The organism is Streptomyces sp. NPDC001204 (genome assembly GCF_053598035.1).
Window position 1 is genome coordinate 196,971 of record NZ_JBSFJL010000007.1, and the last position, 113,963, is coordinate 310,933.

96 protein-coding genes and 3 pseudogenes (2 of these 99 cut by a window edge) are annotated in these 113,963 nt (G+C 72.4%); 59 read left to right on the forward strand and 40 right to left on the reverse strand.

Features of this window, described 5'->3' with window-relative positions:
• Both ACWC91_RS12850 and ACWC91_RS12855 read left to right on the forward strand, forming a co-directional pair.
• Window positions 1–649: the 3' portion of a bifunctional 4-hydroxy-2-oxoglutarate aldolase/2-dehydro-3-deoxy-phosphogluconate aldolase gene (locus ACWC91_RS12850; protein ID WP_450640342.1), read on the forward strand. Its footprint begins 2 nt before the window's first position; the window shows 649 of its 651 coding nt (coding positions 3–651); only part of the start codon is in view: it crosses the left edge, with 1 base visible at window position 1; it ends in the stop codon at window positions 647–649.
• 5 nt (window positions 650–654) lie between these two features.
• Window positions 655–1,596 (forward strand): sugar kinase, encoded by a 942-nt coding sequence (locus tag ACWC91_RS12855; protein ID WP_225074889.1) that lies wholly within the window; start codon window positions 655–657, stop codon window positions 1,594–1,596.
• A 90-nt stretch (window positions 1,597–1,686) separates the two neighbouring features.
• On the opposite strand, the gene ACWC91_RS12860 is transcribed toward ACWC91_RS12855, so the two are convergent.
• The gene (locus ACWC91_RS12860) at window positions 1,687–1,971 is read right to left on the reverse strand and encodes a DUF2530 domain-containing protein (RefSeq protein ID WP_376503550.1); all 285 of its coding nucleotides are present in this window, start codon (window positions 1,969–1,971) and stop codon (window positions 1,687–1,689) included.
• A gap of 249 nt (window positions 1,972–2,220) precedes the next feature.
• Between ACWC91_RS12860 and ACWC91_RS12865 the strand changes: the two genes are divergently transcribed.
• The gene (locus ACWC91_RS12865; protein WP_225074617.1) at window positions 2,221–3,672 is read left to right on the forward strand and encodes an NCS2 family permease; all 1,452 of its coding nucleotides are present in this window, start codon (window positions 2,221–2,223) and stop codon (window positions 3,670–3,672) included.
• Window positions 3,673–3,694: 22 nt separating this feature from the next.
• On the opposite strand, the gene ACWC91_RS12870 is transcribed toward ACWC91_RS12865, so the two are convergent.
• Window positions 3,695–3,877: a ribbon-helix-helix protein, CopG family gene (locus ACWC91_RS12870; RefSeq protein ID WP_141360185.1), complete on the reverse strand. Its 183-nt coding sequence runs from the start codon at window positions 3,875–3,877 to the stop codon at window positions 3,695–3,697.
• Between the two features lie 153 nt (window positions 3,878–4,030).
• On the opposite strand from ACWC91_RS12870, the gene ACWC91_RS12875 reads away from it, so the two are divergent.
• The 3 genes from ACWC91_RS12875 to thpR all read left to right on the forward strand — a co-directional run bounded on the left by ACWC91_RS12875 (window position 4,031) and on the right by thpR (window position 6,620).
• Complete coding sequence (locus ACWC91_RS12875) at window positions 4,031–4,468, forward strand: MarR family winged helix-turn-helix transcriptional regulator (RefSeq protein ID WP_100568981.1); 438 nt, start codon at window positions 4,031–4,033, stop codon at window positions 4,466–4,468.
• Window positions 4,469–4,517: 49 nt separating this feature from the next.
• Window positions 4,518–5,879: an MFS transporter gene (locus ACWC91_RS12880; RefSeq protein ID WP_225074619.1), complete on the forward strand. Its 1,362-nt coding sequence runs from the start codon at window positions 4,518–4,520 to the stop codon at window positions 5,877–5,879.
• Between the two features lie 168 nt (window positions 5,880–6,047).
• Complete coding sequence (gene thpR / locus ACWC91_RS12885; RefSeq protein ID WP_376503553.1) at window positions 6,048–6,620, forward strand: RNA 2',3'-cyclic phosphodiesterase; 573 nt, start codon at window positions 6,048–6,050, stop codon at window positions 6,618–6,620.
• A gap of 154 nt (window positions 6,621–6,774) precedes the next feature.
• Here the strand turns inward: thpR and ACWC91_RS12890 are convergent, their stop codons facing one another.
• From ACWC91_RS12890 to ACWC91_RS12900, 3 genes and pseudogenes are all read right to left on the reverse strand, one after another.
• Window positions 6,775–7,770, reverse strand: a complete 996-nt coding sequence (locus tag ACWC91_RS12890) for an aldo/keto reductase (RefSeq protein WP_225074621.1) — start codon at window positions 7,768–7,770, stop codon at window positions 6,775–6,777.
• A 71-nt stretch (window positions 7,771–7,841) separates the two neighbouring features.
• A pseudogene (locus tag ACWC91_RS12895) lies at window positions 7,842–8,430 on the reverse strand (Uma2 family endonuclease).
• 115 nt (window positions 8,431–8,545) lie between these two features.
• The gene (locus ACWC91_RS12900; RefSeq protein WP_450640345.1) at window positions 8,546–9,220 is read right to left on the reverse strand and encodes a GDSL-type esterase/lipase family protein; all 675 of its coding nucleotides are present in this window, start codon (window positions 9,218–9,220) and stop codon (window positions 8,546–8,548) included.
• Window positions 9,221–9,308: 88 nt separating this feature from the next.
• Between ACWC91_RS12900 and ACWC91_RS12905 the strand changes: the two genes are divergently transcribed.
• The 3 genes from ACWC91_RS12905 (at window position 9,309) to ACWC91_RS12915 (ending at window position 13,161) form a co-directional block, all read left to right on the forward strand.
• Complete coding sequence (locus tag ACWC91_RS12905) at window positions 9,309–10,289, forward strand: WD40 repeat domain-containing protein (protein ID WP_225074623.1); 981 nt, start codon at window positions 9,309–9,311, stop codon at window positions 10,287–10,289.
• A gap of 97 nt (window positions 10,290–10,386) precedes the next feature.
• Complete coding sequence (locus tag ACWC91_RS12910) at window positions 10,387–11,928, forward strand: cellulase family glycosylhydrolase (protein WP_225074624.1); 1,542 nt, start codon at window positions 10,387–10,389, stop codon at window positions 11,926–11,928.
• A gap of 315 nt (window positions 11,929–12,243) precedes the next feature.
• A complete protein-coding gene (locus tag ACWC91_RS12915; RefSeq protein WP_450640362.1) occupies window positions 12,244–13,161 on the forward strand; it encodes an endonuclease/exonuclease/phosphatase family protein in 918 nt (305 codons plus the stop codon).
• On the opposite strand, the gene ACWC91_RS12920 is transcribed toward ACWC91_RS12915, so the two are convergent.
• Together ACWC91_RS12920 and serC are read right to left on the reverse strand one after the other, a co-directional pair.
• Window positions 13,144–13,416: a hypothetical protein gene (locus tag ACWC91_RS12920; protein WP_450640347.1), complete on the reverse strand. Its 273-nt coding sequence runs from the start codon at window positions 13,414–13,416 to the stop codon at window positions 13,144–13,146. The genes ACWC91_RS12915 and ACWC91_RS12920 overlap by 18 nt on opposite strands.
• A gap of 97 nt (window positions 13,417–13,513) precedes the next feature.
• On the reverse strand, window positions 13,514–14,632 hold the full coding sequence (serC, locus tag ACWC91_RS12925) for a phosphoserine transaminase (RefSeq protein ID WP_450640349.1): 1,119 nt from the start codon (window positions 14,630–14,632) through the stop codon (window positions 13,514–13,516).
• Window positions 14,633–14,723: 91 nt separating this feature from the next.
• Between serC and ACWC91_RS12930 the strand changes: the two genes are divergently transcribed.
• From ACWC91_RS12930 to ACWC91_RS12980, 11 genes are all read left to right on the forward strand, one after another.
• A complete protein-coding gene (locus tag ACWC91_RS12930) occupies window positions 14,724–17,648 on the forward strand; it encodes an FAD-binding and (Fe-S)-binding domain-containing protein (RefSeq protein WP_376503568.1) in 2,925 nt (974 codons plus the stop codon).
• Window positions 17,649–17,902: 254 nt separating this feature from the next.
• Window positions 17,903–18,859: an EamA family transporter gene (locus ACWC91_RS12935; protein ID WP_376503570.1), complete on the forward strand. Its 957-nt coding sequence runs from the start codon at window positions 17,903–17,905 to the stop codon at window positions 18,857–18,859.
• An 89-nt stretch (window positions 18,860–18,948) separates the two neighbouring features.
• A complete protein-coding gene (locus tag ACWC91_RS12940; RefSeq protein WP_450640351.1) occupies window positions 18,949–19,743 on the forward strand; it encodes a TIGR03084 family metal-binding protein in 795 nt (264 codons plus the stop codon).
• Window positions 19,740–21,458 carry an acyclic terpene utilization AtuA family protein gene (locus tag ACWC91_RS12945; protein WP_450640352.1) on the forward strand — a complete coding sequence of 573 codons (1,719 nt, stop codon included), beginning with the start codon at window positions 19,740–19,742 and terminating at the stop codon, window positions 21,456–21,458. Before ACWC91_RS12940 ends, ACWC91_RS12945 begins: the two co-directional genes overlap by 4 nt.
• The gene (locus tag ACWC91_RS12950) at window positions 21,455–23,053 is read left to right on the forward strand and encodes an acyl-CoA carboxylase subunit beta (protein ID WP_225074632.1); all 1,599 of its coding nucleotides are present in this window, start codon (window positions 21,455–21,457) and stop codon (window positions 23,051–23,053) included. Before ACWC91_RS12945 ends, ACWC91_RS12950 begins: the two co-directional genes overlap by 4 nt.
• Window positions 23,054–23,061: 8 nt before the next feature.
• Window positions 23,062–24,915, forward strand: a complete 1,854-nt coding sequence (locus ACWC91_RS12955; protein ID WP_450640354.1) for an acetyl/propionyl/methylcrotonyl-CoA carboxylase subunit alpha — start codon at window positions 23,062–23,064, stop codon at window positions 24,913–24,915.
• 80 nt (window positions 24,916–24,995) lie between these two features.
• Window positions 24,996–26,186 (forward strand): acyl-CoA dehydrogenase family protein, encoded by a 1,191-nt coding sequence (locus ACWC91_RS12960; RefSeq protein ID WP_450640356.1) that lies wholly within the window; start codon window positions 24,996–24,998, stop codon window positions 26,184–26,186.
• A gap of 27 nt (window positions 26,187–26,213) precedes the next feature.
• The gene (locus ACWC91_RS12965) at window positions 26,214–27,815 is read left to right on the forward strand and encodes a 4-coumarate--CoA ligase family protein (protein ID WP_225074635.1); all 1,602 of its coding nucleotides are present in this window, start codon (window positions 26,214–26,216) and stop codon (window positions 27,813–27,815) included.
• Window positions 27,812–28,546 carry an enoyl-CoA hydratase family protein gene (locus ACWC91_RS12970; RefSeq protein WP_225074636.1) on the forward strand — a complete coding sequence of 245 codons (735 nt, stop codon included), beginning with the start codon at window positions 27,812–27,814 and terminating at the stop codon, window positions 28,544–28,546. Before ACWC91_RS12965 ends, ACWC91_RS12970 begins: the two co-directional genes overlap by 4 nt.
• On the forward strand, window positions 28,534–29,163 hold the full coding sequence (locus ACWC91_RS12975) for a TetR/AcrR family transcriptional regulator (protein ID WP_281154137.1): 630 nt from the start codon (window positions 28,534–28,536) through the stop codon (window positions 29,161–29,163). Before ACWC91_RS12970 ends, ACWC91_RS12975 begins: the two co-directional genes overlap by 13 nt.
• Before the next feature lie 246 nt (window positions 29,164–29,409).
• The gene (locus tag ACWC91_RS12980; protein WP_281154136.1) at window positions 29,410–30,438 is read left to right on the forward strand and encodes an isopenicillin N synthase family dioxygenase; all 1,029 of its coding nucleotides are present in this window, start codon (window positions 29,410–29,412) and stop codon (window positions 30,436–30,438) included.
• A 49-nt stretch (window positions 30,439–30,487) separates the two neighbouring features.
• On the opposite strand, the gene ACWC91_RS12985 is transcribed toward ACWC91_RS12980, so the two are convergent.
• Window positions 30,488–31,588, reverse strand: a complete 1,101-nt coding sequence (locus ACWC91_RS12985; RefSeq protein WP_141360206.1) for a citrate synthase 2 — start codon at window positions 31,586–31,588, stop codon at window positions 30,488–30,490.
• 390 nt (window positions 31,589–31,978) lie between these two features.
• Between ACWC91_RS12985 and pdxH the strand changes: the two genes are divergently transcribed.
• The 6 genes from pdxH to ACWC91_RS13015 all read left to right on the forward strand — a co-directional run bounded on the left by pdxH (window position 31,979) and on the right by ACWC91_RS13015 (window position 38,519).
• Window positions 31,979–32,656, forward strand: coding sequence for a pyridoxamine 5'-phosphate oxidase (pdxH, locus tag ACWC91_RS12990; protein ID WP_225074639.1), 678 nt, complete (start codon window positions 31,979–31,981; stop codon window positions 32,654–32,656).
• A gap of 94 nt (window positions 32,657–32,750) precedes the next feature.
• Window positions 32,751–33,506, forward strand: a complete 756-nt coding sequence (locus tag ACWC91_RS12995) for an SIS domain-containing protein (protein ID WP_225074640.1) — start codon at window positions 32,751–32,753, stop codon at window positions 33,504–33,506.
• 268 nt (window positions 33,507–33,774) lie between these two features.
• Window positions 33,775–35,205 carry a PAS domain-containing protein gene (locus tag ACWC91_RS13000; protein ID WP_450640358.1) on the forward strand — a complete coding sequence of 477 codons (1,431 nt, stop codon included), beginning with the start codon at window positions 33,775–33,777 and terminating at the stop codon, window positions 35,203–35,205.
• Between the two features lie 420 nt (window positions 35,206–35,625).
• A complete protein-coding gene (locus ACWC91_RS13005) occupies window positions 35,626–36,318 on the forward strand; it encodes a metal-dependent transcriptional regulator (RefSeq protein ID WP_225074642.1) in 693 nt (230 codons plus the stop codon).
• A gap of 456 nt (window positions 36,319–36,774) precedes the next feature.
• Window positions 36,775–37,677, forward strand: coding sequence for an alpha/beta fold hydrolase (locus tag ACWC91_RS13010; RefSeq protein ID WP_225074643.1), 903 nt, complete (start codon window positions 36,775–36,777; stop codon window positions 37,675–37,677).
• Complete coding sequence (locus ACWC91_RS13015; RefSeq protein ID WP_450640359.1) at window positions 37,674–38,519, forward strand: class I SAM-dependent methyltransferase; 846 nt, start codon at window positions 37,674–37,676, stop codon at window positions 38,517–38,519. Before ACWC91_RS13010 ends, ACWC91_RS13015 begins: the two co-directional genes overlap by 4 nt.
• 12 nt (window positions 38,520–38,531) lie before the next feature.
• On the opposite strand, the gene ACWC91_RS13020 is transcribed toward ACWC91_RS13015, so the two are convergent.
• The 3 genes from ACWC91_RS13020 to ACWC91_RS13030 all read right to left on the reverse strand — a co-directional run bounded on the left by ACWC91_RS13020 (window position 38,532) and on the right by ACWC91_RS13030 (window position 41,739).
• Window positions 38,532–40,142 (reverse strand): transporter, encoded by a 1,611-nt coding sequence (locus ACWC91_RS13020; protein ID WP_450640360.1) that lies wholly within the window; start codon window positions 40,140–40,142, stop codon window positions 38,532–38,534.
• Window positions 40,139–40,933, reverse strand: a complete 795-nt coding sequence (locus tag ACWC91_RS13025) for an ABC transporter ATP-binding protein (RefSeq protein WP_450640364.1) — start codon at window positions 40,931–40,933, stop codon at window positions 40,139–40,141. Before ACWC91_RS13025 ends, ACWC91_RS13020 begins: the two co-directional genes overlap by 4 nt.
• 131 nt (window positions 40,934–41,064) lie before the next feature.
• On the reverse strand, window positions 41,065–41,739 hold the full coding sequence (locus ACWC91_RS13030; protein WP_225074646.1) for a bifunctional DNA primase/polymerase: 675 nt from the start codon (window positions 41,737–41,739) through the stop codon (window positions 41,065–41,067).
• Window positions 41,740–42,067: 328 nt separating this feature from the next.
• Here ACWC91_RS13030 and ACWC91_RS13035 point away from each other — a divergent pair, with 328 nt between their 5' ends.
• Together ACWC91_RS13035 and ACWC91_RS13040 are read left to right on the forward strand one after the other, a co-directional pair.
• Entirely contained in the window at window positions 42,068–43,453 is a 1,386-nt protein-coding gene (locus ACWC91_RS13035; RefSeq protein WP_225074647.1) for a transcriptional regulator, read from the forward strand.
• A gap of 188 nt (window positions 43,454–43,641) precedes the next feature.
• Window positions 43,642–45,279, forward strand: a complete 1,638-nt coding sequence (locus ACWC91_RS13040) for a hypothetical protein (RefSeq protein WP_450725895.1) — start codon at window positions 43,642–43,644, stop codon at window positions 45,277–45,279.
• Window positions 45,280–45,301: 22 nt separating this feature from the next.
• On the opposite strand, the gene ACWC91_RS13045 is transcribed toward ACWC91_RS13040, so the two are convergent.
• Window positions 45,302–46,603 carry an ABC transporter substrate-binding protein gene (locus ACWC91_RS13045; RefSeq protein WP_450643897.1) on the reverse strand — a complete coding sequence of 434 codons (1,302 nt, stop codon included), beginning with the start codon at window positions 46,601–46,603 and terminating at the stop codon, window positions 45,302–45,304.
• Window positions 46,604–46,720: 117 nt separating this feature from the next.
• Between ACWC91_RS13045 and ACWC91_RS13050 the strand changes: the two genes are divergently transcribed.
• Complete coding sequence (locus ACWC91_RS13050; RefSeq protein ID WP_225074650.1) at window positions 46,721–47,221, forward strand: SCO4402 family protein; 501 nt, start codon at window positions 46,721–46,723, stop codon at window positions 47,219–47,221.
• 46 nt (window positions 47,222–47,267) lie between these two features.
• Window positions 47,268–48,152, forward strand: coding sequence for a formyltetrahydrofolate deformylase (purU, locus tag ACWC91_RS13055; RefSeq protein ID WP_225074651.1), 885 nt, complete (start codon window positions 47,268–47,270; stop codon window positions 48,150–48,152).
• Window positions 48,153–48,199: 47 nt separating this feature from the next.
• Here the strand turns inward: purU and ACWC91_RS13060 are convergent.
• Both ACWC91_RS13060 and ACWC91_RS13065 read right to left on the reverse strand, forming a co-directional pair.
• Window positions 48,200–49,362 (reverse strand): annotated as a pseudogene (locus ACWC91_RS13060) (maleylpyruvate isomerase N-terminal domain-containing protein).
• Window positions 49,359–49,940, reverse strand: coding sequence for an RNA polymerase sigma factor (locus ACWC91_RS13065; protein WP_225074653.1), 582 nt, complete (start codon window positions 49,938–49,940; stop codon window positions 49,359–49,361). Before ACWC91_RS13065 ends, ACWC91_RS13060 begins: the two are co-directional and overlap by 4 nt.
• A 416-nt stretch (window positions 49,941–50,356) precedes the next feature.
• Between ACWC91_RS13065 and ACWC91_RS13070 the strand changes: the two genes are divergently transcribed.
• The 3 genes from ACWC91_RS13070 to ACWC91_RS13080 all read left to right on the forward strand — a co-directional run bounded on the left by ACWC91_RS13070 (window position 50,357) and on the right by ACWC91_RS13080 (window position 52,595).
• On the forward strand, window positions 50,357–50,725 hold the full coding sequence (locus tag ACWC91_RS13070) for an STAS domain-containing protein (protein WP_225074654.1): 369 nt from the start codon (window positions 50,357–50,359) through the stop codon (window positions 50,723–50,725).
• A gap of 143 nt (window positions 50,726–50,868) precedes the next feature.
• Window positions 50,869–51,381, forward strand: a complete 513-nt coding sequence (locus ACWC91_RS13075; protein ID WP_281154131.1) for an EF-hand domain-containing protein — start codon at window positions 50,869–50,871, stop codon at window positions 51,379–51,381.
• Between the two features lie 704 nt (window positions 51,382–52,085).
• Window positions 52,086–52,595 (forward strand): ATP-binding protein, encoded by a 510-nt coding sequence (locus ACWC91_RS13080; RefSeq protein WP_376503614.1) that lies wholly within the window; start codon window positions 52,086–52,088, stop codon window positions 52,593–52,595.
• A 381-nt stretch (window positions 52,596–52,976) separates the two neighbouring features.
• On the opposite strand, the gene ACWC91_RS13085 is transcribed toward ACWC91_RS13080, so the two are convergent.
• Window positions 52,977–53,990, reverse strand: coding sequence for a GlxA family transcriptional regulator (locus ACWC91_RS13085; RefSeq protein ID WP_450643896.1), 1,014 nt, complete (start codon window positions 53,988–53,990; stop codon window positions 52,977–52,979).
• A gap of 72 nt (window positions 53,991–54,062) precedes the next feature.
• Between ACWC91_RS13085 and ACWC91_RS13090 the strand changes: the two genes are divergently transcribed.
• The gene (locus ACWC91_RS13090) at window positions 54,063–55,376 is read left to right on the forward strand and encodes an MFS transporter (RefSeq protein ID WP_450643895.1); all 1,314 of its coding nucleotides are present in this window, start codon (window positions 54,063–54,065) and stop codon (window positions 55,374–55,376) included.
• Window positions 55,377–55,422: 46 nt separating this feature from the next.
• On the opposite strand, the gene ACWC91_RS13095 is transcribed toward ACWC91_RS13090, so the two are convergent.
• Window positions 55,423–56,637: a flavin-containing monooxygenase gene (locus ACWC91_RS13095; RefSeq protein WP_225074658.1), complete on the reverse strand. Its 1,215-nt coding sequence runs from the start codon at window positions 56,635–56,637 to the stop codon at window positions 55,423–55,425.
• 141 nt (window positions 56,638–56,778) lie between these two features.
• Here ACWC91_RS13095 and ACWC91_RS13100 point away from each other — a divergent pair, with 141 nt between their 5' ends.
• Window positions 56,779–57,381 carry a GNAT family N-acetyltransferase gene (locus tag ACWC91_RS13100; RefSeq protein WP_376503595.1) on the forward strand — a complete coding sequence of 201 codons (603 nt, stop codon included), beginning with the start codon at window positions 56,779–56,781 and terminating at the stop codon, window positions 57,379–57,381.
• 40 nt (window positions 57,382–57,421) lie between these two features.
• On the forward strand, window positions 57,422–58,300 hold the full coding sequence (locus ACWC91_RS13105; protein ID WP_450643894.1) for a GNAT family N-acetyltransferase: 879 nt from the start codon (window positions 57,422–57,424) through the stop codon (window positions 58,298–58,300).
• A 6-nt stretch (window positions 58,301–58,306) separates the two neighbouring features.
• On the opposite strand, the gene ACWC91_RS13110 is transcribed toward ACWC91_RS13105, so the two are convergent.
• From ACWC91_RS13110 to ACWC91_RS13125, 4 genes are all read right to left on the reverse strand, one after another.
• Window positions 58,307–58,972, reverse strand: a complete 666-nt coding sequence (locus tag ACWC91_RS13110) for a pyridoxine/pyridoxamine 5'-phosphate oxidase (RefSeq protein ID WP_450643893.1) — start codon at window positions 58,970–58,972, stop codon at window positions 58,307–58,309.
• A gap of 32 nt (window positions 58,973–59,004) precedes the next feature.
• Entirely contained in the window at window positions 59,005–60,156 is a 1,152-nt protein-coding gene (locus ACWC91_RS13115) for a WxL protein peptidoglycan domain-containing protein (RefSeq protein ID WP_450643898.1), read from the reverse strand.
• 93 nt (window positions 60,157–60,249) lie between these two features.
• The gene (locus tag ACWC91_RS13120) at window positions 60,250–62,226 is read right to left on the reverse strand and encodes a purple acid phosphatase family protein (RefSeq protein ID WP_225074662.1); all 1,977 of its coding nucleotides are present in this window, start codon (window positions 62,224–62,226) and stop codon (window positions 60,250–60,252) included.
• 155 nt (window positions 62,227–62,381) lie between these two features.
• On the reverse strand, window positions 62,382–63,593 hold the full coding sequence (locus ACWC91_RS13125) for a HupE/UreJ family protein (RefSeq protein WP_376503601.1): 1,212 nt from the start codon (window positions 63,591–63,593) through the stop codon (window positions 62,382–62,384).
• 170 nt (window positions 63,594–63,763) lie between these two features.
• Here ACWC91_RS13125 and ACWC91_RS13130 point away from each other — a divergent pair, with 170 nt between their 5' ends.
• On the forward strand, window positions 63,764–64,435 hold the full coding sequence (locus tag ACWC91_RS13130) for a hypothetical protein (RefSeq protein ID WP_450644887.1): 672 nt from the start codon (window positions 63,764–63,766) through the stop codon (window positions 64,433–64,435).
• 557 nt (window positions 64,436–64,992) lie between these two features.
• On the opposite strand, the gene ACWC91_RS13135 is transcribed toward ACWC91_RS13130, so the two are convergent.
• Window positions 64,993–65,625 (reverse strand): TetR family transcriptional regulator, encoded by a 633-nt coding sequence (locus ACWC91_RS13135; protein WP_376503616.1) that lies wholly within the window; start codon window positions 65,623–65,625, stop codon window positions 64,993–64,995.
• Window positions 65,626–65,759: 134 nt separating this feature from the next.
• Here ACWC91_RS13135 and ACWC91_RS13140 point away from each other — a divergent pair, with 134 nt between their 5' ends.
• The 3 genes from ACWC91_RS13140 to ACWC91_RS13150 all read left to right on the forward strand — a co-directional run bounded on the left by ACWC91_RS13140 (window position 65,760) and on the right by ACWC91_RS13150 (window position 69,788).
• A complete protein-coding gene (locus ACWC91_RS13140) occupies window positions 65,760–66,485 on the forward strand; it encodes a VOC family protein (RefSeq protein WP_225074665.1) in 726 nt (241 codons plus the stop codon).
• A 189-nt stretch (window positions 66,486–66,674) separates the two neighbouring features.
• Window positions 66,675–69,020 (forward strand): outer membrane protein assembly factor BamB family protein, encoded by a 2,346-nt coding sequence (locus tag ACWC91_RS13145; RefSeq protein ID WP_281154127.1) that lies wholly within the window; start codon window positions 66,675–66,677, stop codon window positions 69,018–69,020.
• Window positions 69,021–69,203: 183 nt separating this feature from the next.
• Complete coding sequence (locus tag ACWC91_RS13150; protein ID WP_450643180.1) at window positions 69,204–69,788, forward strand: hypothetical protein; 585 nt, start codon at window positions 69,204–69,206, stop codon at window positions 69,786–69,788.
• Between the two features lie 77 nt (window positions 69,789–69,865).
• On the opposite strand, the gene ACWC91_RS13155 is transcribed toward ACWC91_RS13150, so the two are convergent.
• The 3 genes from ACWC91_RS13155 to ACWC91_RS13165 form a co-directional block, all read right to left on the reverse strand.
• Complete coding sequence (locus ACWC91_RS13155) at window positions 69,866–70,138, reverse strand: hypothetical protein (protein WP_450643178.1); 273 nt, start codon at window positions 70,136–70,138, stop codon at window positions 69,866–69,868.
• A gap of 218 nt (window positions 70,139–70,356) precedes the next feature.
• Window positions 70,357–73,299, reverse strand: a complete 2,943-nt coding sequence (locus tag ACWC91_RS13160) for an AfsR/SARP family transcriptional regulator (RefSeq protein ID WP_225074669.1) — start codon at window positions 73,297–73,299, stop codon at window positions 70,357–70,359.
• Between the two features lie 215 nt (window positions 73,300–73,514).
• Entirely contained in the window at window positions 73,515–74,996 is a 1,482-nt protein-coding gene (locus tag ACWC91_RS13165) for a CehA/McbA family metallohydrolase (RefSeq protein WP_376504865.1), read from the reverse strand.
• A gap of 98 nt (window positions 74,997–75,094) precedes the next feature.
• Between ACWC91_RS13165 and ACWC91_RS13170 the strand changes: the two genes are divergently transcribed.
• The 3 genes from ACWC91_RS13170 to ACWC91_RS13180 all read left to right on the forward strand — a co-directional run bounded on the left by ACWC91_RS13170 (window position 75,095) and on the right by ACWC91_RS13180 (window position 79,059).
• A complete protein-coding gene (locus tag ACWC91_RS13170; protein WP_450643177.1) occupies window positions 75,095–77,680 on the forward strand; it encodes a bifunctional FO biosynthesis protein CofGH in 2,586 nt (861 codons plus the stop codon).
• A gap of 79 nt (window positions 77,681–77,759) precedes the next feature.
• A complete protein-coding gene (locus tag ACWC91_RS13175; protein ID WP_225074672.1) occupies window positions 77,760–78,326 on the forward strand; it encodes a hypothetical protein in 567 nt (188 codons plus the stop codon).
• A gap of 121 nt (window positions 78,327–78,447) precedes the next feature.
• Window positions 78,448–79,059, forward strand: coding sequence for an SMI1/KNR4 family protein (locus tag ACWC91_RS13180; protein WP_225074673.1), 612 nt, complete (start codon window positions 78,448–78,450; stop codon window positions 79,057–79,059).
• Between the two features lie 98 nt (window positions 79,060–79,157).
• Here the strand turns inward: ACWC91_RS13180 and ACWC91_RS13185 are convergent, their stop codons facing one another.
• From ACWC91_RS13185 to ACWC91_RS13195, 3 genes are all read right to left on the reverse strand, one after another.
• Window positions 79,158–79,889, reverse strand: coding sequence for a hypothetical protein (locus tag ACWC91_RS13185; protein ID WP_376504868.1), 732 nt, complete (start codon window positions 79,887–79,889; stop codon window positions 79,158–79,160).
• Window positions 79,890–80,218: 329 nt separating this feature from the next.
• The gene (locus ACWC91_RS13190; protein ID WP_281154123.1) at window positions 80,219–80,425 is read right to left on the reverse strand and encodes a DUF397 domain-containing protein; all 207 of its coding nucleotides are present in this window, start codon (window positions 80,423–80,425) and stop codon (window positions 80,219–80,221) included.
• Window positions 80,422–81,234 carry a helix-turn-helix domain-containing protein gene (locus ACWC91_RS13195; protein ID WP_376504869.1) on the reverse strand — a complete coding sequence of 271 codons (813 nt, stop codon included), beginning with the start codon at window positions 81,232–81,234 and terminating at the stop codon, window positions 80,422–80,424. Before ACWC91_RS13195 ends, ACWC91_RS13190 begins: the two co-directional genes overlap by 4 nt.
• A gap of 113 nt (window positions 81,235–81,347) precedes the next feature.
• On the opposite strand from ACWC91_RS13195, the gene ACWC91_RS13200 reads away from it, so the two are divergent.
• The 5 genes from ACWC91_RS13200 to ACWC91_RS13220 all read left to right on the forward strand — a co-directional run bounded on the left by ACWC91_RS13200 (window position 81,348) and on the right by ACWC91_RS13220 (window position 84,762).
• A complete protein-coding gene (locus tag ACWC91_RS13200) occupies window positions 81,348–81,782 on the forward strand; it encodes an ATP-binding protein (RefSeq protein WP_376504870.1) in 435 nt (144 codons plus the stop codon).
• Between the two features lie 227 nt (window positions 81,783–82,009).
• Window positions 82,010–82,804 carry a helix-turn-helix domain-containing protein gene (locus ACWC91_RS13205; RefSeq protein ID WP_450643176.1) on the forward strand — a complete coding sequence of 265 codons (795 nt, stop codon included), beginning with the start codon at window positions 82,010–82,012 and terminating at the stop codon, window positions 82,802–82,804.
• A gap of 102 nt (window positions 82,805–82,906) precedes the next feature.
• A complete protein-coding gene (locus tag ACWC91_RS13210; protein ID WP_100568917.1) occupies window positions 82,907–83,254 on the forward strand; it encodes a DUF6247 family protein in 348 nt (115 codons plus the stop codon).
• On the forward strand, window positions 83,251–83,511 hold the full coding sequence (locus ACWC91_RS13215) for a hypothetical protein (RefSeq protein ID WP_100568916.1): 261 nt from the start codon (window positions 83,251–83,253) through the stop codon (window positions 83,509–83,511). Before ACWC91_RS13210 ends, ACWC91_RS13215 begins: the two co-directional genes overlap by 4 nt.
• Window positions 83,512–83,640: 129 nt before the next feature.
• Window positions 83,641–84,762 (forward strand): ADP-ribosylglycohydrolase family protein, encoded by a 1,122-nt coding sequence (locus ACWC91_RS13220; RefSeq protein ID WP_225074678.1) that lies wholly within the window; start codon window positions 83,641–83,643, stop codon window positions 84,760–84,762.
• A 31-nt stretch (window positions 84,763–84,793) separates the two neighbouring features.
• On the opposite strand, the pseudogene ACWC91_RS13225 reads toward ACWC91_RS13220, so the two are convergent.
• The 4 genes and pseudogenes from ACWC91_RS13225 to ACWC91_RS13240 form a co-directional block, all read right to left on the reverse strand.
• Window positions 84,794–85,108, reverse strand: a pseudogene (locus ACWC91_RS13225) (Na+:solute symporter); the annotation flags it as partial.
• A gap of 157 nt (window positions 85,109–85,265) precedes the next feature.
• The gene (locus ACWC91_RS13230; protein WP_141360246.1) at window positions 85,266–85,457 is read right to left on the reverse strand and encodes a DUF397 domain-containing protein; all 192 of its coding nucleotides are present in this window, start codon (window positions 85,455–85,457) and stop codon (window positions 85,266–85,268) included.
• Window positions 85,458–85,639: 182 nt separating this feature from the next.
• Window positions 85,640–86,497, reverse strand: coding sequence for a helix-turn-helix domain-containing protein (locus ACWC91_RS13235; RefSeq protein WP_141360247.1), 858 nt, complete (start codon window positions 86,495–86,497; stop codon window positions 85,640–85,642).
• 273 nt (window positions 86,498–86,770) lie between these two features.
• Entirely contained in the window at window positions 86,771–87,529 is a 759-nt protein-coding gene (locus ACWC91_RS13240) for a GOLPH3/VPS74 family protein (protein WP_141360248.1), read from the reverse strand.
• Window positions 87,530–88,017: 488 nt separating this feature from the next.
• Here ACWC91_RS13240 and ACWC91_RS13245 point away from each other — a divergent pair, with 488 nt between their 5' ends.
• Together ACWC91_RS13245 and ACWC91_RS13250 are read left to right on the forward strand one after the other, a co-directional pair.
• A complete protein-coding gene (locus ACWC91_RS13245) occupies window positions 88,018–90,513 on the forward strand; it encodes a D-alanyl-D-alanine carboxypeptidase (RefSeq protein ID WP_450725898.1) in 2,496 nt (831 codons plus the stop codon).
• A 165-nt stretch (window positions 90,514–90,678) separates the two neighbouring features.
• On the forward strand, window positions 90,679–92,565 hold the full coding sequence (locus ACWC91_RS13250; RefSeq protein ID WP_281154119.1) for an MFS transporter: 1,887 nt from the start codon (window positions 90,679–90,681) through the stop codon (window positions 92,563–92,565).
• Between the two features lie 133 nt (window positions 92,566–92,698).
• Here ACWC91_RS13250 and ACWC91_RS13255 read toward each other — a convergent pair whose 3' ends face one another.
• The gene (locus tag ACWC91_RS13255; RefSeq protein ID WP_225074681.1) at window positions 92,699–93,220 is read right to left on the reverse strand and encodes a glutathione peroxidase; all 522 of its coding nucleotides are present in this window, start codon (window positions 93,218–93,220) and stop codon (window positions 92,699–92,701) included.
• Between the two features lie 9 nt (window positions 93,221–93,229).
• Window positions 93,230–94,267 carry a helix-turn-helix domain-containing protein gene (locus ACWC91_RS13260; RefSeq protein WP_225074682.1) on the reverse strand — a complete coding sequence of 346 codons (1,038 nt, stop codon included), beginning with the start codon at window positions 94,265–94,267 and terminating at the stop codon, window positions 93,230–93,232.
• A gap of 81 nt (window positions 94,268–94,348) precedes the next feature.
• Here ACWC91_RS13260 and ACWC91_RS13265 point away from each other — a divergent pair, with 81 nt between their 5' ends.
• On the forward strand, window positions 94,349–95,602 hold the full coding sequence (locus tag ACWC91_RS13265; RefSeq protein ID WP_450643171.1) for an MFS transporter: 1,254 nt from the start codon (window positions 94,349–94,351) through the stop codon (window positions 95,600–95,602).
• Window positions 95,603–96,503: 901 nt separating this feature from the next.
• Here the strand turns inward: ACWC91_RS13265 and ACWC91_RS13270 are convergent.
• From ACWC91_RS13270 to ACWC91_RS13285, 4 genes are all read right to left on the reverse strand, one after another.
• A complete protein-coding gene (locus ACWC91_RS13270; protein WP_225074685.1) occupies window positions 96,504–97,403 on the reverse strand; it encodes a carbohydrate ABC transporter permease in 900 nt (299 codons plus the stop codon).
• Entirely contained in the window at window positions 97,400–98,434 is a 1,035-nt protein-coding gene (locus tag ACWC91_RS13275) for a carbohydrate ABC transporter permease (protein ID WP_376504907.1), read from the reverse strand. The genes ACWC91_RS13270 and ACWC91_RS13275 overlap by 4 nt, the downstream gene beginning before the upstream one ends.
• A gap of 144 nt (window positions 98,435–98,578) precedes the next feature.
• A complete protein-coding gene (locus tag ACWC91_RS13280; RefSeq protein WP_450643467.1) occupies window positions 98,579–99,823 on the reverse strand; it encodes a sugar ABC transporter substrate-binding protein in 1,245 nt (414 codons plus the stop codon).
• A gap of 157 nt (window positions 99,824–99,980) precedes the next feature.
• Window positions 99,981–101,048 carry a LacI family DNA-binding transcriptional regulator gene (locus ACWC91_RS13285; RefSeq protein ID WP_376504883.1) on the reverse strand — a complete coding sequence of 356 codons (1,068 nt, stop codon included), beginning with the start codon at window positions 101,046–101,048 and terminating at the stop codon, window positions 99,981–99,983.
• 122 nt (window positions 101,049–101,170) lie between these two features.
• On the opposite strand from ACWC91_RS13285, the gene ACWC91_RS13290 reads away from it, so the two are divergent.
• On the forward strand, window positions 101,171–103,297 hold the full coding sequence (locus tag ACWC91_RS13290; RefSeq protein ID WP_450643468.1) for an amylo-alpha-1,6-glucosidase: 2,127 nt from the start codon (window positions 101,171–101,173) through the stop codon (window positions 103,295–103,297).
• Between the two features lie 103 nt (window positions 103,298–103,400).
• Here ACWC91_RS13290 and ACWC91_RS13295 read toward each other — a convergent pair whose 3' ends face one another.
• Window positions 103,401–104,081, reverse strand: coding sequence for a hypothetical protein (locus ACWC91_RS13295; RefSeq protein ID WP_450643469.1), 681 nt, complete (start codon window positions 104,079–104,081; stop codon window positions 103,401–103,403).
• 293 nt (window positions 104,082–104,374) lie between these two features.
• On the opposite strand from ACWC91_RS13295, the gene ACWC91_RS13300 reads away from it, so the two are divergent.
• The 3 genes from ACWC91_RS13300 (at window position 104,375) to ACWC91_RS13310 (ending at window position 106,391) form a co-directional block, all read left to right on the forward strand.
• Window positions 104,375–105,001, forward strand: coding sequence for a hypothetical protein (locus tag ACWC91_RS13300; RefSeq protein WP_225074691.1), 627 nt, complete (start codon window positions 104,375–104,377; stop codon window positions 104,999–105,001).
• 89 nt (window positions 105,002–105,090) lie between these two features.
• On the forward strand, window positions 105,091–105,651 hold the full coding sequence (locus ACWC91_RS13305; RefSeq protein ID WP_141360262.1) for a SigE family RNA polymerase sigma factor: 561 nt from the start codon (window positions 105,091–105,093) through the stop codon (window positions 105,649–105,651).
• A 71-nt stretch (window positions 105,652–105,722) separates the two neighbouring features.
• Window positions 105,723–106,391, forward strand: coding sequence for a hypothetical protein (locus tag ACWC91_RS13310; protein ID WP_225074693.1), 669 nt, complete (start codon window positions 105,723–105,725; stop codon window positions 106,389–106,391).
• Window positions 106,392–106,459: 68 nt separating this feature from the next.
• Here ACWC91_RS13310 and ACWC91_RS13315 read toward each other — a convergent pair whose 3' ends face one another.
• Entirely contained in the window at window positions 106,460–107,104 is a 645-nt protein-coding gene (locus ACWC91_RS13315; protein ID WP_450643477.1) for an RraA family protein, read from the reverse strand.
• A gap of 161 nt (window positions 107,105–107,265) precedes the next feature.
• Between ACWC91_RS13315 and ACWC91_RS13320 the strand changes: the two genes are divergently transcribed.
• The 4 genes from ACWC91_RS13320 (at window position 107,266) to ACWC91_RS13335 (ending at window position 112,477) form a co-directional block, all read left to right on the forward strand.
• Complete coding sequence (locus ACWC91_RS13320; protein WP_225074695.1) at window positions 107,266–108,225, forward strand: D-2-hydroxyacid dehydrogenase family protein; 960 nt, start codon at window positions 107,266–107,268, stop codon at window positions 108,223–108,225.
• A 221-nt stretch (window positions 108,226–108,446) separates the two neighbouring features.
• Window positions 108,447–109,457: a questin oxidase family protein gene (locus ACWC91_RS13325; protein WP_281154115.1), complete on the forward strand. Its 1,011-nt coding sequence runs from the start codon at window positions 108,447–108,449 to the stop codon at window positions 109,455–109,457.
• A 155-nt stretch (window positions 109,458–109,612) separates the two neighbouring features.
• Entirely contained in the window at window positions 109,613–110,344 is a 732-nt protein-coding gene (locus ACWC91_RS13330) for a ferritin-like domain-containing protein (RefSeq protein WP_450643470.1), read from the forward strand.
• Between the two features lie 162 nt (window positions 110,345–110,506).
• Window positions 110,507–112,477 (forward strand): YncE family protein, encoded by a 1,971-nt coding sequence (locus ACWC91_RS13335; RefSeq protein WP_450643471.1) that lies wholly within the window; start codon window positions 110,507–110,509, stop codon window positions 112,475–112,477.
• A 152-nt stretch (window positions 112,478–112,629) separates the two neighbouring features.
• Here the strand turns inward: ACWC91_RS13335 and ACWC91_RS13340 are convergent, their stop codons facing one another.
• Window positions 112,630–113,963 carry the 3' portion of a flotillin family protein gene (locus ACWC91_RS13340; protein ID WP_225074699.1) on the reverse strand. 118 nt of this gene lie beyond the right edge of the window, so the window shows 1,334 of its 1,452 coding nt (coding positions 119–1,452); its start codon lies beyond the right edge, outside the window; its stop codon occupies window positions 112,630–112,632.

Below are 113,963 nucleotides of genomic sequence, written 5' to 3' on the forward strand. Positions count from 1 at the left end.
GGCCCAATCGGCGGCCCCCCTGCCCCTGCCCGTGGCCCTGACCGAGACCCGTGTCGTGGCCGTCCTGCGTCCCGCGACGACCGAGCACCTCGCGACCACCGTGGCCGCGCTCATACGCGCCGGAGTGCGAACGATCGAACTGACCGCCACCACCCCGGATTTCCCGGCGGTCCTGGAACGGACCGTCCGGCAGTTCTCGGCCGACGCGGTGATCGGCGCCGGCACCCTCACCGACGCCGCCCTCGTCCGCGCCGCGATCGACGCCGGAGCCGGGTTCGCCGTGTCTCCCGGCCTGGTGGACGAGCTGCCCCGGATCGCGTCCGCACACCGGGTGCCGAGCATCGTCGGCGCCTGGACGCCGTCGGAGGTGATGCGGGCCCACGCCCTCGGCGCGGACGCCGTGAAGATCTTCCCCGCCGCCACTGGCGGCCCCGGCCACCTGCGCAGCCTGCGCGAACCGTTCCCCGGCATCCCGTTCGTCCCTTCGGGAGGGATCACCGTGGAGACGGCCGGCTCGTACGTGGCCGCCGGGGCGGTCGCGGTCAGCCTGGGCGGCGCGCTCACCGGCAGCGCGCTGCGCGACGGCGACGTATCGGTGATCGACCGGCGCGCGGCCACCCTGTTCAAGTCGATCGAGGAAGCGGTGTGAGCGCGATGGGTCCCGAAGTCGTCACCCTGGGCGAGTCCATCGGGCTGCTCACCCAGTCGGCGAACGTGCCGCTGATCCGGCAGCCGACCCTGCGGCTCGGCTTCGGCGGCGCAGAGAGCAATGTGGCCATAGGGCTGGCCCGGCTCGGCCACGCCGCGCACTGGATCGGCCGGCTGGGCACGGACGAGGTCGGCGAGCTCATCGCCCGGGAACTGCGCGCCGAGGCCGTCTCGACCTCGATCGTGCGCGATCCCGCGCCGACCGGCCTGATGCTGAAGACCCGCCAGGCCTCGGGCCGGGTGCAGGTCAGCTACTACCGCACGCACAGCGCCGGTTCCCGTCTCGCGCCCGCCGATCTCGACGAGGCCGTGATCGCCGGTGCGAGGATCCTGCATGTCACCGGCATCACGCCGGCCTTGAGCGCGTCCGCGTCCGACGCGGTGCGCAGGGCCGTCACCATCGCCGGGGAGCACGGTGTCACCGTCTCCTTCGACGTCAACTTCCGCTCCCGGCTGTGGCCGCAGGACCGGGCCCGCCCGGTCCTCGGCCATCTGCTCGGCAAGGCCGACATCTTCTTCGCGACCAGCGAGGAAGCCCTGCTGTTCACCGACGAGAAGGACCCCGAGGGGCAGGCCGGGGCCATCGCCGAACTCGGTCCCGGCCAGGTCGTGATCAAGCTCGGCTCCGCCGGCAGCGTCGCGTGCGTCGACGGGGTCCTCCACCGGCAGCGGCCCCAGCCGGTCGCCGTGGTCGACCCGGTGGGCGCCGGAGACGCGTTCGCCGCCGGCTACCTCAGCGCGGTGCTCGCCGGAGAGGACGCGGCCGAGCGCCTTCGGATCGCCGGTCTGTGCGGAGCCCGTGCCGTCACCGTCGGCGGTGACTGGGAGGGCGCTCCGTTCGCGGCCGAGATCGACGACGCCGCCCACGGCACCGACGTCGTCCGCTGACGCGGTCGGCCCCGGTCCGGGGGCCTTCGGCCGGGGCAGGCGCGCCCTGCCCCGGTCCGCTCCCGGCTCACGTCGGGTGCGCGGGGGCGCCTATTCCGCGGACGTCGGCTCCTGCGGCAGCCCCGACCGCTCCGCCGCCGCCCGCTTGATGGCGGCGTCCCGCTTGCGGACGTACCAGATGCCGATCAGGCCCAGGCCGCCGCCGGCCAGGCAGGTCCACAGCCACCAGGTGTGGCCGTGGTCGTGGAACCAGCCGTAGAAGGGGAGCTGGACCAGGAAGAGGACGAACCACACGATCGTGCCGCCGGTGATGGTGGCGACCACGGGGCCCTCCAGGGGCTCCGGCGCCTCGTGCTTGGGGGTCCACTTCGCCATGGGGATCAGCTTACGGGGCCGGGGTGAGAAGCGTCCCGTCCCAGGCAGGGTCGTTGTCTACGCGCGGAGATGGTCTTTTCGGCTTCATATGTTCATACTGAAACAGTTCGCGTCTGGCCACTTCTCTTCGTAGGAATCACCAAACAGGGTCGCGACAGGGACCTGGGGGAACCTGTTGGTCGTCGGTTTGGTTCGGTCCTCGGTCCGGCTCGGAACTCCGTACCCACCCGCACCCTTGAGGTCACCCGCATGTCCACCTCGGCCACCGCCAAGGCTTCCGCCCCCGAGCAGCCGGGAACGCCGCCCCCGTACGGCGCTCTCGACCGCTACTTCAAGATCTCCGAGCGGGGCAGCACCCTGTCCCGGGAGGTCCGCGGCGGTTTCGCCACCTTCTTCGCGATGGCCTACATCATCGTGCTGAACCCGATCATCCTGGGCAGCGCGAAGGACATGTACGGGCACCAGCTCGACAACGGCCAGCTGGTCACCGCCACCGTCGTGACCGCCGCGTTCACCACGCTCCTCATGGGTGTCATCGGCAATGTGCCGATCGCGCTCGCCGCCGGTCTCGGCGTCAACACGGTCGTCGCGCTCCAGCTGGCGCCGCGCATGTCGTGGCCGGACGCCATGGGCATGGTCGTCCTCGCCGGCTTCGTGGTGATGCTGCTGGTCGCCACCGGACTGCGTGAGCGCGTGATGAACGCCGTGCCGCTCGGCCTGCGCAAGGGCATCGCCATCGGTATCGGCCTGTTCATCATGCTGATCGGGCTCGTCGACTCCGGTTTCGTCTCCCGTATCCCGGACGCCGCCCACACCACCGTCCCGCTCCAGCTCGGCGCCGACGGTCACCTCAACGGCTGGCCGGTTCTCGTCTTCATCCTGGGCGCGCTGCTCACGCTGGCGCTGATCCTGCGCAAGGTGCCCGGCGCGATCCTGATCTCGATCATCGCGATGACCGTGCTCGCGGTCGTGATCAACTCCGTCGCCAAGGTGCCGTCCTGGGGTCTGACCACCCCGAAGTGGCCGGGCAGCCCGGTGTCCACGCCCGACTTCGGCCTGCTGGGCAAGGTCAGCCTGTTCGGCGGCTTCGAGAAGGTCGGCGTGCTCACCGGCGTCCTCTTCGTCTTCACCGTGCTGCTGTCGACCTTCTTCGACGCCATGGGCACGATCATGGGCATCAGCGACGAGGCGAAGCTGACCGACGCCCAGGGGCAGATGCCCGGCATCAACAAGGTCCTCTTCGTCGACGGCATCGCGGTCGCCGCCGGTGGCGCCAGCTCCTCCTCCGCCACCACCTGCTTCGTGGAGTCGACGGCGGGCGTCGGCGAGGGCGCCAGGACCGGCTTCGCCAACGTCGTCACCGGTGCCCTGTTCGCGGTGGCGCTGTTCCTGACCCCGATCGCCACCATGGTGCCGTCCCAGGCGGCCACCCCGGCCCTGCTCGCGGTGGGCTTCCTGATCCTGTCCGGTTCGGTCAAGGAGATCGACTGGGCGGACTACACGATCGCCATCCCGGCCTTCGTGACGATGGTGATGATGCCGTTCACCTACTCGATCACCAACGGCATCGGCATGGGCTTCATCACCTTCGTGGTGCTGCGCCTGGCGGCCGGCCGCGGCAAGGACATCCCGGTGGCGATGTACGTGGTGGCGGCGGTCTTCGCCTTCTACTACCTGATGCCGGCCCTCGGCCTGACCTGATCCGAACCGGGTCCGGCGCGGGTCACGTGACCCCGTAGAACCTCTCCGTCTCCTCGACGGCGGCCTGGAACCGCTCGTCGAAGTCATCCCGAATGAGCGTCCGGACGACATAGTCCTGGACGCTCATTCCTCTTTTCGCGGCATGGCACCTGAGCCGTTCGAGCAGCTCGTGGTCCATGCGCAGGCTGAGCACACTGGTCCCCATGGACACGAGGGTCGCGGGACTTTCCCGCGCGAGGCGTGGTGTTTCGGGTGTGGATCACCCGAAAGAGTGATGTGATCTTCAGTGGCGGGAGTCACGGGCGCAGGGCGTGTTCGCGGTGGTATTTAGCGAGAGTAATGAGTTACGCTAAAGAACATGCCGGACCTCACCCATGGCGACGACGCTGCCGCCGTGAACTCCCTGCGCTCCGCCGTGATGCGGTTGTCCCGTCGGCTCAAGCACCAGCGCGTCGACGAGTCGCTGAGCCCCACCGAGATGTCGGTGCTGGGCACCCTGTCCAACTGCGGGAGCGCCACACCGGGCGAACTCGCCCGCAAGGAGCACGTGCAGCCGCCGTCGATGACCCGCATCGTGGCGCTGCTGGAGGCCAAGGGGCTGGTCAGCCTGGAGCCGCACCCCGAGGACCGGCGTCAGAAGGTGGTCACGAGGACCGCCCAGGCCGAAACCATGCTGGAGGAGAGCCGCCGCAAGCGGAACGCCTTCCTGGCCGGTCTGGTCGAGGGTCTGGACGAGGACGAGTGGGCCAAACTGAGCGCCGCCGCCCCCGTTCTGGAGAAGCTCGCACACCTGTAATACACGTACCACTCGGCGAGTGAGCAGCCGGGCAAGGAGGCGAACCCCTTTGAGTACGGGATCCGGAGCAGACTCCGCCCCCGCACCGACCACCCACGATTCCCGAACCGCCCCCGACATCCCCCGCAAGTCCTCGATGTTCAGCTCGCTGAGGGTCAGGAACTACCGCCTGTTCTTCCTCGGCCAGGTCGTCTCCAACACCGGCACCTGGATGCAGCGCATCGCGCAGGACTGGCTGGTCCTGAGCCTCACCGGCTCCTCGGCCGCCGTCGGCATCACCACGGCGCTCCAGTTCCTGCCGATGCTGCTCTTCGGCCTCTACGGCGGCGTCCTCGTCGACCGCCTGCCCAAGCGGCCCACGCTGCTCGTCACCCAGTCGGCCATGGCCGTCACCGGCCTGGCGCTCGCCGTGCTCACCCTCACCGGCCAGGTCCAGGTGTGGCACGTCTACCTCGCCGCGTTCGCGGTGGGCCTCGCCACGGTCGTCGACAACCCGGCCCGCCAGTCCTTCGTCTCGGAGATGGTCGGCCCGAAGCAGCTCCAGAACGCGGTCAGCCTGAACTCCGCGAACTTCCAGTCCGCCCGTCTGATCGGCCCCGCCGTCGCGGGCTTGATGATCACCGGCGTGGGCACCGGCTGGGCGTTCCTCGCCAACGGCCTGTCCTTCGTCGCCCCCATCGTCGGCCTGCTGCTGATGCGCACCCGTGAACTGCACGTCGTCGAGCGCGCGCCGCGCGGCAAGGGCCAGCTCCGCGAGGGCCTGCGCTACGTCGCCGGCCGCCCCGAGCTGATCTGGCCGATCGTCCTGGTCGGCTTCATCGGCACCTTCGGCTTCAACTTCCCGGTGTGGCTGTCGGCCTACGCCGAGCAGGTCTTCCACGCCGGAGCCGGCGCCTACAGCCTCTTCAACACCGTGATGGCGGTCGGCTCCCTGATCGGCGCCCTGCTCGCGGCCCGTCGCGGCACCGCCCGGCTGCGCGTGCTCATCGCGGCCGCCGCGGCCTTCGGCGCGCTGGAGATCGTCGCCGCGATGGCCCCGTCGTACTGGCTGTTCGCGCTGCTGATGGCGCCCATCGGGATCTTCGGCCTGACGGTCAACGTCACGGCGAACACCGCGGTGCAGATGGGTACCGACCCGGCCATGCGCGGCCGGGTGATGGCCCTGTTCATGATGGTCTTCATGGGCGGTACGCCGCTGGGCGCGCCCCTCGTCGGCTGGATAACCGACGCCTACGGTGCCCGGGTCGGCTTCGCCGTGGGCGGTGTCGTCTCGCTCGCCGCGGCCGCCACCATCGGCCTGGTCCTGGCCCGCGTCGGCGGACTGCGCCTGTCGTTCGGCTGGAACCGCGGACACCCCCGCGTGGACCTGGTCCCCCGTGAGCACCGGAAGGAGCTGGCCGCCGCGGCGTAGGCCGAGGGCGGCCGGTTCGCCGGGCGCGGGTCAGTCGCGGGGGAACTCGTCGGACGAGGCCCACCGGCACTGCGCCGCCCCTCTGCTGCTCGATCGCATGCAGCCGCGCGGTACAACGATACGCACGGTGACCAGGTCACGTCCGGCGCGCGGCAGGAGACTGGCCCCATGAGACTTTTCGCCGCCGTACTGCCCCCGCGGGACGTGCTCAACGCGCTCGCGGACGAGATCGCCGGGCTGCGGAGGCTGCCGGGCGCGGACCGGCTGCGCTGGACGCAGCGGCCCGGCTGGCACTTCACACTCGCCTTCTACGGCGAGGTCGGCGAGGAGGTCGTGTCCGAGCTGTCGGCCCGTCTGGAGAGGGCCGCGCGCCGCACCGGGGCCTTCCCGCTCGCGCTGCGCGGGGGAGGTCAGTTCGGGCGCGGCAAGGCGCTGTGGACGGGGGCGGAGGGCGACCTCGCGACCATGCGGCTGCTGGCCGAGCGCGCGGACGCGGCGGCGCGGAAGGCGGGCGTGCCGATGCGGGAGCACCGCCCCTACCAGGCCCACCTGACGGTGGCGCGCAGCCGGGACGGCCTGGACGTGCGGCCGTACGTCCAGGCGTTGCGGGACTTCGCGAGCGATGCGTGGACCGTGGAGGAGCTGGTCCTCGTGCGCAGCCTGCTGCCGAGGTCCGGGGTGCTGGGTGAGCGGCCCCGCTACGAGCCGGTCGGCCGCTGGCCACTGCGGGCGGCCGGTTAGTCTCGAGTACGTGGAACCGAAAACCCGGAACCGGATCATGGCCGGTGCGCTTGTGCTGATGTTCGCCGTCGTCGCCCTGGCGTCCGCGCTCGGCAGGTGACGCGGAGCACGGACGCCAGGGCCGGTACGGCCGCTCGGGCGGCGCGGGAGGTGCCTACCAGGCGAAGGCCTCCGGCGACGGACCCGGCCCCGGGAAGATCTCGTCGAGTCCGGCCAGCAGTTCCTCGCTCAGCTCCAGCTCGACCGCCCGCAGCGCCGACGCGAGCTGCTCGGCGGTGCGCGGACCGACGATCGGGCCGGTCACGCCGGGCCGGGTGAGCAGCCAGGCCAGTGCGACCTCGCCGGGCTCCAGACCGTGCTTGTCGAGCAGGTCCTCGTACGCCTGGATCCGGTCGCGCACGGCGGTGTCGGCGAGCGCGTCGGCGGACCGGCCGGAAGCGCGCCGGCCGCCCTCGACCTGCTTCTTGATCACGCCGCCCAGCAGCCCGCCGTGCAGCGGCGACCAGGGGATGACCCCGAGGCCGTAGTCCCGCGCGGCCGGGATCACCTCCATCTCGGCGCGCCGCTCGGCGAGGTTGTACAGGCACTGCTCGCTGACGAGCCCGATGGTGCCGGAGCGCCGCGCGGCGATCTCGTTGGCCTGGGCGATCTTGTAGCCGGGGAAGTTGGAGGAACCGACGTAGAGGATCTTGCCCTGCTGGATCAGTACGTCGACGGCCTGCCAGATCTCCTCGAAGGGGGTGTCCCGGTCGATGTGGTGGAACTGGTAGACGTCGATGTGGTCGGTCTGCAGCCGCTTGAGGCTGGCGTCGACGGCCCGCCGGATGTTCAGGGCGGAGAGCTTGTCGTGGTTGGGCCAGACGGTGGAGTTGTCCGGGGACATGTTCCCGTAGACCTTGGTGGCCAGGACGACCTTGTCGCGCCGGTCCCCGCCCTTGGCGAACCAGTTGCCGATGATCGACTCGGTGCGGCCCTTGTTCTCGCCCCAGCCGTAGACGTTGGCTGTGTCGAAGAAGTTGATCCCCGCGTCCAGCGCCGCGTCCATGATCGCGTGGCTGTCCGCCTCGTCGGTCTGCGGACCGAAGTTCATCGTGCCGAGCACCAGTCGGCTGACCTTGAGTCCTGTGCGTCCGAGCTGTGTGTACCTCATGGTCCACAAGCCAACGTCTTGGAGTGCGCTCGACGCAAGGGGGGGTTGTGGACGGGGCGGGGCGGCGGTGGTCAGTCGCGGGGGAACTCGTCGGTCCTGAGGACGAGGCCGACCGGAGTGTCGGTGAGGTCCAGGTCCTCGCCGAAGGGGAGCTTGGTCTCGGTCGTGTAGTCGCCGTTCATGGGGTGGGTGTACACGCGGCATTCGCCTTCGTACGGATCGGCGATGAGGTAGATGGGAACTTCGGCGAGCGCGTAGGTGAGCTTCTTGGGGCCGTAGTCATTGGCGGCCGTGTTCTCGGAGACGACCTCGACGACGAACTCGATGTCCCGGTAGTGCCAGCGGCCCTTGGCGTCCGGCACCGAGCGGTCGGCCATCGCCGCGACATCACCGGCGAATCCGTTCAGGCGCCCGGGAAAATCGATCCGTACGTCCGAGGCCAGCCGCTTGGCCGGGTACTTGGCGCTCAGCTGTCGGGCGATGTCGAAGAAGATCTGCCAGTGGGTGTGACGTTGCGGTGACATGAAGATGTTCCCCCCCGACGATCTCGACCTTCGTTCCCTCGGGGACTGGCATCTTCTCGAGCCACTCGGACATCACGTCCAGAGTCAGCTCGTCGCTCTCCTCGGCCATCGTGATCCTGTCTTCCAGGACGGTCATCGTGGCGCTGCTCCCCGGCTGCCCCATGGATGAGCACAGCCGCGCAGTACAACGATACGCACAGTGACAGGGCCCGGGCGGCAGCGCATATGCCAAGAGGAGGAGCCGACGCGGCTCACCCGCCGTACTCCCCGCCCCACCCCCATCCCTCGTGCAGCGCCCCCGCGAACGCCGCCGCGATCTTGTGCTCGCCGCTCTCGTTCGGATGGGTGCCGTCGTAGGTGTCCGTGTGGATGTCGTACGTCGGCGGCAAGGGCGCCAGGAGCAGCGGGGAGCCGGGTTCGTCCAGGCCGGCCACCGCCTCGGCCAGCAGTTCGTTGAAGCGGTCCACCTCCGCGGCGAAGAGAGGGTCGGCCTCGGCTCGGATGTTCGTGATCACCGGGAGCAGGACCGCGCGGATACGCGGGTTGGCGGCCCGCGCCTGTGTCACGAAGGCCTCCACGTGCACCGCCGTCTGCTCGGCGTTCGTGTAGAAGCCCAGGTCGATCAGGCCGAGCGAGACCAGCAGCACATCCGCGCGGCACTCGCGCACCGCGTCGCCGACGAGCGGGACCATGTGTCCCCAGCCCTCGCCCCAGCCGGCCAGATGGGCGCGGGGGAAGTCCGGATCGGCGTAGGCGAGGGAGACCGGCGCGTCCGCCGACTTGTCGTAGAGCGTCTCGCGCGGGCCGACGAGGGTGAACGGGCCGCCGTACGTCGCGCACAGGTGCTGCCACAGACGGTGACGCCAGGTGTGCTCGCCCGCGCTGCCGATCGTCATGGAGTCGCCGACGGGCATGAACCTGAGCATCCGCTCATCATGGACGATGGGCGTCAGCGGTGCGATGTGAGGCCCGCCACGCAGTGTGAACATCCGTGCGGGATGGCAGGCTTGGGGGATGCGCCGACCGTTCGCCCTGCTCGCCGGGGCCCTTCTCGTAGGTGCGCTCGCCGCGCCCGCCGCCCTTGCCGCCGACGGCGACGACGGGTTCACGATCAAGGACCCGCGGATCAAGGAGTCCAGCGGCCTCGCGGCCTCGCACCTGCATCCGGGCGTCTACTGGACCCACAACGACAGCGGCTACGGCCCGCAGATCTACGCCGTGGACGGCAGGACCGGCGAGACCGTCGCCACCGTCACCCTCAGTGGCATCGGCAAGCCCCGCGACGTGGAGGCCATCTCCATCGGGCCCGGCAACCAGATCTACGTCGGCGACATCGGCGACAACCTCGACGGCTCCTGGCCGTACGTGTGGATCTACCGGCTGCCCGAGCCGAAGGAGCTGAAGGACCAGACGATCCGTGCCACGCAGTACGTCGTGAAGTACGCGGACGGGCCGCGCAACGCCGAGTCGATGGTCGTGCACCCGAAGACGGGGCGCGTCTACATCGTCGACAAGAAGGAGGACGGCGGTCACCTCTACGAGGGCCCGGCCGAACTGTCCCCCTCGGGCGCGAACGTCTTCAAGCCGATCGCCCCCGTCGACCTGTGGGCCACCGACGCCGCCCTCTCCCCGGACGGCACGCACCTCGCCGTGCGCGGCTACTTCGGCGGCATCCACTACGACTGGAACGGCGGCAGGATCAAGCGCGCGGGCCAACTCGACGTGCCGCTCCAGAGGCAGGGGGAGTCCGTCACCTACAGCGTGGACGGCACCAAGCTGCTCTACGGCAGCGAGGGATCCGACAGCCCGGTGCAGGTGCGCGACGCGCCGGATGCCGAGGGGTCCGCCAAGTCGCCCTCCCCGCAGGGCGGTTCGAACTCCGTCGAGGCCGGTCCGGACGGGGGCGGCGGCTTCGGCGTGGGCACCGTCGCCGTGGTGGCCGGCGTGGTGGCCGCCGTGTGGGGGTTGGGGCGTTTGTTGCGTCGACGCTCTTGACGGGCGGTCGCCACCTGGCTTCCACTGGGAGGCGCGGGTGTGTGGGAGCGCTCCCACTCGTTCCGGTCCCGCGGCCCCCTCGGGAGGAAGCAGCAACATGTTCCGCACCTTGCGAAGAGCGCTCTGCGCTGCCGCGGCGGCGCTCCTGTTACCGCTGGGCCTGGGACTCGGCCTGCCGGCCACCGCGCACGCGGCCCCCGCGGCGGGCGGCGCCGGCTACTGGCACACCAGCGGACGCCAGATCCTGGACGCGTCCGGACAGTCCGTCCGGATCGCCGGCATCAACTGGTTCGGCTTCGAGACCACCAACCAGGTCGTCCACGGTCTGTGGTCCCGCGACTACAAGAGCATGATCGACCAGATGAAGTCGCTGGGCTACAACACCATCCGGCTGCCCTACAGCGACGACATCCTCAAGTCCGGCGCGATGCCCTCGAGCATCGACTTCTCCGCCGGCAAGAACGCCGACCTGCAAGGGCTGACCTCCCTCCAGGTCATCGACAAGATCGTCGCGTACGCCGGCCAGGACGGGCTGAAGGTCATCCTCGACCGCCACCGGCCGGACTCGGGCGGCCAGTCGGCCCTCTGGTACACCGCGTCCGTCCCCGAGTCGACGTGGATCACCAACCTCAAGTCGCTGGCGACCCGTTACAAGGGCAACGCCACGGTCATCGGCATCGACCTGCACAACGAGCCCCACGACCCGGCCTGCTGGGGCTGCGGGGACCAGGCGACCGACTGGCGGCTGGCCGCCGAGCGGGCCGGCAACGCGGTCCTCTCCGTCAACCCCGACCTGCTGATCTTCGTCGAGGGCATCCAGACCTTCAACGGCGTCTCCGGCTGGTGGGGCGGCAACCTGATGGGCGTCGGCCAGTACCCGGTGCGCCTCAACGTGGCCAACCGGGTCGTGTACTCCGCCCACGACTACGCCACCAGCGTCGCCCAGCAGAGCTGGTTCAGCGACCCGTCCTTCCCCAACAACATGCCGGACATCTGGGACAAGTACTGGGGCTACATCTTCAAGCAGAACATCGCCCCCGTCTGGGTCGGCGAGTTCGGCACCACGCTCCAGTCCACAGTGGACCAGAAGTGGCTGGCGGCGCTGGTGAGTTACCTGCGCCCGACCTCGGCGTACGGAGGTGACTCCTTCCACTGGACCTTCTGGTCCTGGAACCCCAACTCCGGTGACACCGGCGGGATCCTGAAGGACGACTGGCAGACCGTGGACACGGTGAAGGACGGATACCTGGCGACCGTCAAGGCACCGGGCTTCCCGAGCACCGGGGGCGGTGGTGACAACGGCGGTGGCGACAACGGTGGCGGTGACGGCGGCGGCAAGGCCGCCTGCCGGGCCACCTACGTCGTCAGCAGCGACTGGGGCGGCGGCTTCAACGCCGATGTGACGGTGACCAACACGGGCCCCACCGCGATCAAGTCCTGGAAGGTGACCTGGACCTGGAGCGGGTCCCAGAAGGTCACCAACATGTGGAACGCGTCGTACACCCAGAGCGGGGCGACCGTGACGGCGGTCAACGCGGCCCACAACGGGGCGATCGCGGCCAATGGTTCGACGGCCTTCGGCTTCGGGGGCGCGCCCGGGGGCGGGGGTGTGCCGAGCGTGAGCTGCACGGCGTCCTGACGATCGCGAGGCGCCCGGTGGCCGACGCCGGGCGCCTCGCGGCTGCGGCGCGTCGCCGGAACGGACGGCGTCCGGCGTTCCGGCGCCCACGCGCGGATGGCGGAAACTGATCCACCCGGAGGATCGTCTTGGATGGCGACGCCGAGTGGATGGGAAGCCAGGGTGGGTCGGGAACGGGCGGGCGGCGGTGCGGCAGCGGCGGTGCGGGCGGTGGTGCCCCCGTGGGTGCGGCGCCGGTCGGGGCGGCGTGCCCACGGCCAGGAGGCGCAGGGGGACGCGGGGCGCCGGTCGGCGTGGTGGCGGGGGCGGGGGCGGGTGCTCGCCGTGCTCGCGGCGCTGACGGCCGGGCTGCTGGCGTTCCACCGTGCCGTGCCCAACTCAGCGGGCCGTCTGGGCAGTCTGCTGGAGGCGTTCCTGCCGTGGCTCGGCCTGGTGGCCGTGGTGCTGTTCGCCCTCGCGCTGCTGCGCCGTTCGGCCGTGGCGCTGGTGGCTCTGCTGCTGCCGGTGGCGGCCTGGACGTACCTCTTCGGCGGGCTGCTCCTGCCGGCGTCGGCGCCCGGCGCGCGCCAACTGGTCGTGGTGCAGCACAACGTCAGCGACGAGAACGCCGATCCGGCGGGCACGGCCCGCGCCCTGGCCGACGCCGGGCCCGACCTCATCGCGCTGGAGGAGCTGGTGCCCCCGGCGCTGCAGGTCTACGAGAAGACCCTCGCCGCCGCCTACCCCCACCACGAGGTCCGGGGCACCGTCGGACTCTGGTCGAGGCATCCGCTCAGCGACACCCGGCTCCTCGACATCAAACCCCGGAGAATCACGGAGGCCTGGAGCCGCGGGCTGCGGACCGTGGTCCACACCCCGCACGGCCGGATCGCGGCGTACGTGGCGCATCTGCCCTCGCTCCGCGTCCGGGCGAGCGGACTCGCGTCCGGCCGGCGTGACGAGAGCGCCCTGCTGCTGGGCGAGGCCATCGCCGCCGAGGAGCTGAGAACGGTGATCCTGCTGGGTGACCTCAACGGCACGGTCGAGGACCGCGGGCTGGCGCCGCTGACCTCGCGGATGAACGTGGCGGAACGGGGCTTCGCCCTCAGCTTCCCCGCCGCCTTCCCGCTGGCCCGGATCGACCAGGTCATGGCCCGCTCGGCGGCCGTCGCCGACATCCGCACGCTGCCTGCCACCGGCAGCGACCACCTGCCGGTCGCCGCCCGGATCACACTGTCAGCCGCCCGTCGCTGAGGGGGCGGGCCTGCTTCGCCGTTCCCGCAGGCTCAGTGCCCATGACCTGAGCATCAGGAGGACGCATGCGGCCTCGGTGATCCGGGCCGCGGGTGTGGGGGAGCCGTACTCGGAGACGAGGACGATGCCTGCCGTGCCGGTGACGAGCAGCAGCGCCGGCAGTACGCGTCGCCACACGGGCAGGCGGCGCATGCCCCACACCGACCGAGCCGTCCAGGCGCAGACGAACAGGATGAACCACGCGAGGAAACTCATCGCACCCTCCGCTGACGGCAGGAAAGCCCGCCCCGCCGCGTGACCACGGGCGCCCCGCAGTTCGCCGGGCGCCCTTCGCTGCTGTGCGCGGGAGACGCTACAGCTTCTCGATCACGTGGTCGACGCACTTCGTCAGGGCCTCGACGTCCGCCGGGTCGATGGCCGGGAACATCGCGATGCGCAGCTGGTTGCGGCCCAGCTTGCGGTAGGGCTCGGTGTCCACGATGCCGTTGGCGCGCAGGACCTTGGCGACGGCGGAGGCGTCGATCTCGTCGGAGAAGTCGATCGTGCCGATGACCTGGGAGCGCTTGGCCGGGTCGGTGACGAACGGGGTCGCGTACTTGGACTCGTCCGCCCAGGTGTAGAGACGGGAGGAGGAGTCCTTGGTGCGGGCCGTGGACCAGGCGAGGCCGCCCTGGCCGTTGAGCCACTCCAGCTGCTGGTCGAGCAGGAAGAGGGTGGCCAGCGCCGGGGTGTTGTACGTCTGGTTCTTGCGGGAGTTGTCGATCGCCGTGGGCAGCGAGAAGAACTCCGGGACATGGCGGCCGGAGGCGTGGACGCGCTCGGCGCGCTCGAGCGCGGCCGGGGAGAACACGCCGAGCCACAGGCCGCCGTCGGAGGCGAAGGACTTCTGCGGGGCGAAGTAGTAGACGTCGGTCTCGGCGATGTCGACCGGGAGGCCGCCGGCGCCGGAGGTGGCGTCGACGAGGACCAGGGCGCCCTCGTCGGCGTCGGCCACGCGCTTGATGGGCATGGCGACACCGGTGGAGGTCTCGTTGTGCGTGAAGGCGTAGACGTCGACGCCCGCCTCGGCCCGCGGCTCCGGGTGCGTGCCGGGGTCGGAGGAGACGACGGTGGGCTCGGCGAGCCACGGGGCGAGCTTGGCGGCCTTGGCGAACTTCGAGCTGAACTCGCCGAAGGTGAGGTGCTGCGACTTGTTCTCGATCAGTCCGTGGGTCGCGATGTCCCAGAACGCCGTGGAGCCGCCGTTGCCGAGCACGACCTCGTAGCCGTCGGGGAGCCCGAACAGCTCGCGGATGCCTTCGCGCACCCGGCCGACCAGGTTCTTCACCGGGGCCTGGCGGTGGGAGGTGCCCATGAGGGATGCGCCGGTGGCGGCGAGGGCGTCCAGCGCCTCCGTCCGCACCTTGGAGGGTCCCGCGCCGAAACGTCCGTCCGCGGGCTTGATGTCAGAGGGAATCTGGATCTCAGCCACGAACGGGAGAGTAGCGGGTCGGAGAAATCCGGGTGAAACGCATTCCGCCGGGTGAGACGGCCGTCGAATCGATCGCGTGCATGCTGGACGCATGACCGATCTCGCGGATCTTTCGGAGCTTCGGGCGGAGCTGCGCCGGGCCGTGCGCGGGGAGGTGGCGTTCGACGTCGCCTCCCGGGCGCTGGTCACCATGGACGCGTCCAACTACCGGCGGGTTCCGCTGGGTGTGGTGGCTCCGCGGGACGCCGGCGACGTGGCGGCGGTGCTGGAGGTCTGCCGGGCGCGCGGAGTGCCGGTGGTCGCGCGGGGCGGCGGGACGTCGATCGCGGGCCAGGCGACCGGAACGGGGGTGGTGCTGGACTTCACCCGGCACATGAACCGGGTGCTGGCGCTCGACCCCGGGGAGCGGACCGCCGTCGTCCAGCCGGGCGTGGTCCTGGACCGGCTCCAGGAGGCCGCCGCGCCGCACGGGCTGCGCTTCGGCCCCGACCCCTCCACGCACAGCCGGTGCACGCTCGGCGGGATGATCGGCAACAACTCGTGCGGCTCCCACTCGGTGGCCTGGGGGACGACCGCGGACAGCGTGCGGGAGCTGTCGGTGCTCACCGCGGGCGGGCGGCCACTGCGGCCGGGGCGCGAGTGGGCCGGGGCGCCGGACGGGCTGCGGGAGCTGGTGGAGAGCGAACTCGCCCGGCTGCGGACCGGTTTCCCGCGGCTGCCCCGCCGTATCTCCGGGTACGCCCTGGACGCCCTGCTGCCCGAGAACGGCGCGGACGTGGCGCGCTCCTTCTGCGGCTCGGAGGGCACTCTCGGCGTGCTGACGGAGGCGGTCGTACGGCTCGTCGAGACACCTCCCGCGCGCGTGCTGGCCGTGCTGGGGTACGCCGACGAGGGCGCCGCCGCCGACGCCGCGGCCGGGCTGCTGCGGTACCGGCCGCTGACGGTGGAGGGGATGGCGCGGGATCTGGTGCCGTCCGCGGCGGCCGGGCTGCCGCGCGGGGACGCCTGGCTGTTCGTGGAGACGGGCGGGGAGACGGCGGGTCAGGCACGCGCGCGTGCGGAGGCGATCGCGCGGGCGGCGGACGCCGTGGACGCCGCGATCGTCGAGGATCCGGCCGCGCAGCGCGTGCTGTGGCGGATCCGGGAGGACGCGAGCGGTACGGCGACGCGGATGCCGGACGGCAGTGAGGCGTGGCCGGGGTGGGAGGACTGCGCGGTGCCGCCGGAGCGGCTGGGCGCGTATCTGCGGCGGTTCCGGGAGCTGCTGGCCGCCCACGGGCTGCGGGGCGCCCCGTACGGGCACTTCGGGGACGGCTGCATCCACGTCCGTATCGACTTCGACCTGCTGACCCCGGCCGGGATCGGCCGGTTCCGGCGGTTCTCGCAGGAGCTGGCCGAGCTGGTGGTGGCGCACGGCGGTTCGCTGTCCGGGGAGCACGGGGACGGGCAGGCCCGCGCCGAGCTGCTGCCGACGATGTACGGCGAGCGGACGGTGGCCCTCTTCGAGCGGGTCAAGGGACTGTGGGACCCCGACGACCTGCTCAATCCCGGGATGCTGGTCCGTCCCGCGCCCCTGGACGCGAACCTGCGTTTCGCCGTGCTGCCGCGCCGCCCGGTCGACGTGGCCTTCGGCTACACGGCCGACCGAGGGGACTTCTCGGCGGCGGTGCGCCGGTGCGTCGGGGTCGCGAAGTGCCGTACGACCGAGGTGTCGGGCGCCGCGGTCATGTGCCCCTCCTTCCGGGTCACGGGAGAGGAGGAGCACTCCACGCGCGGGCGTGCCCGGCTGCTGCACGAGATGCTCGCCGGTGAGCTGGTGACCGACGGCTGGCGGTCGGCCGAGGTCCGCGACGCGCTCGACCTGTGCCTGTCGTGCAAGGGGTGCCGGTCCGACTGCCCGGTCGGGGTGGACATGGCCACGTACAAGGCGGAGTTCCTGCACCACCACTACGCCGGACGGCGCCGCCCGGCCGCCCACTACGCGCTGGGGTGGCTTCCGGTGTGGCTGCGCTGGACCGCCCGTACGCGCACCGCGGCACTGCTGAACGCGCTCGCCGCCCTGCGGCCGCTCGCGTCGGCCGTGAAACGGCTCGGTGGAATCACACCCGAACGAGGGATCCCGCGTCTGGCGCGCGAGCCGTTCACCCGATGGTGGCGCACGCGGACCGACGCACGGGTGGACGGCGGGGAGAGGGCGGGTGATCTGGTCGTCCTGTGGCCGGACACCTTCACCGAGCACCTGTCGCCGTCCGTGGGCCGGGCGGCCGTACGCGTGCTGGAGGCGGCCGGACTGCGGGTGGCGCTCCCGCCGACCCTGCGCCTGCGCCGCCCTCCGGTGGGCGACGGAAGCTCGGCGCTGCTGAACCCCGTGTCCGTCCTGCGGGGCCGGGGCCGCGTCTGCTGCGGCCTGACGTACGTCTCCACCGGCCAGCTGGAGCGTGCCCGCGCGGTGCTGCGCCGCACCCTTGACCTGATGGAACCGGTGCTGGAGACCGACGCGCCGGTCGTCGTCCTGGAACCGAGCTGCGCCGCCGCCCTGCGCACCGACCTGCCGGAACTGCTGCCCGGCGACCCGCGGGCCCGCCGCCTGGCCGACCGCGTCCTGACCTTCGCCGAGGCCCTGCGGCGTCACGCCCCCGGCTGGACACCGCCCCGCCTGGACCGCCCGGTCGCCGGGCAGACCCACTGCCACCAGCACGCCGTGCTGGGCGACGCGGCCGACCGGCGCCTGCGCGAGGCGGCCGGCCTGACCGGCGAGCTGTCCGGCGGCTGCTGCGGCCTGGCCGGGAACTTCGGCTTCGAGAAGGGCCACTGGGAGGTGTCGGCCGCCTGTGCCGAGGAACAGCTCCTGCCGTCGGTACGGCGGGCTCCGGCCGGCGCGGTGGTCCTCGCCGACGGCTTCTCCTGCCGCACCCAGCTGGACCAGCTGGCCGGAGTACGGGGACGCCATCTGGCGGAGGTGCTGGCGGAGGGACTTGAGGGGCCGGCGGGACGGGAGGGGCGCGGCGGCTCGTGACCGCGGGGCCGCCGACGGGCTGGGGGACACCGGGAGGGGGGACACCGGGACCCGTGACCGGAGGCCGGACGGGCATGCGGTGTCGCCGCGGGCCTGAAGGGACCTGAAGGGATGCGTCGGCCCGTGAACCGTGGGGACGGGCGGGGCGCCGTGGACAGTGGTGTACGGGTTCACGCCCCTGACCGTGTCCACTACCCTGGACCCATCAGTACATCCCGATGAACAAACCCCTAGCCCCGTAACTGGACCGCCCCGTGACCACGCCCAGCGCCGCCACCCCTTCCTCACAGTCCCCGGTCACCTCCGCGCCGGTCGGCGCGCCCACGCCCGGATCCCCGGGCCGTTTCGGCTCGCTCGGCCCGGTCGGGCTGGTCCTGGCCGGGGGCATCTCGGTGCAGTTCGGCGCGGCGGTGGCCGTGACGCTGATGCCGCGGGCGGGCGCGCTCGGCGTGGTGACCCTGCGGCTGCTGGTGGCCGCGATCGTGCTGCTGCTGGTCTGCCGGCCCCGGCTGCGCGGGCACTCGCGCGCCGACTGGGGCACGGTCGTCGTCTTCGGTATCGCGATGGCCGGGATGAACGGCCTCTTCTACCAGGCGGCCGCCCGCATCCCGCTCGGCCCCGCCGTCACCCTCGAAGTGCTCGGCCCGCTCGCCCTGTCGGTGCTGGCCTCGCGCCGCGCGATCAACTTCGTGTGGGCCGCCCTGGCCCTGGCCGGTGTCTTCCTGCTCGGCGGCGGGAGTTTCGACAGCCTCGACCCTGCCGGTGTCGCCTTCGCGCTGAGCGCGGGCGTGATGTGGGCGGCGTACATCGTCTTCAGCGCCCGTACCGGCCGGCGCTTCCCGCAGGCCGACGGGCTGGCCCTGGCGATGGCGGTCGGCGCGCTGCTGTTCCTGCCGCTGGGGATCGCCGAGTCCGGGTCGAAGCTCGTCGTCCCGACGACGTTCGCCCTGGGCGCGGGGGTGGCGGTGCTGTCCTCCGTCCTGCCGTACACCCTCGAACTGCTCGCCCTGCGCCGGCTGCCCGCCTCCACCTTCGCCGTCCTCATGAGCCTGGAACCGGCCCTCGCCGCCACGGCCGGCTTCCTCATCCTCGGCCAGTCCCTCACCGCCCTCCAGGCCGTGGCGATCGTCCTGGTCATCGCGGCGAGCATGGGGGCGGTGCGGACCCAGGTGGCGCGGAGCAAGGCGCCGCTTCCGGAGGCGCACCCCTGACCGGTGCCGGTTTTCGGCGCCGCACGGCGGGACCATGAATTCATGCAAGCATGCTTGTTTGTTTCAAGGGTCGCTGCCATGCTCCACGCATGTCCGACCCGACGCTGGTGTTCGACGATCTGCGTGCCGAGAGTGACGAACTGGATCGGCTTGTCGCCGGGCTGAGCCCCGGGGGCTGGGGGCGCCCGACGCCGGCGCCCGGATGGAGCATCGCCCATCAGATCGCCCATCTCGCCTGGACCGACCGGTCCGCCCTCCTCGCCGTCACCGACTCCGCCGGCTTCCGTGAACTCGTGGACCGGGCGCTGGCCGCGCCCGGTTCGTTCGTGGACGAGGGGGCCGCGGAAGGCGCGCGGGCGGCCCCCGGCATGCTGCTGGAACGCTGGCGGGAGGGGCGGGACGCGCTCGACCGGGCGTTGCGAGCTGCGCCGCCCGGCTCCCGTTTCCCCTGGTACGGGCCGCCCATGTCGGCCGCCTCCATGGCGACCGGGCGGCTGATGGAGACCTGGGCGCACGGGCGGGACGTGGCCGATGCGCTCGGTGTGGTGCGCACACCGACCGACCGGCTCAAGCATGTGGTGCGCATCGGGGTGCGGGCGCGGAACTTCGCCTTCGGGGTGCGGGGGCTGCCCGTGCCCGAGGAGGAGTTCCGGGTGGAGGTCCGCGGTCCCTCCGGGGAGCTGTGGACGCACGGTCCCGAGGGCGCCGGGCAGCGTGTCACCGGGCCCGCCCTCGACTTCTGCCTCCTGGTCACCCAGCGCGCCCACCGCGCCGACCTCGCGGTACGCGCCGAGGGTCCGGACGCCGACCGCTGGCTGGACATCGCCCAGGCCTTCGCCGGCCCGCCCGGCGCCGGCCGGGCACCCCGGGGGGCGGCCGGATGACCCTGCGCATCGGCAACGCCTCCGGCTTCTACGGCGACCGGTTCGACGCCATGCGCGAGATGCTCACCGGCGGTGAACTGGACGTCCTCACCGGCGACTACCTCGCCGAGCTGACCATGCTGATCCTGGCCCGGGACCGGCTCAAGGACCCGGCGGCCGGCTACGCCCGCAGCTTTCTGCGGCAGCTGGAGGAGTGCCTCGGACTCGCCCACGAGCGGTCGGTGAAGATCGTGACCAACGCGGGCGGGCTCAATCCGGCCGGGCTCGCCGACCGGGTGCGGGAACTGGCCGAGCGGCTCGGGATCCCACTGCGCGTCGCCCACGTCGAGGGCGACGACCTCACCGCCGACCTCCCCCGGGCCCTCGGCTCCGCCCCCGAGGGGGGCGCCCCCCTCGCCGCCCACGCCTACCTAGGCGGCTTCGGGATCGCCGCCTGCCTGCGCGCCGGCGCCGACGTCGTGGTCACCGGGCGGGTCACGGACGCCGCCCTGGTCACCGGGCCCGCCGCCGCCCACTTCGGCTGGCGGCCGGAGGAGTACGACCGGCTGGCGGGCGCCGTCGTCGCCGGGCACGTGCTGGAGTGCGGCGCCCAGGCCACCGGCGGCAACTACGCCTTCTTCGCCGACCACGCCCTCGACCGGCTGCGCCACCCCGGTTTCCCGCTCGCCGAGATCCACGAGGACGGCAGCTGCGTCATCACCAAGCATCCCGGCAGCGGCGGGGTGGTGGACGTCGGCACGGTGACCGCCCAGCTGCTGTACGAGACGGGCGGCGCCCGGTACGCCGGGCCCGATGTCACCACGCGGCTGGACACCGTACGGCTCGGTCAGGACGGACCCGACCGGGTGCGCGTCGAGGGCGTGCGCGGGGAGGCCCCGCCGCCCGCCCTCAAGGTGGGCCTCAACCGCCTCGGCGGCTTCCGCAACGAGGTCACCTTCGTCCTCACCGGACTCGACATCGAGCGCAAGGCCGAGCTGGTGCGGCAGCAGATGCGGGACGCGCTCGGGGCCGCCGGGTCACCCCCCGGCGAGGTGCGCTGGGACCTGGTGCGGACCGACCGGGCCGACGCCGGCACCGAGGAGACGGCGAGCGCCCTGCTCCGGCTGGTCGTACGGGACCGGGACCCGCGGGCGGTGGGGCGGACGTTCAGCGGGGCCGCCGTGGAGCTGGCGCTCGCCGGATACCCCGGCTTCCACATGCCGGCGCCTCCCGGGAAGGGCGCGCCCTACGGAGTCTTCGAGGCCGTGTACGTCCCCCAGGACGCCGTCGAGCAGGTGGCCGTCCTCCACGACGGCCGCCGTATCGCCGTGTCACCGCCCCACGGGACGCGCGTGCTGCAGGACGTGGAGCGGCCGCCGCTGCCGGACCCTCTCCCGGACGGTCCCACGCGGCGGGCCCCGCTCGGACTCGTCGCCGGGGCGCGCAGCGGGGACAAGGGCGGCGACGCCAACGTCGGCGTGTGGGCGCGCTCGGAACAGGGCTGGCGGTGGCTCGCGCACGCGCTGACGACCGGGACGTTCCGGCAGTTGGTCCCGGAGAGCCGGACGCTGGCCGTGGAACGGCACGTACTGCCCGATCTGCGCGCCCTCAACTTCGTCGTCCGGGGGATCCTCGGCGAGGGCGCCGCCGCCCAGCACCGCTTCGACCCGCAGGCCAAGGCCCTGGGCGAATGGCTGCGCTCCCGCCACCTGGACATACCGGAGGCCCTGCTTTGACGGTCCTTTCCTCCGCCCTGGACACCGGCTCCGCCGAGTACAGGGCCCACCGCGAGGCCATGCTCGGGAAGCTCGCCGCACTCGACGCCGAGCACGCGAAGGCGCTCGCGGGCGGCGGCGCGAAGTACGTCGAGCGGCACCGGCGGCGCGGCAGACTGCTCGCCCGTGAACGGGTGGAGATGCTGCTCGACCCCGACACGCCGTTCCTGGAGCTGTCGCCGCTGGCCGGGTGGGGCAGCGACTACACCGTGGGCGCTTCGCTGGTCACCGGGATCGGGGTCGTCGAGGGCGTGGAATGCGTGATCACCGCCAACGACCCGACCGTGCGCGGCGGCGCCAGCAACCCGTGGAGCCTGAAGAAGGCGCTGCGGGCCAACGACATCGCGCTCGCCAACCGGCTGCCCTGCGTCAGCCTCGTCGAGTCCGGGGGCGCCGATCTGCCGTCCCAGAAGGAGATCTTCATCCCCGGAGGCGCCGTCTTCCGGGACCTGACCCGGCTGTCGGCGGCCGGCATCCCGACCGTCGCCGTCGTGTTCGGCAACTCGACCGCCGGGGGCGCGTACATCCCCGGCCTGTCCGATCACGTGATCATGGTCAAGGAACGGGCCAAGGTGTTCCTCGGCGGCCCGCCGCTGGTGAAGATGGCCACCGGCGAGGAGAGCGACGACGAGTCCCTGGGCGGCGCCGAGATGCACGCGCGCGTGTCCGGTCTCGCCGACTACTTCGCCCTCGACGAACCGGACGCCCTGCGGCAGGCCCGCCGGGTCGTCGCCCGCCTCAACCACCGCAAGGCGTACCCCGATCCGGCCGCCGCGGCGCCACCCGCGTACGACGCGGAGGAGCTTCTGGGGATCGTTCCCGGCGATCTGCGGATCCCCTTCGACCCGCGCGAGGTCGTCGCCCGGATCGTCGACGCCTCCGACTTCGACGAGTTCAAGCCGCTGTACGGGACGAGCCTGGCCACCGGCTGGGCCACCCTGCACGGCTACCCCGTCGGCGTCCTCGCCAACGCCCAGGGCGTGCTGTTCAGCGAGGAGTCGCAGAAGGCGGCCCAGTTCATCCAGCTCGCCAACCAGCGGGACGTACCGCTGCTGTTCCTGCACAACACCACCGGCTACATGGTCGGCCGGGAGTACGAGCAGGGCGGCATCGTCAAGCACGGCGCGATGATGATCAACGCGGTGTCCAACTCGCGCGTCCCGCACCTGTCCGTCCTCATGGGGGCGTCCTACGGCGCCGGGCACTACGGCATGTGCGGACGGGCCTACGACCCCCGCTTCCTGTTCGCCTGGCCCAGCGCCAAGTCCGCCGTCATGGGGCCGCAGCAGCTCGCGGGCGTGCTGTCGATCGTGGCCCGGCAGTCGGCGGCCGCCAAAGGGCAGCCGTACGACGAGGAGGCGGACGCCGCGCTGCGGACGATGGTGGAGCGGCAGATCGAGTCCGAGTCGCTGCCGGTGTTCCTGTCCGGGCGGCTGTACGACGACGGCGTCATCGACCCGCGCGACACCCGCACCGTCCTCGGCCTGTGCCTGTCGGCCGTCCACACCGCGCCCTTCGAGGGCGCGCGCGGCGGCTTCGGCGTCTTCCGGATGTGAGGGATCCCTTGATTTCTTCTCTGCTCGTCGCCAACCGGGGCGAGATCGCCTGCCGTGTCTTCCGCACCTGCGCGGAGCTGGGCATCCGGACGGTCGCCGTGCACTCGGACGCCGATGAGGACGCGCTGCACACGCGCGTGGCCGACACCGCGGTGCGCCTGCCGGGCGTGACGCCCGCCGAGACGTATCTGCGCGGCGACCTGATCGTGAAGGCGGCGGTGGCGGCCGGTGCGGACGCCGTGCACCCGGGTTACGGCTTCCTCGCCGAGAACGCCGGCTTCGCGCGGGCCGTCCTGGACGCGGGCCTGGTCTGGATCGGGCCGTCCCCGCAAGCCGTCGAGGCGATGGCGTCCAAGACCCGCGCCAAGGAGCTGATGGGTGTGCGGCCCCTGCGCGAGGTCACCGAGGCCGATCTGCCGGTCCTCGTGAAGGCCGCCGCGGGCGGCGGCGGGCGCGGGATGAGGATCGTACGGCGGCTCCGGGACCTGGACGCCGAACTGGCGGCCGCGCGCGCGGAGGCGCTGAGCGCCTTCGGTGACGGCGAGGTGTTCGTCGAGCCGTACCTCGGGGGCGAGGCGGGCGGGCGGCACGTGGAGGTGCAGGTCCTCGCCGACACCCACGGCACCGTCTGGACGCTGGGCACGCGTGACTGCTCCCTCCAGCGGCGCCACCAGAAGGTCGTCGAGGAGGCCCCGGCGCCCGGGCTTCCCGCGGACACCGAGCGGGAGTTGCGCGAGCTGGCCGTACGGGCCGCGCGGGCCGTCGACTACACCGGCGCGGGCACCGTCGAGTTCCTGGTGGCCGACGGCAGGGCGCACTTCCTGGAAATGAACACCCGCCTCCAGGTGGAACACCCGGTCACGGAGGCCGTGTTCGGCGTGGACCTGGTCGCCCTGCAGATCCGTGTCGCCGAGGGCCACGCCCTGGACGCAGAACCGCCCCCCGCGCGCGGGCACGCGGTCGAGGCCCGCCTGTACGCCGAGGACCCGGCCCGCGACTGGGCCCCGCAGACCGGCACCCTGCACCGACTGTCCGTCCCCGGCGTCCGCCTGGACACCGGCTACGGCGACGGGGACACGATCGGCGTCCACTACGACCCGCTGCTCGCCAAGGCCGTCGCCCACGCCCCCACGCGCGCGGAGGCGCTGCGCAAGCTCGCCGGCGCGCTGGAGCGGGCCGCCGTCCACGGCCCGGTCACCAACCGCGATCTGCTCGTGCGGTCCCTGCGGCACGAGGAGTTCGGACGCGGCCGGATGGACACCGGCTTCTACGACCGCCATCTCGCCGACCTGACCGCGCCCGCCCCGGACCCGTACGCGCCCCTGGCCGCCGCGCTCGCCGACGCGCACGGCCGCTCCCGCTTCGGCGGCTGGCGCAACGTGCCCTCGCAGCCGCAGGTCAAGCGGTACCTGATGGCGGGCGAGGAGCACGAGGTGCGCTACCGGCACACCCGCGCGGGTCTGGCCGCCGACGCCGTAGGGGTGCGGGTGGTGCACGCGGACGCGTGCCTGGTCGTCCTCGAAGCCGGCGGCATCCGGCGCCGGTACGAGATCGCCCGGTACGGCGAGCGGGTGTACGCCGGACCGACCGCGCTCACCGCCGTGCCCCGCTTCCCCGACCCCGTCGCCCAGCACGCCCCCGGCTCACTGCTGGCCCCCATGCCCGGCACCGTCGCACGCGTCGCCGAAGGACTGGCGGTCGGCGACACCGTGCGGGCCGGACAACCACTGCTGTGGCTGGAGGCGATGAAGATGGAGCACAGGATCGAGGCCCCGGTCACAGGCACGCTCACGGCCCTGCACGCGGCCCCCGGACAACAGGTCGAGGTCGGCTTGCTGCTGGCGGTAGTACAGGAGCTCTGAGGGGCGCGGGGCGGCACCGACGTGCGGCTCCGCCGCGTCAGCGCGAGCAACCACAGTCAACTCGCACCCGGGAGACGACCATGACCCCCGTCACCGAATCCGAAGAACACAGGGACCTGCGCGCCGCCGTGGCGGCCCTCGGCAAACGCTACGGCCGTGCCTACCTCACCCGCACCGTCGCCGAGGGACGTCCCCCCACCGAACTCTGGTCCGAGGCCGGCAAACTCGGCTACCTGGGCGTCAACCTGCCGGAGGCGTACGGCGGGGGAGGCGGCGGCATCACCGAACTCGCCATCGTCCTGGAAGAGCTGGGCGCCGCCGGCTGCCCCCTGCTGATGATGGTCGTCTCGCCCGCCATCTGCGGCACCGTCATCGCCCGGTTCGGCACGGAGGAGCAGAAGCGGGCGTGGCTGCCCTCGCTGGCGAACGGCACCCGCACCATGGCCTTCGGCATCACCGAACCCGACGCCGGCTCCAACTCCCACCGCATCACCACCACCGCCCGCCGCGACGGCGGCGACTGGGTGCTCACCGGCCGCAAGGTGTTCGTCTCCGGTGTCGACATCGCCGACGCCGTCCTGGTCGTCGGCCGCACCGAGGACGCCCGCACCGGCCGCCTCAAGCCCTGCCTGTTCATCGTCCCGCCGGACGCGGACGGCTTCCAGCGGCATTCCATCGACATGGAACTCACCGCCGCCGAGAAGCAGTTCGAGCTGGTCATGGACGATGTGCGGCTGCCCGCCGACGCGCTCGTCGGTGGGGGCGCCTCCCACGCTCCCGGCAGTGGGGGAGAGGACGCGGGCCTGCTGCAACTGTTCGCCGGACTCAACCCCGAGCGCATCATGACGGCCGCCTTCGCGATCGGCATGGGGCGTCACGCGCTCGCCCGGGCCGTGGAGTACGCGCGCGAGCGCACCGTCTGGAAGGCCCCCATCGGCTCCCACCAGGCCATCGCGCACCCGCTCGCCCAGGCCCACATCGACCTGGAACTCGCCCGCCTGATGACGGGGAAGGCGGCTCACCTGTACGACGCGGGCGACGACGTGGGCGCCGGAGAGGCCGCCAACATGGCCAAGTACGCCGCCGGTGAGGCCTGTGTGCGGGCCGTCGACCAGGCCGTGCACACCCTCGGCGGCAACGGCCTCACGCGCGAGTTCGGGCTCGCCTCGCTGATAACGGCCGCGCGCGTGGCTCGTATCGCCCCGGTGAGCCGGGAGATGATTCTCAACTACGTCTCCCACCAGACCCTGGGCCTGCCCAAGTCGTACTGACCCGCCCGTCGTGTGCGAGGAGGAACCGTGTTCCGCAGCGAGTACGCAGACGTCCCGGCCGTGGAACTGCCCATCCACGAGGCCGTCCTGGGCCGAGCCGCCCGGTTCGGCGGGGCCCCCGCGCTGATCGACGGCACGGACGGCACCACTCTCACGTACGACCAGGTGGACCGCTTCCACCGGCGGGTCGCCGCCGCGTTCGCCGAGGCCGGCGTGCGCAAGGGCGACGTCCTAGCCCTGCACAGCCCGAACACGGTCCTGTTCCCCGTGGCCTTCTACGCCGCCACGCGCGCGGGTGCCTCGGTCACCACCTCCCACCCGCTCGCCACGCCGGAGGAGTTCGCCAAGCAGCTGAAGGACTCGGCGGCCCGCTGGATCGTCACCGTCTCACCGCTGCTCGCGGCGGCCCGGCGGGCGGCCGAACTGGCGGGCGGGGTGGAGGAGATATTCGTCTGCGACAGCGTCCCCGGGCACCGCTCGCTCCGCGACATGCTCGCGGGCGCCGCTCCCGAACCGGCCGTGGACATCGACCCGGCCGAGGACGTCGCGGCGCTGCCGTACTCGTCGGGGACGACCGGCACCCCCAAGGGCGTGATGCTCACCCACCGGCAGATCGCCACCAACCTCGCCCAGCTCGAACCGGCGATCACGGCAGGGCCCGGCGACCGGATCCTCGCCGTGCTGCCCTTCTTCCACATCTACGGGCTCACCGCCCTGATGAACGCGCCCCTGCGCCAGGGCGCCACCGTCGTCGTGCTGCCCCGCTTCGAGCTGGAGACCTTCCTCGCGGCCATCCAGGACCACCGCATCACCGGCCTGTACGTGGCCCCGCCGATCGTGCTCGCCCTCGCCAAGCACCCGGCCGTCGCGGGCTACGACCTGTCGTCGCTGAAGTACGTCGTCAGCGCGGCGGCCCCGCTCGACGCCCGGCTGGCGGCGGCCTGCTCCCGCCGGCTCGGCCTCCCACCGGTGGGCCAGGCCTACGGCATGACCGAACTGTCCCCGGGCACCCACGTCGTCCCGCTGGACGCCATGCACGACGCGCCCCCCGGCACGGTCGGCCGGCTCATCGCCGGCACCGAGATGCGCGTCGTCTCCCTCGCCGACCCGGACAAGGACCTCGGCACCGGCGAGCCGGGCGAGATCCTGATCCGCGGGCCCCAGGTGATGAAGGGCTACCTGGACCGGCCCGACGCCACCGCCGCGATGATCGACCCCGACGGCTGGCTGCACACCGGCGACGTCGGGTACGTGGACGGCGACGGCTGGCTGTTCGTCGTCGACCGGGTCAAGGAACTGATCAAGTACAAGGGCTTCCAGGTGGCGCCCGCCGAACTGGAGGCCCTGCTGCTGACCCACCCGGGCATAGCCGACGCCGCCGTCATCGGTGTGCACGACGCCGACGGCAACGAGACACCGCACGCGTACGTGGTGCGCCGGCCGTCCGCCGACGGCCCGTCGGAAGCGGAGGTGATGCTGTACGTCGCCGAACGCGTCGCCCCCTACAAGCGCGTCCGGCACGTCACCTTCCTCGACGCGGTGCCCCGCGCCGCCTCCGGGAAGATCCTGCGGCGGCGGCTGCGGGACCAGGGGCCCGAACAGCCGCGGGAAGCGGGGGAGCGGCCGTGACGACGATCGCACGCACGCGCGCGCGTGCCGTCGAGACCCTCAGCCTCGACTCGCCGGGCAACCGCAACGCCCTGTCGGCGGCGCTCGTCGGGGAACTCGCCGCCGCCCTCGCCGACTGCGCCGAGGACGCCGCCGTGCGCGCCGTCGTCCTCACCCACACCGGCAACACCTTCAGCGCGGGCGCCGACCTGCGCGACCCTCCCCGGCCCGACGCGCTGGTCGCCCTGCTGCGGCAGATCGTCGAACTGCCCAAGCCGGTCGTCGCCCGGGTCACCGGACACGTCCGCGCGGGCGGCCTCGGTCTGCTCGCGGCCTGCGACGTCGCGATCGCCTCGAACCAGGCCACCTTCGCGTTCACCGAGGTGCGCATCGGGGTGGCCCCCGCGGTCATCTCGCTGCCGCTGCTGCCCCGAGCCGACCCGCGCGCGCTGGCCCGCCACTGCCTCACCGGGGAACGGTTCGACGCGGCCGAGGCGGTCAGGGCCGGGCTGGTGACGGCGGCCGGGGACGACGCCGACGCCGTACTTGAGCCGATCCTCGACGGTCTGCGCCGCTCCTCCCCCCAGGCTCTGGCCGAGACGAAACGGCTGCTCACGGCTAGGGTGCTGGAAGCCTTCGACCGGGACGCGGCCGGCCTGACCGCGCTCTCGGCCCGGCTGTTCTCCTCCGCGCAGGCGCGCGAGGGCATGACGGCCTTCCTCGAACGACGGGATCCGGAATGGGCGGTGTGACCACACACGACCGCGCGGAACGCGCCCCCAAGCAGGACCGCAGCCGGGCCACCCGGCAGCGGCTCCTCCAGGCCGCCGTGGCCTGCCTCGCCGAACACGGCTGGGCCGGGTCCACGGTCTCGGTGGTCGCCGAACGCGCCGGCGTCTCCCGCGGCGCCGCCCAGCACCATTTCCCCACCCGCGAGGACCTGTTCACCGCCGCCGTCGAGTACGTGGCCGAGGAACGCTCCACCGCCCTGCGCGCCCTGTTCCCCGAGGGCGCGGCCGGCGACCGGCGAGCCGTGGTCGGCGCCCTCGTCGACCTCTTCACCGGGCCACTCTTCCGGGCCGCGCTCCATCTGTGGGTGGCCGCCTCCAGCGAGGACCAACTGCGCTCCCGCGTCACCGAGTTGGAGGCCCATGTGGGCCGCGAGACACACCGCATAGCGGTCGAGTTGCTGGGCGCGGACGAGGCCCGCCCCGGCACCCGCGAAACCGTCCAGGGCTTCCTCGACATGGCCCGCGGCCTCGGCCTCGCCAACCTCCTCACCGACGACACCGCCCGCCGCGAACGCGTGGTGGCCCAGTGGGCGGCCCTGCTGGAGGAGGGGCTGGGCCGCGGGCCGGCGACCGCGTGAACCGGACCACACCCGTGTCGCCCGCCCCGCAGTACCCTGTGCGCATGCTTCTGCTGCTCGTGCGACGCCGCCACGTGGACTACGTGCGCGTCACGAGCATGGGCTGTCGGCGCTCCGCCTGACCCCGGCCCTTTCCGCGGCGACCCGATCGCCCGCACCTCTCACGCGGTTCCTCTCATCCGGCACCCGCGCCGCGCGCCCACCCATGGCGGCGGCCGGGACCCGTACACCCTGCGGACGTGACCCATGACGAACACGGCGACGACCCCGTCGTACGACCAGCTCCCCATCATCGACCTCGCCGCGGCCGACCGCGGTCCGCGTGAACGGGCGCTGCTGCACGAGCAGTTGCACGGCGCCGCCCACGACGTGGGCTTCTTCCAACTCGTCGGGCACGGCGTCACCCGGGCCGAGACCGACGCGCTGCTCGACGCGATGCACGCCTTCTTCCGGCTCCCCGAGGCCGACCGCCTCGCCCTGGACAACGTCAACTCGCCCCACTTCCGCGGCTACACGCGCACCGGGGACGAGCTCACCGGCGGTGCCCGGGACTGGCGCGACCAGCTCGACATAGGCGCCGAGCGGCCCGCCCGCGTCCCCGGGCCGGGCGAGCCCGCGTACTGGTGGCTCCAGGGCCCCAACCAGTGGCCGGCCCCCCTGCCCGAGCTGCGCACCGCCGCGCTCGCCTGGATCGACCGGCTCGGCGCCGTCGCCCGCAGGCTGCTGCACGAACTGCTCAGCGCCATCGGCGCGCCCGCCGACTTCTACGACCCGGTCTTCGGCGCGCACGCGCACCCGCACCTCAAGCTCGTCCGCTACCCCGGCAGCGCCGGCGACGGCACCGACCAGGGCGTCGGCGCCCACAAGGACTACGGCTTCCTCACCCTGCTGCTCCAGGACCGGATCGGCGGGCTCCAGGTGCAGCGCGCGGACGGGCTCTTCCACGACGTGCCGCCGATCGAGGGCGCGTTCGTCGTCAACCTCGGAGAGCTGCTGGAGGTCGCCACCAACGGCTACCTCGTGGCCACCAACCACCGGGTCGTCTCCCCGCCCGGCGCCACCGAGCGGTTCTCGGTGCCCTTCTTCTACAACCCGCGCCTGGACGCCCGCATCGCCCCGCTGCCCTTCCCGCACGCCTCCACCGCGCCCGGCGTCACGGACGACCCCGGCAACCCGCTGTTCGCGGAGTACGGCTTGAACGAGCTCAAGGGCAAGCTGCGCGCCCACCCACTGGTCGCCCAGCGGCATCACGCGGAGCTGCTGAGCCCCGCGTGACGCCGGTTGTGCCGCCGAAAGCGCCGACCGGGTGCGGTGAAGCGCCCGGTCAGCGCGCGATGCCGTCGTAGCCCGCGATCTCCCGCGGGCTGCGCGGACCGGGACCGACGTAACGGGCGGAGGGGCGCACCAGCCGGCCGGTGCGCTTCTGCTCCAGGATGTGCGCGGACCAGCCCGCGGTACGCGCGCACGTGAACATCGACGTGAACATGTGCGCCGGCACCTGGGCGAAGTCCAGCATGATCGCCGCCCAGAACTCGACGTTCGTGGCCAGCACCCGGTCCGGACGGCGGCTGTGCAGCTCCTCCAGGGCGGCCTTCTCCAGGGCCTCGGCGACCTCGTACCGCGGGGCGCCGAGCTCCCGGGCGGTACGGCGCAGCACGCGCGCGCGTGGGTCCTCGGCCCGGTACACCCGGTGGCCGAACCCCATCAGCCGCTCACCGCGGTCCAGGGCGTTCTTGACGTAGCCCTCCGCGTCCCCGGTCCGCTCGATCTCCTCGATCATGCCCAGGACCCGGGAGGGCGCGCCGCCGTGCAGCGGGCCGGACATGGCGCCCACCGCGCCCGACAGGGCGGCCGCCACGTCGGCGCCGGTGGAGGCGATGACGCGGGCGGTGAACGTGGAGGCGTTCATGCCGTGCTCGGCGGCGGACGTCCAGTACGCGTCGACGGCCGCCACGTGCTTGGGATCCGGCTCGCCCCGCCAGCGGATCATGAACCGCTCGGTGATGGAGCGGGCCTTGTCGATCTCCCGCTGCGGCACCATCGGCACGCCCTGCCCGCGCGCCGACTGGGCGACGTACGACAGCGCCATGACGGCGGCCCGCGCCAGATTGTCGCGCGCCTGCTCCACGTCGATGTCCAGCAGCGGTTTGAGGCCCCACACCGGGGCGAGCATGGCCAGCGCCGACTGGACGTCCACGCGGATGTCCCCGGAGTGCACGGGGATCGGGAACGGCTCGGCGGGCGGCAGGCCCGGATCGAAGGCGCCGTCGACCAGCAGCCCCCAGACGTTGCCGAAGGAGACCTGACCGACGAGTTCCTCGATGTCGACACCCCGGTACCGAAGGGCGCCGCCCTCCTTGTCCGGTTCGGCGATCTCCGTCTCGAACGCGACGACTCCTTCGAGACCGGGTACGAAGTCGGACATCAGGCGGCTCCTTGTGGTCTGTGCGACAGGCGGTGCGACAGGGACGACTGGGGCTACTGGGACGGTGTGGCGACTGTGAAGGTGTGACGGCTGTGACGGCTGTGACGAGGGGGCGACTGGGACGGCGATCAGGTGAGGGACGTCGGGAATCGGGCCGTCCGCCGGCGGATCCACGGTCGCGTCCCGTGACTCGCGGTCCATGGCGGGCATCCCAGTGGGCATCCCTGTGATGCCCCGTGCGGCCGGCTGTCACCCCATTGGAGCGACAGCAGCACCATAACCCCGAGTGCCACAAAAGGGGAGTGGAGCGGCACTCAGTGCCACCCGGGACCGTGGTGGAGGGCGAGGGTACCCCGCGAAGGCGCCAGGTGGATACGGCAAGATGACCGCGTGACCGACCGAGAAGCCGGTGAAACCGCCCCCTTCGACCTCGCCTCCATGCGCATGCACTACCGGGCCGAGGGGCTGACCGAGGCCGACCTGGCCGCCACCCCCGTCGCCCAGTTCGCCCACTGGTTCCAGCAGGCCGCGACCGAGGCCCGGCTGTTCGAGCCCAACGCCATGATCGTCTCCACCGCGGACACCGACGGCCGGCCCAGCTCCCGCACGGTGCTGCTGAAGTCCTTCGACGAGCAGGGCTTCGTCTTCTACACCAACTACGGCTCCCGCAAGGGCCGCGACCTCGCCGGGAACCCGTACGTCTCCCTGCTCTTCCCCTGGCACCCCATGGCCCGCCAGGTCATCGTCCAGGGCGTGGCCCGCCGCACCGGCCGCGACGAGACCGCCGCCTACTTCCGCACCCGCCCGCACGGCTCCCAGCTCGGCGCCTGGGCCAGTGCCCAGTCCACGGTGATCGCCGGCCGCGCGGAACTCGACGCCTCCTACGCCGACCTGGCCGCCCGCTACCCCGAGGGCGAGCAGGTGCCCGTACCGCCGCACTGGGGCGGCTTCCGGGTCGCCCCGCGGTCGGTGGAGTTCTGGCAGGGCCGCGAGAACCGCCTGCACGACCGCCTGCGGTACGTCGCCGAGCCGGACGGCGGCTGGCGCGTGGAGCGGCTGAGCCCCTGACGCACCCCGGTCGCGGGCGCCGTATTGACATGGCTCTGGTCCAGACCTCACCGTGATCCGCGACACACAGTCGCCCCGAAGGGACGGACCTCGCATGAGCGACCGCACGCCGGCCGGCCAGTTCCTCGACGCCGCCATCGGCCTGCTCCAGCGGGTCCGGGACGAGGAGGCCGAGCGGATCGCGGCCGCCGGGACACTTCTCGCCGACACCGTGGCCGCCGGCGGCCGCCTGTTCGCCTTCGGCGCCGGCCACTCCTCCCTCGCCGCCCAGGACCTCGTCTACCGGGCCGGCGGCCTGGCCCTGATGAACCTGCTCGCCGTGCCCGGCACCGTCGGCGTCGACGTCGTGCCCGCGACCCTCGGCTCCGCCCTGGAACGCGTCGACGGCCTCGCCACCGTGGTCCTGGACAGCTCCCCCCTCCGCTCCGGCGACGCCCTGATCGTCATCTCGCTGTCCGGGCGCAACGCCCTGCCCGTGGAGATGGCCGCGCACGCCCGCGCCCTCGGCGTGCGGGTCATCGGCGTGACCTCGGTGGCCTACGCGACCGGGACCACCTCCCGGCACGCCTCGGGGACGTTCCTGAAGGACCACTGCGACATCGTCCTCGACTCCAAGATCGCGGTCGGCGACGCCGAACTCACCCTCGACACCGTCGCGGCCCCCTTCGCCCCCGCCTCCACCGTCGTCACCTCCGCCCTCCTCCAGGCGGTCATGGCCACCACCGCCGGCGTCCTCGCCGACCGCGGCATCGAGCCCCCGCTGCTGCGCTCCGGCAACGTCGACGGCGGCCACGAGTGGAACGGCCTGATCTTCGACCGGTACGCCGACCGGATCTTCTACCGGCACTGACCCGGACCGCACGCCGCGTACCGATCGGGCTGGCCCGGCCCGGCCCGGACCGCACGCCGCGCACCGATCGGGCTGGCCCGGCCCTCGGCCGACCCGGACCGCACGCGCGCGTCCACGGCGTCGATCCCGGCACACGGGAATTTCCCCGGACGGCAATTCCTTCAATGTTCTGGGAACCCGGTGTGTGCTGGGTCACGTTCCAGTTGAATGATGGGCAGTGAGCGAAACGACGCGCCGTACGTGCGGACGCAGCCTGCAGGGGGTCCAGGTGAGTGCTTCCCGGCGTAGTGGGACCACCGACGAGCTGGGGCCGGACGAGCCCGAGCCGGAGCGGGACGGTCCGCGAGGCTTCGACACCCACGGCGGCTCCGACCTGCTGGCCGCCCTCCTCGACGGCATGGACGCGGCTCTGTGCGCCTTCGACGCCGACGGCGTCCTCACCCACTGGAACCGCGAGGCCGAGCGCATCCTGGGCTGGACCGCCGCCGAGGCCGTCGGACGGCAGGGCTTCGCCGGCTGGGCCGTGCGCAGCGCGGACGCCGAGGAGGTCGAGGGGCGGCTGATGTCCGCCATGCACGCCCCCGGACGCCAGGTGCACGAGTTCGCGCTGCTCACCAAGGACGGCGGCCGCGTCCTGGTGCGGACCCAGTCCGCGGCCGTGCACGGACCCGACGGCAAGCCCGCCGGCCTGTACTGCGCCTTCAGCGAGGTGCACGCGCAGATCGACCTGGAGCGCTCCATCGCGCTCAGCGAGGCCCTGCTCGAGGACGCCTTCTGGGGGGTCGTCCTCGTCGACGCCGACCTGCGGCCCGCCGTCGTCAACGCCTACGCCGCCCAGGCCCTCGGCACCGGCCGCACCGCCGCCCTGGGCCGGCCGCTCGGCGAACTGCTCACCCAGGGCCTGGAGGAACTGGAGAGCGCGCTCACCCACGTCCTGGCCGAGGGCGCCCCGCCCGCCCCCGCCGAGTTCTGGGTGGGCGTACGCACCCCGGAGGGCGACCGGCGGCGCTGCTGGCGCAGCGGATTCGTCCGGCTCTCCTCCCCGCTCGCCGAGGAACCGGTACCGCTCGGCGTCGCCTGGCTCTTCGCCGACGTCACCGAGGCCAAGCAGGGCGAGCAGGAGGCCGCGATGCTGCGGTTCCGCACCAACCAGCTGCACCGGGCCGCCCACGCCGCCGCCGAGTGCGAGGACCCGGCCGAGGCCGCCACCGTCCACCTCGACTTCGCCCTCGCCGGTTTCGCCGACCACGCCCTGATCGACCGTGTGGCGGGCGGCAGCGCCCCGGCCGACCACGAGACGGCGGCCCCGGTCCGGCTGGTCCGCGTCGCGGCCACCCCCTCCGGCGGCCCCGGGCCCAGCCTGCTCACCGGGCAGGCCGGGCTGCCGGTCCGCTACGGGACGGGACACCCCGCCCTCCAGTGCGTCGACCGCGTCGGCTCCGTACGGGCCTCCGCCGGGGCCGTACCCGCCGACCGGGCGCGTGAGTGGGCCGAGGCCCGGCAGTGGCCGGGCGAGGCCGTGCACGCCCTGTGCGCGGTGCTGCGCAGCCGCGGCCGCACCCTCGGCGTCGTGACCTTCCTGCGCGGCTCCGGCCGCACCCCCTTCGAGCGCGCCGACGCGGCCTACGCCGAGGACGTGGCCGCACGCATCGCCGCGGGCCTGGACCTGGCGCTCCTGGCGAGGGACGGCCGCGCCTGACCGCACGGGGGCGGCCCCGCCGCGACGGCACACGCGTCCCGTGAAAAAAACCTGTTGAGTATCGCCGGTCCGCTTCCTAGGGTGTTGTGCACACACGAAGGGAGGTGATCCGGTAGATGAGTGAGACCCGGACGCGTGAGGTGGCTGCGGGCTAGCGGCCCGTCACCCCACCCTGTGCGGTGCCGGACCAGCGCGTGACAGAGACGTGCGGCCGGCCCAATTTCAAGCAGTCACCCGACCCGCGAGCTGCCGGTACGTCCGGCCGGCTCCTCCGCCGAGGCGGAGGGACCCAGCTCGCGGGTCGTCTGCGTTTCGCGCGGGCCGCCCGGTTGTCAGTGGGATGCGTCAGAATTGACTCCAGGGCCAGCGCACGCGCCGGGGAGCCGCCGGGCCTCCGGCCGAGGTAATCGAGGGGCACGTATGTCCGGACTGATCGACACCACGGAGATGTATCTCCGCACCATCCTCGAGCTGGAGGAGGAAGGCGTCGTCCCCATGCGCGCCCGGATCGCGGAGCGCCTGGACCAGAGCGGGCCGACGGTGAGCCAGACGGTCGCGCGCATGGAGCGCGACGGACTTGTCTCGGTGGCCAGCGACCGGCATCTGGAGCTCACGGGCGAGGGCCGCCGGCTGGCCACGCGCGTGATGCGCAAGCACCGGCTCGCCGAGTGCCTGCTGGTCGACGTGATCGGCCTGGAGTGGGAGCAGGTGCACGCCGAGGCCTGCCGCTGGGAGCACGTGATGAGCGAGGCCGTCGAGCGCAGGGTGCTGGAGCTGCTGCGGCACCCGACCGAGTCGCCGTACGGCAACCCGATCCCGGGCCTGGAGGAGCTGGGCGAGAAGGACGGCGCCGACCCGTTCCTGGACGAGGGGATGGTGTCGCTGGCCGACCTGGACCCGGGGGCCGACGGCAAGACGGTGGTCGTCCGCCGGATCGGCGAGCCGATCCAGACGGACGCGCAGCTGATGTACACGCTGCGCCGCGCGGGCGTGCAGCCCGGCTCGGTGGTCAGCGTGACGGAGTCGGCGGGCGGTGTGCTGGTCGGCAGCAGCGGCGAGGCGGCGGAGCTGGACGCGGAGGTCGCCTCCCACGTCTTCGTCGCCAAGCGCTGAACGGGCCGCCGGTCCGGGCCGCCCGTCCCCCGTCCGTGGGTCAGCGCGTCGAAGCGCAGCGCGCGGGCGCCGGGCGTGCGAGGCTGTCGCGAGAGGCATAGGGCTTGAAGGGGTGGGGGAGAATGTGGCGGAGATGTGGGGAGAGCCCCGGCGCCGTGCGGCGCCGGGGCCCGTCCTCCCCTTCAACGACCCGGAGCCCCGAGCTCTCAGGGTCGTTCCCCTCGGACCCCTTTTCCCCGAGTGGTCCGCCTCCCGTTGAAGATCTCCCCAGGGGGGCGGCGATCAATCCTGACCAGGTGTCACTCGAACGAGGGGTGTTGGTGACGGAGACACAATTTTCGAATAAGTATTCGATAGTCTGAGTGTCTGCGCATAAGGGCCCCCGGGGCCCGCGCTCCAGAATGTGCACGACGGCATGAGGAAGCTGAACACGGTTCCAGGGGGGTGCCAGGACCAATGGTGCGGCGCATCGACGTGACCGGGTCGGGCGGTGTACGGCTCGCGGCCTGGGAGTTCGCCGAGCCCCCGAAGGCCGTGCCGGGGCAGGTGCGGGAGCGGACACCGGTCGGGTCCGGCGTCGGACCCGACCGGACCGACGGAGTGCTGTTACTGCACGGCCTCATGGGCCGTGCCTCGCACTGGGCCGCCACCGCCCGCTGGCTCTCCGGGCGGCACCGCGCCGTGGCCCTCGACCAGCGCGGGCACGGTCAGAGCGAGAAGCTGCCGCAGGCCGCCTACGGCCGTGAGGCCTACGTGGAGGACGCCGAGGCCGCCCTCGAACAGCTCGGGCTCGGCCCGGCCGTCGTCATCGGGCACGCGATGGGCGCGCTGACCGCCTGGCAGCTCGCCGCCCGCCGCCCCGACCTGGTGCGCGCCGTGATCATCTGCGACATGCGGGCCTCCGCGCTCGGCGCCGCCTCCCAGCGGGAGTGGGAGGACTGGTTCCGGGCCTGGCCGGTGCCGTTCGCCGCCCTCGCCGACGTACGGAAGTGGTTCGGCGAGGACGATCCCTGGGTGGAGCGCCCGAACCCGGCACGCGGCGAGTTCTACGCCGAGGTCATGCACGAGAGCGCGGACGGCTGGCGTCCCGTCTTCGAACCGCAGCAGATGCTGACCTCCCGCGAGGCCTGGGTGTACGACGCCCACTGGGAGGAGCTGGCCCAGGTCCGCTGCCCGGCCCTCGTGGTCCGCGGCCTGGACGGCGAACTCGGCCGGGCCGAGGCCCAGGAGATGGTCCGCGTCCTGCCGCGCGGAGAGTACGCGGAGGTGGCCGACGCCGGTCACCTCGTCCACTACGACCAGCCGGAGGCCTGGCGCACGGCCATCGAGCCGTTCCTGGAGGCGGTGCTCACGGGATGAGCGCCGCTCCCACGTCCCCCGCCGTGCCGACGGCCGTCCAGGAGGCGTTCCTGAAGGCCTTCCACGCCGAGCGCCCGGCGGTCACCGCGGACGCCTTCCTCGCCGGGCGGGCGCCCGACGGGCGCTCCAGCTACGAGATCCTGAGCGACCGGGTGGCCGGAGCCCGGCGGGTTCTGGACCTCGGCTGCGGCGACGGCGTACTGCTGGACCTGCTGGCCCGCACCGAGGGGCGGCGGCTCGCCGGCGTGGACCTCTCGCCCGAGGCGCTGGCCCTGGCCCGGCGCCGCCCGTCCCTGCGCGCCACCGCGCTGGCCCAGGCCAGGGCGCAGGGGTTGCCCTTCACCGACGGGGTCTTCGACGCCTGCGTCTGCCACATGGCGCTGATGCTGATGGGCGACGTCGACCGGGTGGCGGCGGAGACGGCCCGGGTCCTGTCGCCCGGCGGCCTCCTGGCCTGCGTGGTCGGCGGCGGTCCTCTCGGCGGGGAGGCGTACGAGCTGTTCAGCGACCTGCTGAGGGCCGCCGTCCGGCGGGCGCCGGTCGAGCAGCGCATTCCGCCGCTGGGGGACCGCAGGACCCGCAGCCACGAGGGGCTCGGCGCGATCCTGGAGCCGGCCGGCTTCGGCGCTCCGGACCGGGAGACCGTCCCGATCGACCTGAGCGGACCGGTGGACCAGGTCTGGGCGGCTCTTTCCGGCATCTACGACGTCGGACCGCTCGACCCGGCCGCCGTCTCCCGGCTGCGGGAGAGCTTCGTGCGGGAGGCGGCCGGGCTCGCCGGGCCGGACGGGCGGGTCCCGTGCGGCTTCACCGTCCACGTGGTGACCGCGCGCCTGCGCTGAGCGGCCCGCGCCTCAGCCCTTGCTGACCGCCGTGAGGATCTCCGGCAGCCGGGCCGCCGTGCGCGGAGCCGCCAGGCGCAGGCCCAGCAGGGTGACCCCCGCCCCGTACGCCGCGCCCACCGGCAGCAGCAGCGGGCTCCAGCTGTCGCCGGTGGCGCTGACGTTCGACCAGATGACGAGGACGATGAACGGCGCGCACAGCAGGGCCGCCGCGACCATGCCGCCGAAGATGGAGACGAAGGCGAGTCCGGCCTGACCGGGGGCCACGTTCTTGTGGCCCTCCTGCGGGATGGAGTACGGGAAGCGGGCCGACGTCCACGCTCCGGTCGCCAGCATCGCGCCGAGCAGGGCGAAGGACAGGCCGAGCACCTCCGGCAGCCGGCGCCACTCGCCGAGCAGGCCCGTCGTCAGCACCGTGACCAGGGTCGCGTACGGCAGGGTGATCAGCAGCAGGGCCAGCGCCCGCGCGCGCAGCTCGGCGTAGGCGTCCCGCGGGGCCGAGATTGTCAGCGCGACCAGCCAGAACGCGGAGGTGTCCTGGCCGAACTGGTTGTACATCTGGATGCCGAGCATGCCCGCGGCGAAGCAGGCGAAGTACGGCGAGCCGGTGCCCTGGACCGCGTTGAACACCGGCACGATCAACCCGATGGCCAGCGAGGTCACCCAGGCCGCCTTGGTCTTCGGATCGCGCCAGACGTAGCGCAGGCTGCGCTCCATGACGGTGCCGGTGCGGCCGGCCGGCAGCCACCGCGCCAGGCCGCCGCCCTCCCGGGCCCGACCGCGCGCGGGAGCGTCGACGGCCTGCAGGGTCGAGGAGTCGGGCGAGGTCATCAGCCCGGTCAGGCTGCGCGCCCACACCGCCAGCAGGGCGGCCAGGGCGGCCGCGGTCAGCGCGAGCTGGGCCACCGCGACGCCGTAGGAGCCCCTGCTCGCCGAGTCCACCGCGCCCACCGCCGAGGCGGGCGGCAGCCACCGCAGCACGTCCGCCACCGGGTCGAGCCGGCCCAGGCCCGCCGAGCCCAGGCGCTGCATGCCGAAGTTGACGACCTGCGCCCCGATCGCGATGACCAGTCCGCTGAGGACCGCGAGGTCCCGTCCCTTGCGGCTGGTCAGCAGCCGGATGTTGGCGGTCGCCACGGCCCGCGCGAGGGCCACGCACACCAGCAGCGTGAGGACGAGGGCGAGGACCGCGACGACGGACGCGGCCGCCCCGCGCGCCACCGAGATCACACAGCCCACCAGCAGCAGCACCGTGAACAGCGGCCCGATGCCGACCAGGGACGCCGCGAGCAGCGCGCCGACCAGCGGCCGCGGTCGCAGCGGCAGCATCACCAGGCGGGTCGGGTCGAGGGTCTCGTCGCCGCTCGGGAAGAACAGCGGCATCACGGCCCAGCCCAGCGCCAGCACGGCCACGCCCAGGACGGCCACGGAGGCGATGTGCGCATGGTCGCGCAGCGCGATCAGGCCGGTCATCTGCAACGCGGCGAACAGCAGCGCGACGACGGCCGAGGCGATGAACGCGGCACGCCGCCCGGCGGACTGCCGGAGCCCGTTGCGCAGCAGCGACAGCTTCAGGCGTACGACGACGGGCGTGATCGAGGGGGCCCGGGTGCCGGCGCTCACCGGGCACCGCCGCCCAGCCAGTCCAGGTCGGAACCGGCGTCCCGGCTCCGCGCGCCGACGAGTTCGAGGAAGGCCTGCTGAAGGGTGGGAGCGTCGCCGCGCACCTCGGCGAGGGTGCCCTGGGCCCGGATGCGGCCGGCGGCCATCACGGCCACCCAGTCGCACAGGGACTCGACCAGTTCCATGACGTGCGAGGAGAACACGACGGTGGCGCCGGAGCCTGTGTACCGCTCCAGGACGCCGCGGATGGTCTGCGCGGACACCGGGTCGACGCCCTCGAACGGCTCGTCGAGGAAGAGGACTTCCGGGTTGTGGAGAAGGGCGGAGGCGAGCCCTATCTTCTTGCGCATGCCGGTCGAGTAGTCGACGACGAGCTTGTGCTGGGCGCCGGCGAGGTCCAGCACGTCCAGCAGCTGCGTGGCCCGCCGGTCCACCTCCTCCCCCGGCAGCCCGCGCAACCGCCCGGAGTACGACAGCAGTTCGCGGCCCGACAGCCGCTCGAAGAGCCGCAGCCCCTCGGGCAGCACGCCGATCCGCGCCTTCACCGCCACCGGGTCCCGCCACACGTCGTGCCCGACGACCTCGACGGTGCCCTGGTCGGGCCGGAGCAGCCCGGTCACCATGGAGAGCGTGGTGGTCTTCCCGGCCCCGTTGGGCCCGACCAGCCCGATGAACTTCCCGGCGGGCAGTTCGAGATCGATCCCGGCGACGGCGACCTGCTGCCCGAACCGCTTCCAGAGCCCCTGCACACGTACGGCGCTTGTACCCACTGCGACTGCTCCCTCCGTCAGCACGAACCCTACGGGGGAACACCCTGCCCGAGGGGTGCGGGACCGCGCTGATCTGCAGCTCCGCCGGGCCTGGGCCCGGGGCGGGCCGCCATGCGGGACCGGCGGATGCCGGGGAGCGCGTACCGGAACGGCTACCGGTCCCTGCCGCACGCGTACGCCAGCGGCGGGACCAGTTCGCCGACGTCCGGCAGCCAGCGATTCGCCGGCGTCGGCCGGCAGGCCCACTGCACCGCCCGCGCGCCGTACCGCGTGGGCGGCGCCACCACGTACGCGCCTTCTCCGAGGGCGGCCAGGTCGAGCGAGGCCGGCGACCAGCCCAGCTTCCGTACGAGGTCCGGCAGTTTCACGGACGTGCCCGGCAGCACGAAGAACTGCATCCGCCGCTCGGGGGTCAGGATCACCGGGCCCAGCGCCGACCGCATCCGCTCCAGCCGGGCCAGCGCGAGGAACCCGGCCGTCTCCGGCACGGAGACCGCGTCGAACGTACGGCCCGTGGGCAGCAGGACCGACGCCGTCGGCTGCTGCTCCCACATCCGGCGCGCCACGCTCGCGCTGCCGGTCGCCAGGGACGCCCATCCCTCGTGCACCGGATGCGCGCCGGGCGCAGTGCACCGGGGGTCCCCGCAGGAGCAGCGCTGCACCCCGCCGACCGCCACCAGCCAGGTGCCGGGGAACACGTCCCAGTGGCGTTCCTCGGTGTAGCGAACGGCTGTCTCCAGCAGCGACTCCCCGCGCTGCTGGGGAATGTGACCGGCCGCCCGACCGGCGCTCCATGCGGCTTCCGCGCCCGCGATCTTCTCTTCCACGCCCCACTCAACTGCCGCGCCCACCTGGAGTTACGGGCGGGTCTGGTGGTCGGACGCGCCGGGGAGGAGCACCCCCTCGGTGCCCGGGGCGCATGGGTGCATGTGTGGGGGCGCGCAGGAGGATCTCCGGCGGCGGCTGGGTAGTTCGGTGGGGGGCGGCATTCGCCTTCACCCCGGCAATCCTCACATGTCCCGCATTTTCGGTATGTCCACGGGGCATCGATCTTCACGGCCGGAGTTCTCCGCCGGGGCGCGGATCGCGTCCGGCCGCGCAAGAGCCGTCAACTCGGTGCGCGGGCAGGCACCGCAGCTTCAGGGGGTTAACGCCATGGCCGCCAGGCCTCTCGTCGCGCGGCAGCCGAACGAACGGCTGCAGGCGCTCATCCAGGAAGCGGGCTGCTCGAACGCCGGGCTGGCCCGCAGGGTCAACATGTGCGGCGCCGAGCACGGTCTCGATCTGCGCTACGACAAGACGTCGGTGGCACGCTGGCTGCGCGGACAGCAACCGCGCGGACGGGCCCCGGCGATCATCGCCGAGGCGCTCGGCCGCAAGCTCGGCCGTACGGTCACGATCGACGAGATCGGCATGGCCAACGGCAAGAACCTCGCCTCGGGCGTGGGTCTCCAGTTCTCGCCGACGGTGCTCGGAGCCATCGAGCAGGTCTGCGAGCTGTGGCGCAGCGACGTGGGCCGCCGGGACTTCCTGTCCGGCTCCGCCGTCGCCGCCTCCGCGCTGGTCGAGCCGAGCCGTGACTGGCTGATCTCCGCGCCGGACCCGCAGGTGGCGCGGGCGGCGGGGTCGCGGGTGGGCCAGTCCGACGTGGCCGCCGTACGGGCCATGACGCAGGCGCTGGTCGACCTGGACCACAGCCACGGCAGCGGGCATGTGCGCCCGGTGGTCGTGCACTACCTCAACAGCGTCGTCTCCGGGCTGCTCGCCGGCTCCTACCGGGAGGCGGTGGGCCGCGATCTGTTCGCCGAGGTCGCCCGACTCACCGAGCTGGCCGGGTACATGGCCGTCGACACCGGCCAACCGGGCCTGGCCCAGCGGTACTACATCCAGGCGCTGCGGCTCGCCCAGGCGGCCGGGGACCGCGGCTACGGCGGCTATGTGCTGGCCGCCTCCATGAGCCATCTCGCCGCGCAGCTCGGCAACCCGCGGGAGATCGCCCAGTTGGCGCGGGCGGCGCAGGAGGGCGCGCGCGGTCGTGTGACGCCGCGCGCGGAGGCGATGTTCCACGCGGCCGAGGCGCGCGGGCACGCGCTCATGGGCGACGCGCGGGCGGCCCAGCTGTCCGCCGGGCGGGCGGTGAGCGCGCTGGAGGCCGCTCAGCCGCACTCCGGGGACGACCCGGCGTGGATCGCGCACTTCGACGAGGCGTATCTCGCCGACGAGTTGGCGCACTGCCACCGGGACCTGGGGCAGGCGGAGGCGGCGGCGCGGGCGGCGGAGGAGTCGCTGGCCGGGCATCCCGCGTCGCGGGCGCGGCGGCGGGCCATCGGCTATGTGCTGCTCGCCACAGCGCAGGTGCAGCAGCGGGAGGTCGAACAGGCTTGCAGCACCGGCCTGAAGGCGGTGGAGCTGCTGCGGACGCTGCGGTCCAACCGGGGCGCGGAGTACCTGGAGGACTTCCAGCAGCGCCTGGAGCCGTTCCAGGACGAGCCGGTGGTAAGGGAGTTCGGGGCACGGCTGGAGACGCGGGTGGCGGCGTGACCGCGCGCTCGTGTTCTCCCTTCTCGTGTTCTTCGTGAGACCCGGGACATGAACAGCGTGCCGGGGGCGGGTTTTGTTACTGCCGTCACAGGGAAGGAGGTCTCGTCCCCTGCTGCGTGGCACGGGGCTCGGGGGACCCGGTAGCGTGAGCCGACGATTCCGAAGGTCCCCCATTCGTAGGAGTCCCGGTGACGCAGAGTGGACAGGGCGAGGAGCCCTCGGCGCGACCCGCGCACGAAGGCATCGTGCTGCCCTCCGACGGCGGTGAGCCCTTGCTGCCGGGCATGACCGGCGGTTCGGGCGGCCATCCGGCCGGAGTGCGGCCGGGCGGTCAGGCCCCGGCGGCGGCCCCGGCCGGCGGTCAGGCCTGGGGCCAGCCGTGGGGCCCCGGCCAGCAGCAGCCCCCGCAGCAGGACCAGGGCTGGCAGCAGGGCTGGGGCTCTCCGGAGCCGTACCAGCAGCAGGGCCAGTGGGACGCGCAGGGCCAGGCCCCCCAGCACCCGGGCGCGGGCCCCCTGCCCCCGGAGAACGCCCCGTCCCACGGCACCCCGCCGTACCAGCAGCCCGGCACCGACCCCTACGGCGCCCCCGCGCACCCCGGGCACGGGCTGCCGCCCGCCGGTGGCGACCCCTACGGCGCCTCCGGCCACTCCGTGCCGCAGGGCGCGGCGCACGGGCTGCCGCCCGCCGGCGCCGACCCGTACGGCGCCCCCGGCCACTCCGTGCCGCACGGGATGCCGGGCGGCGACGAGGGAGCGACGCAGTTCATCCCGCCGGTCCCCGGTGGATCCGCGGCCGAAGGGGCCACCCAGTTCCTGCCGCCCGTGACAGGCGCGGCGGTGGACGAGGGGGCGACACAGTTCATCCCGCCGGTGGGGCCGGGTGCCCTGCCGCCGGAGGCGTCCGGCGGCGGGCCGGCCCCGTACCCGGGCCAGATACCCCAGGGCGCCGCGCCCGGTCACCACCCCGACGCCGAGGCGACGCAGTTCATCGCGCCCGTGGACGCCCAGGGGGGCGGGCGGCAGACGCCCGCCGAGTTCGACAACCTCTTCCGCAGCGACGCCGGTGGCGCGGCCCCGGCGACCCAGCAGCTGCCCCTGCTCCAGAAGGGTCCGCCCGACCAGCCCCAGGCCCGGCCCGTGTCCGCCCCGCCCGGCGGGTACGACGGCGACGGCGGCCGGGGAGGCCGGCGCACCGGCTCGCGGGTGCCGGTGATCGCGGCCGTGGGCGTCGGGATCGCCGTCCTCGGCATCGGCGCCGGGGCGCTGCTCAGCGGCGGCGACGGGGACGGCGACAGCGGCGACAAGAACACCACCGTCGCGGCCACCGCGCCCGTCACCGAGGACGCCTCCCCCTCGCCCGCCGCCGACCCGGCCCGGGCGCAGGCGGTCGAGCTGGACAAGCTGCTGGCCGACAGCGGCAGCAGCCGCGCCTCCGTGATCAAGGCGGTGGCCGACGTCAGGAACTGCGACAACCTCGGCCAGGCGGCCTCCGACCTGCGCAGCGCGGCCGAGCAGCGCAAGGGCCTGGTCACCCGCCTGGGACAGCTGTCCGTCGACCAGCTCCCCGCCCACGCCGAGCTGACGGCGGCCCTCAACAAGGCCTGGAAGGCCTCGGAGTCGGCCGACCTGCACTACGCGGCCTGGGCCGACCAGGCCCACGGCAAGAAGGTGTGCAAGAAGGGCCACGCCCGGGACACGGGTGAGACCAGGGCCGGCAACCGCGAGAGCGGCGTCGCCACCGCGGAGAAGGCCAAGGCCGCCCAGCTGTGGAACACGATCGCGAAGACGTACGGCCTCACCCAGCGCCAGCCGACCCAGCTGTAGGAGCCGGCCGGCGCGCTGCGGCTCAGCCGGCGTCCTCGAGCGTCTTCGCCACGTTGACGAATCCCTTCGTGGCCGGCACCAGCCGGCCCTGCCGCACCGTCTGAAGGGACACGTCGGCGTTGGTGAGGCGGGCGAGACCGGTGGCGGCGAGCAGGTCGGAGTGGCGCCACCGCAGCGGCGGGGTCAGCCCGCCGGTGCGGACCTCCAGCCCGCCGTCGAGGGCGCGCCGCACGGAGGAGGCGCTCACCTCCCCGTCGCCGATCTGTTCGAGGACGGCCCGGAGCACCGTGTAGGCGATCCACGTGGTCTGCACTCCGGCGTCCTCGGGATCGACGCGGTTGTCGCCGAAGGCCGCCTCGTTGATCACCTTCTTCATCCCGTCCCAGCGCGAGTCGCTCGCCACCGGGTACCAGCCGGTGAGGTACGACCCCTCGTACGGGCCGGACCGCCCGCCGCCGGCGTCGATCACGGTCTGGTCGACGCTGCCGAGCACGGCGGCGGTGCGCACCTGCGGATAGGTGTCGCGCGCGCGGCGGAAGGAGTCCATGAAGATGTTCGTGCGCTCCCCGAGGGCGGGGATCACGCAGCCCGTCCGCGCCGGGTCGGCGCTCGCCTGCCGCAGCGCCAGATCGGCCTGGTCCAGGTACTCGGTGGCGTCCTCGGCGGCCCGCTGGTCGTGGGCCGGTTCGTGGCCGCCGGCCCGCAGTCCCGCGTTGAGCAGTCCGGGCAGCTCGTCGCCCGCGATGGTGTCGGGCCGTACCAGCGTCACCGGGCCGCAGTGCGCGGCGAGCTCCTTGCCCAGACCGGCCAGCAGGGCGGGCTGGCCGCCGTTGACGGGGTAGGACAGGGCGCGGGTGAACTCGGTGGTGGTGACGCCGTAGCCGCCGATGTACGGGATGCCGGCGCTCTCCAGGGGCGGGAAGAAGGAGTCGCTGTACTGGCTGTACGAGCCCACGACGGCGACCGCGTTCTCCTTGACGGCGCGCCGGGCGCACTTCGCCGCGGCCACGCTGTCGTTGCCTTCGTTGCAGGTCAGGACGTTGAGCTTGCGGCCGGCGATACCGCCGTGGGAGTTCACCCAGCGGGCGTAGGCGCGGGCCATGGCGGGCATGCCGGGCTTGTTGGTCGCCCGGGTGTTCTCCGGCGCCCACGTCATCACGGTGACGGAACCGCCCCCGGAGCCCCCCGTGGCACCGGGGACGATGCCGCAGCCGGCGGCGAGCGAGGCACCCGCCAGGAGAGCCCATGCCGGCAGCAGGGTTCTTCTCACGGACCGGGTGAGGGTGGGGAGGAATGTGCCACGGGAGCTTCGCCTGCCGGTCATGCTCACGCACGATTCCGTCACATCACCAACCCGTTGATGACTCTCGGTCAACGAGTGGTGACGTATGGGTGAATTACGGGGGCAGGTGGGGCCCCTGGGGCGGGGAACGTACGATCGATGACCGTGCAAGGTTCGGAGAACTCTTCCCGTCGCGGCCGTCGCTCCTCCACCATGGGCGGCATGCCACTCAACGACATGCCGTGGTGGCGCTGGCGCAGCAATGTGCGTTCCGCGCTGCACATGCTCTCCGACCCGGTGTTCCAGCGGGACGTCTGGCTGGCAGGCGTCGAAGGGTACGGCGACGTGACCGACGCCGTCTACCGCCTGGTCGAGGACACCTGGCTGGACAACTGGTCCGCCGAGAAGTACGTCGGCACGATCTTCCGGGACTCCCAGGAGGCGGCGCTCGTCGACACCGCGGTGCTGCGGGTGCTGCGCATCATGCACCAGGTCGGCCCGGACGCGCCGGTGTCCGCCTACCTCGACCATCACGCCTGGCCGGAGGCGGTGCGGGCGGCCCGTGACGCGCATGTGCGCCTCGCGGCGAGCGACGGCGACGAGCCGGACACGCCGCCCCGCAGCCTGGAGGTGCTGCGGATCATGACGCGGTCCGCTTAGCGGACGACGGACCCCGCACGGGCCCGGACGTGAGACCCTGTCCCGCATGAGCGAGCAGCCCTCCCGCGCCGCCGCGGCGCAGGCCGAACAGTACGTCCTCATCCTCTCCTGCCCGGACAAGCAGGGCATCGTGCACGCGGTGTCCAGCTACCTGTTCATGACGGGTTGCAACATCGAGGACAGCCAGCAGTTCGGCGACCACGACACGGGGCTGTTCTTCATGCGGGTCCACTTCTCGGCCGACGCGCCGGTGACGGTCGACAAGCTGCGCGCCAGCTTCGCGGCGATCGGCGACTCCTTCGGGATGGACTGGCAGATCCACCGGGCCGACGAGAAGATGCGCGTCGTGCTGATGGTCAGCAGGTTCGGGCACTGCCTGAACGACCTGCTCTTCCGCGCCCGGATCGGCGCGCTGCCGGTGGAGATCGCGGCGGTGGTGTCCAATCACACCGACTTCGCCGAGCTGGTGGGGTCGTACGACATCCCCTTCCGCCACATCCCGGTGACCAGGGAGACCAAGTCCGAGGCCGAGGAGCGGCTGCTCGAGATCGTGCGCGAGGAGAAGGTCGAACTGGTCGTCCTCGCCCGTTACATGCAGGTCCTCTCCGACGACCTGTGCAAGCAGCTCAGCGGCCGGATCATCAACATCCACCACTCCTTCCTGCCGAGCTTCAAGGGCGCCAAGCCGTACCACCAGGCGCACGCCCGGGGCGTGAAGCTGATCGGCGCGACGGCGCACTATGTGACCGCCGACCTCGACGAGGGCCCGATCATCGAGCAGGAGGTCGAGCGGGTGGGCCACGACGTCGACCCGGACCAGCTGGTCGCGATCGGCCGGGACGTGGAGTGCCAGGCGCTGGCGCGCGCGGTCAAGTGGCACGCGGAGCGCCGGATCCTGCTGAACGGCCGCCGGACGGTGGTCTTCGCGTAGCGCGGCCCGGGGAGGCCGCCGCCCGTGATGCCGGCCCGCGGCGGTCTTCACATGCGGCTGAGCGCCGCCGCCGCGCACAGCACGTCCCGGATCGCCTCACGGTCGCCGACCTGACCGGCCGCCGCCTCCCGCGGGGCCACGTGACCCGCCGCCAGCCGGCAGAACTCCACGCCGTCCAGCGCCACATGGGCCACCTCGTGGTCCGCGGACCCCACCGCTCCGGGGGAGTCGAGCGGGATCAGCCACTGGCCGCCGCCCAGCCCCTCGACCTCCAGCCGCAGACTGCGCCCGGGTTCGCCCGCGGTCACCAGGTGCCGGGCGGGGGCGGGGGAGGCGAACCCGGCCTGCCGCCGGGCGGCCAGCACGCCCGGCAGCATCCGGGCGGCGAGGTCGATCATGCGATGCAGATGGCGCGGGGCCGGCGGGTCGTACGGGTAGTCCACCGCCTCCGCGATGTCCTCGGCATGCACCCAGCACTCGAAGGCGCGGTCCAGCATCGCGTCGGGCAGCGGCAGTTCGAAGGCGCCGTACGGCACCGGCGGCTCCTTCGCGCCGTTCGCGGCGAAGGAGACCGTCCGCACCAGGGCGTGCGTCTGCTCCCGCCACGGCGTCCGCACCGAACGCGCCGGCGGGGAGTGCGCGGCCCGCCAGTACGCCTCGGTGCGTTCCGCGGGGGTGGGGCCGTCCGCGGCGGTGGTCGCGTCGCCGAGCGGGTCGTCCAGGCCGAGTGCCACCGCGACCAGCCCGTCGACGCTCATCAGATGCGCGATGACCCCGGCGACGGTGGTGCGGCGGCTGGTGGCGTCCTCGCCCTCGAACCACCGCAGCCGCACCGGCGCGTGCCACTCGGAGTCGCCTATGTCCTGGAGCAGCGCGTCCAGGCGCGCGGTCTCCGCGTCGTAGGGCGCCGCCCAGCCGGGCACCGGGAGGTGCGGCGGCCGCCGTTCGAGACAGCTCTCCAGACCCGTGTGCGCAGCCCCGGGTCCAGGTCGAGGGTGTCGGGCCGGTGCAGCAGTCCGACCGCCTCCCGCAGCCCCAGCGCCTCCTCCGCGCAGTCGCCGCACTCACCGAGGTGCTCCTCCACGGCCGCCGTCTCCTCCGGCGAACACGCGGCCAGCGCCCACGCCCCGAGCAGCGACTTCAGCACGTGATGCTCCAGCACACCCCGGTCCTTCGGCTCCGCCGGTTCCTGGGGGTCGTTCCGGGTCATGCGGCGCCTCCGTAGCCGGAGGGCGCGTCGGGGGTGTCCGTGTGATGCGCGGTGGACAGGAGCTGGAGGCCCAGGCGGAGGCGGCGGCGGGCCTCGTCCTCGGTGACGCCGAGGTCGGCGGCGGTCTGCCGGTAGTCGCGGCGCTGGAAGTAGGCCAGTTCCAGGGCGGCGCGCAGCGGGGCCGGCATGGCGTGGACGATGTAGTCGGCGCGGGCGGCGGCGGAGGCGCGGCACACCCTGTGCTCCAGTTCCTCGGCGGAGCCCGGCCCGCCGCGGGCCAGCGCGGCGGTCTCGGTGGTGCGCAGCCGCCGCACGGCGAGCCGGTGGGTCAGCCCGGCCACCCAGGCGCGCAGCGGGCCCTGCCGGGGGTCGTAGGCGTCGGGGTGCTCCCAGACGTGGGCGAACACCTCACGGGTGATCTGGTCGGCGGCCCGCTCGTCGCCCAGGACCCGGTGGGCCAGACCGTGCACGAGCGAGGCGAAACGGTCGTAGAGCTCACCGAGGGCGGCCGCCTCTCCACGCACGAGCCGCTGCTGCATTCCGCGGTCCCAGTGGGGCGGTGAGTCCTTCTTCGCCATGCGGCCCCCTCCGCCCCCGGTCGTGCCGCGACCTGCGTCCCGGTCCGTTCCCGTCCGGCGTGTGTGTCCAGCGTGTCCGACGTGGTCTCCCCGAATGTAGTCGGCATGCCCGACAGCGCACGCCCCTTTATGACAATGCGCGCCCCCTGAAGAGCCGCTGGTGGTAGGGGAAGCCAGGAGTGTTATGACCTTTGTCAGGTGACTTGGCCCTTCTGTCCCGCCTGGTCTTTCGCTTTCAGGTCAACTCGGATCGAACACGATCGAAGGTGACCGAAACAAGCCCCTGACCGAACGGTCTCGGTTTGCTCTACGGCGTTTGGGGGAACGGCCGCTGGGCAGCCGCGCGGAGAGAAGCGTAGGGACTGGTTCCGTTTCCGGGCGGTTCCGGGGAAGTTCCGGCTGACGGAGGGCGGGCCGTGGCGTTCAAGGTGACCGACGACGAACAGGGCGAGTGGAGCGTGCTCCGGGTCGCCGGCGAACTGGACCTCGTGACCTCGCCGGTGCTGCGCCAGAGAGTGCACGAGGTGGTGGCCCAGGGGCGTCACGACCTCGTCCTGGACCTCTCCGAGGTCTTCTTCTGCGACTCCAGCGGCGTCGGCGTGCTCATCGCCGCCCGCCGTCTGATCCGCTCCTGCCAGGGCCGGCTGCGCCTGATACTCCCGGCCCGCGGCGCGGTCGACGGCTCCCACGTCAACCGGGTCCTCGGCGCGCTCGGTGTCCGGCGCCTCTTCGACGTCTACCCGGACGTCGCGGCCGCGGTGGACGACGAGCCGCTGTCCGCCTGACCGGCCGGCCCTCACGAGTCGGGCGCCGTTGTCCCGGAATTCCCCCGGTCTTGGCACAACCGTGGTTTTGGTGCCCCGGACCGCCCTTCCCGTCGTACGCTCCCTGCCAGACGCAACCCCACACGTAAGGCGGCCCGTAAGACATGGTCAGCAGCGAGTACGAGCGCAGGATCGCGGCGCGGTTCGCCACCTTCGACCAGGACGGCAACGGCTACATCGACCGCGAGGACTTCATCGTGGCGGCCCGCTCGCTGCTCGCCGAGTTCGCCACCGCCGCCCGCTCCGACAAGGGCCAGGCCCTGTACGCGGGAGCGGAGGCCTTCTGGCAGGGCATGGCCGGGATCGCCGACCGCGACGGCGACCAGCGCATCACCCGGGAGGAGTTCGTGACCGGCGCGGTCAAGCGCCTGCGCGACAACCCCGAGCGGTTCGCCGAGATCGCCCGTCCCTTCCTGCACGCCGCCCTGGCCGTCGCGGACGCCGACGGCGACGGCGCCGCCACCATCGAGGACACCGTGCGTGTGCTCCGGGTCCTCGGAGTGCCCGAGGGGGCCGGCCGGCCCATCGCCGCCGCGCTCGACACCGACGGCGACGGCAGGGTGGACGAGCAGGAGATCGTGCCCGCCCTCGCCCGCTACTTCACCGTCCCCGAGTAGCGCCCACCCCACCACCGCAGCCGAACAGCCCTCGAACGGCCGGTACTTGAGCCCCCTCCGTGGAGCCTCATGCCGCGGAGGGCGTTGTCACGCGTGCGTAGCGGCCGGGTCGCGCAACACGCCCGGGCGCGTGAGCAGTTCGGAGCGGGGATCGGTGCCTTCCGGGCCGTGCGGCAGGCCGCGGCCCAGGCCGCCGGTGGACCTCGCGGGCATCGGGGCGGCCAGGCCGCCCGCGCACGTGCCCGCCTGTCGTGCCCGCCTGTCGTGCCCCGTGTGGTGACATCGGCGGTCCGGGACGGCTCCGCCGACGTGGTCTCCCGGGCGCGAATGTCACCGATCGTGGCACCGCTTCATCACGGAGCGTCGATGTCGGGCGGTGTCCCGCGCGCGACTCGTCACGTCCCGGAGTCGCCGTCGTGCTCGGGTACCTTGTGTGGGATGCGAGTGGTTCCGAGCCCGAGCCATCCCATGACGAGCGTCGCACAGTATGCCGCACGGGTACTCCTTCGCGCTGGAATATGCCCGAAGCGCTTGTTGCGGTGACGGTACGTCAACCATGCTGTCTCCCAAGGGAGTCACGTTCCGTGACCCTTTGCTCTGGCTGTTGTTCTGGCCATGCAGAAAATGGCTACGATCGTGGCCTCGTGAGGCGCGAGGCTGTGTGTCCGCCGGTTCGGATGGTGTGAGCGGTGCAGGTGCTTCAAGTGCAGCTGGAGATCCGGCCCGACCCCGCGGAGGTGGGGCGAGCCCGGCGTTGGGCCCGCTCCCGGCTCGCCGGGTCGGGGATAGCGGCGGACGAGCCGCTCGCCGAGACCCTGGTCCTGCTCGTCTCCGAACTGGTCACCAACGCCGTGGTGCACACCGGTTGCCCGGCCGTGCTGCGGCTGTTCCTGTCCGGGGAACCGGCCGGGGCGGCCACCGTGCGCCTGGAGGTGGCCGACGCCAGCACCCGGGCTCCCGTGCCGCGCTGCCCGGGTGACGAGTCGACCGGCGGTCGCGGCCTCGCCCTTGTCGACGGCCTCGCCGACCGGTGGGGCTGGTGCCCGGAGGGTGTGGGCAAGCGCATCTGGTGCGAACTCGACCGCTGTGCCACGGCGGTGGGCGCGGCGGAGACGGCGGCGGCGAGCAACTGCGGCCGCACGGCCCCGGCGTACGAGGGCCTGGCCCACGGGGCCTACGGGGCCTACGGGGGTCTGGCGTACCGGGCGGTGTAGGGCGGGTGTCCCGGTGTCCCGGCGGCGAGGCCGTGCGCCGGGACATGCTTCTGTGCGCATCCCCTTGCGGTGGGGCATAACGGGTAAATCGTCGAGGCGGTGTTGACGCGTCGTGTTCGCTTGATCACGCTGGTGGGCAGCGATTCGCCGCGAGGGGACGACGAGGGCTGGGGCACCGGAAGTCCTCGACGAGTGCGGGTCGTGATGTCGGCGCCGGCCGGTCCCTTCAGGGTCCGAGGGGGTGGGACCGGCGCGCCGGGATCGGAGGGCGGCGCGCGCCGCCGTGTTCGGGGCGGACAGGGGCGCGCCGCCAGCCGGGTTCGGCCTGCCCTTGGGGGCGCCCGGACGCTTGTCCACAAGCTGTGGACAACCCGCCGGGCGTCAGACCTCCGCCCCGGTCCGCGCGGAGCCGCTCACCCGGAAGGTCCGCCGGTAGGTCGTCGGCGTCACCCCGAGCGCCGTCTGCAGATGCTGCCGCATCGACTGGGCCGTGCCGAAGCCGGCGTCCCGGGCCACCCGGTCCACGGACAGGTCCGTGGACTCCAGCAGGTGCCGGGCCCGCTCGACGCGCTGCTGGGTGAGCCACTGCCCCGGACTGACCCCGGCCTCCTCACGGAAGCGCCTGGTGAAGGTCCGTACCGACATCGCCTCCCGCGCGGCCATGTCCTGCAAGCGGATGGGCTCGTGCAGGCGGCCCAGCGCCCATGCGCGCGCGGTGGTCGTGGTGGCCAACTGCGGGTCGGGCACCGGCCGGTGGACGTACTGCGCCTGACCGCCGTCGCGGTGCGGCGGCACGACGGTCCGCCGGGCCACCTCGTTGGCGACCGCGGTGCCGTGGTCGCGGCGCACCATGTGCAGGCACAGGTCGATCCCGGCCGCGACGCCCGCCGAGGTCAGCACGTCGCCGTCGTCGATGAACAGCACGTCCGCGTCCACCTCGACCTGTGGGAAGACCCGCTGGAAGCGATCGGCGTCGGCCCAGTGCGTCGTGGCGCGCCGCCCGTCCAGACGCCCCGCCGCGGCCAGCACGTACACGCCCGTGCAGATGGAGGCGAGCCGGGTGCCGGGCCGGATGTGCGCCAGGGCGGCGGCCAGCTCCTCGGTCAGCACCCCCTTCTCGTAGACCGGGCCGAGTTCGTACGAGGCCGGGACGATCACGGTGTCGGCGGTGGCCAGGATCTCCGGCCCGTGCGGCACGTGGATCGAGAAGTCGGCGTCCGTGTCCACCGGCCCGGGAGGGCGGATCGAGCAGGTGACGACCTCGTACAGATGCCGTCCGGCGGCGTCCACGGGCCGTCCGAAGATCCGGTGCGGGATGCCCAGCTCGAAGGGCAGCAGCCCGTCGAGGGCGAGGACGACGACGCGGTGCGCGCGGAACTCCGTGGTCCTGTCCATGGCCTGATCCTAGCGAATGATGTCCTTCGGGCCAGTGGAGGAGATCCGGGCCGGTACCGGAAGCTCTATGGCGTGACCCAGACAACCGAACCCGCGTCCGCCAGCGCGGCCCGCCCGCCGTCCGACCGCCGTGCGGCCCGCGTCCACCGAGCGTGGTTCGTCGCCGCCGTCACCTTCGTCACGATCACCGGCGCCGCGGCCTTCCGTTCGCTGCCCGGCCTGCTCATCGACCCGCTGCACCAGGAGTTCGGCTGGTCGCGGGGCACGATCGGCGCCGCGGTCTCGATCAACCTCGCGCTGTACGGACTCACCGCGCCCTTCGCCGCCGCGCTCATGGACCGCTTCGGCATCCGCCGGGTGGTCGCCGCCGCGCTCACGGTGATCGCCGTCGGCTCCGGCCTGACCGTGTGGATGACCGCCGCTTGGCAGCTGTGGCTGTGCTGGGGCCTGCTGGTCGGTCTCGGCACCGGCTCGATGGCGCTCGCCTTCGCGGCGACGGTCACCAACCGCTGGTTCACCGCGCGGCGCGGCCTGGTCACCGGCATCCTCACCGCCGCCTCCGCCTCCGGCCAGCTGATCTTCCTGCCGTTCCTGTCCTGGACCGTCCAGTCGCACGGCTGGCGCCCGGCCGCCGTCACGGTGTCGCTCGCGGCCCTCGCCGTCGTCCCCTTCGTCTGGCTGCTGCTGCGCGACCATCCGGCGGACGTGGGCGTCAAGCCGTACGGCGCCGACGAGTTCGTGCCGAAGCCGGAGCCCGTGCCCGGGGCCGCCCGCCGCACCCTGGCCGTCCTGTCCTCGGCGGTGCGCACCGGCCCCTTCTGGCTGCTGGCCGGCACCTTCGCCATCTGCGGCGCCTCCACCAACGGCCTGATCCAGACCCACTTCGTGCCCGCCGCCCACGACCACGGCATGCCCATCACGGCGGCCGCCTCGCTGCTCGCGGTCATCGGCGTGTTCGACGTGGCCGGCACGATCGCCTCCGGCTGGTTCACCGACCGCTTCGAACCGCGCCGCCTGCTCGCCGTGTACTACGCGCTGCGCGGTGTCTCGCTGCTGTTCCTGCCGATGCTGCTCGCGCCCAGCGTGCACCCGCCGATGATCTTCTTCATCGTCTTCTACGGCCTCGACTGGGTCGCCACCGTGCCGCCCACCCTCGCCCTGTGCCGGGAGCACTACGGCGAGGACAGCGCGATCGTCTTCGGCTGGGTGCTCGCGTCCCACCAGGTCGGGGCCGCCCTGGTCGCCTACCTCGGCGGCCTCGCGCGGGACGTCTTCGGCTCCTACGACGTGGTCTGGTACGCCTCGGGCGCGCTGTGCGCCGCGGCGGCCCTGATGGCGCTGGTGATCAGGCGGCGGCCGGCGGTTCTGAACCCCGCGGCCGTGTGAGGCCTCCGGCGGCAGCGCTTCCGGCAGGGCGTCGGGGATCGGATCGTCAGTCCGGCAGCCGGGAGACCCGGCGGCCGCCCTTGCGGGCGTTCTCCTTCGCGATGGCCCCGGCGATCCTCTCGGCGTCCAGCGCCAGTTCGCGGAGCATGCCGCTGATGGGGTTGGTGAAGCCGGTGAAGTACAGGCCGGGCGCGTTCTTCGGCGTGCGGCGGCCGCGGACGACCGGCCTGCCACGGGAGTCGAGCACGTCCAGATGGCCGACCAGCCCTTCCAGGGCGCGGACGTAACCGGTGGCGGCGACGACGGCGTCCGGCTGGATGCGCGTGCCGTCGGCGAGGAGGACCTTGCCGCTCTCGAAGCCCTCCACGGCGGCCACGATCTCGACCCTGCCCTTGCGGACCGCGTCGACGAGACCGGCGTCCTGGACCGGGATCGAGCCCTCCTCGACCCGCGAGTACAGGCCGGTGCGGGGACGCGGCAGGCCGTGCGCGGAGAGGTCCGGCACGCTCAGCCTGGCGAGCGGTCGCGCGAGCACGTCGACGAGCCGCACCGGCAGCCGCCGTACGAGCACCCCGGTGTACTGGGCGGCCCACCCGGCGGTCGACCGGCGCACGATGTGCGGGGCGGTGCGCACCGACAGCCGTACGCGTGAGGCCCCGCCCTCCACCAGGTCCACGGCTATCTCGGCGCCGGTGTTGCCGACGCCGACGACCAGCACGTCACGCCCGGCGTACGGCTCGGCGTTGCGGTACTCGCGGGCGTGCACGAGTTCGCCGGGGCCGCCCTGGTACGTCTCCCGGCCGGACCAGTCGGGCACGCGGGGCGTGTGGTTGTGGCCGGTGGCGACGACCACCGCGCCGCCGGTCAGCTCCCGTCCGCCGGAGGCGCGCAGCAGCCAGCCGGTGCCGTCCGGCGCGGGCTCGACGCGGGAGACCTCGACGCCGGTCACGATCTCCAGCCGGTGGTGCTCGGTGTACTTCTCCAGGTACCGCACCACGTCCTCGCGCGCGACCCATCTGCCGAACCGGCGCGGCATCGGCAGTCCGGGCAGCGCGGACAGGCGCCGGGTGGTGTGCAGGCGCAGCCGGTCGTAGTGCCGCCGCCACGACGCCCCGACCCGGTCGGACTTCTCCAGGACGACCGCGCGTATCCCCCGCGCGCGCAGCGCCTGCGCGGCGGCCAGCCCGCCCGGACCGCCGCCGATGACGTAGACGGGACGGTCGGCGTGCCGCGCCGCGGAGGCGGTGGTCGAGTCGGTCATGAGCGCGAGAGTAATCGCCCATCTGATTGATGGGTCGCGGTCAACGCGGGAATCGGTTGCAGGTTGATCACAACCGGAGGACCGTACGTTCACAACTGAACGACTGTGCGGTCCGGGTACGCGGCGGTGTCTAATGGGCCGGTGACCACCGACCTTCGTGACCCCGGGGACCTCGCGACCGTACGGACCGCGGGGCACGGGCTGCTGCTGCGTCCGTGGGACCCGGAGTCCGACGCCGACGTACGGGCGTGGCTGCGCGGCATCACCGACCCGGAGTTCCGCCGCTGGAACACACCGCTCGTGCCCGTCACGGACCTCACCGGCGCCCGCGACTCCCTGCGGGCACGGGCCGCGCGTGCGCGGGAGGGCTCGGACGCGTCCTTCGTGATCGAGGACGCCGGGAGCGCCACGACGCTCGGGCACATCGGCGTCAACGACATCCGCCCGCGGCTCGGCGTCGCGAGGATCGGCTACTGGGTCCTGCCCGAGGCCCGCGGGCGCGGGGTCGCCACCCGGGCGCTGAAGCTGGTGGCGAGCTGGGCGTTCGGTGAACTGCGCCTGCACCGGCTGGAGCTGGACCACGCCGTCGGGCACGGGGCGTCCTGCCGGGTCGCCGAGCGCTGCGGCTTCCGGTGCGAGGGCACGATGCGCGGCGCGATCTTCGAGGCGGAGCGCCGCGACGCCTTCCGGGACGCGCACCTGCACGCGCGTCTGGCCACGGATCCGGAGCCGGACGCCCCTTAAATTCGTGGGCGCCGGACGGCCGTGGACGGGACCATGGGGCATGACTTCCGGGACGACCACCGATGACTGGCACCTGACCGACGACGTCGAGCAATTCTGGGCGCGCGGAGGGGAGTTCCTCCGCTCGCGGCCCGCACCGCACACCGTGCACCTGACGGTGACGGAGAACCTGCGCTCGCGCGGCGCGCGGGTCTACGGGGACGCCGACCCCGAGTTCGGCCTGCTGGCCGGAGAGGACGGGGCGGCGGGTGTGCGGGCGGCCTTCCTGCGCACGCCGCCTCATCCGGTGGTGCTCACCCCTCTGACCGAGGAGGAGGCCGCCGTGCTGGCGGCGCGGCTGGCCGGTCCCGGACGCGAGGTGTCCGGTGTGTCGGCGGACCGCGACACCGCCGCCGCGTTCGCCGGGGCCTGGCGTCACCTCACCGGCGTTGAGGTCTCCCTGCGGCAGCGGATGCGGCTCTACCGGCTGGGCGAGTTGACCGTGCCGCACCCGGTCCCGCCGGGCCGTGCCGCGGTGGCGGGCGAGGCGGACCGGAAGCTGCTGGCCCGGTGGTACGAGGAGTTCTGCGCCGCCGTCGGTGAGACGGCCGTCCAGGACGCGGGGAAGTGGGCCGACGAGCGCGTCCGGCGCGCTGACGTCATGCTCTGGCAGGACCCGGACGGGACACCCGTCGCCATGGCGGGGACGACTCCGAAGGTCGCCGGGCAGGTGCGGGTGGCCGGTGTCTACACACCGGCGCATCTGCGGGGGCGCGGGTACGCGGGCGCCGTCACGGTCGAGGTCAGCCGCGCGGCGGTGGAGTCGGGGGCCGAGGAGGTGCTGCTGTTCACCGACCTCGCCAATCCGACCAGCAACGGCCTCTACCAGCGGATCGGTTACCGGCCGGTGTCCGACTTCGCGGTGTACGACTTCGGCTGAGCCGGGTCAGGGCCACAGCAGTTCGCGGGCCCAGCCGTCCGGCGTGCGGCGGTAGCGGAGCCGTACGTGGCGGCGCTGGGCGTCGCCCTGGAAGAACTCGGCCTCGGTGGGCCGGAGCCGGTAGAGGGTCCAGGAGGGGACCTCGGTGTCCGGGGCGCTCCGGGCCCGCTGCCAGGCCGACTCCGAGGCCCGGGCCAGCTCGTCCAGGGAGTCCAGGACCTCGCTCTGACGGCCGGTGAGAGCGGCGGCCAGAGCGCCTGTCGAGTGGGCGTGCAGGTCCGAGTGGGCCTCTTCCGGCGGGGCGACCGTGACCGGGCCCCGGACGCGGACCTGGCGCCCCTGGACCGGCCAGTAGAAGGCGAGGGCGGCGTGCGGACGGGCGGCCAGCTGGCGGCCCTTGCGGCTGCCGGCGTGGGTGGCGAAGGACCAGCCGGTGGCGTCCGCGCCGTGCAGCATCACGATGCGGACGTCCGGCCGGCCCTCCTCGTCCGTCGTCGCCAGCGACATCGTGTGCGGCTCGGGCTGCCCGGCCGCCGCGACCTCCGCCAGCCACCGTGCGAAGAGGGGCAGCGGGGTGGCGGGCGCCGTCGAGGGGTCGAGGGCGGGCAGTTCGGTGAACTCCGGGTCCCAGACGCGAAGTGACGTCAGCAGCTCGTGAAGATCCGGTTCCATGCCCCGAGTATCACCCCGCCCGGCACCGGGACTCAGCCCTTCTGGGTCTCCCCGGCCTTCTGGGCCTCCTGGGACTCCTGGGTCTCCGGGGTCTCCTCGGGGTCCCGCCCCTCCCGCGTCTCCTTCTCGCGCAGGGCCTGTTCGACCGCGTCCCGTACGCGGGCGTCCTCGCGCAGCTTGCGCCGGGCCCGGCCGCGACGGGCGCGGACGACCGCGCCGGCGATGACCGCGATCAGCAGGACCAGGAGCAGCAGCAGCGTCCACGGGACGGCCCAGCCGCGCGCGGTGGCCCGGACCGGATCGAGCGAGGTGGTGGAGCCGGACGCGTCGGTGAGCAGCGGAGTGAGGGTGGCGGCCGCGGTCAGGCTGACGCCGGGCGCCACGCCGTGCACGGGCACCTTCACCTTCCAGCTCTCGCCCGGGAGCAGCTCCGGCGGTGAGGGTATGCCGCCCGCCTCGGTCCGCAGCCATCCGAACGGGCCCGCGACCGACACCGTCTGCCGGGCCGAGAGCATGGCGTTGCCGGTGTTGTGGATCGTGTACGTGACGGTGGCGTCGCCGGCGGCGAACGGGTTGGCCGAGCCGGAGTAGTCCACGTGCAGGTTCTCGACCGCCAGGGTCGGCCGGAGGTCGCCACCGACCCGCAGCTTGACCCGGATGCCGAGGCGCCGGTCCACGTTGATGCCCTCGGCCTCGTCGGACTGCCGCAGCGAGGTCAGGACACCGCCCACGTAGTCGCCGGGCGTGGCGTTGCCGGGGACGGTGACCGTGAAGGGGATCCGGACGGACTTGCCGGGCCGGAGCACCACGCTCTTGCGCTCGGCGTGGACCCAGGCGCCGACGCCGACGGACTTCTTGTCCCTGGTGAGCAGGTCGAGCTGGCCGGTGTCGGTCGTGAAGCCGTCGGCGGCGTAGACGGCCAGGGTGAGCGGGGACTTGCCGCGGTTGGAGACGACCATGGCGTCCTCGACGCGTCCACCGGGGTTCACTGCGTAGCTGAAGCTGGACCGGTCGGCACCGTAGCTGTTCGGCGCCGTCCTGACCGTCCAGGTGACGTCGCCGCCCTCCGCCGCGGCCGGAGTGGCCCGCAGCCCGGTGAGGGCGAAGGCCATGAGCAGGGCCAGGGCGGCGGTGCGGACGAGGGCGGTGACCGTGGTCTTCCGGCGCGTTGCGGGCAGGGGCATCTCGGGGTCCTCGGGCGGTCTGGTGCGGGTCTGGGGCGAGCGGAGGGGGGTGGGCACCGGAAGGTGCCCACCCCCCAGGTCAAGCGGTTACGGTCAGCTGCTCAGCGCAGTGATCGTGAGGGTGGCGCGGTAGGCGCCCTTGTCGACGCTGCCCGGGATCTTCAGATCCAGGTCCGCGCCCAGCTTGGCCTTGCCCTTGGGGTGGCCCTGGTCGGCCCAGCCGAGCCCGCGCGAGACGGACAGGCCCGCGCCGCCGTCGTAGCCGGAGGCCACCTCCCCGCTGGCCTTGGCGCCGGCGCCTTCCTGGATCACGTTCGGCGTCCAGCCGAGGTAGGCACCGGAGAACACCTTGTCGGCGTCCTTGAAGTCACCCACGCTGGCCGAGATCGACCACGGGGCGAGCGAACGGCGGCTGTCCGACACGAGGATCGGGTTGATCTTGCCGCCGGCCTGGAAGTAGTCGCCGTCGTGGTCCTTGGCGGTGCCGAGGTCCACCAGGCCGTTGTAGCCGTCGATCGTCCAGCCGAACTCGCCCGGGGCGGCGTTCGGGACGTTCACCTGGATGTCCTGGCCGTCACCGTGGTACGGGTGCACGGTGACCTTGTCGACGACCGAGCCGACCGGCTGACCGGAGGGCGTGTTGACGCAGGAGGACTGGCCGAGCTCCACCGCGGCGTTGGGCGCCGCGCAGGTGCCGCTGCGCAGGTTCTCGACGACGAGCTTGTCGTTGCGCACCTTGACCTTGACGTAGCTGCGGACGTTCTCCTGGTTCTGGACCGAGTTGTACCAGTAGTTACCAGGGTTCAGCGGGTCGGCACCGTTGCCGGCGCCGCTCGTGCCGCTGCTGTCCGGCTTGGTGATGCCGTAGTACTTCGAGCCCGAGGCCGAGTTGGCCGTCACGTACAGCACACCGCCGGGACCGGGGTACACGTCCGCGGCGCCGGGCTGCTCGTCCTTGTTCTGCTTCTCGCTGTTCTTCAGCAGGTAGCTGCGCGAGTAGGCGTGGTCGTGACCGGCCAGCACCAGGTCGACACCGAGCTTGGAGAAGGCGGCCGGCAGGTCGTTGCGGCGGACCTTGGCGTCGGAGTCCTTGGCGTGGGAGGCCGGCGAGTACATCGCGTGGTGGAAGACGAGCACCTTCCACTTGGCCTCGGAGCCGTGCTTGTTGATGACGTCCGTGACGTAGTTGATGTGCGCCGCGTCGCCGCCGCCGCCCTGGCTGGTGGCGTAGCTGTTGCTGTTGATGTCGATGAACAGCACATCCTTGTAGATGTACCAGTAGTTCCCACCGGACGTGTTGGAAGCCGGGTTGCCGTTGGAGTACAGCGGCGCCGAGCGGTCCGTGTTCGGCGTGTAGAGGTGCTGCTCGTACGCCTTGCCGCCGACGTCGTGGTTGCCGATGGTGGCGGCCCACGGGTACTGGCGCAGCTGGTCGGGGGCGAGGAAGGCGTTCCACTGGGACTCGGTGTTGGCCGTCTCGACGTGGTCGCCGCCCGACACCAGCAGCTCGGAGTCCGGGTTGGCCCCGAGCGCGACGTCCAGGGTGTCCTGCCAGCCAGCCTGGTCCTTGGCGGTGTTGCCGGACGAGCCGATCTGCGGGTCGCCGAAGAACAGGAAGTCGTAGTCGCCCTTGAAGTCCTGCGTCTTGAAGGAGTACGCGGGGGACCAGTTGCCCTCGGAGCCGACCCGGTAGGAGTAGGCCGTGTGCTCCTGGAGGCCGGTGAGCGTGGCGTGGCGGTTGTAGCCGCCGCTGGTGGAGATGTTCTCCCCGCCGAGGGCGTCGAAGACGGTGGCGGAGGCCGGGAACTCTCCGTTGTCGAGCTGCGCCGTCGGGGCGAGCTGGACCTTCTGCGTGGTGTCGGCCGAGGAGTACCAGGTCACGGTGCGCTGGGACTCGTTGGCGCCGACGCCGAGGATGATGCCGGTGAACGTGCTGGTCTCGGCTGCCTGGACGGGGGAGGCCAGGCCGCTGCCGAGGGCCACGGTCAGGCCCAGGAATGCCGCGGCGGCACCTGTGGCCACGCGGCGCCGCGCCGACCCGGAAGCCGGCGAGGAGGGTCTCGAAATCATCAGATTCGTTCCTTTAGTGCACGGAGGTGCATGGAATGGAGGCCATCAAGGTCTCCGGATTTGGTAAATCAATCGCAAATGCGATCTTGGGATCAGCTGAACTTCGCGGTAGACCTGGGCTGTTCTCAGCCACTCGTGGCCGTTCTCGGCCGTTCTCAGCCTTCGAGCACCCGCTGCACGAACCACACCAGGCCCATGCCGGCCACGCCCGCGCACAGTGCGCCGGTCGACCAGAGGCCCGCCCTCGGCGCACGGCGGTACAGCAGCGCCAGCAGCGGGAAGACGATCGCGATGATCCCCAACTGCACTGCCTCGATGCCGACGTTGAACACCAGCAGAGACCACAGCAGGGTCCACGACCACGGCTCGTCGATCCCCAGCGCTCCCGCGAAACCGAGGCCGTGCACGAGACCGAAGCAGAACACGACCCCGAGGCGCAGCCATCCGGCCCGGTCCAGGCCCAACGGGCCCTCGACCGCCGGGCCGGGAAGGACGGCGGCCCGGTCGCCGCGCCGCGGCAGCCGCCACAGGTGCCAGCCGGCGACGACGGCGATCGACAGCGCGATGACGGGTTCGACGATCCGCTCCGGCACGTGCACCAGGCCGAGGGCGGCGAGCAGGAACGTCACCGAGTGGGCCAGGGTGAAACTCGTGGCCGCGAGCACGATTTCGCGCAGGCGGCGGGATCCGGCGATGAGCGCCAGCAGGAACAGGACGTGGTCGACACCGGTCAGCAGGTGCTCGGCGCCCAGGCGGAAGAACTCCCAGAACCGCTCGTACCACGACTGTCCGATCGAGAAGGACGGATGGTCGGCGTCGAGCGCGGCGCTGCCGGAGAGGCCGGCGAGGTCGTAGGTGGCGATCGTGCGGGTGCCGCGGACATAGCCCTCGGAGTCGGGGAAGAGCGTGCTGCGCACCTCGGGGTCGCCGCCCTGTCCGGGGCAGGCCCATTCGAGGGGCAGGGCGGCGTACGGCACGCCCTCCCGCAGGCCGATCGTGAAGTCGCCGGCCCGGGACGGTGTGCAGGCCTTGCCGCCGGTACCGACCGAGAAGCGTTCGGTGACGTACCTGACGGCCGACTCCGCATGGGAGTCGAGCGCCGCGGCCTGTCCCTCGGTGTCCCCGGCCTCGAACGCGGCGGTGCCCGCCCGGAAGAGGGGATCGTCGTGCTCGGCGTCGGCGGCGGACACGACGTAGAGGTCGTACTCCAGTTCCAGCACCGTGCGTATGCGGCCGTCGTCGCCGTTCGTGACGTGGACGTACACGACCGACGAGAAGCCGTGCGCGGAGGCCGGTTGGCCGAGGCCCAGAAAAGCGATCACCGCCGCGGTGATCCCGAGGAGGGCGCGGCGGATCCGTGATGACATGGTGGCTCCTTGGGGTTTCCCGTGCACGGTGCATGGCATCGGTGAACAAACTCCGGCCCGTCGGCGAACCGTTGAGAAACAAGCGCCGCAACGGCGCTCGCGGAGGCGACCTGCGGCGATCGGGATAGCAGGATGGCGGCGCACCCCTCATCACTCGGAGGACGATCGCCTTGCGCTCCCCGCTTCGGGCCGTTGCCACGCTGGTCGCGGCCGCCGCGCTGGTCGCCGGATGCGGCTCCGGCGACGACTGGTCACGGCCGCACGCGAAGCCCACCGCCGTCGGCATGCTCGGCGCGGGGTTCACCGACCCCTCCGCCCCGCCCACCCCGGAGGCCACGGTCACGCCGCGGCCCGGTTCCTGGAAGGGGGTGCACCCGCCGAAGGGCTACCGCGTGGTGCTGCTCACCGCGGGCGACGACCGTCCGACCAGGGCCCTGGTGTCAGCGGTCGAGGACTGGGCCGCGAGCGAGCACGTCGATCTCAGGACGGTGACCGCGGACGGCCCCCACGACCTCGTTCCCGGCATCGGCAGGGCCGTCGACATGGGCCCGGACCTCGTCATCAGCGCGGGCAACGATCTCGTCGACCCCCTCGCCGTGGTCACCGCGAGCCATCTGTCGCAGCAGTTCCTCGTCGTCGGCGCGGAGCTGGCCGAACCCACCCACAACGTGACGGCGGTCGACTGGTCGGGTGCGTCGTTCCGGGGCGAGGGGCTCGGGATGTCCTCGACGTACGACCCGGAGTCGTTCACCGCCGGGCGCTGCGCGGCCGCCGTCCGCGCGGGCGTCGCCGCCGTGCTCCACAACCTGACGGGCATCGTGATCTGGCTCGACCACGTCTAGCCCGCCGACCTAAGGGTCCGGCGGCCTCTGCACCTGGCGGCCTCTGCACCTGGCGGTCTCTGGGTCCGACCGCCTCTGGGGCCGGTCGTCGCTGGGCTGGGCGTCGCTGGGCTCGGCGGTCGCCGGGGCGGGTTGTCTTCGGGTTCGGCGGTCTCTGGGTCCGACCGCCTCTGGGGCCGGTCGTCGCTGGGCTGGGCGTCGCTGGGCTCGGCGGTCGCCGGGGCGGGTTGTCTTCGGGCTCAGCGGCCTCTGAGTCCGGCCGCCTCCAGGCCTGACCGCCTCCAGGCCTGACCGTCGCTGGGCCTGACCGTCGCTGGGCCTGATCGTCTTCAGGTCGGACTGTCTTCGGGCTTGGTCGTCGCTGGGCCCGGTCGTCTTCGAGCCCGGCCGTCTCCAGATCCGGCCGCCTCTTGGCCCGGTCGTCTTCGGCCCGGCCGCCTCCGGGCCTGGCCCGCGTGGTTCTCCCCCCAACGCAGCAGGCGGCGGTCCACTTGGGTGGACCGCCGCCTGCCTGACAGGACTTGGGGCCTGGAGGGAGTCCGAGGCCGGTGCGCGGGCTATCGCGTCGGCTTCTTCCCGGTGATGCCCAGGTGGACCAGAAGCGCCAGGTTCGGCTTCAGGTCGGCCTGTTTCACCCCCGAGACGAAGCCCTTCTGGTGCGAGGCGACCGCCGCGAGCATCGCGACCAGCGAACCGGCGATCGCGGCCGGATTCACGTCCTTGTCGACCCGGCCCTTGGACTGGAGTTCGGTGACCGAGTCCGTCAGGGAGTTGTTCACGGAGTTCAGGATCTTCATACGGATCTTGTAAAAGCGCTTGTCGCCCTCGGCGGCACCGAGATCGATCACGCGCAGAATGGCGTCGTTGCGATGCCAGAACTCGAGAAATCCGTCCACGAGTTCCTGCGCCGTCTGCCAGCCGGCCTTGCCGGTCCACGACCGGCCTTCCAGCAGTTCGGCCAATCCGCCGCCCTCGGCGGCCATTTGATCGGCGATCTCCAGAACGGCGCCCTCGACGTCGGGGAAGTATTGATAGAAGGTCGCGGGCGAAGTGCCCGCCTTCCTGGCGACATCGATGACCTTGACGTCCCGGTAGGGGGAGGAGCTGAGCATCTCGCTGAGGCAGTCGAGCAGCTTCTGCCGGGTCGCCTGCCCACGTCGACCGGCCACGCGGCCGTCGACGGTACGCACTTGTCCTGTCATGTCGTCAGCTTACCGAGCAGTGATCGGAGCGCGATTCGGCCGACTGCAAATGGGGTGCATGGGCTCAGAGAGGCTGGTGTGCCTGGTCTGCGGGTCGCACGGGACCCGGCTAGTTTGGCGACATGGCCGAAAACAGGGCATCCGCGAGCACAGAGGGCGTCCCCTGCTGGGTGGACGCGCAGCTTCCCGACGTCGAGGCGGGAAAGCGGTTCTACGGTGAGCTCTTCGGGTGGAGCTTCGCGGAGGAGGCGCACGGAGGATCCGTAGCGGCCCGGCTGGAGGGGGAGCCCGTCGCCGCGCTCTCGCCGAAGACGGACGGCCGTATGCCCACCGTCTGGACCGTGTACTTCGCCACCCCGGACGTCCGGACGCTGGCCGAGCGGATCCGGGCCGCCGGCGGGCAGGTCGTGACGCCGCCCGCCCGGGTCGACGGCCTGGGCACGGCCGCCCTCGCCGCCGATCCCGAGGGCGCCGTCTTCGGGCTGTGGCAGCCGGACAGCCACCAGGGCTTCGGCAGACGCCACGAGCCGGGCACCTTCGCCTGGGCCCAGCTCTACGCCCGCGACACCGAGGCCGCCAACGTCTTCTACGGCGGACTGTTCCACGACGCCCTGTTCGGACCGGGTGCCGAACCCGACTTCGGCCGGTCCGCCGTCTCCGACGTCTTCCCGCCCGAGATGCCGCCGCACTTCCTCGTCCACTTCCGGGTCGCCGGGACGGAGGCCGCCCTCGGCACGGTGGTCCGGCTCGGCGGGCGGGTGCAGGTGCCGCCCTTCAGGACGTCGTACGGAAACATCGCCGTCGTCGCCGACAATCAGGGGGCGTCCTTCGCCCTGCTGGAGAGGTGAATTCCGCCCCCCGGCCGGGAAGAGGGGGTTTTGCGGCGTGACATCCCGATGTGTCGCCGGGTTCGCAACCTGTGCGCCGGACAGGAAGAATCAGGGTGCGTGCCGCCACGGCGGTGCGGTGGTGAGACGCTGCACTTCGGTCGCGTACATATGTGGGTGGCGCGGCTCGTACGGGGAGGTGGCAGGCAAGTGGTGGATCAGCTGACGCAGCACGACCCACGGCGGATCGGGCCGTTCGAGGTGCTGGGACGGCTGGGTGCCGGCGGCATGGGGCTGGTCTATCTCGCGCGCTCGGCGTCCGGGCGGCGCGTGGCGATCAAGACGGTCCGGACCGAGCTGGCCGAGGACCAGCTGTTCCGGGTCCGCTTCACACGTGAGGTGGAGGCCGCGCGGGCGGTCTCCGGCTTCTACACGGCCGCCGTCGTCGACGCCGACCCGCGCGCCGCCGTGCCATGGCTGGCCACCGCCTACGTCCCGGCGCCCTCCCTCGAGGAGATAGTGACCGAGTGCGGTCCGCTCCCGGCCCAGGCGGTGCGCTGGCTGGCGGCGGGCGTCGCCGAGGCGCTTCAGTCCATCCACGGCGCCGGGCTGGTCCACCGCGACCTGAAGCCGTCCAACGTCCTCGTCGTCGAGGACGGGCCGCGGGTGATCGACTTCGGGATCGCCTCCGGTGTCTCGAACACCCGGCTGACCATGACGAACGTCGCCGTCGGCACCCCCGCGTACATGTCTCCCGAGCAGGCCAAGGACTCGCGCAGCGTCACCGGCGCCAGCGATGTCTTCTCGCTCGGCTCGATGCTGGTCTTCGCCGCCACCGGGCATCCGCCCTTCCACGGCGCCAACCCCGTCGAGACGGTCTTCATGCTGCTGCGCGAGGGCCCCGACCTCGAAGGACTCCCGGACGAGCTGCGTCCGCTGATCGAGTCCTGCATGCAGATGGAGGCGACCGCCCGGCCCAAGCCGGCCGACCTCCAGGCCCAGCTCGCGCCCCATCTGTTCGGCTCCGGCTCCGACGACAGCGGTACGGCCTCCGCCTGGCTGCCCGGGCCGGCCGTCGGCCTCATCGAGTCCCGCCGCGGCGGCCGCCTGGCCGTGCAGCCCGCCGCGCCCGGCCCCCGCGGCGGCGGCCGGGTCCCCGTACCGCCCCCGCCCTCGCACAGCCCGGCCGTACCGGCGCCGCCCGGCCCCGCGCCGGTGGGCGTCCCCGACTCCGGTCCCGTGCGGCTGGCCGGCGCCCAGGTGCCGATCGGTCCCGGGCCGCGCGTCGCCGACGCCCGTGCCGCCGCCGTCAAGGCGCCCCCGCCCGAGGCGGGCCTGGCCGCCACCTGGTCCAGACCGCACCCCGGTGCCAACGGCGCCGATCCCGCCGTACCGGCCGTGCCGCCGATGCCGCCGGAGACCCCGGCCGGCTGGCGGCCGTGGCGCTTCCGCATGTCCAACGACGTCTGGGGCACCCCGTCCGTCGCCGACGACCTCGTCTACGTCACCTCCTTCGAGGTGCACGCCCTGGACGTGGCCACCGGCCGCCGCCGCTTCAAGACCCGCGACGTGGCCTGGTCCATGGCGGTGGCCGACGGCCGGGTGCACGCCTCCGACGGGCCCACCCTGTTCGCCCTGGACGCCCGCGAGGGCGCCGACCTGTGGCGCTTGCAGACGGACTCCTGGGTGTACTCCCTCGCGGCCGACCGCGGCACCGTCGTCACCGGTACCCGTGGCGGAGGCGTCCAGGCCTGGGAGGCCGCCGACGGCCAGAAGCTGTGGGAGATCGCCGGCTGCCAGACCGACTTCGAGTCCCCCGAGGCCGGCCCCGTCGTCCACGACGGCACGGTGTACGTCTGGCAGGACGCGCGTCTGCGCGCCCTGGAGGCCCGCACGGGCGAGGAGCGCTGGTCCTACCCGATCGGCGACGCGGCCTCCTGCGGCGGCGTACCGGTGCGCGTCACCCCGGCCCCCGACGGCTACGTCTACATCTGCGCCGGCACCCGTGTGCTCGCCGTGGACGTGGCGAGCGGCCACGTGCGCTGGCACTTCGAGGCCCCCGCGGTCTTCCTGTGCCCGCCGGCCTTCGCGCCGGGCCCGGCGGTGAGCGGCGGCGGCATCTACCTCGCCGACTACCTCGGCACCGTCTACGCCCTCGACGCCACCGACGGCCGCGACCGCTGGCGCATCGCCACCGAGTCCCGCGCCTCCGTCGCCCCGGTCCTGGTCGCCGCCGGGCACGTCCACGTCGGCAGCGGCAGGGGCCTGTACACCCTGGACGCGGTCACCGGCACACCCAAGTGGCGCTTCCAGGCGGGCGGCGAGATCGTCGGCTCACCGGCGGTCGCCGAGGGCCGTATCCACTTCGGCTCCACCGACCACCTGCTGTACACGCTCAAGGCCGACGACGGCCGGCTGCGCTGGAAGCTCGCCACCGGCGGCGAGATCACCGGCTCCCCGGTGGTCAGGGACGGGGTCGTGTACGCGTGCAGCAAGGACCGCTGCGTGTACGCCCTGGACGCGGAGAAGGGGACGGGCACCGCCCGCACCACCTGATCCGCGCCAGGGCGGTGTGGTGACGGCCGTCGTACGGGATACACGGAAAGGGCCTCGGACGACGGCCGTCGGTCCTGGTCAGCGATGCTTTCGTCACCGCTCACGCAGATGACGCTACTCCGCGTGCGGGGCCGTCGCCACGCGAGCCCGGGCGAGCCGCCGCTACGCCGATAGGGTGATCGCATGCAGACACGGGGGCGCAGGATCAGGTTCGCGGTGGTGTCGGCGGTGGTGGTGCTCGCGCTGACGGGCTTCTCCCAGGGTCACGGGCACGGGCGCAGCCGGCACAGCGGCGGTGGTGGTGGCGGGTGCAGCAACTCGCACCAGGACCATGACAGTTCGACGTCCAGCGGCTCGTACGGCGGCTCGTCCAGCGACTCTTACGGCGACTCGGACGACGACGGCGGGACCAGCGGTACCGGCGGCACCTACAACCGCCGTCCCGGCTACCGCTCCACGCCCACTTCCCCCAGCGTGACCGGCAGGAGCCGCGACCTGCGGGACGCCACGGTGAGGCTGATCAGCTGCGCGACCCGGGGAAAGCCGTACGCGACCGTCGAGATCACCAACCCCAACGACAGCAAGGCCGACTTCCAGGCCTGGGTCACCTTCTACGACACCGGGGGGACCCAGCTCCTGAAGAACTCGTCCCCGGTGGTCCCGGTACCCGCGAAGGGCAGGGCGACCACCGAGGTGCCCCTCGGCGAAACCTTCCGTTCCTCGGCCGACCACTGCGAGCCGGACCCCACGGCCTCGCCCAGGAACTGACCGCCCCGGAAACACACTTCGGCCGCGGCGGCTCCCCCTCGGTGCCACCGCGGCTGATCCCCGTGTGGGAGGAGGCTCTAGCTCGGGTCGGACGTGATGTGCGTGTTGTCCGGCTTGGCCGTTCCGCCGTCACCCACCTTCTCGATGTCGGTGATGTGCGTGTTGAGCGGCTTGACCCCGGTGCCGGCCTCGGCGTCGGTGATGTGCGTGTTGAGCGGCTTGACCTTGGTGCCGGCCTCGGCGTCGGTGATGTGCGTGTTGAGCGGCTTGACCCCGGTGCCGGCCTCGGCGTCGGTGATGTGCGTGTTGGCCGGCTTGACGACCGGCTTGTCCTTGCTGGTCTCGCTCATACTGCTGACTCCCGTTGCTGTGTGCCGTTCGAGGTGGTGGAGGGGTCCGTCCGGTCACTCCCCCGTGGGTGGCCGGGCGGACCCCTTCGAGTCGCCCGCTCCAGATCGCGAGTGCGGCGACCTCACCGGCGGTTCGCCTGCCCCCCGACGCGACGAAACCGACAAGGAAAAGGGTGTCAGGCCGCGATAAACGAATGATGAACGCCTCGGCCGGGGCATCACGCCACCGCGGCAGGGGCCAGCAGCGCCCGCACTTCCGCGACCTCGGGTGAGTGCAGCCGCTCGTAGATCTCCAGCGCCTCCCGCCAGCACACCTGGGCCCTCCCGGACTGGCCGAGCCCGCTCAGGGCCATGCCCAGCACGGTGAGGACGTTGCCGCGGCGCCAGTCGCCGCCGATGCCACGCAGCGCGGCGAGTGCCATCTCGGCGTTGGCGGCGGCCTGCGCGGGATGCTGGGCGAGAAGATCGACCTCCGCGAGCCGGAAGAGGGCCATGCCCTCCCACAGCCGCTGACGGCTGGTGCGGAACACCTGGAGCGCCGCACCGAGGTGGGCGGCGGCGTCAGCCACTTGGCCGTTCTTGCCGAGAGCCATCCCGAGGGCGTAGTGGCCGTTCGCGGCCTTGAGGGAGTGCCCGAGTCGCTCGTACATCTCCACACCCTGCCGTGCGAGGCGGGCGGCGCTCTCGGCACGCTCCGTCTCCAGGTGCAGACGGGACAGGTTGCACAACGCGGCCGCCGCGCCGGCGAGGTCGTCGCAGGCCCGGAAGTCGCGGATGGCCCGCTCCAGGTACTCTTCGGCCTCCGCGAACCGGCTCTGGTAGAAGGCGAACGCCCCCAGGATGTTCACCGCCCAGCAGCAGGGCAGCGGATCGTCCGCAGCCTCCGACAGCGCGAGTGCCTGCCGCGCCTCCTGGTCGGCTCGGTCGAAGTGCCCCGACCAGTGGCGCGCGTTGGCGAGGACCAGGATGGCCCGCCCCTCCGCCCGGCCGTCCGATGCGGCCCGGGCCGCATCGCGCAGTGCTGCGGCGGTCGCCTCGTACTCCTTGGAGTTCGCCCCCGACTCCGCGAGGTCGACCGCGGCCCACAGCAGATCGACGGCGCGGCGGAGCGTGGCGGCGTCGGACGACTGCCGTACGCAGGCCAGGAGCGGGACCGCCTCGCAGTAGAGCCAGTCCTGGGCGGCCCGGCGGTCCGCGAAGTCCAGTCCGGCGGAGTGGGGTTCCTCCAAGTGGTCCACCAGCATGTCTCCCGGCCGGTCGATGGCGAAGACCCGGGCCGCCGTCGCCAGATAGAAGTCCAGCAGGCGCGACATCGCCGCCTCGCGTTCGCTCGGCGGGTGTTCGTCGCGTTCCGCGCAGGCTCGGGCGTAGAGGCGGACCAGGTCGTGGAAGCGGTAGCGGCCGGGGGCCGCCGACTCCAGGAGCGACGTGTCGACCAGGGACTCCAGCAGGTCCTCGGTGTCGTCCACCGACAGGTCCAGCACGGCCGCCGCCGCCTCCAGGGACATGTCCGGGCCGTCGGCCAGGCCCAGCAGGCGGAAGGCGCGGGCCTGGGCCGGCTCCAACTGGCCGTAGCCCAGTTCGAAGGTGGCCTTCACCGCCAGGTCGCCCGCCTGGAGCTCGTCCAACCGCCGCCGCTCGTCCGCGAGTTTCGCCGCCAGGACCGAGACCGTCCAGGTCCTCCTCGCCGCCAGCCGGGACGCCGCGATGCGGATGGCCAGGGGCAGGAAACCGCAGGCGGCGACCACGTCGAGGGCAGCCTCGCGCTCACCCGCCACCCGGTCCTCACCCACGATCTTCGTGAACAGGGACAGCGCCTCGTCGGGGCTCATCACGTCCAGGTCCACCAGGTGCGCGCCCGCCAGGTCAACCATCCGCACCCGGGACGTGACCAGGGCCGCGCAGCCCTCCGTCCCCGGCAGCAGCGGCCTCACCTGGGCCGCGTCCCGCGCGTTGTCCAGCAGGACCAGGATCCGGCGGCCGTCCAGCACCGACCGGTACAGGGCCGCGCGTTCCTCCAGGGAGTCCGGGATCGCCGAGTCCGCCGTGCCGAGGGCGCGCAGGAAGGAGCCGAGGACCGTCTCCGGTTCCGCCGCTCTCGCGCCGGCGCCCTGGAGGTCCACGTACAACTGGCCGTCCGGGAAGGCGGCCCGCGCCTGATGGGCCACATGGACGGCCAGCGTCGTCTTGCCCACGCCGCCGATCCCGGCCAGCGCCGACACGGCCATCACGCGCCCCTCGGCCGACGCCAGCACCTCGCTCAGCTCGGCCACGAAGGAACTGCGGCCCGTGAAGTCCGGTACGGTCGCCGGGAGTTGCGCGGGGCGCACCGCGACCACCGCCGGTTCGGCCACCGGGGAGGAAGGCTCGGCGAGGGCCGGGTCGGCCTGGAGGATGCGCTGTTGCAGTTCGCGCAGTCCGGGCCGGGGGTCCACGCCCAGCTCGTCCGCCAGCAGGCGTCTGGTGTCGGCGTACACCGCCAGCGCCTCCGCCTGCCGGCCGCTGCGGTACAGCGCCAGCATCAGCAGTTCGCGCAGGCGTTCCCGCAGCGGGTGCGCCGCCGTCAGCGCGGTCAGCTCCGAGACGGCCTCCGCGTGGCAGCCCTGTTCGAGGTCCATGTCCAGGCAGGACTCCAGGAGTTGCAGGCGCCACTCCTCCAGGCGCACCCGCTGCGCCTCCGCGTACGGACCGGGCACGCCGGCCAGCGGTTCCCCGTCCCACAGGGCGAGCGCCCGCCGCAGCGACTCGCGCGCCTGACACAGGTCCCCGGCCGACCGGGCCTTGTCGGCGCGGGCCGCGTGCTCCTGCGCGTCGGCCAGGTCCAGCGCGCCCTCGCCCGCCGCGCGCACCGCGTATCCGCCGGACTCGCTGACCAGCACCCCGGTGTCCAGCGCCTTGCGCAGCCGCGAGGCGTACGTCCGCACCGCCGCCAGCGCCTGCGACGGCGGCTCCTCGCCCCACAGCGCGTCGATCAGCTCGGCCGCCGTCGCGGTGCGGCCCTCGCGCAGCAGCAGCGCGGCCAGCAGGGCGCGTTGCTGCGGGGAGCCGGTGGGGAGGGGCTGCTCACCGCGCCAGGCGCGCACCGGACCGAGCACGCTGAAGCGCAGTGTCGCCGATCGCTCGGGACCCCGCTGCTCAGGCACTCGCGGTACACCTTCCATCGCTGCCCCCTGGCCCCCTGCCGAACCGTCAACAATCAGAGCCAGTTTGCCTTGTTCACGGCAGATGCGTCAGCTCCCGAGACCGCGATCACAGCCCCGCACTCCCCGCGACACAAGGCCCACACAACCTCTCCGCACACTCTCTGCCCCGGCGCCGGATGCGGGCAGGCACCCGACGGTATACGGACGGGCACGCGCGCGCGTGCACCCGCCGGTCAGCCATGCGCGCCCGTCCCCAGGAAGATCGGGTTCGTGAGCGCCGCCATCACGCCGGGCAGCGGGCCCACCGCCGTCTCGTGACGCACCTCCGCGCGCACATAGGCCGCGTACGCCGGGGTCGTACGCCACTCGACGACCCCCGAGCCCGACACGGGGAACGGGTCGCCGGCGAGGAGCACCCCCTGGTCGGTCACGAGGCGGACCGAGCAGCGCGGCACACCGGAGGCCTCCAGGCGGACCGTCACCGGGGTGTCCGCGGCCACCCGCAGCCGCTCGCCGATGCCCGCCCGCTCACCCCCGGCCCCCGTCGCGGTGAAGGCGAGCGACACGTTCCCGGACTCGGCGACGTACGAGCGGCCCGCGCGGATGCCGTCCTGGATCGCCTCCCGGGTGAGGTCGTCGGCCAGGACGACCGTCTGGGGCAGGCCCACGGTGTCCGGCGGCCGGTGGGCGTCGCTGCTGCCCATCGCGGGCAGCCAGCGCCGGTCCTCCCGCGCCGCCGCCACGAGCGTGGCGTCCCACGCGGCCACCGCCATCTCGTCGTCCGGTGTGAAGGGGCCGTTCCACACCTCCAGCGCGTCCGCCTCGCCGAAGCCGAACTTCCAGGCGCAGCCGACACAGGTGGCGTGCGGATGGGCGGGCACGACGAGGCCGCCCGCGCGGCGGATCTCGCGGGCGAAGCGGCCGAAGAGGTTGTCCCGCGCCCGGTAGCGCCAGTCGACGAAGGTGCCGGGGTCGGTGCCGAGGGCCAGGACGTGGCCGTTCCTCGTCGTCACCTCCTCGCCCAGCATGATCAGCAGGTCGTCGCCCGCGTGGTCCGCCCAGTGCGGGTGGGAGGCGTGGGTGTTGTGGTCCGAGCTGTTGATGAAGTCCAGCCCGGCCGCCCTGGCTCGCGCCGCGATCTCGGCGGGGGTGCGGCGGCCGTCGGAGTACCAGGAGTGCAGGTGGCAGTCCCCCCGGTACCAGGCCCGCCCCCGCCCCCTCGCCCACTGCGGCGGGTACACCGGCCGTACGGCCGTGCCCGGGGCGCCGTGCGTCAGGGTGACGTCGAGCGTGTACGACAGGCCCCGCGGCGCGACCGTGTAGGGCCCGAGCGCGATGTGCCAGACGCCGGCGTCGACCGGCCCCGCGAGGTAGCCCGGTGTCGCGTCGTCCGCGCGGATGAAGAACTCCGTGCGCGCCCCGCCCGACCAGCCGCGAAAGCCCCGGCCGCCCGGTTCGGTGCCGTGCTGGTCGAAGATGCCGATGTCCAGCGCGTTGCCGGGGGTGCCGGCGGGAACGGCCGGCCTGTCGTAGGTGTACGAGACCTTGATCTCCCGCACCCCGGCCGGGACGTCGAGGGGAACGTACACGTAGTCGGGGGCGCCCGGCGGCAGCGTGCCCCGGATCGTCCGGGTCTCCTGCCCGCCGTCCCCGTCCCCGGCGCCGCTCGCGAAGGTCACGCCTCCCAACGTAGGCGCCGCGCAGGCCACCGTCACGGCCGGAGTGCGCCGTTCGGGTCCGCGGCCTGACCACCGGAGCCGCCGGCCGGTCCTTCCTTGATCGGCCCTGGTGACCGCGACCGTATGCTCGAAGGATGACGACTTCCGCGACCTCCGGAACCGGCCCCACCGAGAACTCCCTGCGTCGCGCCCTCAAACGTGCCAGGGACGGGGTCGCGCTCGACGTCGCCGAGGCGGCGGTGCTGCTCCAGGCCCGGGGCGAGCACCTCCAGGACCTCGCCGCGTCCGCGGCCCGGGTGCGGGACGCCGGTCTCGAGGCCGCCGGCCGTCCCGGCGTCATCACCTACTCCAAGAGCGTCTTCATCCCGCTGACCCGGCTGTGCCGTGACAAGTGCCACTACTGCACGTTCGTCACCGTGCCCGGCAAGCTGCGCCGCGCCGGGCACGGGATGTTCATGTCCCCCGACGAGGTGCTCGACATCGCCCGGCGGGGCGCCGAACTCGGCTGCAAGGAAGCCCTGATCACCCTCGGCGACAAGCCGGAGGACCGCTGGCCGGAAGCACGCGAGTGGCTCGACGCGCACGGCTACGACGACACCATCGCCTACGTACGGGCCGTCTCCATCCGCATCCTGGAGGAGACCGGCCTGCTGCCGCACCTCAACCCGGGCGTCATGACCTGGACGGACTTCCAGCGTCTCAAGCCCGTCGCCCCGTCGATGGGCATGATGCTGGAGACGACCGCGCGGCGGTTGTGGTCCGAGCCGGGCGGCCCGCACCACGGCTCCCCGGACAAGGAACCGGCCGTACGGCTGCGGGTGCTGGAGGACGCCGGCCGCTCCTCCGTCCCCTTCACCTCCGGCATCCTGATCGGCATCGGCGAGACCTACGAGGAGCGCGCGGAGTCCCTGTTCGCGCTGCGCCGGGTCGCCCGCGCCCACCACGGCATCCAGGAACTGATCATCCAGAACTTCCGCGCCAAGTCGGACACGGCCATGCGCGGCATGCCCGACGCCGAACTCGACGAGCTGGTCGCCACGGTGGCCGTCGCCCGGCACATCATGGGCCCGTCCGCCTGCCTCCAGGCCCCGCCCAACCTGGTGGACGCGGAGTACGAACGGCTCATCGGCGCCGGTATCGACGACTGGGGCGGCGTCTCCCCGCTCACCATCGACCATGTCAACCCCGAGCGCCCCTGGCCCCGGATCGAGCAGCTCGCCGAGAAGTCGGCCGCGGCGGGCTTCGAACTGCGCGAACGGCTCTGCGTCTACCCGGAGTTCGTCACCCGCGGCGAGCCCTGGCTCGACCCGCGGCTGCTGCCGCACGTCCGCGCCCTGGCCGACCCCGAGACGGGCCTGGCCCGCCCGGACGCGGTGGCCGAGGGCCGTCCCTGGCAGGAGCCCGACGAGGCCTTCACCGCCACCGGCCGCACCGACCTGCACCGCACCATCGACACCGACGGCCGCACCGCCGACCGCCGCGGCGACTTCGACGAGGTGTACGGCGACTGGGGCGCCCTGCGCGAGGCGGCCGTCCCCGGCATGGCACCGGAGCGCGTCGACACGGACGTCCGGCAGGCCCTGCGCACGGCCGCCGACGACCCGACGAAGCTGACCGACGACGAGGCCCTGGCGTTGCTGCACGCGGACGGCCCGGCCCTGGACGCGCTGTGCCGGATCGCGGACGACGTCCGCAAGTCGGTGGTGGGCGAGGACGTCACGTACATCGTGACGCGGAACATCAATTTCACCAACGTCTGCTACACCGGCTGCCGTTTCTGCGCGTTCGCCCAGCGCCGCACGGACGCGGACGCCTACACGCTGTCCCTGGACCAGGTCGCCGACCGGGCCCAGCAGGCCTGGGACGTGGGCGCGGTGGAGGTCTGCATGCAGGGCGGCATCCACCCCGACCTGCCGGGCACGGCCTACTTCGACATCGCGCGGGCGGTGAAGGAACGTGTCCCCGGCATGCACGTGCACGCCTTCTCCCCGATGGAGGTCGTCAACGGCGCCGCCCGCACCGGTCTGTCCATCCGCGAGTGGCTGACCGAGGCCAGGGCGGCGGGCCTGGACTCCATCCCCGGGACGGCGGCGGAGATCCTCGACGACGAGGTCCGCTGGATCCTGACCAAGGGCAAGCTGCCCACGGCCACCTGGATCGAGGTCGTGACGACGGCCCACGAACTGGGCATCCGCTCCTCGTCGACGATGATGTACGGCCACGTGGACCAACCCCGCCACTGGCTGGGCCACTTGCGCACCCTGGCCCGCATCCAGCAGCGGACCGGCGGCTTCACGGAGTTCGTCACGCTCCCCTTCATCCACACCAACGCCCCGGTGTACCTGGCGGGCATCGCCAGGCCCGGTCCCTCCGTACGGGACAACCGGGCGGTGACGGCGATGGCGCGGCTCCTCCTGCACCCCTGGATCCCCAACATCCAGACCAGCTGGGTGAAGCTGGGCGAGGCGGGCGCCGCCGAAATGCTCCGCTCCGGAGCGAACGACCTCGGCGGCACGCTGATGGAGGAGACGATCTCCCGCATGGCCGGCTCCTCCTACGGCTCGTACAAGTCCGTCAAGGACCTGGTCGCGGTGGCGGCGGCGGCCGGACGCCCGGCGAAGCCGAGGACCACGCTCTACGGCGAGGTCCCGGAGGAACGGCGGCGGGCGGCGGCCGCGTCGGACGGTCACCTGCCGGACCTGCTGCCGGTCCTCGACTGAACCGAGGCAGACGCAGCTCACAGTACGATGATCCGACCCCCGTCGGAGGGGTCGAGTAGCACCGAGGAGATGCGTGCCCATGGCGGCCCGAATACCTTCGTGGGCCTGGGTCAGCGGCCTGACCGTGGGAGCGGTCGCGGCGGTGGCCGTACTGGCGGTGAAGGCCGACCAGGGTTCCCATCCCACGGCCGCGACGGCCCACCAGCGACCCGCCCCCTCGGCTAGCGCCAGCCCCTCCGTCAAGCCCAAGCCCCCGGCCCCGCCGGCCGTCCCGGCGGACTCGGGCGTGGGCCGCCGGATCGTCTACGCCCTCGGCCAGAAGCGGGTGTGGCTGGTCGACGAGAGCGACAAACCCACCCTCACCTTCCCGGTGTGGCCGGGCACGGTGAGCCCCGATCCGGGCGCCTACGTGATCTCCCAGCGCGTGCCCGCGACGACCGGCTCGGACGGCGTGCAGATCGAGCACATCATGTACTTCGCGGGCAAGTCCGGTGTCTTCATCGCCTTCAGCAACGCCGTGGACGGCGCCTCACCCCCACCGGCCGCCGCCGACGCCAAGACGGGCGGCATCCGCATGGGCAAGCCCGACGGCACGGCCCTGTGGACCTTCGCCACCCAGGGCACGAGGGTCGAGGTCGTCCCCTAGCGCTGTGACCGGGAAAACCTTTCCGGTCGCAGCACCTAAGCACCTCGACCAGCTCGTCGCCGACCCACGGCCGACGGCGTTCAGGCCCGCGGCTGCACCGCCGACGGAAGGGGTACATCCCATGGAACTGGCCCAGACCGTGGCCCGGCTCGACCAGTGGCTGAAGGAGCACGCCCCGGGCGACTTCCGGCAACTCGCCCCGCCCGCCGAGCCCGCACTCGTCACGGCTGTGGCGGAGAACCGGTTCGAGCCGCATCCAGACGTCCGGTCCTGGCTCGCCCTGCACGACGGCTCGGCCCTCGACCCCACGCCCGCCGCAGGCGCCTTCGTGCCTACCGACTTCCCGCTCCTGGGGGCCGCCGGCATGTGTGTCGGGCTGCGGGACATGGAGGAGGAGGTCGCCCGGGCCCTGGAGGAGGACGAGGCCGAGTACGTCGTCGGTGTGACGGCGGACGTGCGCTGGCTGCCGGTGGCGATGAACCACACGGGTGGACAGCTCGTGGTCGACCACCGGGAGGGCCCCGGTTTCGGCGCGGTCCTGGAACTGGACCCGTCCATCGACGTTAATGGAGTGAAGCGCTGGGACAGCCTGTCCCACCTCTTCGACTCGGTCCTGGACGCCCTGGTCCATGGCACCCCGATCGCCACGGCCAGCGGTGCGCGCAGCGTCCCACGCATCGAGGACACGGGGAACTCGCTGCCCCACGTCGTCTGGGACATCTACTACGGCTGACCGGTCGGGCACAACTGCTGTTACGCCCGCGGTCGCACGGCACAGGGTGCACCCCTCGACGTCCGGCACGTCATGTACAAGGCGTCCCCGTCAGCGACTCATCGGAGGAAGAAGCCCGGCTCTCTTACGGCCACTGTGGATGCCAGGTCGCGCAGTTCGCCGTCGGTGATGTGCGTTCCGTACGAAGCGAGCACGGTCACGGCACCATTTCGACGCACGAAATAGAAGACCGCATGCTGCCTGACCGTGCGCCAGGTGTTCGGGGCCACCAGTTCGCACGGCATCTGGTACAAGGGGCCACTAGGGCCTTGCGCCTCGCAGACCGGTGGGTGGAAGCCGGACTCCACCGGTGCCACGGTCACATGGACGGCCCAGCCGTTCGGATCATTGACGTCGACGCCGGCCCGCTCGGGCCACAAGAGGTAGAAGAGCTCGTGATCGTGGCGAGTGGCCCATGGGTGGTCGAGGCGGTAACCGGTGACGTCGGGCGCAAGCAGGGGGACGCCGGCATCCACGAGCTCACTGCGCTTGCTCGTTTCAGTGCGGTGGTCACCCACGAGCCCCGAAAGCGGCCACAACAGAGCAAGAGCAATAAGCAGCACGATCCGGGGCCGCCAGAAGACGGGACGGGGCGCGGTCAGGACAGTGGCCAGTGCGAACAGGGCGGCCGAGGTCAGCGGGAGAACCGCTGTCGGAAGGCTCCCGACGAGCGCCCGATCGTTCAGCCCCGCCCCGAACCAGAAGAGCAGGCTGGCGAGCACGGCAACCCGCCAGGCCGGCCGGACACCCGCCAAGCGCAGCAGCAGCCAGCTCGTCAGGAAGCCAACCACCGCTGCCACTCTGAACAGCAGAAGGGCCAACCCCAGGCAGCCCCACTCTTGCCGACCGCACGGGAGGAGTTCATCCAAGGGCCAAGCGGACAGCGCGGCGGCAAGCATGATCAAAGCGGCCCCGAGCCCGGCTCCGACCGCCGACGACCTGGCCACACGGGTTCCCAGGAACGAGCGCCACCGAGTGGGTCCCCGATCCCCTCCAGCGCGTACCGATGCCATCTTCTCTGCCGCCCCCTCTGCAAGCCCGACCTGAAGGCCGATCATGGGTGCGCGAGAAGGGGGGTGACATGAGTACGCGTACTCAACAGGCCCGGGTGCCTGGCGCGTTACGCGGAATGACCTGCGAACGCGACGAACACCGTCCAGGACGTTCCCCTGAACGCGAGCCGCGCACCGTCCCGGTCCTTGGAGTCACGGACGTGGACGGTGGCGGGGGAGGGGGAGGGGGAGGAGGCGGCTATGGCGACCTCGACACAATCGGGGCCGTCGTTGCTGCTGTAGCTGCTCTTGAACCAGTTGAGCGTGGCGGTCATGTCACTTCTCCCAGAATCTTCTCGATGAAGGACAGCGACTCCCGAGGTGAGAGGGCCTGCGCACGGATCATTCCATAGCGCATGTCGAGGACCTGGGCCTCTCTCGGGTCGCTGATCACCCGGCTGTGCAGCTGGGCCTCCCAGTGCCCCAGTGTCTTGCCGTCTCGGAGCTTCAGGAGCCGCAGCGGTCCCGCCATGCCCGCGTGATCCTCACGGTCCGTGGGCATCACTTGGATCGAGACATGCCGCAACTGCCCAATTTCCAGCAGGCGTTCGAGTTGCTCTCGCAGAGCCATTCTGCCGCCGATCGGCCGCCGCAGCGTCACCTCCTCCTGGACAAAGGTGATGAGTGGCCGGGGCACTCGCTCGAACACGGCCTTGCGGGCCATACGCGCGGCGACGTGGCGCTCGATCTCGTCCTCGGTGTACGCGGGGCGACGCATCGCGTACAGCGCCTGGGCGTACGCCGGAGTCTGCAACAGGCCGTGGATCTGCTGATTGTCGTACGCCCCCAACTCGACGGCTTCGCCCTCCAGCTTCGCCAAGTCCCGTACCTTCTTCGGATACCGGGCCCGCTCCACATCCGCCTTCATCGCGGACAGCTTCCCGCCCGCGCCTAGCACCTCGTCGGCCTTGTCGAGGAAGTCCGGCTTGGCGATGCGGCGTCCGCGTTCGACCGAAGAGACCATCTCGTCGCCGTACCCGATGGCGGTGCCGAGTTCGGCCTGTTTGAGCCCGGCGGCCTCCCGCCACATCTTGATCTGCCGGCCGACCGTCCTGAGTACGGCCTCGGCCTCTTCGTCCTCCATGTCATCCCCTCCCGACGTACGAGCCGGACGGCTTCGCCGCGCGTTCGTACAGTCACGTTGCGTACCGTGGCGATGGCTGTTCAGCCTAGGGACAGATGACGACTCTGGGTGACATGAGTAAGAAATTCCCCCTCCCGATCGCTGCTCCGTTGGCCCATTTCGCCGTGCAGCTCTCCGCGACGCGCAGAGGTGCGCGCCTGGCCCGCCTGCTGGCAGAGCGCCAACTCGACGACTGGGGAGTGGATGTGGCGGACGCGTCGCAGATCGTGGCGGAGCTGGCGGCGAACGCGGCGTTCCACGGGCGGGTCAGGGGGCGGGACTTCCGGCTGGCGATGAAGCTGCACGGGGACGGCGGCCTGCGCATCGAGGTGACCGACGCGCGCGGCGACCGGCTCCCGAGGATCGCGGACCCGGTGGCGGCGGACGCGGAGTCGGGGCGTGGTCTGCTGCTCGTGGCCGCGCTCGCCGACCGCTGGGGCGTCAACGAGGCACCCGCCCACGGCAAGACGGTCTGGGCCGAACTCGCACCGCGTCGCGGCGCCCGGTGACCCGGCGGTGCCCGACACCAAAGACCAAAGAACCAGGGAAAGAACCGAACCCGCCCCTACCGCCCCCGTCGATCACCCGGCGGAGTGAATATGCCCCGCTCGGCTGGCGTGGCGAGGTGATCGTGGTGCAGCGTCTGTTCCACCAACCGCACACATGCATCGGCCCTCGCCGGGACTGCCATCCCAGTGCGAGGGCCTGATCACCGAGGAAGAAGAAGGCCTTCCCGATGACTAGCAAGCACCCTAACGCGCCCGTACGCGCCAAGTCCGGCCATTCCGGCGGCGTCATCCATGTGAACGAACCCCACCACGAGAACTTCACGGTGGTCGGCAACCATCTGGCCCAGCACGCCGAGTTGTCTTTGACGGCGATCGGCCTGGCGGTGCACATCCAGTCACTGCCGAAGGGCACCCCGATCGGGATCAAGACGCTGGCCGGGAAGTTCCCCGAGGGGGAGATCCGGATCGCCGCGGCCCTGCGGGAGCTGGAGGAACACGGCTACCTGTCACGCACCAAGGAGCGTCTTCAATCGGGCCGAGTGACGACCCGGACGACCTCCTACAACAAGCCGCGCCGCGCCGAGGCCGCCCGGACCGCCGAGCCCGACCGCCCGGCCGCCCCGCCCACGCCCTCCGCCGCCTCGGCCCCGCCCGCACCCCGCACGGCGAACGACCTGTTGGCCGGCCTCCGCGCCCACGACTCCCGCCTGCTCCTCACCGAACGGGACGTGCACCGGCTGGCACCGGCGGTCTCGGAGTGGCTGGAGAGGGGCGTACCGCCCACGGCCGTGACGCGAACGCTCACGGTGGGCCTGCCCCAGTACCCGATCAAGCACCCGGCGGCGCTCCTGGCCCACCGCCTCGCCTCCCTCCTGCCGCCGCCCCTGCCTGCTGCGCCACCGACCCCCGCGACCGCCCTCCGCCCGGCCCCGCTCCAGACCTGCGACGGCTGCGAGAGAGCGTTCAGGTCCCCGGAGCCGGGCCGGTGCAGAGACTGCCGCCCGTCCACCGCGGCCGCGTAGGGAGACGTGGAGATGAACCGGATGCCGAGCACTGTCTCCGCGTCGCGCCACCGGCCACACCGGTACCGTACGAGGACCGACGCACCAGTACCGGAGGTCACCGTGAGCGCTCAGACCGACGGCCCGTACGGACCGCTGATCCCCATGCCCGAGCTCACACCGGACGCACTGCGGGCGGCGGTCGCGCGCATCGCTCCGAGCCGGATTCCCGTTCTCACGCAGCACCTGTTCGAAGCCACGACGAACGCGCAGCAGACACAGAGCCTCGCGCCGCTGAGGGCCTTCGTGCACTCCTGGGCGGTGTTCGTGGCGATCGAACGGCACCCGGAGCGGGCCGCCCGGCTGCGCGAGCTGGAACGGATTGTGGACGCGGGAGAGCAGGACCCGGTTCAGGCCATCGCCGAGATCCGCGCCATCCGGGAGGCGGCCGAGGCGGAGGCCGGGCTGTGACCGACTGGGCGTGGGACTACAACCCCAATGCCGAGTACGTCATGGATGGACTACCGCCGGGTGTGGTCGCCGAGGTGGAGCGGATCGCCACCGAACTGGCGGCGCTCGGCCATGATTCGGTGAAGATCGGCAGGCCCTTCGACCGGGAAGGCGGGCTTCGCGAATTCGACATTCTCGGTGGCCGTGGGTTCGTCAGCTTTCTGCCCGTGCCCCGCCACGAGTGCGTCTATGTGTGCAACGTGACCTGGTACGGCTGAAAGCGGTCTTTTTTGACCGCGCCCCTCACGAATTCCCTACCTTTCCGTCTTCCGGACTGACCGTTCCCGTTCGATTACTGTGCTGAACTGTTGGGCGTACGGACGGGTAACTGCCGGGGAGGTCTCAGCGTGGGTGCGACGTCCGGGGGTCTCTGGGGGCGTGGCGAGCAGCAGGACTTCCGGAGCCGGGTGCGGGGGACGTTGCTCGGGGTGGCCGTGGGGGACGCCCTCGGTGCCCCGGTGGACTTCCTGGACCTCGGGGCGATCAGGGAGGTCCACGGATCCGAGGGGATCCGCGAACTCGCGCCCGCACACGGCCGCCGCGGAGCCGTCACGCACTACACGCAGCTCACCCTGTTCTCCCTCGACGGGCTCATCCGCGCGCACGTCCGCCGCGACACCGGGGCCTGGCATCCGCCCACCGATGTGCACCGCGCGTACCTGCGGTGGGCCGCCACCCAGCGTGACTGGGGGCCCGACGAGCGGCGCAAGGACGACGGCTGGCTGGCCCGTGAGGAGTGGCTGTACGCCCGGCGCAGCCCCAGCCGGCCGCTGCTGATCGGGTTCGGGGACGACACCATGGGCACCCTGGAGGCGCCCAAGAACCCCGCCGAGGCCGGTCCGGAGGCGGTCGCCCGGTCGGCGCCCTTCGGGCTTCTCGTCGGCTGGGAGCCGCAGCTCGTCGTGCAGCTCGCCGTCGAGTGCGCGGCGCAGACCCACGGGCACCCCACCGCCTGCCTCGCCGCCGGCGCCTACGCCGTGATCGTGCACGCCCTCGCCCGCGGCGACAGTCTCGACGGGGCCGTGCAGAAGTCGCTGGCGCTGCTCGCCGTGCGCCCCGGCCACCAGCCGGTGTCGGACGCCCTCCAGCGTGCGCTGGGCGCGGTACGGCAGGGCATGCCGACCCCGGACCGGGTGGAGGAGCTGGCGGGGGAGGGGACGGCGGCGGGGCTGCTCGCCGTGTCCGTGTACTGCGCGCTGGTGAGCGAGGACGTACGCCACGGGCTGTGCCTGGCGGTGAACCACAGCGGGTCCTCCGGCGCGGCCGGTGCCCTCACCGGCGGGCTGCTCGGCGCCCTGCACGGAGAGACGGCCCTCCCGCCGGGCTGGCTGGCCGAGCTGGAGGGCCGTCCCACTCTGCTGGTCCTGGCGGACGACTTCGCGATGGAGATGACCCAGGGGCCCGCGCTGCACGGGCCCACCGGGTCCTCCCCGGGGTGGCTGGCACGCTATCCGCGCGGGGCCCGGTAGCCGCGCGGGCCGCGCGCCGCTACGGCTGCTTCCCCACCACGTCGTCGCCCGTGCCCGCCGGAGCCGGTACCGCGGCCGCTGCCAGGTCGCCGTCCCCGTCGGTGTTGACCTTCTCGATGACCGCGAGCCGTTCCGGTGTGTCCTGCGGCTTCACGAATCCGATGCCGACGTAGAGGACCAGCGAGACCGCGAGCGGCACCGACACCTGGTACTGCAACGGCACGCCGCCGTCGACGTTCCAGTTGATCGGGTAGTTCACCAGCCAGAAGGCCGGCAGCCCGGCCGCCCAGCTCGTGCGCGCCGCCGTCGGACCGGAGCGGCGGAACGGCCGGAGCAGACCCAGCAGGCAAAGATGTTCTGCGTACTGGCTTTGGTTCATGTACGTGAAAGTGGATCGGGCGGGTCCGGGCACAAGCGGAGCCCCCTCGGCAAGGACGGCGAACTCGTCGAGAGGGCCCATCAGTTGGTGCTTGTTGCGGTTGTCGTGCAGTGGTGTCGTCTTCTCAAGCCTTGATCGACGTCACGAAGGTGTTCCACGCGTCGGCGCGGAAGCCGAGCACCGGGCCCGTGGGGACCTTGGAGTCCCGGACCGCCATGGCCGCGGCCACCGGTGACTTGACTTCGACGCACGCGCCGTTGCCCGTGGAGTACGAGGACTTGGTCCACGTCTCCGTGGCGCCCTGACGAATTGCCATTTCTGCTCCGGATTGCGAGTGGAGTGGTTTGCGCCAACGTTGTGCTCGATGGCGTGATCGACGCTACCCGCCGCGCTCCAAGTCCGAAGCGACGCTTCATCCTTACGGATGGCATATTCCAACGGAGTCTTCCGCCTTGGCTTGGTGAAGGTGTACAGTGCGGCACCTTCAAGCCGCGGCGCTCAGCGCACGTGCTCCTTGGCGATGTTCGCGATGAACTGACGTGACTGCTCCACGTTCAGGGCCTGCGCCCGCAGATGCTCGTACATCACGCTGTACTTCTGGACGTCGTTCGCCTTCTCCAGATACAGGTCGCTGGTGACGCCCTCGATGTAGACCACGCTGGAGTCCGCCGTGTCCGGGAACTCGAGGATTGCGTACTGGCCGTTGAGGCCCGGATGCGCGCCCATGTCGAAGGGGATGACCTGCACGGTCACGTGCGGCAGTTGGGACTGCTCGACCAGGTGCTCCAACTGCTCCCGCATCATGGCGGGGCTGCCGACGATCCGGCGCAGGGCGGCCTCGTCCAGGACCGTCCACAGCCGCAACGGGTTCTCGGCGGCGGAGATTCGTTCCTGCCTGCGCATTCGGACCTGCACCCGCTTCTCGATGTCGGCGGGCGCCGTCTCCGGCAGGGCACCGGAGATCAGTGCCTCCGCGTACTGGCGGGTCTGAAGCAGTCCCGGAACGACCTGGGGGTCGTAGATCCGCAGGCTCGCCGCGTCCGTCTCCAGGCCGATGTACACGCTGTAGGGGATGTCGCCGAAGGAGTGCCACCAGCCCTGCTGGCGCGAGTCCTTGGCCATCTGCATCAGCGAGTCGACGATCCGGTGGTCCTCCACCTCGTAGACGCCGCACAGATCGCGCACGTCACGCTGGCTGATGCTGCGCCGGCCGTTCTCCAGGCGGCTGATCTTCGACTGCGACACCAGCAGCCGCTCGGCCACCTCCTCGGCCGTCATGCCCTTGAGTTCGCGCAGCCTGCGCAACTCCTGGCCAAGCCGGCGCCGCCTGACGGTGGGATTCACATTGGACGCCACGGGACGTGCACCTCCGGCCGCATGCCTCTACTTTGCGTATCTGCTGCTGAGCAGACTGCCACCAAGGTGCTTACTACCGCTGGGAAACGCCGGATATGCAGCGGGTACACGTACACGTCAGTTCGGGCACGTCCTCCGTTCCGGAGCAAGGCCGAAGCGGCGGCGGGACGCGTACGAGGTGTACGTTCCCGCCGCCCCTGTCGATCCTGCGGCTCCCGGACCGTCGCTCCGGGGCTGGGGACTGCGGTGCGGCGTTGTTCTGTACGGCGCGGCTCAGTGGGCCACGGCACGGACCATGGAACCGCGGCGTGGCTGCATCGGAACGCCGCGGGCGGGTTCCGCCGCGGGCCTGGTGCCCGCCCCGCCCTGGCGGCCGGCCGCCGAGGCCGCGCCACGGCGCGGCTGCGCCCCCACGCCGTTCTGGACGTCCATCACGGCGTGCGCCACGAGTCCGCCCATGGGGTCGTGCCGGATCAGGTCCCTGAGCCGGGACCGTGACGACCGCCCCTCGTTGCCCGGGTACAGGTGCTTGCCGAGGCCGACCGCGTGCGCCAGGGCGGCGAGCGCCGCGGTCCGCGGATCCGGCGGTACGCCGGTGCGGATCGCCGAGTCCAGCCGGGCCCTGATCTCCCGGCTGATGGCGGTGTCCGTCGCCTGGTAGCGAGTCGTCGGCAGCACCCCGCACATCTGGCCGGCCACGGCGTGCACCATGCCGCACCGCTCCAGATGCGAGAGATACGTCTGGCGCAGCCCGAGACGCGGCCCGCCGATCCAGTGGACGGCCCGTACCGGAGCGCCGCGCCTTCGCAGCAACTCCAACGCGCAGTCCAGAGTTGGATCTCCTGTCGGCCGTGGCACCACCACGGCGATACGATCCCCGTCTGGGGCTATCCGTCCGGCCAGCGCCAGCTCCACTAGCTGTGCTCCGGCCAGACCGAGGTCGAGCGACTGCGGCTGCGCAGTGGTACCCGTGGCCGGGTCCAGTGCCAGCAGCAGAAGCTCCTCCGGAAGTGTTCTGCGGCTCCTGCCCATCCATGCCTCCCCGCGTGGATGAATGACAGGGTGACCCCTCTCACATTGGTCTGTCGAGGGTGCGTGACCGGTTCGTAAGGGAACCGGTAGGTATGTCGTTCTCGTCTACCGCATGGGTTTGGTCCGCACACAGGACACTGGTACATGGTTCGGACAGCGGTACGACCAAGGGTTCGGCTGCGTCGTCCGGGTGGCGGTTCGGATCCTGATTCACGGTTCGGTAGCGGCACGTTGGGCGTGCGGCACATGAGGAGGCATCGGTGGCGGGCGAGTCCCCCGACAGGTCGAAGCAGCGCGAGTCGTCGGCACAGAAGACGTCGGGGAGCGCGGGTCCGGTTCCCGAGTCCAGGAACGAGGCCCGCGACCCGCGGCTCGCGCTGACGGGGGAGTCCGGGGAGTCGGCGGAGTCCCGTGAGCGGGGCTCGTCCGGTGGCTCAGAGGGGCGCGGCGGGGTCGATACGGCCACTCGGGTGCTTTCGACTCGGGACGTGAGGACGACGGCGAAGACCGGCGCCGCAGACGACGCCGACGGCACCGACGACCCGGCTGACACTGCGGGCGCTGCCGCGGAGGCCGACGGCGACGGGGCCGGTGCGGCGGGTGACGCGCGCCTGCGGGCGGCGGTGGCCGCGTGGGTGGACTCCGGGGACGACGACAAGCGCGCGGACACCGAGAGTGCCTCCGGCGACGGGACGGACGCGAAGAACGCGGGGGCCGCGTCCGGGACCGAGGGCGGCGTCGAGGCTGAGGCCTCGGAGGACGCCTCCGGCGGGGCGGCCGCCGCGAGCGGGAAGGCCGGGGCCGAGTCGGGGACCGCCGGCGAGGCCGAGGCCGCGTCTGACGCGCGGGACGCCGGCGCCGAGGACGCCGGCGACGCCGAGCCTGCGAAGGCCCGTGTCGCGCCGGAGGACGACGCCGAGGGGCCCGGGGACGCCGCGCGTGGGAAGGCCGGGGCCGAGTCGGGGACCGCCGGCGAGGCCGAGGCCGCGTCTGACGCGCGGGACGCCGGCGCCGAGGACGCCGACGACGCCGAGCCTGCGAAGGCCCGTGTCGCGCCGGAGGACGGTGCCGAGGGGCCCGAGGACGCCGCGCGTGGGAAGGCCGGGACTGAGCCCCAGGCAGCCGACGACGCTGCGGTGGGCGCTTCCGACGCGGAGGCCGCCGACGAGGCCGACGAAGCAGACGACGCCAAGCGTGCCGGGGCCGATGCCGCGCCCGAGGCCGCCGAACGTGCGAAGGACGGCGTTGAGCCCGAGGCTGACGCCGAGGGGCCCGACGACGCCGACGGCGCCAAGCGCGACGGCCACGGCAAGGGCTCCGGCGACGGCAAGCGTGCCGAAGCCGATGAGACCGCGGAGGACGACGACCCCGAAGCCGGTGACGGCGGCTCGGAGGGGGTGGCCCCGGACGAGAAGCCGCCCGTGGACCAGCCCACCACCATGCTGAAGATCGGCGGCGCCGCCAAGCCCCAGGTCGACCAGCCCACGACCATGCTCAAGCTGGGCGGCGACAAGAAGCGGGCGCCCGAGTCCGAGGCGGAGCGGACCAGCAAGTTCGTCGCGCTCAAGCCGCTCGACTCCCCGCAGCCCCGCAAGCCACGGCCCGCGCAGCCGGACACGCCCACGTCCAGGCCCGTACCCGCGGACGCCACGGCCGCCGTCCCGCAGGTCGGTCCCGAGCGCACCACCCAGCAGCCGCTGCCCCCCAAGCCGCCGCTGGACCTGCTGGCCGAGCTGACGAACACTCCGCCGCCCCCGGAGACCCCGCTGCGCACCACGGTGCGCCGCGTCAAGATCTGGACCCCGCTGGTCGTCCTCCTGCTGATCGTCTTTGCGGTCGTGCAGGCCGTGCGCCCGCTGCCCGACCCCACCTTCGCGCTGACCGCCGAGGACACCTACACCTTCCGAGGCGACCAGGTGAAGCTGCCGTGGCCCGACGAGGGCCAGGGCTGGATGGGCGTGGACGGCGTCGGCACGATGGACCACTTCGGCGAGCAGAAGCCGGTCGCCATCGGCTCGGTCGCCAAGACCATGACCGCGTACATCATCCTGCGCGACCACCCGCTGAAGGCCGGCCAGGAAGGCCCGAAGATCGAGATCGACCCGACGGCGGAGAAGGAGGGCGGCTACGACAAGGCCGGCGAGTCCACGCTCAACACCATGAAGGCCGGCGACTTCCTCACCGAGAAGCAGGCCCTGTCCGCGGTCATGATCCCTTCCGCGAACAACATCGCGCGCCTGCTGGCCCGTTGGGACGCGGGCTCCGAGGCGGAGTTCGTCAAGAAGATGAACGCCACCGCCAAGGAACTCGGGATGGCGAACACGACGTACACCGACCCCTCGGGTCTGAAGGAGACCACCGTCTCCACCGCCGAGGACCAGGTGAAGCTCGGCAACGCGGCCATGAAGATGCCGGCCATGGTGGCCATCACCAGCGCGGCCAGCTGGACGGACCCGACCGGGAAGTACTGGAACAACTACAACGAGTTGCCGTACACCATCGGCGCGATCGGCATCAAGACCGGCTCCACCACCGCGGCCGGCGGCAACCTGCTGTTCGCCGCCCAGAAGCAGGTCGGCGGCCGGACGGTGACCATCGTCGGCGCGATCCTCGGCCAGCACAAGCGGGAGATCCTCGCGACGGTCAACGCGGTCAGCAAGACCGCGCTGCTCGCCGCCAAGGACGTGCCGACCTCGGCGAAGATCCTGAAGAAGGGCGACGTCGTCGGGTACGTCGACGACCAGCTCGGCGGCCACACGCCGGTCGTCGTCACCAAGGACGTCACCGCGGTCGGCTGGGCCGGGCTGCAACTGAAGCTGTCCCTCGCCACCAAGGACGTACTGCCGCACACCGCGAAGGCCGGCACAGAGGTGGGCATGCTCACCGTCGGTGACAGCGGGGAGGGTGCCGTACAGGTGCCCGTGGCCCTCCAGGACGATCTCGCCGAGCCGGGCTTCCCGGCCAAGCTGACGCGCCTCGGCTGACCCCCGCACCACCCGGCGGCCGTCGCCGCCCCCGCGCACCCCGTCGGGCAGCCCCACCCGGGAGCTGACCCGGCGGGGTGCGTGCTAGCGTCACGAATCGGGCACGTCGCCGGTCGTGGGACGCGGCGGCGAACAGGGAAAACAGGACACGGGGAGTGCCTTCAGGTGGCCACAGCGGATCCGACACGCGCCGACGACGCCGATCCGGGCCCGGGGAACGGTTCGCGAATAGGAGCGTCCACGTCTGACACGGACGGTGACCGCGGGCGGCCGGGTGGCCCGGTGGGCGACCCTGGGGAGCATCGGGACGGTGAACGGTCCCGCGCCCGGTCGGCGGTCATGGCGGTACGGGAGCGGATGCTGCGGCACCCGGTCCTGTCCGTCACCGTCCTGGCCGGCCTGCTGCACATCGTCTGGTTCTTCACGTTCGCCAACAGCGGCGGCGACCTCGCGGCGCAGGACGCCTGGGCCGAGTTCGTCGGCCGGCACCCCGACTCGGCGTACAACCTCGCCTGGTACGGCGGCATGCACCCGGTGTCCTACAGCGTGGTGTCGCCGTATCTGATGTCCCTCCTCGGCGTCCGTACGACCATGATGATCGCGGGCACGGCCTCGGCGGGCCTGCTGACGCTGGTCCTCATCCGCAGCCGCTCGGTCAGGAACCCGCTGTGGGCCGCGCTGATGGGCGTCTTCGGGCTGCTGTGCAACGCGCTGTCGGGCCGGGTGACCTTCGGGCTGGGCACGATGTTCGCGCTGGGCGCGGTCGCGGCCGTGTTCTGCTGGCCGCACCGCTGGCGCTTCAAACGCTGGGCGAAGGCGCTGGTCGCGGCCCCGCTGGCCGCGCTCGCCACCATGTCCTCGCCGGTGGCGGGCCTGTTCGTGGGCCTGGTCGCGGTCGCGCTGTTCCTCCAGAAGCGCCGGCCCGGCGCGTGGGCGCTGGGCCTGGCCCCGGCCGCGGTGGTGGCCGCGTCGGCCTGGCTGTTCCCGTTCTCCGGCACCCAGCCGATGGCGTTCGCCTCGGTGATCCTGCCCCTGATCTACGCCGTGTTCGCCGTCGTCCTCGTTCCCCGGGAGTGGAAGACGGTCCGGATCACGTCCGCGGTGTACGGCCTGGCGGTGGTCCTGGTCTGGCTGATCAGCTCCCAGATCGGCTCCAACATCACCCGGCTGGCCATGCTGTTCGGCGGGGTGGTCCTGGTGGCGGCGCTGCCGTTCGCGGTCCCGCGCTCGCGCACCTGGTACACGATCGTGCTGGCCGTCGTCGGCTTCGTCGGCTGGATAGGGTTCAAGTCGGTCGACGACATCGTCAACACCACGCCCGCCGCCTCCTGGGCGCGCGAGCTGGCCCCCCTGGTCAACCAGTTGCAGCGGGTCGGCGCGGAGAAGGGCAGAGTCGAGGTGGTCCCCGCCCGCTCCCACCGCGAGGCCTCCGCGCTGGCACCCTACGTCAACCTGGCCCGCGGCTGGAACCGGCAGGCCGACATGCAGCGCAACCCGCTCTTCTACGACGACACGCTCAACTCGGCGAACTACCACGACTGGTTGCAGCGGTGGGCGGTGCACTACGTGGTGCTGCCCAAGGGCGACGTCGACGGCAACGGCGGCGAGCGCGAACGCGCGCTGGTGCAGGAGGGCATGCCGTACCTCAAGCAGGTCTGGGGCGACGCCAACTGGCAGCTGTTCAAGGTCACCGACCCGGCGTCGCTCGCCGAGCCGGACGCGGTCGTCGAACGTGCCGAGCAGGGCGAGATGACCCTTCAGGTGCGCAAGGCCGGCCGCGTCCTCATCCGCATCCCGTACTCGCCCTGGCTGAGCCTCGTCGACGAGCAGGGCAAGAGCCTCAAGCCGCCCCAGGAGACCGACGCCTCCAAGCACCGCGCCGGGGGCGAGCCGAAGACGTACGACAACGTCAACGGCTGCCTCATGGAGACGGAGCAGGACGCCGAGGGCGACAAGTGGACCGTGCTGGTCGCGCCGAAGGCGGGCACGTACCGCCTGGCGGCGCCGTACCAGCTGCCGCGGGGCACTCCGTGCCCGGACGAGTTGAAGTGACCGCTGGCGGGTGCGGGGGTCTGGGGACTGCTGCCCCCGGACCCCCGCCCCGGACTGAACGGCCTCGGCGTGAACGCCCCTGGTGGCAGGCCCTTCAAGCGGGACGCGTGCGGACGGGCGTGGGGCGGGCCCGTCAGGCGAGCTGCTGCTCGACGGCCGCGACCAGCTCGGCGGCCTCGGGGCCGGTCTGCGGGGAGAACCGGGCGACGACCTTGCCGTCCCGGCCGACCAGGAACTTCTCGAAGTTCCAGCGGATGTCCCCGCTGTGGCCCTCGGCGTCGGCGAAGCCGGTCAGACGCTCGTAGAGCGCGTGCCGCCCCTCCCCGTTCACCTCGACCTTCTCGGTCATGGGGAAGGTGACGCCGTACGTGGCGGAACAGAACTCGGCGATCTCCTCGGCGCTGCCGGGCTCCTGCCCCATGAACTGGTTGCACGGAACCCCGAGCACGGTGAAGCCCTGCCCTGCGTATCGCTCGTGCAGTTGTTCGAGCCCGGCGTACTGCGGGGTGAGCCCGCACTTGGACGCCACGTTCACGATGAGCACGACCTGCCCCGCGTACTGCCCGAGACCGGCCGGCCCGCCCTGGAGAGCGCCGATCTCCACGGCCAGGGGGGAGTCGGGGGCGATGGCGCCGTTGCTGTCTGAAGTGGTCATGAGCGGATGCTAGCCGCGCGGGGGTGGCACTGCCGAGCGGCGGTCTCCTTGCCCAGGGCTCGTCCCCGCGCCCGTCCTTGAGGCTGCCGCCTCGACGAGGACCTGGCCCGCCCCGGTTCGCGAGTACAGCACCGATCGTCCGGCCCGCCGGCGCTCCACCAGCCCCGCGTCCAGCAGCACGCGCAGATGGCGGCCCACGGAGCCCAGCTTCTGCCCGGTCACGGCGGTCAGCTGGGTGGTGCTGAGCGGCGAGTCGAGCAGGATCAGCACCTGCGCGCGGGTACGGCCCAGCAGTGCGAGGAGGCCCGTGGGCACCGCGGAGCGGCGCGCGTCGGTGTCGGCGAGGGCGCCGGCGCAGGGGTAGACGACGGCGTACCGGCGCCGCGTCTCGTCCCACGACACCCAGCCGGCCTTCGGGGTGACCGGGACGAAGACGAGCTGGGCGCCGGAGATCTCGCGCGGCGGATACTCGTGCAGGTTGACCTGGAACCGGCTCTCGCCGAGCCAGCGCGTGCCCGGCCGCAGGGTGTCCAGTACCGCCGCCCAGCCGCCCCGGCTGACCTGCGCGGTCCGTGCCACGACATCGGCTTCGAGGACGCGCCGCCGCCGGCCCCAGGAGGGCCGTACGGCGTCCGCCCAGACGTACTCCAGGAGCCGGGCCGCGCGCTCGGGCAGGTCGTCCCGCTCCAGCGCGGCCGGCAGCGGCCCGGCGAGCGAGGTCCGCAGGTGCGCGCGGGCGTCCGCCGGGTCGGTGGCGCGTACCCGCTCGACACCCTCCTCGAAGGACTCCTCGTCCCGTGGCGTGGGGGTGAGGAAGTCGGCGATCCAGTCCCGGCCGAGTCCGGCGCGGACGAGGAGCGCGGTGACAGGGTCGTCGGCGAGGAGCCGCCGGTAGGCGGGCAGGTGCGCGCGCAGCCACGCCTGCTCGCCGGGGTGATGGCCGGTGCCCGCGTGCAGCAGCTGCAGGCTCGCGAAGGTCTCGGCGAGCGGCGAGAGCAGGAACCGGCTCCCGGCGAGCGTGTCGGCGTTGACCTGCCACCAGCCCATGGAACCTCCCGCCCTCGGCGACCTTTCGCACCTGTGCGAAACAATAACCACTGGCTCCGTGCCCGCCCGAGACTCCGGCGCATGCGCAGCTACCGACAACTCTTCCGCACCCCGGAGTTCACCCCGCTCTTCCTCGCGTCCTGCGCGCAGACGGTGGCCCAGACGGCGAGCGGACTCGCGCTCGGCACCCTGGTGTACCGGGCGACGGACTCGCCGCTGCTCTCCGCGGTGAGCATGTTCGGCCCCTCGCTGGCCCAGATGCTCGGCGCGACCTTCTTCCTGTCCGGCGCCGACCGGCTGCCGCCGCGCCGTGCGCTGGTGGGCGTGTGCCTGTCCTTCGCGGCGGGCACGGCGCTGCTGGCGGTGCCCGGACTGGCGCTGTGGGCGGTCTTCGCCGTGGTCCTCGCGCAGGGGCTGGTCGCCTCCCTGGGCGGGGGAGTCCGCTGGGGCCTGCTGAACGAGATCCTGTCCAAGGACGGCTATCTGCTGGGGCGTTCGGTGTTCAACATGATGAGCGGCGTCATGCAGATCACCGGGTTCGCCACGGGCGGGGTGCTGGTGGCGACGCTGTCACCGCGGTTCTCGCTGCTGCTGTCCGCCGTGCTGTACGCGGTGGCGGCCGCGGTGCTCCGCCTCGGCCTGACCCACCGGCGGCCCCGTGCCTCCGGCCGCCCCTCGGTCTCGGCGACCTGGCGCACCAACGCCCTGCTGTGGTCGTCCCGCCGGCGCCGCCTGACCTACCTGGGCCTGTGGCTCCCCAACGGCCTGGTGGTCGGCTGCGAGTCCCTCTACGTCTCCTACGCCCCCGCGGCGGCGGGCACGCTGTTCGCGTGCGCGGCGCTCGGCATGCTGGCCGGCGACGTGACGGTGGGCCGCCTGCTGCCTCCGGCGGTACGGCGCCGGGCGGCCACGCCGCTGCTTCTGCTCCTGGCCGGCCCGTACCTGCTCTTCGCCCTCCACCCGCCCGTACCGGTGGCCGCCTGCCTGGTCACTCTCGCCTCCGTCGGGTTCGGCGCGAGCCTGGTCCAGCAGGAGCGCCTGATGAACTCGACCCCCGACGAACTGGCCGGGCACGCCCTCGGCCTGCACTCCGCGGGCATGCTCACCCTCCAGGGCGTCAGCGCCACCCTGGCGGGCACGGTCGCCCAACTCACCTCGCCCGCAACGGCGATGACGGCGACGGCGGCGGCCTCGACAGCGGTGACCCTGACCCTGGCCATCGCGTCCCGCCGCCCTAACACCGAAACAGGCGAAGCCTCTTCACCCAGGCCCGCCCACCCCACCGCCCAAGCAGCCCCATCCCCAGAGCCACAAGAAGAGCACCCCAGTCGATGACATGCGGCAACCCGGGAAAGAACGCGAAGAACCCAACGACGACACCGAACCCAACCCCGAACCCACCAACCCCGGCCCACCGCCGCCACTCCCACTGCTCACCCATGAACGACTCACCCCGCGACCCGACGACACCGGCCCACCTGCCACACGCCGTTGACGTGGAGGCGGGCGCATGCCTTGCCATAACGAGGTAACGCCTGAGGAGAGTTGGTCCGCATGGGGTTGATTTCGTGCGCCCGGCGTGCGTCCCGCAGCGCCAGATGCGATAGGTGCGGTTGCCGGTGTCCGCGTAGGTGAAGTCGACACCGGCGTTCCGGTAGGTGATCCGGAGAGCGCTGCCGCGGATGATGTGCGTGAACATGCAGCCCGTCGGGACCTTCATGGTCACACCGCCCACGCTGTACTCGAAGGTCCGCACGGGTGTCGAGCCGACTGCGAGGCACTGGCGCCCGTCGCCGAGGTGAAGACAAGCGCGCCGGCGGCACCGATGGCAGTGATGAGACGCGCGACCTGCGGAATGGCCATGGTGATCCCCTCCTGATGGCCCCTTGCCAATCACGGGGGACAACCGCGCCCAGGCAGGGCGAGTTGCGGTACTCCGACCCGGTTCACCGGCCCAGGTGACCACGGAACGCCCCTGCTGACCTGCAGAAACGTTATGGGCGGCGCGGCGGGTTGTCCCGCCCGCCGCGGCGCGGATCCAGTTGATGACCGCTTCGGCCCGGGCGCGGTCGTTGCGGGTACCTGCTGCGCCTTCAGCACCTGGCGGTGATCCCGTCACCGCCCCAGGCACGACCCGCAGGCGGTGGCAACGGCGCGATCACCGCCCACGCAGCATCAGAAATCTCCCCGTCCCTCATGACCGAACCAACGATCGGATGAGATCGGAAAGGCGCTGCTAGTCCTTGACCGCCCCCGCGTTCGCGCCCTGGACGAAGTGGCGTTGGAAGCAGAAGAAGAGGATGGCGACGGGGAGGGTCGACAGGAGGGCCGCGGCCAGTTTCAGGGGGTACTGGGTGCCGCCGCCCAGGCTGCCGGAGACCATGCGGGCGAGGCCGGTGGTCAGGGTTTCGTACTGGCTGGACTGGGTGGCCACGAGGTAGTGGGTGAACTCGTTCCAGGAGCCCTGGAAGGCCAGGATCGTCACGGTGATCAGGGCGGGCCGGGCCATCGGCAGGACGACCGACCAGAAGGTGCGGAAGACGCCGGCGCCGTCGACGCGCGCGGCTTCCTCCACTTCCCGGGGGATCGACTCGAAGAACTGCTTCATGATGAAGACCTGCGCCGCGTCCACCAGCAGCGGCAGGATCATGGCGGCGTAGGTGTCGAACAGCCCGAAGGTGTTGAGCACCAGGAACCTCGGGATCAGCAGCACTATGGGGGGTACCGCGATCACGGTGAGGAGGAACCCGAACAGCAGGGTGCGGCCGGGAAAGCGCAGCCGGGCCAGCGCGTACCCGGCCATCGAGGCGAACAGCACCCGCCCCGCGGTGATGACGACCGCGACGAACACCGAGTTGCCCAGCCAGCGCAGGAACGGCACACCGTCCCCGGCCTTGCTGATCCCGAACAGCCGCTGGTAGGCGGCGGTCGTCGGGGTGACCGGGAACAGCCCGAGCGGATGGGTCGCCGCGTCCGGGTCCGTCTTGAACCCGGTGACCAACTGGATGACGAACGGCAGGAGATACAGCAGCCCGAGCGCCACCAGCAGCGCGTACCCGAGGATCCGCAGGGGCCGGGGGAAGCGTCCGAGCACCGGACGGCCCTGCGCCCGGGCGGCCGTGGAAGGGGCGCTCATCGGTTCCTCCGGGGACGGGCGGCACGCTCGCGCAGCAGGAAGCGTTGCAGGGCCGTCATGGTCAGGATCAGTACGAGCAGGACGAAGGCGATGGCCGCGCCCTGGCCGAAGTCGGCGTCGTCGAAGGCGGTCGAGTAGGACAGGAAGGCCGGGGTGAGCGTGGTGTTGCCGGGCGCGCCCTGGCTCATGACGTACACCTGGTCGAAGACCTGCCAGGTGGCGATCAGACCGAGCGTGAGGACGAGGAACAGCACGGGCCGCAGCGCGGGCAGCGTCACGTACCGCAGCATCTGGAAGCGGTTGACGCCTTCGATCGCGGCCGCCTCCTCCAGCTCGCGCGGCACGTCCTGGAGCGCCGCGAGGAAGATCAGCATGAAGGTGCCGGAAGTCGTCCACACGGCGAGCAGGATGATCGTGCACATCGCGACCGACGGCCCGGACAGCCACTCGAACCAGGACAGCCCCATGAAGGAGTGGTCGGCCAGCACACCCGAGGGATGGCCGGTGTCGACGACGCCCAGGCCGCCGAGCAGCAGGGACAGCACTCCACGCGGGTCGTTGAACCAGTTCGGGCCCTTCACCCCGATCCAGGACAGCGCGGTGTTGACGGCGCCGCTGCCCTGGAACAGGAAGAGGAAGATCGTGGAGACCGCGATCGAGCTGGTCACCGACGGGAAGAAGAACGCGGTGCGCAGGGCGCCCCGGGCGCGCAGCAGCCGCTGATTGACGATGAGCGCCAGACCCAGCGCGAGGAGGGTCTGGAGCGGCACGGTCAGCAGCACGTAGTACACGTTGTTGCGCAGCGAGGTCGCGAACAGGGTGCGGTCGAGGCCGTCCTCGGTGAGCAGCGCCCGGTAGTTGTCCAGGCCGACGAAGTCCGCCTGCGCGCTGAACGGGTTGGACTGCCCGTCCCAGTGCAGCAGGCTCACCCACAGCGCCATCAGGGTCGGCAGGACCAGGAAGAGGCCGAGGACGAGCACCGCGGGGCTGACGAACAGCCAGCCCCAGGCGCCCTCCGCGCGGCGCCCCACCCGCCGGGCGGGCGCCGTCGACTTCGGGCCGGGCCCGCCGGGCGTGTCAGGTTCGCCCGGCGGGCCGGCCGTACGGGACCCCTGGCCGGCGCGGGAACGCGGCTCCGGCCGGGGGTGGTGTGACGTACGCGCGGACACGGTGGGTCAGTTGCCCTTCGTGAGCGCGTGCTCGCCGTTGCGCTGGAGGTCGGCGAGGATCTTCTTCGGGTCGGCGGTGCCCAGCGCGGCGAGGTCGGTGTTGAACTGGCCCAGCACCTTGTCGAATCCGGCGAGGGTCACGGGGCCCTGCGCGTAGGCGCTGGCGTCGACCCACGCCTTCGCGGCCGGGTTCTGCTTCGCGTACTCGGCCAGGGCGCTGGTGCGCGAGGGCATCACGCCGAACGCGTCGGCGTTCTTCAGCTGCTGCGCGCTGGAGTTCAGGTACGTCACCAGGTCCACGGCCGCCGCCCGGTGGGCGCTCTCGGCGGCCACGCCCCAGCACTGGCTGAAGGCGAGCGTGCCCTGGCCGGCCGGACCGGCGGGCAGCGGGACCACCTTGTAGGCGACGTCGGGGTAGTCGGCCTTCATGGCGCCGTCGAGCCAGTTGCCCTCGATGGTCATGGCGGCCTTGCCCTTGCCGAAGGCCTCGCCGCCCCAGTTGGTGTCGACCTGGTTGGCGTACTTCATGGAGCCGGACTTCAGCAGGGACTGCACGTAGGTCAGCGCCTGCGCGTTCTGCGCGCTGTCGGCGGTCATCTTCGTCTGGTCGGCGTTGGTGATCCAGCCGCCGGCCTGCTTCATGAAGACGCCGAGCCGGGCGTGTTCGGCACCCACGACCAGCCCGGTCACACCGTGCCCGGTCAGCTTGCCCGCGACCTTCTTCAGCTGGTCCCAGGTCGCCGGGTAGTCCTTCTCGGTCAGCCCCGCCTTCTTCCACAGGCCGCTGTTGACCGCCAGCGCGAGCGTGGAGGTGTCCTTGGGCAGGCACATCAGCTTGCCGTCGTGGGTGAAGGAGGCGCGCAGCTGCTCGGAGAAGTCGTCGGCGTCCTTGACCTTGTCGCCGTAGGCGTACAGGGAGCCGCCTCTGGTGTAGTTCGCGAACTGGTCGGAGTTGACGTAGAAGGCGTCCGGCGGCTTGTGCCCGGCGAACGCCTGGGCGAGCTGCTGGTTCATGTCCTTGGCGACGTCGACGGTCACCTTGTTGCCGGACTGCTTGGCGTACGCGGCCGCCGCTTCCTTGACGGCCTTGGTCTCGGCGTCGCCGGAGCTGGCTATCAGCACCGTCAGGTGCTGGACGGAGCCGGTGTCCTGCTCCGTCTTCTTGTCGCCGCCGAAGCTCGACGAGCAGCCCGCGGTGGCCAGTAGTGCCGCGCAGGTGGCGAGGGCCGCGGCGGCCTTACGGTGGGACATGGATTCCTCCGGGGATCGGGGATGTGAGTGGCGGCTCCGCCCGGCGGCGCGAAACACGGCCGGGGGGTGGAGGAGGAGAGAACTCGGGGTGGGACGGCGCCGGTCGGGACGGTGCCGGCCCGTGGTGCCCGGCGCCTGCCGGGCCGTCGTCAGAGGGTCAGACGTTGGGTGCGACCGCGTCCGCACCGGGTGCGCGGGCGCTGTCCCGGACGACCAGGGACGGCGGCAGCAGGATGCGTTCGGGCGGCGCGTCGGGGGCGGCCAGCCGCGCCAGCAGCAGCCGTACGCACTCCCGGCCGACCTCCTCCAGGGGCTGGGCGATGGAGGTCAGCGCGGGCGACAGGAGTTCGGCGGTCGGCGAGTCGTCGAAGCCGACCACGGCGACGTCGCGGCCGGGAACGGCGCCGCGCTCGCGCAGCGTCTGGTAGCAGCCGAGCGCCAGCATGTCGCTGGCCGCGACCACCGCGGTCGCCCCCGCGTCCAGCAGCGGCTTCACGGCGGCGCGGGCCGCGTCGATGTCGTTCACGCTCTGCGCGCGCCGCCCGCGGGTCGGCAGCCCGTGCCGTTTCATGGCCCGCTGCCAGCCCTCGGCGCGGTCGTCACCGGCGCCGGAGGAGCCGCGTCCCCAGCCGAGGAAGGCGATCTTGCGATGCCCCAGGCCGATCAGGTGCTCCACGGCGGCGTCCGTGCCCGAGGCGCCGTCGACGTCGATCCAGTCGCCGATCTGCCGCCGCGACCACATCCGGCCGAAGGCGACGAAGGGCACGTCCCGCTTGGCCAGCCACGCCTGACGGGGGTCGTTGTGCTCGGTGCCGCTGAGCACGAAGCCGTCGACCTCGTGCTGGTCGAGCAGTTCCTCGTAGCCGTCCAGGGTCGGCGAGCCGGGCTGGCAGGCGAACAGCAGGATCCGGTAACCGGCCTCGTCGGCGGCCTGCGACAGGGCGTGCAGGAACCGGTCGAGGACGGGGCTGCTGGCCGGGGAGGGCAGGATGCCGTAGCCGATCAGCTTGCTGGAGCGGGTGCGCAGCGTCTGCGCGGCCCGGCTGGGGCGGTAGCCCATCTCGTCGATCACCCGGCGGACCCGCTCCAGGGTCTCGGAGCGCAGCAGGTCCGGTGAGTTGATCGCGTTCGACACGGTCTGCGGGGAGACCCCGGCCCGGCGGGCGACCATGGCGAGCGTCACCGGGCCGCCCCTGGCGGGCGGGTCGTTGCTGGAGCGGGGCATTGCGTGTCTCCGGCGTGCAGAGGGAACGAGGAGCGGGTTTTAGCGTTCCAAAAGCATTGTCAGCGCTCTGACGAGTCACTTAATGTCTTTGGAACGATCAAACGCTGAGAGGTTCTACTCCCTTGGACTCGACTGTCAAGACCCCCGACACCAACGGCTCGGTCACGCCGCCCCCCGCGGTGACCGAGGGCCTTCAGCCGTTCCTGCACGACGCGGTCGTCACGCTGTACGCCCCGAGCTTCGTGATCTCGCGTGCCGACGGGGCTCTCGACGGCGGCGCGGACGGCTTCTTCCACGGCGACCGCCGGGCGCTCTCCCGGCTGACCGTCGCGGCCGACGGTATCCCGCTGGCGCCGGTCGGGGGCGGGCTGCGCGGGGCGGACCGGGCGGACTTCCGGTCGATCCTGCGGGGGCTCGGAGAGGTGACGGCGGACCCCGCGGTCGCCCTGCACCGCCGCCGGACCACGGCGGCCGGCCGGCTCGGGGAAGTCCTCGAAGTCACCAACGCGGGCACCCAGTCGGTCCGTTTCCGGCTGACGGTCACGGCCGCCACCGACCTCGCCACCATGGAACAGGTCAAGTCGGGGCGCCTGGTGGAGACGGCGCCCCCGCGGGCCACGAACTCCGGCGGGAGCGAACTGTCCTGGGCCGACGACGGGTTCGCCGTGCGCCTGACCAGCGAGCCCGCGCCCGACGCGCTGGACGCGCCGGCCGGCCGGCTGTCGTACGACATCGCCCTGGACCCCGGTGCCTCGTGGACGGTGACCCTGGACTGCACCGCGGCCTACGCGGACGGCGACCAGTTCCCGGCGCCCCCCGCCGACGCCGTACCGTGGCGCACCCCCGTCCTGCGCAGCGCGGACCGAAGCCTCGACCGGTGGCTGGAGCAGTCCCTCGCCGACCTGGACCGCCTGCGCCTGACGGACCCGCGGTCGCCCGGGGACCGGCCGGACCAGTTCCTGGCCGCCGGCGCCCCCTGGTTCCTGACCCTCTTCGGCCGCGACTCGCTCTGGGCCGCCCGCATGCTGCTGCCGCTCGGCACCGATCTCGCGGCCGGCACCCTGCGCACCCTCGCCCGTCGCCAGGGCGGCGTCACCGACCCGGTCTCCGAGGAACAGCCGGGCAAGATCCTGCACGAAGTCCGGCGCGGCACCTCGGCGTACAGCGACACGTTCTCGCTCCCGCCGGTGTACTACGGCACGGTGGACGCCACCCCCCTGTGGATCACCCTGCTCCACGACGCCTGGCGCTGGGGCCTGGCGCCGGAGGAGGTCGAGCGGATGCTGCCGCACGCCGAGTCGGCGCTGGCGTGGATGCGCGACCAGGGTGACGCCGGCGGCGACGGCTTCCTCAAGTACGTCGACCTGTCGGGCCGGGGCCTGGCCAACCAGGGCTGGAAGGACTCCGGCGACTCCATCCGCCACCGCGACGGCCGCCTCGCCCGCCCGCCGATCGCGCTGTGCGAGGTGCAGGCGTACGCCTACGAGGCCGCGCGCGGCGGGGCGGCGCTGCTGCGGTCCTTCGGCCGCCCGGGGGCCGACGAGTGGGAGGAGTGGGCGGACCGGCTTGCCGCGCGCTTCCGCGAGCGCTTCTGGGTGGAGGACGAGCGGGGCCCGTACCCGGCGGTCGCGCTGGACGGCGACGGCAGGCCGGCCGACTCGGTCACCTCGGGCTTCGGCCACCTCCTGGGCACGGGCCTGCTGAACCACGAGGAGAGCGCGCTCCTGGCCGCCCGGCTCTCCGGCGGCGACCTCGACGCGGGCCACGGTCTGCGCACGATGAGCAGCGAGGCGGTGGGCTTCAACCCGTACGGCTACCACATCGGTTCGATCTGGCCGCACGACACGGCGATCGCCGTGCACGGTCTGGTCCGGTCCGGCTTCCCGGACGCCGCGGCGTCGCTGGCGGACGGTCTGCTGACGGCGTCGGCGGGCTTCGACGCCCGGCTGCCGGAACTCTTCGCGGGCCACGGCATCGAGGCCGGTCCGCGCCCCGCGCCCTATCCGGCGTCCTGCCGGCCCCAGGCGTGGGCGGCCGCGTCCTCGGTCCTCGTCCTCCAGTCGGCCCTCGGCCTGAGCGCGGACGTCCCCGCCGGCACCCTCACGGTGAACCCGGGATTCGCGGGCGCGTACGGCCCGTTGACGGTCACCGGGCTCCAAGTCGGCGGGGACCGCCTGGACATCACGGTGAGGGCCGACGGGTCGGCGGAGGTGTCGGCTCCGGAGGGGCTGACGGTGATCAGCGGCTGACCCTTTGACGAGGGGCCCGGCTGTGGGCCGGGGTAGGCGCAGGGGAGGGAAGGGGGAGAGGAGAGGACGGGCGGCGGCGCGCGGTCGGTCGTAGGAGGTGGCGTCACTCGTCGTCGGGTGGCGCCGAGGACTCCGCGAGCCGTTCGCCGATGTCGTCCGCCCATTCCTGGGCCCAGCGGCGGAGCTCGGCGACGGCCCGGTCGTCGAGCCCGCAGGCCGCGAACTCGCGGTCGTCGATCCATTCGGCGCCGACGAGCCGGGTCTGCAGATCGGTGAGATCGAGGACGTCACCGGCGTGGCGGCGACCGAGTTCCTCCAGCTCCGGGTGGCTCCACCGGTCGGCGGCGGCGTGGACGTCGACGAGGTCGGGGGCGAGCCCCTGACCGGCCAGTGCGCGCACCCTGGTGCCGACGAGGTCCTCGACGGACAGCACCGGGCCGAACTCGCCCGCCTCCAGCGGCCGCCACAGCACTTCCTTGAGCACCTGCACGGAGTACTCCTCCCCGGCCCCGGCCTCCGTGCCACCGATGACCAGCCGGGCCGCCAGCGGCTCGGTGCCCGACGTCCTCACCCGCCAGCCGCGTTCCTCCAGGCCGGCTCGCACCGCCGCGACGATGTCCTCCGTCTCGACCGGGCTCTCGGTGGCCACGTCGACGTCCCGGCCGGGCCGGTCCACCAGTCCGTGCGCCCGCACCGCGTCCCCACCGGCGAGCGCCAGCCCGTACGGCGCCCCCACCGCCAGCAGGTCGCCCAGCAGCCGCCGCCGCACCTCACCGACGGTCATCCGGCGCCCCCGCCGTCCGCGGACGGTCCCTGCCCGGACCGGGAACACGAGTACTCGGCCGCGACGGCGCACCGTGAGCAGATCATGGCCCCGATTATCGCCACCGGGCGCCGAGCGGAACGGGAACAGCGCCCGGGCGCGCGTCGGCCCAGGACACCCCTCGCGAAGAAATTCCGCGGGGGTGTCATCCGGAAGGGAACCGGGAGGGGTTTGAACGGGTGGAGAGGCGCCCTCCTTCCACCCGTCGGCCTGGATCCCCCAAGGGTCCGTGTTCTGCTAGGAGTTGCCCGTTCATGAAACGGACGCTGAAGTACCTGACCTGCGCGGCCGTCACCACCGCCGCCCTGGCCGGGATGGCCACGGTGTCGTACGCCATACCCGCGAAGGCACCGCACGGAACGGTCGCCGAGGCGGGGGCGGCGCAGACCCGGGCCGCTTCGGCCTCGAAGGCCCGGACCGTCACGGCCACGCAGCCGACGGCGAAGAAGACCGCCCCGACGCCCCGTATCGTCGCCTCCGGTGAGCATGTGACGGCCGTCCCCGGCTTCGAGCTCTGGCTCACGGCGGAGGGCAAGCACTGGACGACGCCCTCCTCGCCCGACCCGCAGTTCCGCAGCGTGGTCGACGGCAACATCGACAGGAACACCCCCGGAGTCTCGCTCCAGTCCGAGATCACGGACGACAACGCCTACTTCTCCGGCCTGTACTACGGCGGCAAGGGCACCGCGTCCCGTGTCGAGATCGAAACGGCGGACGGGACGGTGCACGGCAAGCTCATCGAGCTGCCCGGCAAGCCCGGATGGGGCGTCTGGTACGCCACCGCCGGCGTCAAGCCCGGCAGCGGCTCCTGGGACTACGTGTCCCGGGTCACCGTCCACGACACCAAGGGCAAGGTCTACGCCCGGTTGACGCTGCGCTGATCCCCCGGCGGGGACCGCGCGGTCCGGACCCGCGCGGTCCCCGCCTCGGCTTTTCTCCTCCCCGTACCCGACCCACAGGAACCGCATCCGTGCCCCAGTACGAGAGATTCGCAGCCTCCTCCGGGAGCACCGACTTCGCCGCCTACGCCGGTGCGGCCTGGGCCCGTCTGCTACGGACCGCCCTCCTGCTCACCGGTGACTACCACGAAGCCGAGGATCTCGTGCAGACCACCCTGGCCAAGGTGTACGCGCGCTGGGGGCGCGTCCCGCACGAGGACGTCGACTTCTACGTACGACGCTCACTCGTCAACAACAACCTCAACCGGATCCGCAGGAGACGTGTCACGCATCTGCTGATGCCGTTCCTGCCCGAGCGGGTGCACCAGCCGGACAACGGCCACGCCGAGTCCGTCGAGCGCCGCGCCGCGGTCATGGAGGCGCTCGCCACGCTCTCCGCCCGGCAGCGGACGGTGCTGGTGCTGCGCTACTGGGAGGACCTCGCCGAGACCGACATCGCCGAGGTGCTCGACTGCTCGATCGGAACGGTCAAGACCCATGCGCGGCGCGGCCTCGCGGCCCTGCGCTCCCATCCTGCCTTCGACGCCTCCGGCGCCTCCGACCGCTCCCACCCCGTCTCCGGAGCCCACTGATGAATCACCCCAGGACCGAAGCAGACCCAGCCCCGGGACACGCCGCCGAGGCCGAACGGCTGCGTCGGGCAATGACCGAGGTCGCGTACGACATCACGCCCTCCCCGCTGCCGCTGGCGGCCGTGGAGCGCCAGGGCCGGCGGATCCGGCTCAGGCGGCGGACGGCCGTACTCGGCGCGGGGTGCGGGCTGCTGCTGGTGCCGCTGGCCGTCGTCGTGCTGCCCGGCACGGAATCCGGCGCCCCCGGCGTCACGTCCCCGGCGGCGCCCGTGTCCGTCTCGCCCACACCCCCCGCCTCGCCGGCCGCCCCGGCCCCGACGCCCCGCATCGTCGCCTCCGGTGAGCATGTGACGGCCGTCCCCGGCTTCGAGCTCTGGCTCACGGCGGAGGGCAAGCACTGGACGACGCCCTCCTCGCCCGACCCGCAGTTCCGGAGCGTGGTCGACGGCAACATCGTCCGGAGCGACTCCGGCGTCACCCTTCAGGAGGAGTCCGAGAACGGCCGCAGCTACCTCTCCGGCGTGTACTACGGCGGCAAGGGCACCGCGTCCAGCGTGGAGGTCGAAACGGTGGCCGGGACGGTGCGGGGCAAGCTCATCGAGCTGCCCGGCGACCCCGGATGGGGTGTCTGGTACGCCGTCACCGACCTGAATCGGGGCAAGGACCCCTTCCACTTCGAGAACCAGATCACCGTCCACAACACCGAGGGCGGGATCTACGCCCAGTGGAAGCCACGGTGATCCGGCGGGCAGGGCCCCGGTGAACGAGGTCCCCCTGCCTCGAACGGCTGTGGCCCGTCCGGGCGGTGTCAGTCCTCGAAGCCCTGGGCGCGCAGGATTCCGTTGACGCGGGTGCGGTGGGCCTCCTCCCACGCGTCGAGGGTCTCGTCCGCCTCCTTGGCCAGCCTGGCCCGTGCGGCGACGAAGATCTCCTCGCGGCGGGCGGCCGGGACCACCACGACGCCGTCCTCGTCGGCGACCACGACGTCGTCGGCGTTCACCTTCGCGCCGCCGCAGGTCACCTCCGCGTTCAGCGGCTCCACGGCCTTCTTGCCGCCCGGGATCGGGATGACGCCCCGGGCGAAGACCGGGAAGCCCGCCTCGCGAACTTCACCAAGGTCGCGGATCAGGCCGTCCAGGACGAAGGCCGTGACGCCGCGGCGCTGAGCCACGGCGCAGACGTTGCCTCCTGCCAGGGCGTAGTCCAGGTCGCCGGACTCGACGACGATGACGGAGCCCGGGGCGGCACGGTGAACGGCCGCGTGCAGCATGAGGTTGTCACCGGGAGGACACCGCACGGTGAACGCCGGCCCTGCCACGCGGGGCACCGGCGACCACAGCGAGCGGATGCCGATGTCCATGACCTGCGCCCGGCCGAGGAGGTCGGCCAGCGTGGTCGTCGGGATGTCCGCGAATCCGGTGGCGGGAGCGGTGGCTTCGGTGGCGTCCGTCATGGCGTCCGTCATGGCACCTCTGATCGTCTCGGTGTGGTCGTCCGTGTGGCTGCCCGCGTTCGACAGTACGAGCCCTCGCCGCCCGTGGTCCACCAGGTTTGCTGGACAGTGGTGTGATCGAACCGGCTGATCAGCCTGAACCAAGGACGGAGACAACCGACATGCTGCTGCGCTGTGCCGTGCTCGACGACTTCCAGGACGCCGCCCTCGCCTCCGCCGACTGGAGCCCGGTCGAGGACCGAGTGGAGATCGTCACGTTCCGCGAGCACATCTCGGACGAGGCCGAACTCGCAAGCGCGCTGGCCGACTTCGACATCGTCGTCACACTGCGCGAACGCGTCCACTTCCCGGCCGCGCTGTTCGACCGCCTGCCCCGCCTGAAGCTGCTCGTCGCCTCCGGCATGCGCAACTCGGTCATCGACTACGCCGCCGCCGAGCGGTGCGGCGTCACCGTGTGCGGGACCGGCAGCTCCTCCACCCCGCCGGTGGAACTGACCTGGGCGCTGCTGCTCGGCCTCGCCCGCGACCTGGTGACCGAGAACAACGCGCTGCGCGAGGGCGGCCCCTGGCAGTCCACCGTCGGCGCCGACCTCCAGGGCCGCCGCCTGGGCCTGCTCGGCCTCGGCAAGATCGGCAGCCGGGTCGCGCAGGTGGGCCTCGCCTTCGGGATGCGGGTCAGCGCCTGGAGCCAGAATCTGACCAAGGAGCGCGCCGACGAGGTGGGCGTGGAACTCGCCCCCTCCAAGGAGGAGTTGCTGTCGAGCAGCGACTTCGTCTCCGTCCACCTCGCGCTGAGCGACCGCACCCGCGGCCTGCTCGGCGCCGCCGAACTCGCCCACCTCAAGCCCACCGCGTACCTGATCAACACCTCGCGCGCCGCCATCGTCGACCAGGACGCGCTGCTCGCCGCCCTGCACGAGGGCCGTATCGCCGGTGCCGGAGTGGACGTGTTCGACGTCGAACCCCTCCCCGCCGGCCACCCGATGCGCACCGCCCCGCGCCTGCTCGCCACGCCCCACCTCGGCTACGTCTCGCAGGCCAACTACGCGACGTACTACGGCGACGCCGTGGAGGACATCCGGGCGTACCTGGCGGGCGAGCCGGTACGCCGCCTGGGGTGACCGGCCCTGCGGCCGGGTGGCTGGGCGTCCGGGGGCTGGGTGACCGGGTGGCCGGCCTCTTCGGCCCGCGTGTCAGCGCTCGTGGGGCGTGCGCCTCAGAGGCTCTCCGGCACCCGCAGCCCCGTGCGGTGCCCGTGCCGCACCTGAGTCGGCGGTCTTAGGTCCGGGCCTAAGCCCTCAGCCCGTTACGCCGCCGCGGAGTCCCGTCTACGTTCCCTGCCATGGATACGACGGGCGTTCTCGACGAGGCACTTCAACGACTGCACAGATCGGGGCCGGAGCGGCTGGGGTGGCTCAGCAATCACGCGCCGATGGCCGTCGAGGCGCTGGCCGCCCACGGGCAGGCGCGTTCCGTGCACCACTGGCTCGATCTCTACGCACCCAGGCTGGAGGAGTTCCCGTCCGGCGTCGAACCGGTCACGGCCGCCGACTGGCAGCGAGCGCTCGGTGATCCACGCCGCGCCGCCGACTGGATCGGCTACTTCGGGCGCGAGGTCGCCGAACGTCCCTGGCGCGAGGTGCTCGGCGAGTGGTGGCCCCGGCTCCTGCCCGGCTTGTACGGCGGCGCGACGCATCCGGTGATCCGGGTGGGCCACGCGGTCCGCACGCTCCTCGCCGGCGAGGTCACCGAGCCGCGTCTGACCGAACTCGCCCACGGCCTCGGCTACTGGGCGGCCCGCCACCACCCCGTCACGGACCTCGTCCCCCTGCCCGGCGCCGACAGCGCGGCCGCCGCCCTGGACGCGGTGACGCCCATCGCCGAACGGGACGGCGGCTTCCCCACCCGGCTCGCGCGTGTCAGGGGCCTGCCGGCCTGGGCGACCGCGGCCACGGACCCCGACGCGGCGCACCGCCACCTCACCGAACTGGTGCGGGCGGCCACCCACCGGTACGCCACCCACGGCCATGGCGATGCGACGATGCTGGTCCACGCGGCCACGGCGCCCAACGCCGTCCTGCGTGTCCTGCCCGCGCTCCCGCGGTCCCTGTGGGCACCGAGCCTGCGGGCCGCCTGGACGGCCTCCGCGGCGGTGACCGCGATGTACGCGCCGGACGCCCCGGCCGCATACAGCCCACCGGGCACCCCGACTCCCGAAGAGGTTGTCGAGCTGGCGCTGGAGCACGGTGACGAACACGTCATCAAACTGACCGACACGGCTCTCGACGTCGGAGACGAACGGGCTCTGGCGGCAGCCCTGCGCTCCATCGAGCTGAGTGAACCACTGGACTGAGGAGGCTCGGCGGACGGGTGCGACGATCCCGCCGCGCGTTGCGCTGCGGGAGCCTGACGCGCGCCCTCCGCGGTCCGCGGCGGAACGGTTCGGCGTCCGGCCGGCGTCGTCCCTCTCCGGGGCACGGTGGCCGTGCCCCGGGGAGGGGAGACCGAGTGCATACGAGCGGCTTCGCCAAATGGACAAGGCGGTTCGAGGACGAGCGCGAGCGCAGGCGCGCCCAGGGCGACCCGGACTGGGGACGGAGCGCGACGCTGCACCCGGCGTTGTGGGCCGGCATTCAGCGCTTCCAGGTCGGCGAGGACGGCGACGGCGCCAACCTCGTCGGCAAAGCCGATGAGGCCGGCGACCCCGACTACGCACAGGCGGTCCGGCTCTTCGTCGCCGAGGAGCAGAACCACGCCCGGCTGCTCGCCCGGCTGCTCGCCGCGGGCGGCGTACCAACCCTGTCCGGCCACTGGAGCGACACGGTCTTCGTACGGCTGCGGCGTCTCATGGGCCTGCGCATGGAACTGCTGGTGCTGATGATCGCGGAAGTCGTGGCACTCCGCTATTACCGGGCCCTGCGCGACGGCACCGACGACGCGCTCACTTCGGATGTGGCAGGGCGGATCCTGTCCGACGAGCAACGCCACGTCCCCTTCCACTGCGAGCGGCTGCACGCCTCCCTGGCGGAGCTGCCCCGCGCGACGCGCCGCCCGGTGATGGCCCTGTGGCAACTTCTTCTGCTCGCCGCCTCCCTCGTCGTCGCCGCCGACCACGGCCCGGCGCTGCGACACCTCGGCATCGGACGCCTGCGCTTCGTGGCCGACGTCGTGACCTCGTCCGGCGCGGTCGTCTCCGCGGTGCTGGCACCCCGCCCGGACGCGTGGACGAGCACAGTCTGACGAGAGCCGGCCGCGAAATTACAGACTTCAATTGTCACTGGCATGCCATACGCTGCATCTTCGGCAGCGTCCACGCATCCGTCATCGGTGCGAGGGGGGACACGCGGCCCGTCCGTTACCGCCCGGTGAGCACCGGGCTTCTTCCGTGGGGGTTCCATCACTGTGCGCAGGCGTAGCATCTCGACCGCGACGGCACTCGCGGTCGTCCTCAGTTCCGTGGCCCTGACCACGGGCGTGGTGGGTCCGGCGGTGGCCGACTCGGCGAAGGTCCTTCCGGTGACGTCGGTCGGCGACATGGTCGTGGACGGCACCCACCAGCGGGTCTACGTCTCCGACCCGACCGCCGGCAAGATCGTCGTCACCGACTACACGGGCACCGTGAAGGCGACGCTCACCGGGCTCTCCGGCGTGACCGGCCTCGCGCTGTCCGCCGACTCCGGCCAGGTGTACGCCGCCGTGAGGAACGGCAACCGGATCGTCTCGGTGGAGACGGGGACGTACACCCAGACCGCGAGTTACCCGGTCGGCGCGGCTCCCGGCGATCTGGAGGTCGTGGACGGCCGGATCTGGTTCTCCCACGGCAGCGACTTCGGGTCGCTCGACGTCTCCGGTGACGAACCCGTCGTCCACCTCGCCCAGCGGGGCGACGCCGACTTCTACCCGGGCGCCGCGACCACCCTGGCCGCCGACCCGGACGTCCCGGGCGTCCTGGTGGCGGGCAACAGCGGCCTGCTCGCCGTGTACGACGTCTCGGCCGACGGCGCAACCCTGCGCGCCAAGGGCGTCAAGAGCACCGGCGCGGAGCAACTGGACCTGACACCCGACGGCAGCCAGGTGCTCACCTCGTGGGGCGCCTCGCCGTACGGCTACAGCCTCGGCGCCTACTCGACCACCGACCTCACCGAGCTGACCGGCTACCCCATCGACGCGTACCCGAACGCCGTGCGCGTCGCGCCCGACGGCACCATCGCGGGCGGCAGCTTCTCCTGGTACGACCCCGACGTCCACATCCACCGGCCCGGTGACCGGGTGCCGGTGCGGGAGTACGACTTCCCCAACACCGGCAACACCAGCGGCGCCGACACCCTCGTGAACGGAGCTCTCGCCTGGGCGCCCGACTCGAGCCGCGTCTTCGCCGTCTCCGTGAACTCCTACGGCACCCACACCCTGCGCGCCCTGACCGACCCCACCAAGGAACTGCCCACTCTCAAGGTGTCGGCCCCCGCCAAGTCGGAACGCGCCAAGAAGCTCACCGTCAAGGGCAAACTGACCTCGAAGACGCTGCCCAAGGCGGGCACCGCCCTGAAGGTGACCCGCACCGACGTCGAGTCGCCGAACGGCAAGGCACTGGCCGCCGTCAAGACCACGGCGGACGGCAGCTTCTCCTTCACGGACACCCCGCCCGCCGGCGGCAAGGTCACCTACAAGGTCTCCTACGCGGGCGACGCCACGCACACCCCCGCCGCCGGCTCCGGCACGGTGGACGTCTCGCGCAAGGCGACCGCGCTGACCCTGAACAACAACGGCAAGCTGTACTCGTACGGCAAGAAGGTCACCTTCACCGCGCACCTCGGTACGACGTACAAGAACCGCACCGTCTCGATCTACGCGGACCCCTTCGGCCCCGACAAGCCGAAGAAGCTGCTGAAGACCGCCAAGGTCAACTCCAAGGGCAACCTGTCGGCGACCGTCGGCATGACCCGTGACACCACCGTCACCGCCGTCTTCGGCGGCGACGCCCGCTACGCCGCCAAGACCGTGAAGTCGACCGCGTACGCCCGGGTGAAGGTCTCCACCGCCGTCTCCCGGCACTACAAGACGGGCAAGATCGGCTCCACGACGTACTACTACTTCCGCAAGAAGACCGACCCGCTGTTCACCACGACCATGAACTACTACACCGGCCGCAAACAGCGCTTCCAGCTCCAGGTGTACTACCAGGGCACCTGGTACGACTCGGGCTACGAGTACTTCGCCCTGTCCGCCAAGGGCAAGTCGTCCGTGAGCCTGGAGGCACCGGGCACGTCCGGCATCCGGGCCCGCATGCGCTCGTCCTACATCAACGGCTCCTCCGGCGACACCGTCAACTCCACGACCCACGGCGCCTGGAAGTACTTCACCTTCACCAACTGACCCACTCCCGAGCCGAACCGGTACGGCCCCGACCCACGGGGCCGTACCGGCACCGGCGCGGAGGCGGCCGCGCAGGTCGCATGAAAGAGCGGAGCCCGGGCGCCACTCAGGCGTCCGGGCTCCGTGGTCCGCGGTGTCCCCCGTTCTGTGTTCTATTCGGTGATGTCGATCTTGCCCTGGGACGGTTCGGCCGATGTCGGAGCCGACGACTCGACCTGCGCCGGGGTCTTCTTCGTGCCGCGTCCGGCGAGGCCCTGGAGGAGCTGGGCGAGGTCGACGCCGGTGGTGGAGCTGAGGAGTTCCATGCCCTGGGCGACGTTGTCGGCGACCGCGCGCGGGAGTTGGCCCGCGCCGTCCGTGGAGATGACGGTCAGCTTGTCCACGGCCGACAGCGGCTCGGCCGCCTTGCCGACGACCTGCGGCAGCACCTCGACCAGCATCTGGAGCACCGCCGCGTCGCCGTACCGCTCGAAGGCGTCGGCCTTCTTGTGCATGGCGTCGGCCTCCGCCGCGCCCTTGGCGGCGATCGCGGCCGCTTCGGCGTCACCCTCGATACGAACGGCGTCGGCGAGGGCCGCGCGGTGGGCCTTCTCGCCCTCACCGGTGAGCCGTGCCCGCTCGGCGGCCGCTTCGGCCTCCTTGACCAGGGCGATGCGGTGCGCCTCCGCCTCCTGCTCGGCCCGGTAACGGTCGGCGTCGGCGGGCTTGCGGACCTGGGTGTCCAGTTCGCGGTCGGTCAGCGCGGCCTGCCGGGCGGCGACCTTCTCCTGCTCCTGCAGGACCTCCTGCCGGCGGGCGGCCTCGGCGAGCGGGCCGGCGGCGTTGGCGCGGGCGGCGGCCTCGTCCGTCTCGGCCTTGATCTCGGCCTGCTTCAGGGCGTAGGTGCGCTGGGCGATCGCGATCTCTTCCTCCGCCTTGAGGCGGGCCTGTTCGGAAGCGCGCCGGGCGACGGCCTCGGCGATGTCGGCCTCCTGCTTGGCGCGGGCCGCCTCAGGCCGGCCGAGGTCCTCCAGGTAGGAGCCCTCGGTGGTGATGTCCTGGATCTGGAAGGCGTCCAGCACCAGTCCCTGCCCGGACAGGCTGGCCTCGGCCTCCTCCGCGACCTGCCCGGCGAAGGCGGCCCGGTCCCGGATGATGTCCTCGACGGACATCCGCCCGACGATGGAGCGCAGTGCGCCGGACAGCACCTCCTGGGTGAACCCGACGATGCCGTCCTGCTGCTGGAGGAAGCGCTGGGCCGCGGCGCGGATCGAGTCCTCGGTGCCGCCGACCTTGACGATGGCGACTCCCTCCAGGTTGGCCTTCACCCCGCGCAGCGTGACCGCGCCCCGGACGGCCACCGGAATGTGCCGACTGGACAGGTCGAGGGTGAACTTCTGCTGGACGAAGGGCACGACGAAGACACCGCCGCCGACCACGACCTTCTGGCCGCTGTTGTCGGTGGAGACACGGCCGGTCTCGGGGTCGGTGGACTTCTTGCCGCGTC

What these genes read in the sequence shown, in the direction of transcription:
- ACWC91_RS13255 (WP_225074681.1), bottom strand. Translation starts at nt 93,220, where the DNA reads ATGACCACTTCAGACAGCAACGGCGCCATCGCCCCCGACTCCCCCCTG.
- ACWC91_RS13045 (WP_450643897.1), bottom strand. Translation starts at nt 46,603, where the DNA reads ATGACCGGCAGGCGAAGCTCCCGTGGCACATTCCTCCCCACCCTCACC.
- ACWC91_RS13300 (WP_225074691.1), top strand. Translation starts at nt 104,375, where the DNA reads ATGAAACGGACGCTGAAGTACCTGACCTGCGCGGCCGTCACCACCGCC.
- ACWC91_RS13050 (WP_225074650.1), top strand. Translation starts at nt 46,721, where the DNA reads ATGACCGTGCAAGGTTCGGAGAACTCTTCCCGTCGCGGCCGTCGCTCC.
- ACWC91_RS12985 (WP_141360206.1), bottom strand. Translation starts at nt 31,588, where the DNA reads ATGTCCGACTTCGTACCCGGTCTCGAAGGAGTCGTCGCGTTCGAGACG.
- ACWC91_RS13265 (WP_450643171.1), top strand. Translation starts at nt 94,349, where the DNA reads ATGCGCAGCTACCGACAACTCTTCCGCACCCCGGAGTTCACCCCGCTC.
- ACWC91_RS13195 (WP_376504869.1), bottom strand. Translation starts at nt 81,234, where the DNA reads ATGGAGGACGAAGAGGCCGAGGCCGTACTCAGGACGGTCGGCCGGCAG.
- ACWC91_RS12910 (WP_225074624.1), top strand. Translation starts at nt 10,387, where the DNA reads ATGTTCCGCACCTTGCGAAGAGCGCTCTGCGCTGCCGCGGCGGCGCTC.
- ACWC91_RS13015 (WP_450640359.1), top strand. Translation starts at nt 37,674, where the DNA reads ATGAGCGCCGCTCCCACGTCCCCCGCCGTGCCGACGGCCGTCCAGGAG.
- ACWC91_RS12870 (WP_141360185.1), bottom strand. Translation starts at nt 3,877, where the DNA reads ATGGGGACCAGTGTGCTCAGCCTGCGCATGGACCACGAGCTGCTCGAA.
- ACWC91_RS12945 (WP_450640352.1), top strand. Translation starts at nt 19,740, where the DNA reads ATGACCCTGCGCATCGGCAACGCCTCCGGCTTCTACGGCGACCGGTTC.
- ACWC91_RS13010 (WP_225074643.1), top strand. Translation starts at nt 36,775, where the DNA reads ATGGTGCGGCGCATCGACGTGACCGGGTCGGGCGGTGTACGGCTCGCG.
- ACWC91_RS12890 (WP_225074621.1), bottom strand. Translation starts at nt 7,770, where the DNA reads ATGAGGTACACACAGCTCGGACGCACAGGACTCAAGGTCAGCCGACTG.
- ACWC91_RS12905 (WP_225074623.1), top strand. Translation starts at nt 9,309, where the DNA reads ATGCGCCGACCGTTCGCCCTGCTCGCCGGGGCCCTTCTCGTAGGTGCG.
- ACWC91_RS12875 (WP_100568981.1), top strand. Translation starts at nt 4,031, where the DNA reads ATGCCGGACCTCACCCATGGCGACGACGCTGCCGCCGTGAACTCCCTG.
- ACWC91_RS13125 (WP_376503601.1), bottom strand. Translation starts at nt 63,593, where the DNA reads ATGTCATCACGGATCCGCCGCGCCCTCCTCGGGATCACCGCGGCGGTG.
- ACWC91_RS12980 (WP_281154136.1), top strand. Translation starts at nt 29,410, where the DNA reads ATGACGAACACGGCGACGACCCCGTCGTACGACCAGCTCCCCATCATC.
- ACWC91_RS12940 (WP_450640351.1), top strand. Translation starts at nt 18,949, where the DNA reads ATGTCCGACCCGACGCTGGTGTTCGACGATCTGCGTGCCGAGAGTGAC.
- ACWC91_RS13310 (WP_225074693.1), top strand. Translation starts at nt 105,723, where the DNA reads ATGACCGAGGTCGCGTACGACATCACGCCCTCCCCGCTGCCGCTGGCG.
- ACWC91_RS13110 (WP_450643893.1), bottom strand. Translation starts at nt 58,972, where the DNA reads ATGGAACCGGATCTTCACGAGCTGCTGACGTCACTTCGCGTCTGGGAC.
- ACWC91_RS13085 (WP_450643896.1), bottom strand. Translation starts at nt 53,990, where the DNA reads ATGGACAGGACCACGGAGTTCCGCGCGCACCGCGTCGTCGTCCTCGCC.
- ACWC91_RS13115 (WP_450643898.1), bottom strand. Translation starts at nt 60,156, where the DNA reads ATGCCCCTGCCCGCAACGCGCCGGAAGACCACGGTCACCGCCCTCGTC.
- ACWC91_RS13295 (WP_450643469.1), bottom strand. Translation starts at nt 104,081, where the DNA reads ATGACCGTCGGTGAGGTGCGGCGGCGGCTGCTGGGCGACCTGCTGGCG.
- ACWC91_RS13155 (WP_450643178.1), bottom strand. Translation starts at nt 70,138, where the DNA reads ATGAGCGAGACCAGCAAGGACAAGCCGGTCGTCAAGCCGGCCAACACG.
- ACWC91_RS13240 (WP_141360248.1), bottom strand. Translation starts at nt 87,529, where the DNA reads ATGGGCAGGAGCCGCAGAACACTTCCGGAGGAGCTTCTGCTGCTGGCA.
- ACWC91_RS13075 (WP_281154131.1), top strand. Translation starts at nt 50,869, where the DNA reads ATGGTCAGCAGCGAGTACGAGCGCAGGATCGCGGCGCGGTTCGCCACC.
- ACWC91_RS13325 (WP_281154115.1), top strand. Translation starts at nt 108,447, where the DNA reads ATGGATACGACGGGCGTTCTCGACGAGGCACTTCAACGACTGCACAGA.
- ACWC91_RS13005 (WP_225074642.1), top strand. Translation starts at nt 35,626, where the DNA reads ATGTCCGGACTGATCGACACCACGGAGATGTATCTCCGCACCATCCTC.
- ACWC91_RS13160 (WP_225074669.1), bottom strand. Translation starts at nt 73,299, where the DNA reads ATGGAAGGTGTACCGCGAGTGCCTGAGCAGCGGGGTCCCGAGCGATCG.
- ACWC91_RS13035 (WP_225074647.1), top strand. Translation starts at nt 42,068, where the DNA reads ATGGCCGCCAGGCCTCTCGTCGCGCGGCAGCCGAACGAACGGCTGCAG.
- ACWC91_RS13315 (WP_450643477.1), bottom strand. Translation starts at nt 107,104, where the DNA reads ATGACGGACGCCACCGAAGCCACCGCTCCCGCCACCGGATTCGCGGAC.
- ACWC91_RS12855 (WP_225074889.1), top strand. Translation starts at nt 655, where the DNA reads ATGGGTCCCGAAGTCGTCACCCTGGGCGAGTCCATCGGGCTGCTCACC.
- purU (WP_225074651.1), top strand. Translation starts at nt 47,268, where the DNA reads ATGAGCGAGCAGCCCTCCCGCGCCGCCGCGGCGCAGGCCGAACAGTAC.
- ACWC91_RS13260 (WP_225074682.1), bottom strand. Translation starts at nt 94,267, where the DNA reads ATGGGCTGGTGGCAGGTCAACGCCGACACGCTCGCCGGGAGCCGGTTC.
- ACWC91_RS12860 (WP_376503550.1), bottom strand. Translation starts at nt 1,971, where the DNA reads ATGGCGAAGTGGACCCCCAAGCACGAGGCGCCGGAGCCCCTGGAGGGC.
- ACWC91_RS12930 (WP_376503568.1), top strand. Translation starts at nt 14,724, where the DNA reads ATGACCGATCTCGCGGATCTTTCGGAGCTTCGGGCGGAGCTGCGCCGG.
- ACWC91_RS12975 (WP_281154137.1), top strand. Translation starts at nt 28,534, where the DNA reads ATGGGCGGTGTGACCACACACGACCGCGCGGAACGCGCCCCCAAGCAG.
- ACWC91_RS13190 (WP_281154123.1), bottom strand. Translation starts at nt 80,425, where the DNA reads ATGACCGCCACGCTCAACTGGTTCAAGAGCAGCTACAGCAGCAACGAC.
- ACWC91_RS13170 (WP_450643177.1), top strand. Translation starts at nt 75,095, where the DNA reads ATGACGACTTCCGCGACCTCCGGAACCGGCCCCACCGAGAACTCCCTG.
- ACWC91_RS12865 (WP_225074617.1), top strand. Translation starts at nt 2,221, where the DNA reads ATGTCCACCTCGGCCACCGCCAAGGCTTCCGCCCCCGAGCAGCCGGGA.
- thpR (WP_376503553.1), top strand. Translation starts at nt 6,048, where the DNA reads ATGAGACTTTTCGCCGCCGTACTGCCCCCGCGGGACGTGCTCAACGCG.
- ACWC91_RS13200 (WP_376504870.1), top strand. Translation starts at nt 81,348, where the DNA reads ATGAGTAAGAAATTCCCCCTCCCGATCGCTGCTCCGTTGGCCCATTTC.
- ACWC91_RS13095 (WP_225074658.1), bottom strand. Translation starts at nt 56,637, where the DNA reads ATGACCGACTCGACCACCGCCTCCGCGGCGCGGCACGCCGACCGTCCC.
- ACWC91_RS13205 (WP_450643176.1), top strand. Translation starts at nt 82,010, where the DNA reads ATGACTAGCAAGCACCCTAACGCGCCCGTACGCGCCAAGTCCGGCCAT.
- ACWC91_RS13280 (WP_450643467.1), bottom strand. Translation starts at nt 99,823, where the DNA reads ATGTCCCACCGTAAGGCCGCCGCGGCCCTCGCCACCTGCGCGGCACTA.
- ACWC91_RS13175 (WP_225074672.1), top strand. Translation starts at nt 77,760, where the DNA reads ATGGCGGCCCGAATACCTTCGTGGGCCTGGGTCAGCGGCCTGACCGTG.
- ACWC91_RS13180 (WP_225074673.1), top strand. Translation starts at nt 78,448, where the DNA reads ATGGAACTGGCCCAGACCGTGGCCCGGCTCGACCAGTGGCTGAAGGAG.
- ACWC91_RS12920 (WP_450640347.1), bottom strand. Translation starts at nt 13,416, where the DNA reads ATGAGTTTCCTCGCGTGGTTCATCCTGTTCGTCTGCGCCTGGACGGCT.
- ACWC91_RS12995 (WP_225074640.1), top strand. Translation starts at nt 32,751, where the DNA reads ATGAGCGACCGCACGCCGGCCGGCCAGTTCCTCGACGCCGCCATCGGC.
- ACWC91_RS13150 (WP_450643180.1), top strand. Translation starts at nt 69,204, where the DNA reads ATGCAGACACGGGGGCGCAGGATCAGGTTCGCGGTGGTGTCGGCGGTG.
- ACWC91_RS12900 (WP_450640345.1), bottom strand. Translation starts at nt 9,220, where the DNA reads ATGCTCAGGTTCATGCCCGTCGGCGACTCCATGACGATCGGCAGCGCG.
- ACWC91_RS13105 (WP_450643894.1), top strand. Translation starts at nt 57,422, where the DNA reads ATGACTTCCGGGACGACCACCGATGACTGGCACCTGACCGACGACGTC.
- ACWC91_RS13285 (WP_376504883.1), bottom strand. Translation starts at nt 101,048, where the DNA reads ATGCCCCGCTCCAGCAACGACCCGCCCGCCAGGGGCGGCCCGGTGACG.
- ACWC91_RS13120 (WP_225074662.1), bottom strand. Translation starts at nt 62,226, where the DNA reads ATGATTTCGAGACCCTCCTCGCCGGCTTCCGGGTCGGCGCGGCGCCGC.
- ACWC91_RS13270 (WP_225074685.1), bottom strand. Translation starts at nt 97,403, where the DNA reads ATGAGCGCCCCTTCCACGGCCGCCCGGGCGCAGGGCCGTCCGGTGCTC.
- ACWC91_RS13320 (WP_225074695.1), top strand. Translation starts at nt 107,266, where the DNA reads ATGCTGCTGCGCTGTGCCGTGCTCGACGACTTCCAGGACGCCGCCCTC.
- ACWC91_RS13065 (WP_225074653.1), bottom strand. Translation starts at nt 49,940, where the DNA reads ATGGCGAAGAAGGACTCACCGCCCCACTGGGACCGCGGAATGCAGCAG.
- ACWC91_RS13140 (WP_225074665.1), top strand. Translation starts at nt 65,760, where the DNA reads ATGGCCGAAAACAGGGCATCCGCGAGCACAGAGGGCGTCCCCTGCTGG.
- ACWC91_RS13230 (WP_141360246.1), bottom strand. Translation starts at nt 85,457, where the DNA reads ATGGCAATTCGTCAGGGCGCCACGGAGACGTGGACCAAGTCCTCGTAC.
- ACWC91_RS12960 (WP_450640356.1), top strand. Translation starts at nt 24,996, where the DNA reads ATGACCCCCGTCACCGAATCCGAAGAACACAGGGACCTGCGCGCCGCC.